Annotated in this window: 108 protein-coding genes, 1 tRNA gene, 1 pseudogene and 2 riboswitches (2 of these 112 cut by a window edge); of the genes and pseudogenes, 70 read left to right on the forward strand and 40 right to left on the reverse strand. The window is 36.9% G+C overall.

What is annotated here, in order from left to right; translation table 11 throughout:
• From KBP46_RS16060 to KBP46_RS16075, 4 genes are all read right to left on the reverse strand, one after another.
• A protein-coding gene (locus KBP46_RS16060) for a S41 family peptidase (protein WP_216443673.1) crosses the window boundary here: on the reverse strand, window positions 1–1,698 show its 5' portion. The gene continues 1,473 nt to the left of window position 1, outside the view; the window shows 1,698 of its 3,171 coding nt (coding positions 1–1,698); the start codon lies at window positions 1,696–1,698; its stop codon lies off the left edge, out of view.
• 271 nt (window positions 1,699–1,969) lie between these two features.
• Window positions 1,970–2,043, reverse strand: a tRNA-Asn gene (locus tag KBP46_RS16065).
• Between the two features lie 80 nt (window positions 2,044–2,123).
• Window positions 2,124–3,614, reverse strand: coding sequence for an RIP metalloprotease RseP (rseP, locus tag KBP46_RS16070; RefSeq protein WP_216443674.1), 1,491 nt, complete (start codon window positions 3,612–3,614; stop codon window positions 2,124–2,126).
• 106 nt (window positions 3,615–3,720) lie between these two features.
• A complete protein-coding gene (locus KBP46_RS16075) occupies window positions 3,721–4,161 on the reverse strand; it encodes a DUF6646 family protein (RefSeq protein WP_216443675.1) in 441 nt (146 codons plus the stop codon).
• A gap of 217 nt (window positions 4,162–4,378) precedes the next feature.
• Between KBP46_RS16075 and KBP46_RS16080 the strand changes: the two genes are divergently transcribed.
• Window positions 4,379–5,131 carry a nitrilase-related carbon-nitrogen hydrolase gene (locus tag KBP46_RS16080; protein WP_216443676.1) on the forward strand — a complete coding sequence of 251 codons (753 nt, stop codon included), beginning with the start codon at window positions 4,379–4,381 and terminating at the stop codon, window positions 5,129–5,131.
• A gap of 60 nt (window positions 5,132–5,191) precedes the next feature.
• On the opposite strand, the gene KBP46_RS16085 is transcribed toward KBP46_RS16080, so the two are convergent.
• The 3 genes from KBP46_RS16085 to KBP46_RS16095 are packed head-to-tail and all read right to left on the reverse strand — an operon-like array spanning window position 5,192 to window position 7,295.
• Window positions 5,192–5,491 (reverse strand): co-chaperone YbbN, encoded by a 300-nt coding sequence (locus KBP46_RS16085; RefSeq protein WP_047424552.1) that lies wholly within the window; start codon window positions 5,489–5,491, stop codon window positions 5,192–5,194.
• A 13-nt stretch (window positions 5,492–5,504) separates the two neighbouring features.
• Entirely contained in the window at window positions 5,505–5,882 is a 378-nt protein-coding gene (locus KBP46_RS16090) for a rhodanese-like domain-containing protein (RefSeq protein WP_216443677.1), read from the reverse strand.
• Window positions 5,883–5,885: 3 nt separating this feature from the next.
• Window positions 5,886–7,295 carry a rhodanese-like domain-containing protein gene (locus KBP46_RS16095; protein WP_120233300.1) on the reverse strand — a complete coding sequence of 470 codons (1,410 nt, stop codon included), beginning with the start codon at window positions 7,293–7,295 and terminating at the stop codon, window positions 5,886–5,888.
• A gap of 346 nt (window positions 7,296–7,641) precedes the next feature.
• Here KBP46_RS16095 and KBP46_RS16100 point away from each other — a divergent pair, with 346 nt between their 5' ends.
• The 12 genes from KBP46_RS16100 to KBP46_RS16155 all read left to right on the forward strand — a co-directional run bounded on the left by KBP46_RS16100 (window position 7,642) and on the right by KBP46_RS16155 (window position 22,698).
• Window positions 7,642–9,168: a helicase HerA-like domain-containing protein gene (locus KBP46_RS16100; RefSeq protein ID WP_062676086.1), complete on the forward strand. Its 1,527-nt coding sequence runs from the start codon at window positions 7,642–7,644 to the stop codon at window positions 9,166–9,168.
• A 150-nt stretch (window positions 9,169–9,318) separates the two neighbouring features.
• Window positions 9,319–10,542, forward strand: a complete 1,224-nt coding sequence (locus KBP46_RS16105) for a PolC-type DNA polymerase III (protein ID WP_216443678.1) — start codon at window positions 9,319–9,321, stop codon at window positions 10,540–10,542.
• 260 nt (window positions 10,543–10,802) lie between these two features.
• Window positions 10,803–12,005, forward strand: a complete 1,203-nt coding sequence (gene lysA / locus KBP46_RS16110) for a diaminopimelate decarboxylase (protein WP_170872057.1) — start codon at window positions 10,803–10,805, stop codon at window positions 12,003–12,005.
• Between the two features lie 248 nt (window positions 12,006–12,253).
• Window positions 12,254–13,987 carry a thiamine pyrophosphate-dependent enzyme gene (locus KBP46_RS16115; protein ID WP_216443679.1) on the forward strand — a complete coding sequence of 578 codons (1,734 nt, stop codon included), beginning with the start codon at window positions 12,254–12,256 and terminating at the stop codon, window positions 13,985–13,987.
• A 138-nt stretch (window positions 13,988–14,125) separates the two neighbouring features.
• Window positions 14,126–14,608, forward strand: a complete 483-nt coding sequence (locus KBP46_RS16120) for a hypothetical protein (protein WP_228432148.1) — start codon at window positions 14,126–14,128, stop codon at window positions 14,606–14,608.
• Between the two features lie 95 nt (window positions 14,609–14,703).
• On the forward strand, window positions 14,704–15,483 hold the full coding sequence (locus KBP46_RS16125; protein WP_216443680.1) for a hypothetical protein: 780 nt from the start codon (window positions 14,704–14,706) through the stop codon (window positions 15,481–15,483).
• 85 nt (window positions 15,484–15,568) lie between these two features.
• The gene (gene miaB / locus KBP46_RS16130) at window positions 15,569–17,005 is read left to right on the forward strand and encodes a tRNA (N6-isopentenyl adenosine(37)-C2)-methylthiotransferase MiaB (protein WP_216443681.1); all 1,437 of its coding nucleotides are present in this window, start codon (window positions 15,569–15,571) and stop codon (window positions 17,003–17,005) included.
• A gap of 203 nt (window positions 17,006–17,208) precedes the next feature.
• Window positions 17,209–18,006 carry a tetratricopeptide repeat protein gene (locus KBP46_RS16135; protein WP_216443682.1) on the forward strand — a complete coding sequence of 266 codons (798 nt, stop codon included), beginning with the start codon at window positions 17,209–17,211 and terminating at the stop codon, window positions 18,004–18,006.
• A 36-nt stretch (window positions 18,007–18,042) separates the two neighbouring features.
• A complete protein-coding gene (locus tag KBP46_RS16140; RefSeq protein ID WP_216443683.1) occupies window positions 18,043–19,332 on the forward strand; it encodes a sigma-54-dependent Fis family transcriptional regulator in 1,290 nt (429 codons plus the stop codon).
• 13 nt (window positions 19,333–19,345) lie between these two features.
• Complete coding sequence (locus KBP46_RS16145) at window positions 19,346–20,050, forward strand: hypothetical protein (protein ID WP_216443684.1); 705 nt, start codon at window positions 19,346–19,348, stop codon at window positions 20,048–20,050.
• Window positions 20,040–20,591, forward strand: coding sequence for an LptE family protein (locus KBP46_RS16150; protein ID WP_062676125.1), 552 nt, complete (start codon window positions 20,040–20,042; stop codon window positions 20,589–20,591). The genes KBP46_RS16145 and KBP46_RS16150 overlap by 11 nt, the downstream gene beginning before the upstream one ends.
• Before the next feature lies 1 nt (window position 20,592).
• Window positions 20,593–22,698 (forward strand): hypothetical protein, encoded by a 2,106-nt coding sequence (locus KBP46_RS16155; protein WP_216443685.1) that lies wholly within the window; start codon window positions 20,593–20,595, stop codon window positions 22,696–22,698.
• 39 nt (window positions 22,699–22,737) lie between these two features.
• On the opposite strand, the gene KBP46_RS16160 is transcribed toward KBP46_RS16155, so the two are convergent.
• The 4 genes from KBP46_RS16160 to KBP46_RS16175 all read right to left on the reverse strand — a co-directional run bounded on the left by KBP46_RS16160 (window position 22,738) and on the right by KBP46_RS16175 (window position 25,406).
• Entirely contained in the window at window positions 22,738–23,346 is a 609-nt protein-coding gene (locus KBP46_RS16160; protein ID WP_120233291.1) for a DUF4126 domain-containing protein, read from the reverse strand.
• Between the two features lie 242 nt (window positions 23,347–23,588).
• Window positions 23,589–23,960, reverse strand: coding sequence for a ribonuclease P protein component (gene rnpA, locus KBP46_RS16165; protein ID WP_216443686.1), 372 nt, complete (start codon window positions 23,958–23,960; stop codon window positions 23,589–23,591).
• 101 nt (window positions 23,961–24,061) lie between these two features.
• Complete coding sequence (locus KBP46_RS16170) at window positions 24,062–24,787, reverse strand: ThiF family adenylyltransferase (RefSeq protein ID WP_062676073.1); 726 nt, start codon at window positions 24,785–24,787, stop codon at window positions 24,062–24,064.
• On the reverse strand, window positions 24,780–25,406 hold the full coding sequence (locus KBP46_RS16175) for a TatD family hydrolase (RefSeq protein ID WP_216443687.1): 627 nt from the start codon (window positions 25,404–25,406) through the stop codon (window positions 24,780–24,782). Before KBP46_RS16175 ends, KBP46_RS16170 begins: the two co-directional genes overlap by 8 nt.
• Before the next feature lie 96 nt (window positions 25,407–25,502).
• Between KBP46_RS16175 and KBP46_RS16180 the strand changes: the two genes are divergently transcribed.
• The 9 genes from KBP46_RS16180 to KBP46_RS16220 all read left to right on the forward strand — a co-directional run bounded on the left by KBP46_RS16180 (window position 25,503) and on the right by KBP46_RS16220 (window position 34,868).
• Window positions 25,503–26,132: a TetR/AcrR family transcriptional regulator gene (locus KBP46_RS16180; protein ID WP_047428771.1), complete on the forward strand. Its 630-nt coding sequence runs from the start codon at window positions 25,503–25,505 to the stop codon at window positions 26,130–26,132.
• A 103-nt stretch (window positions 26,133–26,235) separates the two neighbouring features.
• Window positions 26,236–27,231 (forward strand): outer membrane protein assembly factor BamD, encoded by a 996-nt coding sequence (locus KBP46_RS16185; RefSeq protein ID WP_062676071.1) that lies wholly within the window; start codon window positions 26,236–26,238, stop codon window positions 27,229–27,231.
• A gap of 42 nt (window positions 27,232–27,273) precedes the next feature.
• On the forward strand, window positions 27,274–27,597 hold the full coding sequence (locus tag KBP46_RS16190) for a DNA-directed RNA polymerase subunit omega (protein ID WP_002983982.1): 324 nt from the start codon (window positions 27,274–27,276) through the stop codon (window positions 27,595–27,597).
• A 124-nt stretch (window positions 27,598–27,721) separates the two neighbouring features.
• Window positions 27,722–28,927: a bifunctional phosphopantothenoylcysteine decarboxylase/phosphopantothenate--cysteine ligase CoaBC gene (gene coaBC / locus KBP46_RS16195; RefSeq protein ID WP_216443688.1), complete on the forward strand. Its 1,206-nt coding sequence runs from the start codon at window positions 27,722–27,724 to the stop codon at window positions 28,925–28,927.
• Window positions 28,928–28,963: 36 nt separating this feature from the next.
• On the forward strand, window positions 28,964–29,869 hold the full coding sequence (locus KBP46_RS16200) for a DUF4835 family protein (protein WP_062676069.1): 906 nt from the start codon (window positions 28,964–28,966) through the stop codon (window positions 29,867–29,869).
• Window positions 29,870–29,998: 129 nt separating this feature from the next.
• Window positions 29,999–31,648 (forward strand): DNA repair protein RecN, encoded by a 1,650-nt coding sequence (locus KBP46_RS16205; protein ID WP_216443689.1) that lies wholly within the window; start codon window positions 29,999–30,001, stop codon window positions 31,646–31,648.
• Window positions 31,649–31,724: 76 nt separating this feature from the next.
• Window positions 31,725–33,191, forward strand: coding sequence for a DUF5687 family protein (locus tag KBP46_RS16210; protein WP_216443690.1), 1,467 nt, complete (start codon window positions 31,725–31,727; stop codon window positions 33,189–33,191).
• Between the two features lie 3 nt (window positions 33,192–33,194).
• Window positions 33,195–33,911 carry an ABC transporter ATP-binding protein gene (locus tag KBP46_RS16215; protein WP_216443691.1) on the forward strand — a complete coding sequence of 239 codons (717 nt, stop codon included), beginning with the start codon at window positions 33,195–33,197 and terminating at the stop codon, window positions 33,909–33,911.
• A gap of 18 nt (window positions 33,912–33,929) precedes the next feature.
• On the forward strand, window positions 33,930–34,868 hold the full coding sequence (locus KBP46_RS16220; RefSeq protein ID WP_216443692.1) for a Dyp-type peroxidase: 939 nt from the start codon (window positions 33,930–33,932) through the stop codon (window positions 34,866–34,868).
• 79 nt (window positions 34,869–34,947) lie between these two features.
• On the opposite strand, the gene KBP46_RS16225 is transcribed toward KBP46_RS16220, so the two are convergent.
• Window positions 34,948–35,145 carry a hypothetical protein gene (locus KBP46_RS16225; RefSeq protein WP_062676064.1) on the reverse strand — a complete coding sequence of 66 codons (198 nt, stop codon included), beginning with the start codon at window positions 35,143–35,145 and terminating at the stop codon, window positions 34,948–34,950.
• A gap of 248 nt (window positions 35,146–35,393) precedes the next feature.
• Here KBP46_RS16225 and KBP46_RS23835 point away from each other — a divergent pair, with 248 nt between their 5' ends.
• From KBP46_RS23835 to KBP46_RS16240, 4 genes are read left to right on the forward strand one after another with little or no spacing between them, the layout of a single operon-like run.
• Window positions 35,394–35,639 (forward strand): hypothetical protein, encoded by a 246-nt coding sequence (locus tag KBP46_RS23835; protein ID WP_253297060.1) that lies wholly within the window; start codon window positions 35,394–35,396, stop codon window positions 35,637–35,639.
• Complete coding sequence (locus KBP46_RS23840; protein ID WP_253297291.1) at window positions 35,630–35,953, forward strand: RNA polymerase sigma factor; 324 nt, start codon at window positions 35,630–35,632, stop codon at window positions 35,951–35,953. The genes KBP46_RS23835 and KBP46_RS23840 overlap by 10 nt, the downstream gene beginning before the upstream one ends.
• Window positions 35,940–36,548, forward strand: coding sequence for a hypothetical protein (locus KBP46_RS16235; protein WP_216443693.1), 609 nt, complete (start codon window positions 35,940–35,942; stop codon window positions 36,546–36,548). Before KBP46_RS23840 ends, KBP46_RS16235 begins: the two co-directional genes overlap by 14 nt.
• Before the next feature lie 30 nt (window positions 36,549–36,578).
• Entirely contained in the window at window positions 36,579–37,619 is a 1,041-nt protein-coding gene (locus KBP46_RS16240) for an outer membrane beta-barrel protein (RefSeq protein WP_216443694.1), read from the forward strand.
• Between the two features lie 75 nt (window positions 37,620–37,694).
• Here the strand turns inward: KBP46_RS16240 and fumC are convergent, their stop codons facing one another.
• Window positions 37,695–39,089: a class II fumarate hydratase gene (fumC, locus tag KBP46_RS16245; protein ID WP_123277614.1), complete on the reverse strand. Its 1,395-nt coding sequence runs from the start codon at window positions 39,087–39,089 to the stop codon at window positions 37,695–37,697.
• 225 nt (window positions 39,090–39,314) lie between these two features.
• Between fumC and KBP46_RS16250 the strand changes: the two genes are divergently transcribed.
• Complete coding sequence (locus KBP46_RS16250; RefSeq protein WP_216443695.1) at window positions 39,315–40,922, forward strand: fumarate hydratase; 1,608 nt, start codon at window positions 39,315–39,317, stop codon at window positions 40,920–40,922.
• Window positions 40,923–41,015: 93 nt separating this feature from the next.
• A complete protein-coding gene (locus tag KBP46_RS16255) occupies window positions 41,016–41,300 on the forward strand; it encodes a hypothetical protein (RefSeq protein ID WP_171006268.1) in 285 nt (94 codons plus the stop codon).
• A gap of 92 nt (window positions 41,301–41,392) precedes the next feature.
• Here the strand turns inward: KBP46_RS16255 and KBP46_RS16260 are convergent, their stop codons facing one another.
• Complete coding sequence (locus KBP46_RS16260; protein ID WP_216443696.1) at window positions 41,393–42,265, reverse strand: AraC family transcriptional regulator; 873 nt, start codon at window positions 42,263–42,265, stop codon at window positions 41,393–41,395.
• A gap of 153 nt (window positions 42,266–42,418) precedes the next feature.
• Between KBP46_RS16260 and KBP46_RS16265 the strand changes: the two genes are divergently transcribed.
• The 15 genes from KBP46_RS16265 (at window position 42,419) to KBP46_RS16330 (ending at window position 63,276) form a co-directional block, all read left to right on the forward strand.
• Window positions 42,419–44,497, forward strand: a complete 2,079-nt coding sequence (locus tag KBP46_RS16265) for a T9SS type A sorting domain-containing protein (RefSeq protein WP_216443697.1) — start codon at window positions 42,419–42,421, stop codon at window positions 44,495–44,497.
• A 193-nt stretch (window positions 44,498–44,690) separates the two neighbouring features.
• Window positions 44,691–47,528, forward strand: coding sequence for an alpha-amylase family glycosyl hydrolase (locus KBP46_RS16270; RefSeq protein WP_216443698.1), 2,838 nt, complete (start codon window positions 44,691–44,693; stop codon window positions 47,526–47,528).
• A gap of 89 nt (window positions 47,529–47,617) precedes the next feature.
• Window positions 47,618–47,723, forward strand: a riboswitch (SAM riboswitch).
• A gap of 93 nt (window positions 47,724–47,816) precedes the next feature.
• Window positions 47,817–50,249 (forward strand): TonB-dependent siderophore receptor, encoded by a 2,433-nt coding sequence (locus KBP46_RS16275; RefSeq protein WP_216443699.1) that lies wholly within the window; start codon window positions 47,817–47,819, stop codon window positions 50,247–50,249.
• Window positions 50,250–50,256: 7 nt separating this feature from the next.
• Complete coding sequence (locus tag KBP46_RS16280) at window positions 50,257–51,561, forward strand: APC family permease (protein WP_120233276.1); 1,305 nt, start codon at window positions 50,257–50,259, stop codon at window positions 51,559–51,561.
• A 152-nt stretch (window positions 51,562–51,713) separates the two neighbouring features.
• On the forward strand, window positions 51,714–52,799 hold the full coding sequence (prfA, locus tag KBP46_RS16285; protein ID WP_120233275.1) for a peptide chain release factor 1: 1,086 nt from the start codon (window positions 51,714–51,716) through the stop codon (window positions 52,797–52,799).
• A 72-nt stretch (window positions 52,800–52,871) separates the two neighbouring features.
• Window positions 52,872–53,549: a hypothetical protein gene (locus KBP46_RS16290; protein WP_216443700.1), complete on the forward strand. Its 678-nt coding sequence runs from the start codon at window positions 52,872–52,874 to the stop codon at window positions 53,547–53,549.
• A gap of 162 nt (window positions 53,550–53,711) precedes the next feature.
• Window positions 53,712–55,748 carry a prolyl oligopeptidase family protein gene (locus KBP46_RS16295; RefSeq protein ID WP_253297292.1) on the forward strand — a complete coding sequence of 679 codons (2,037 nt, stop codon included), beginning with the start codon at window positions 53,712–53,714 and terminating at the stop codon, window positions 55,746–55,748.
• A 138-nt stretch (window positions 55,749–55,886) separates the two neighbouring features.
• Window positions 55,887–58,007 carry a methylmalonyl-CoA mutase gene (scpA, locus tag KBP46_RS16300; protein ID WP_062676050.1) on the forward strand — a complete coding sequence of 707 codons (2,121 nt, stop codon included), beginning with the start codon at window positions 55,887–55,889 and terminating at the stop codon, window positions 58,005–58,007.
• A 42-nt stretch (window positions 58,008–58,049) separates the two neighbouring features.
• Entirely contained in the window at window positions 58,050–58,751 is a 702-nt protein-coding gene (locus KBP46_RS16305) for a M28 family peptidase (RefSeq protein WP_253297061.1), read from the forward strand.
• Complete coding sequence (locus KBP46_RS23845; protein ID WP_253297062.1) at window positions 58,732–58,896, forward strand: hypothetical protein; 165 nt, start codon at window positions 58,732–58,734, stop codon at window positions 58,894–58,896. The genes KBP46_RS16305 and KBP46_RS23845 overlap by 20 nt, the downstream gene beginning before the upstream one ends.
• Before the next feature lie 410 nt (window positions 58,897–59,306).
• A complete protein-coding gene (locus tag KBP46_RS16310; RefSeq protein WP_216443702.1) occupies window positions 59,307–60,041 on the forward strand; it encodes a hypothetical protein in 735 nt (244 codons plus the stop codon).
• 27 nt (window positions 60,042–60,068) lie between these two features.
• On the forward strand, window positions 60,069–61,460 hold the full coding sequence (locus tag KBP46_RS16315; RefSeq protein WP_216443703.1) for an RtcB family protein: 1,392 nt from the start codon (window positions 60,069–60,071) through the stop codon (window positions 61,458–61,460).
• Between the two features lie 75 nt (window positions 61,461–61,535).
• On the forward strand, window positions 61,536–62,081 hold the full coding sequence (locus KBP46_RS16320; protein ID WP_216443704.1) for a nucleotidyltransferase family protein: 546 nt from the start codon (window positions 61,536–61,538) through the stop codon (window positions 62,079–62,081).
• 3 nt (window positions 62,082–62,084) lie between these two features.
• Window positions 62,085–62,783, forward strand: a complete 699-nt coding sequence (gene prfH, locus KBP46_RS16325) for a peptide chain release factor H (protein WP_216443705.1) — start codon at window positions 62,085–62,087, stop codon at window positions 62,781–62,783.
• The gene (locus tag KBP46_RS16330; protein ID WP_120233267.1) at window positions 62,770–63,276 is read left to right on the forward strand and encodes a hypothetical protein; all 507 of its coding nucleotides are present in this window, start codon (window positions 62,770–62,772) and stop codon (window positions 63,274–63,276) included. Before prfH ends, KBP46_RS16330 begins: the two co-directional genes overlap by 14 nt.
• Before the next feature lie 152 nt (window positions 63,277–63,428).
• Here KBP46_RS16330 and KBP46_RS16335 read toward each other — a convergent pair whose 3' ends face one another.
• Both KBP46_RS16335 and KBP46_RS16340 read right to left on the reverse strand, forming a co-directional pair.
• On the reverse strand, window positions 63,429–63,716 hold the full coding sequence (locus tag KBP46_RS16335; RefSeq protein ID WP_216443706.1) for a c-type cytochrome: 288 nt from the start codon (window positions 63,714–63,716) through the stop codon (window positions 63,429–63,431).
• Between the two features lie 21 nt (window positions 63,717–63,737).
• The gene (locus KBP46_RS16340; RefSeq protein ID WP_062676044.1) at window positions 63,738–64,031 is read right to left on the reverse strand and encodes a cytochrome c; all 294 of its coding nucleotides are present in this window, start codon (window positions 64,029–64,031) and stop codon (window positions 63,738–63,740) included.
• A 198-nt stretch (window positions 64,032–64,229) separates the two neighbouring features.
• Between KBP46_RS16340 and meaB the strand changes: the two genes are divergently transcribed.
• The gene (gene meaB / locus KBP46_RS16345) at window positions 64,230–65,222 is read left to right on the forward strand and encodes a methylmalonyl Co-A mutase-associated GTPase MeaB (protein WP_216443707.1); all 993 of its coding nucleotides are present in this window, start codon (window positions 64,230–64,232) and stop codon (window positions 65,220–65,222) included.
• Here the strand turns inward: meaB and KBP46_RS16350 are convergent.
• Window positions 65,219–65,767: a DUF4251 domain-containing protein gene (locus KBP46_RS16350; protein WP_120233266.1), complete on the reverse strand. Its 549-nt coding sequence runs from the start codon at window positions 65,765–65,767 to the stop codon at window positions 65,219–65,221. The genes meaB and KBP46_RS16350 overlap by 4 nt on opposite strands.
• Before the next feature lie 105 nt (window positions 65,768–65,872).
• On the opposite strand from KBP46_RS16350, the gene KBP46_RS16355 reads away from it, so the two are divergent.
• Together KBP46_RS16355 and KBP46_RS16360 are read left to right on the forward strand one after the other, a co-directional pair.
• Window positions 65,873–66,679, forward strand: coding sequence for a M48 family metallopeptidase (locus tag KBP46_RS16355; RefSeq protein ID WP_120233265.1), 807 nt, complete (start codon window positions 65,873–65,875; stop codon window positions 66,677–66,679).
• 86 nt (window positions 66,680–66,765) lie between these two features.
• On the forward strand, window positions 66,766–67,077 hold the full coding sequence (locus KBP46_RS16360) for a hypothetical protein (RefSeq protein WP_062676041.1): 312 nt from the start codon (window positions 66,766–66,768) through the stop codon (window positions 67,075–67,077).
• Window positions 67,078–67,113: 36 nt separating this feature from the next.
• On the opposite strand, the gene KBP46_RS16365 is transcribed toward KBP46_RS16360, so the two are convergent.
• The 11 genes from KBP46_RS16365 to KBP46_RS16415 form a co-directional block, all read right to left on the reverse strand.
• On the reverse strand, window positions 67,114–67,725 hold the full coding sequence (locus KBP46_RS16365) for an outer membrane beta-barrel protein (RefSeq protein ID WP_062676040.1): 612 nt from the start codon (window positions 67,723–67,725) through the stop codon (window positions 67,114–67,116).
• On the reverse strand, window positions 67,709–68,524 hold the full coding sequence (locus KBP46_RS16370; RefSeq protein ID WP_002983922.1) for an ABC transporter ATP-binding protein: 816 nt from the start codon (window positions 68,522–68,524) through the stop codon (window positions 67,709–67,711). The genes KBP46_RS16365 and KBP46_RS16370 overlap by 17 nt, the downstream gene beginning before the upstream one ends.
• Window positions 68,524–69,276, reverse strand: a complete 753-nt coding sequence (locus KBP46_RS16375) for an ABC transporter permease (protein ID WP_110009930.1) — start codon at window positions 69,274–69,276, stop codon at window positions 68,524–68,526. Before KBP46_RS16375 ends, KBP46_RS16370 begins: the two co-directional genes overlap by 1 nt.
• A 103-nt stretch (window positions 69,277–69,379) precedes the next feature.
• Entirely contained in the window at window positions 69,380–70,750 is a 1,371-nt protein-coding gene (locus KBP46_RS16380) for an exopolysaccharide biosynthesis polyprenyl glycosylphosphotransferase (protein ID WP_216443708.1), read from the reverse strand.
• Window positions 70,751–70,793: 43 nt separating this feature from the next.
• Window positions 70,794–71,423 (reverse strand): 7-carboxy-7-deazaguanine synthase QueE, encoded by a 630-nt coding sequence (locus KBP46_RS16385; protein WP_216443709.1) that lies wholly within the window; start codon window positions 71,421–71,423, stop codon window positions 70,794–70,796.
• Between the two features lie 7 nt (window positions 71,424–71,430).
• On the reverse strand, window positions 71,431–72,315 hold the full coding sequence (locus tag KBP46_RS16390; RefSeq protein WP_034692667.1) for a bifunctional 5,10-methylenetetrahydrofolate dehydrogenase/5,10-methenyltetrahydrofolate cyclohydrolase: 885 nt from the start codon (window positions 72,313–72,315) through the stop codon (window positions 71,431–71,433).
• Window positions 72,316–72,362: 47 nt separating this feature from the next.
• A complete protein-coding gene (gene pgi / locus KBP46_RS16395; protein WP_120233262.1) occupies window positions 72,363–74,003 on the reverse strand; it encodes a glucose-6-phosphate isomerase in 1,641 nt (546 codons plus the stop codon).
• 206 nt (window positions 74,004–74,209) lie between these two features.
• Window positions 74,210–74,815, reverse strand: a complete 606-nt coding sequence (locus KBP46_RS16400; RefSeq protein ID WP_062676034.1) for a hypothetical protein — start codon at window positions 74,813–74,815, stop codon at window positions 74,210–74,212.
• On the reverse strand, window positions 74,805–75,314 hold the full coding sequence (locus KBP46_RS16405) for an RNA polymerase sigma factor (protein WP_062676033.1): 510 nt from the start codon (window positions 75,312–75,314) through the stop codon (window positions 74,805–74,807). Before KBP46_RS16405 ends, KBP46_RS16400 begins: the two co-directional genes overlap by 11 nt.
• Window positions 75,315–75,338: 24 nt before the next feature.
• Window positions 75,339–76,208, reverse strand: a complete 870-nt coding sequence (locus KBP46_RS16410) for a TraB/GumN family protein (RefSeq protein WP_216443710.1) — start codon at window positions 76,206–76,208, stop codon at window positions 75,339–75,341.
• A 158-nt stretch (window positions 76,209–76,366) separates the two neighbouring features.
• Window positions 76,367–77,278 (reverse strand): DUF4349 domain-containing protein, encoded by a 912-nt coding sequence (locus tag KBP46_RS16415; protein ID WP_216443711.1) that lies wholly within the window; start codon window positions 77,276–77,278, stop codon window positions 76,367–76,369.
• A gap of 208 nt (window positions 77,279–77,486) precedes the next feature.
• On the opposite strand from KBP46_RS16415, the gene KBP46_RS16420 reads away from it, so the two are divergent.
• The gene (locus tag KBP46_RS16420) at window positions 77,487–78,845 is read left to right on the forward strand and encodes an acyl-CoA dehydrogenase family protein (RefSeq protein WP_062676030.1); all 1,359 of its coding nucleotides are present in this window, start codon (window positions 77,487–77,489) and stop codon (window positions 78,843–78,845) included.
• A 60-nt stretch (window positions 78,846–78,905) separates the two neighbouring features.
• Here the strand turns inward: KBP46_RS16420 and KBP46_RS16425 are convergent, their stop codons facing one another.
• Window positions 78,906–79,283, reverse strand: coding sequence for a DoxX family protein (locus tag KBP46_RS16425; RefSeq protein ID WP_123277630.1), 378 nt, complete (start codon window positions 79,281–79,283; stop codon window positions 78,906–78,908).
• A gap of 189 nt (window positions 79,284–79,472) precedes the next feature.
• On the opposite strand from KBP46_RS16425, the gene KBP46_RS16430 reads away from it, so the two are divergent.
• The gene (locus KBP46_RS16430) at window positions 79,473–79,685 is read left to right on the forward strand and encodes a hypothetical protein (protein ID WP_162800967.1); all 213 of its coding nucleotides are present in this window, start codon (window positions 79,473–79,475) and stop codon (window positions 79,683–79,685) included.
• Window positions 79,686–79,783: 98 nt separating this feature from the next.
• Here KBP46_RS16430 and KBP46_RS16435 read toward each other — a convergent pair whose 3' ends face one another.
• Both KBP46_RS16435 and lon read right to left on the reverse strand, forming a co-directional pair.
• Entirely contained in the window at window positions 79,784–80,896 is a 1,113-nt protein-coding gene (locus KBP46_RS16435) for an AI-2E family transporter (protein ID WP_062676027.1), read from the reverse strand.
• Between the two features lie 207 nt (window positions 80,897–81,103).
• Entirely contained in the window at window positions 81,104–83,509 is a 2,406-nt protein-coding gene (gene lon, locus KBP46_RS16440) for an endopeptidase La (protein ID WP_216443712.1), read from the reverse strand.
• A gap of 261 nt (window positions 83,510–83,770) precedes the next feature.
• Here lon and KBP46_RS16445 point away from each other — a divergent pair, with 261 nt between their 5' ends.
• The 11 genes from KBP46_RS16445 to serS all read left to right on the forward strand — a co-directional run bounded on the left by KBP46_RS16445 (window position 83,771) and on the right by serS (window position 97,315).
• The gene (locus KBP46_RS16445; protein WP_062676025.1) at window positions 83,771–85,924 is read left to right on the forward strand and encodes a SurA N-terminal domain-containing protein; all 2,154 of its coding nucleotides are present in this window, start codon (window positions 83,771–83,773) and stop codon (window positions 85,922–85,924) included.
• A 128-nt stretch (window positions 85,925–86,052) separates the two neighbouring features.
• Window positions 86,053–87,003 carry an MlaD family protein gene (locus KBP46_RS16450; RefSeq protein WP_062676024.1) on the forward strand — a complete coding sequence of 317 codons (951 nt, stop codon included), beginning with the start codon at window positions 86,053–86,055 and terminating at the stop codon, window positions 87,001–87,003.
• Window positions 87,004–87,011: 8 nt separating this feature from the next.
• Complete coding sequence (locus KBP46_RS16455; protein WP_062676023.1) at window positions 87,012–88,349, forward strand: (Fe-S)-binding protein; 1,338 nt, start codon at window positions 87,012–87,014, stop codon at window positions 88,347–88,349.
• Between the two features lie 79 nt (window positions 88,350–88,428).
• Complete coding sequence (locus KBP46_RS16460) at window positions 88,429–89,214, forward strand: (Fe-S)-binding protein (protein ID WP_062676022.1); 786 nt, start codon at window positions 88,429–88,431, stop codon at window positions 89,212–89,214.
• Between the two features lie 20 nt (window positions 89,215–89,234).
• On the forward strand, window positions 89,235–90,410 hold the full coding sequence (locus tag KBP46_RS16465; RefSeq protein WP_216443713.1) for a hypothetical protein: 1,176 nt from the start codon (window positions 89,235–89,237) through the stop codon (window positions 90,408–90,410).
• Between the two features lie 68 nt (window positions 90,411–90,478).
• Window positions 90,479–90,967 carry a hypothetical protein gene (locus tag KBP46_RS16470; protein ID WP_216443714.1) on the forward strand — a complete coding sequence of 163 codons (489 nt, stop codon included), beginning with the start codon at window positions 90,479–90,481 and terminating at the stop codon, window positions 90,965–90,967.
• Between the two features lie 98 nt (window positions 90,968–91,065).
• Entirely contained in the window at window positions 91,066–92,199 is a 1,134-nt protein-coding gene (locus KBP46_RS16475) for a glycosyltransferase (protein ID WP_216443715.1), read from the forward strand.
• A gap of 5 nt (window positions 92,200–92,204) precedes the next feature.
• Entirely contained in the window at window positions 92,205–93,458 is a 1,254-nt protein-coding gene (locus tag KBP46_RS16480; RefSeq protein WP_216443716.1) for a lipopolysaccharide biosynthesis protein, read from the forward strand.
• Window positions 93,459–93,524: 66 nt separating this feature from the next.
• The gene (asnB, locus tag KBP46_RS16485) at window positions 93,525–95,423 is read left to right on the forward strand and encodes an asparagine synthase (glutamine-hydrolyzing) (RefSeq protein ID WP_216443717.1); all 1,899 of its coding nucleotides are present in this window, start codon (window positions 93,525–93,527) and stop codon (window positions 95,421–95,423) included.
• A 38-nt stretch (window positions 95,424–95,461) separates the two neighbouring features.
• Window positions 95,462–95,980, forward strand: a complete 519-nt coding sequence (locus KBP46_RS16490) for a hypothetical protein (RefSeq protein ID WP_123277636.1) — start codon at window positions 95,462–95,464, stop codon at window positions 95,978–95,980.
• Between the two features lie 66 nt (window positions 95,981–96,046).
• Entirely contained in the window at window positions 96,047–97,315 is a 1,269-nt protein-coding gene (serS, locus tag KBP46_RS16495; protein ID WP_216443718.1) for a serine--tRNA ligase, read from the forward strand.
• A 55-nt stretch (window positions 97,316–97,370) separates the two neighbouring features.
• On the opposite strand, the gene KBP46_RS16500 is transcribed toward serS, so the two are convergent.
• From KBP46_RS16500 to KBP46_RS16540, 9 genes and pseudogenes are all read right to left on the reverse strand, one after another.
• On the reverse strand, window positions 97,371–98,108 hold the full coding sequence (locus KBP46_RS16500; RefSeq protein ID WP_062676014.1) for a hypothetical protein: 738 nt from the start codon (window positions 98,106–98,108) through the stop codon (window positions 97,371–97,373).
• An 18-nt stretch (window positions 98,109–98,126) separates the two neighbouring features.
• Window positions 98,127–98,852: a sulfite exporter TauE/SafE family protein gene (locus tag KBP46_RS16505; protein WP_062676013.1), complete on the reverse strand. Its 726-nt coding sequence runs from the start codon at window positions 98,850–98,852 to the stop codon at window positions 98,127–98,129.
• Window positions 98,843–99,295, reverse strand: coding sequence for a FixH family protein (locus KBP46_RS16510; protein ID WP_034692611.1), 453 nt, complete (start codon window positions 99,293–99,295; stop codon window positions 98,843–98,845). The genes KBP46_RS16505 and KBP46_RS16510 overlap by 10 nt, the downstream gene beginning before the upstream one ends.
• A 10-nt stretch (window positions 99,296–99,305) precedes the next feature.
• Window positions 99,306–100,759, reverse strand: a pseudogene (gene ccoG / locus KBP46_RS16515) (cytochrome c oxidase accessory protein CcoG).
• 94 nt (window positions 100,760–100,853) lie between these two features.
• Window positions 100,854–101,735: a cbb3-type cytochrome c oxidase N-terminal domain-containing protein gene (locus KBP46_RS16520; RefSeq protein WP_062676011.1), complete on the reverse strand. Its 882-nt coding sequence runs from the start codon at window positions 101,733–101,735 to the stop codon at window positions 100,854–100,856.
• Window positions 101,736–101,745: 10 nt separating this feature from the next.
• Window positions 101,746–101,946 carry a cbb3-type cytochrome c oxidase subunit 3 gene (locus KBP46_RS16525; RefSeq protein WP_002983870.1) on the reverse strand — a complete coding sequence of 67 codons (201 nt, stop codon included), beginning with the start codon at window positions 101,944–101,946 and terminating at the stop codon, window positions 101,746–101,748.
• 22 nt (window positions 101,947–101,968) lie between these two features.
• Window positions 101,969–104,230 carry a cytochrome-c oxidase, cbb3-type subunit I gene (gene ccoN, locus KBP46_RS16530; RefSeq protein ID WP_062676010.1) on the reverse strand — a complete coding sequence of 754 codons (2,262 nt, stop codon included), beginning with the start codon at window positions 104,228–104,230 and terminating at the stop codon, window positions 101,969–101,971.
• A gap of 21 nt (window positions 104,231–104,251) precedes the next feature.
• Window positions 104,252–104,464: a cbb3-type cytochrome oxidase assembly protein CcoS gene (gene ccoS / locus KBP46_RS16535; protein WP_062676009.1), complete on the reverse strand. Its 213-nt coding sequence runs from the start codon at window positions 104,462–104,464 to the stop codon at window positions 104,252–104,254.
• Between the two features lie 109 nt (window positions 104,465–104,573).
• On the reverse strand, window positions 104,574–106,952 hold the full coding sequence (locus KBP46_RS16540) for a heavy metal translocating P-type ATPase metal-binding domain-containing protein (protein ID WP_216443719.1): 2,379 nt from the start codon (window positions 106,950–106,952) through the stop codon (window positions 104,574–104,576).
• Window positions 106,953–107,040: 88 nt separating this feature from the next.
• Between KBP46_RS16540 and KBP46_RS16545 the strand changes: the two genes are divergently transcribed.
• The 11 genes from KBP46_RS16545 to KBP46_RS16595 all read left to right on the forward strand — a co-directional run.
• Entirely contained in the window at window positions 107,041–107,754 is a 714-nt protein-coding gene (locus KBP46_RS16545; RefSeq protein ID WP_034692595.1) for a Crp/Fnr family transcriptional regulator, read from the forward strand.
• 60 nt (window positions 107,755–107,814) lie between these two features.
• Window positions 107,815–108,630, forward strand: coding sequence for a 3-methyl-2-oxobutanoate hydroxymethyltransferase (gene panB, locus KBP46_RS16550; protein WP_062676007.1), 816 nt, complete (start codon window positions 107,815–107,817; stop codon window positions 108,628–108,630).
• A 3-nt stretch (window positions 108,631–108,633) separates the two neighbouring features.
• The gene (locus KBP46_RS16555) at window positions 108,634–108,948 is read left to right on the forward strand and encodes a hypothetical protein (protein ID WP_047377337.1); all 315 of its coding nucleotides are present in this window, start codon (window positions 108,634–108,636) and stop codon (window positions 108,946–108,948) included.
• Between the two features lie 11 nt (window positions 108,949–108,959).
• Window positions 108,960–109,637, forward strand: coding sequence for an RluA family pseudouridine synthase (locus tag KBP46_RS16560; RefSeq protein ID WP_114821650.1), 678 nt, complete (start codon window positions 108,960–108,962; stop codon window positions 109,635–109,637).
• A gap of 18 nt (window positions 109,638–109,655) precedes the next feature.
• On the forward strand, window positions 109,656–110,477 hold the full coding sequence (locus KBP46_RS16565; protein ID WP_216443720.1) for a hypothetical protein: 822 nt from the start codon (window positions 109,656–109,658) through the stop codon (window positions 110,475–110,477).
• Window positions 110,478–110,585: 108 nt separating this feature from the next.
• A riboswitch (TPP riboswitch) is annotated at window positions 110,586–110,682 on the forward strand.
• Window positions 110,683–110,739: 57 nt separating this feature from the next.
• Window positions 110,740–110,946 carry a sulfur carrier protein ThiS gene (gene thiS / locus KBP46_RS16570; RefSeq protein ID WP_216443721.1) on the forward strand — a complete coding sequence of 69 codons (207 nt, stop codon included), beginning with the start codon at window positions 110,740–110,742 and terminating at the stop codon, window positions 110,944–110,946.
• 24 nt (window positions 110,947–110,970) lie between these two features.
• Window positions 110,971–112,782 (forward strand): phosphomethylpyrimidine synthase ThiC, encoded by a 1,812-nt coding sequence (thiC, locus tag KBP46_RS16575; protein ID WP_216443722.1) that lies wholly within the window; start codon window positions 110,971–110,973, stop codon window positions 112,780–112,782.
• Window positions 112,779–113,366, forward strand: coding sequence for a thiamine phosphate synthase (locus KBP46_RS16580; RefSeq protein ID WP_120233243.1), 588 nt, complete (start codon window positions 112,779–112,781; stop codon window positions 113,364–113,366). The genes thiC and KBP46_RS16580 overlap by 4 nt, the downstream gene beginning before the upstream one ends.
• Window positions 113,342–114,079: a hydroxymethylpyrimidine/phosphomethylpyrimidine kinase gene (locus KBP46_RS16585; RefSeq protein ID WP_062676003.1), complete on the forward strand. Its 738-nt coding sequence runs from the start codon at window positions 113,342–113,344 to the stop codon at window positions 114,077–114,079. The genes KBP46_RS16580 and KBP46_RS16585 overlap by 25 nt, the downstream gene beginning before the upstream one ends.
• A gap of 5 nt (window positions 114,080–114,084) precedes the next feature.
• Entirely contained in the window at window positions 114,085–114,690 is a 606-nt protein-coding gene (locus KBP46_RS16590) for a thiamine phosphate synthase (protein ID WP_216443723.1), read from the forward strand.
• Between the two features lie 4 nt (window positions 114,691–114,694).
• A protein-coding gene (locus KBP46_RS16595) for a thiazole synthase (protein WP_120233241.1) crosses the window boundary here: on the forward strand, window positions 114,695–115,343 show its 5' portion. Its footprint extends 128 nt past the window's final position; the window shows 649 of its 777 coding nt (coding positions 1–649); its start codon is at window positions 114,695–114,697; the stop codon falls past the right edge of the window.

The following is a 115,343-nucleotide window of genomic DNA, read 5'->3' on the forward strand; positions in this document are numbered from 1 at the left end:
CGGCTCTTTTTCTTCCTTTTTATCCTTGTCTTCCTCTTTCTTATCCTTCTTGTCTTTTTCTTTATCTGAAGATTTTTCCTCCTTCTTTTCTTCAGTGAAGAGATTGTCGAATTTTTCAGACTTAAATGGCTCGTCAAACCAATCCAAAGCCATACGGTAAATGTTGGATTTCTGCATGCCTAAAGGATAAGACGGATTGGTCCTGTCGCTGGCGAAATAAATATATTTTCCGTTTGGAGACCACACAGGATCTTCTTCAGAAACGCCGGTATTGGTAAGGTTTAAAGTCTGTCCTTTTTTGATGTGATAGATGAAAATATCGAGCTCGAAGTTTCTTTTTGCCGAGAATAATACATATTCGTTATTAGGGGAGAAAGAAGGCCTTGAGTTTTGGAATGCCCAAATCTCGTCTTTTACAATAGTTGTAGATGTAAAACTTTTTAAATCCAATAATCGTACTTCATCTCTTCCGCTTAAATAAACAGCTTTTGAAAGATCACTATTGAGTGTGATGCTGCGGTTATTTCTTGAATCTTCCGTTAATTGCTTCGGCTTGCCTTTTCCATCGGCCGGAATAGTAAACCAGTTCTGATAGCCGTTATAAGTCTGGTTGTAAAGAAGAGTACGGTTATCTTTCAGCCATTTCACTTCCATGGCGCATTCTTTTCCATCAGAGACCTGCTGGGCAAATTTTCCTTCAATATCAGAAACGAATATGATTCCACGGCTTATGAATGCCATTTTTTTTCCGTCCGGAGATACGTCATAATAGGAAATATTATTTTCCACATTGAAATTCTGAGCTTTTTCCAGGGTTTTGTTGGTATTCAGGCTGATGTTGAGAGGAGTTGTGTTTTTTGAGGCGACATCATAAGTATAAAGCTGGTAATCCTTTTCAAAAATAACTTTGGAACCATCTGCTGAAACAAATGGTTTTTTAATGGAAGTTTCAAATTTCGTTAAGGCAGTCTTTTTACCATTTTCGATTTTATAAAGATTATATTCTCCATTATTTTCATCAGAAATAAAATAGATAATACCATTTTTATCTACACTTGGGTTGAAGTCTTTTCCTTCATAGTTGGTGTACTGTTTGAAAGAATTGTTTTTTGGGTTGTATCCAAGAATATCAGGATTATTTTCTCCTTTATAACGCTTACGCTGTACCTGATGGGCACTTTCTGAAGAACTTGTGAAAAGATATTCTCCTGAAGAAGTTTCTACAAGACCATTGGTATTATTAAAATAATTGTTGAAAAGCTTTTGTGGGGTTTTCCCCTCAATTGTAGTTTTAAAGCTGCCGAAATTATTATTTCTGTTGGAAGTAAAATAAATCGTTTTGCTGTCCCACGCCCAGCTTTCCATTTCATCCCTTCCGGTATGGAAGGTTAATTGCTTGATAGTTCCTCCTCCTGCAGGCATTACATACACATCATAATTTCCATATTGATTAGAACTGAATGCAAGCCATTTTCCATCCGGGGAAAGACGGGGATTAATTTCTTCTCCGTCCAGAGCGGTAATTCTTGAAGCGTTTCCTCCATTAGAGTCTGCTTTCCAGATATCGCCGTCATATGCAAAATAAGCTGTTTTTCCATCCGGACTTAATGAGGGACCTGATAAAAAATAAGACTTTTCCTGTGCCGAAATCCCTGCAATAGAAAATGCTGTTAATAACGAAATAATAGTTTTCTTCATGGTAGAATGGGGTATTTATGCAATACGATATATTGATTTTATTATTCTTTGTTGTTGCAGAGAAATACTCATCTGAAGAAAATTTTCTCAGTTTGAATAACTCTTCCAATAATAGTCGAATTATTACGGAAATAGTTACATGAAACACCTGGAAAACTGAATAATATCGTTGAAACAGAAAGTAAGTTGCACATGGTTATTGTATAGTGCAGTTGTACAATTCGTCAGATTAAGCCACAAAAAAAGACTCACATTTCTGTAAGTCTTTCTGCTCCTCCTGCTGGGCTCGAACCAGCGACCCTCTGATTAACAGTCAGATGCTCTAACCAACTGAGCTAAGGAGGAATGTCCTTTGTTTTAAGTGGTGCAAATATAGGACGAATATTTATACCCTACAAATATTTTTAAGAAAAATTTTAAAAAAATTATAATTTACCCATAAATACTTTGAAGATGTCACTTCCAAAGATCAGTAACATCAATCCTAACAGGAAGATAACTCCAATCATCTGTGCGTTTTCCAAAACTTTCTGCGGAACAGGTTTTCCTACAATAATTTCATATAAAGTAAATAAAACGTGTCCACCATCAAGTCCCGGAATCGGAATAAGGTTCAGGAATGCCAGCCATACGGAGAACATTGCTGTAAAGCTCCAGAAAGCCACCCAGTTGATTTTAACGCTTCCATCCGCATCCTTATCTACAGGCATATTCTTTACAATAGCAATAGGCCCTCCAACGTTTTTATACCCCTGAACTTTAGAATTGAACATGATTTTGAACTGCTTAACCTGAGTCGTTAATGCTTCAATAGTTCTTGTGAATCCTCTTGGAATAGCTTCTCCGAAAGAATACTTTTTATTCGTTACAATATCTTTTGCTATGCTTTTGGTATCAATGGCGATCCCCAGTTTTCCGTTTTTGTCCACAGAAACTGCCGGTAATGTCTGTACAGCTCCGTTTCTTTCAACATCCACAGAAACTGTTTTTCCTTTATTTTCACTTAAAAGAGTGCTTACTTCATCAAAGAATGCCGCTTTCTTTCCGTTGATTCCTACAATTTTATCACCTTTTGCCAGTCCGGATGACTGGGAAGAAGGAGTTGCCAATGAGTCAATAACCATAGATACCCTTGGAGAGATGTATAATTTTGCTTCTTTCTGCTTAAGAACATCTGCAACACCGTCTGCATTGACAGGGAAAGTAACTTCCTGTCCGTTTCTGTTTACGGTAACATGATCTCCCAAAAGGATATTGATGGAAGTATTTTCAAGTCTTTCTGCCGGTTTTCCGTCTACACTAATGATTTTGTCACCATTTTGGAAACCCATTTTCTTTCCTGCAGAAGTGGCTTCAATACCATTTTTAAATTTTGTAATATCTGTATAAGTTTCTCCGTTGAAGAATGATAAACAGCTGTAGATTAACCACGCAAGAAAAAAGTTAACGGTAACTCCTCCCAGCATAATGATAAGTCTCTGCCAGGCCGGTTTTGATCTGAACTCCCAAGGTTCTGCCGGTTTTTTCATCTGGGCAGTATCCATACTTTCGTCCACCATTCCTGCAATCTTCACGTATCCTCCAAAAGGAAGCCAGCCGATTCCGTATTTTGTTTGTTCAGGATGTTTTCTCCAGTCGTTGTCCGGAAGTTTTGATATATCGATAGGAACTTCTTCCTTCTTTCCGTTCACTTCTATTACTTCAGAATCCGGTAAGTTTTTTGATAAAAATTTATACTGCCATTTTCCGTTGATTTTCTTCATGGAGAATATGGAGAAGTAAGGATCAAAAAACAGGAAAAACTTCTCTGCTCTGGTCTTGAACCATATTGCCGGTAAAAAATGCCCAAGCTCATGAAGAAGCACAAGTATAGAGATGCTCAGAATGAACTGAAAAAGTTTGATTGCTATTTCCATTAATAAATTTTAGATTTTAATTTGCAAAGGTAACAATTATCAAAACTATGCCAAATAAAAAAGCTCCCCGAAACGAGAAGCTTTGTCATATTTAAAGACGATTTGATTATAAATTGAAAGAAACGCCAAGACTGCCATTGTTGCCTACTTCTGCAAAAACCCCAATTTTCTCTGTGAAGAAATAACGGGCTCCGATGTGAGCGCCTACTCCAAAGTCTCTTCCAAGCACTCCAAGGTCTACTCCAGGGTAAATATCCCATTTTGAAGGCAGGTTCAAGGCTTCCTGTAAATGAAAGTTCAGTCTTCCGAAAACAAAAACACGATTATCCTTATCATTGTCTTTGTAATTGTCAAAATACCCATTGATCCCGGCACCCACTGAAATAAGTTTGTTGAGTCCATAGTCGTAAGTTCCCGTAATTCCGGTTCCATATCCCCAGGCGCTCAGCCCCAGTTGTATTTTCTGATCTCCCTTTCCTGTCCAGGTCTGAGCATTAGCCATAGCACCAAAAAAGAAGATCGCCACCATAAAAAACAATTTCTTCATAAATTTTTAATTTTAAGGATAATAATAAAAAATATTTCTATCAAAAATGAAACCGAAAGAATAGCAATAATATAAAAATGGTTGACTTTAATAAATTATTAAGAAATAAATTCTATTTTAAATACTAAAGCATTCTTCAACCATTTAATTCTACTTTCGTAAAGTTAAAAGATGTATTTTTATACTTCATATATGAAATAATTTAAAAGAATAAAAGATGAAAGTTGTAGGACTTAATTTAGATATCATATGGAAAAAAAAAACTGAGAATTTTGCGCGTATAGAAAGCGAATTGCTCAATGTGGAGGCAGATCTGTTTCTGCTTCCTGAAATGTTTTCAACAGGTTTCTGTATGGATGCTTCTGAAGTTTCGGACAGAAATAATGAATCACTGGAGTTTTTAAAAAAAATCTCAAAAGAGAAAAATGCTGCATTTTGCGGAAGTGCTTCGGTAGAACAGGACGGCAATTTTTACAATAGAATGTTCTTTGTAAAGCCGGATGGCGAAATCTCTTATTATAATAAGAGGCATTTGTTTTCTTTTTCCGGAGAAGATAAAGTATACACGCCAGGAAAGGAAAGAGTAATTGTTGAATATAAAGGAATACGTTTCCTGCTTCAGGTGTGTTATGATCTACGTTTTCCTGTCTTTGCAAGGAATAACGATGATTATGATGCCATATTATATGTTGCCAACTGGCCCGAGAAAAGGGTAGGAGCATGGGAACATCTGTTGAAAGCCAGAGCTATTGAAAACTTATCTTTTGTATTTGGTTTAAACAGAATCGGGACCGATGGAAATGATCTGTTGTATCAGGAAAGCTCTTACTGCTTCTTTGGAGATGGAAAAGAAATTTCTCAGAAACAGGGAAATCTTGTATCTGCAGAATTATATATGGAAGAATTGAACGATTTTAGAAAGCATTTCCAGTTTTTAAATGACCGGGATAGTTTCTCCATTCAACTATAAAAAATAATAAAGGCTGAAATTCATGTGAACTTCAGCCTTTATTATTTTTTTGTTTTTTATTTAAACATATTGTTGCAGAAGGTTCGTTAATGTGTTCACATCATGAACACCGCTTTCCTTCCATAGCATTTCTCCTTTTTTGAAAATGGCCAGTGTAGGGACTCCACGTACGCCATACTGAGCTGCCAGTGCAGGATATTGATCTACATCTACTTTTATAATTCTTGCTCCTTCGCCAATATTTTCTTTTACTGTATTTAATACCGAAGACTGTACTTTACAAGGCTGACACCATGTTGCGAAAAAATCGATAAGTACGGGTCTTTCGGAATCTATGATTTCCTGAAATTTTTGTGACATAGTTTTGGTTTTATTAGTTTGCATTTTTGTTTGTTTCATCCTGGATCGCTTTTACATTTTTCCAGGTTCTACCATCATAAGCTTCCACACCATTTTTCTTCAGAATTTCCATCGCCTGGTCAGCCTGGGCTCCTTTATTGCAAAATACAACAACTTTTTTACCTTTTAGAGTTTCTATATTGTTTTGAATCTCTGCCAAAGGAATGTTGATGGCATTCTTTGCTGTTCCTGCGGCATATTGCTCCGGAATTCTGACATCCACCAATGTTACATCAGAGCTGTTAACCATTTCTTTGATGTTAGCGGTAGAAACAGTTGCTGTAGAGTTTGTCTTGCAGGCATTTAGCGTAAATGTTAATGCTAAAAATAATCCGAAAAACTGAATTTTCATGTCTTACAGGGTCTTAGATTGGCATACAAAATCTGTGGTTGGAAGTTTTTCCGTTTTTTTGATTCCGTTAAAACCACCTTCAATTTCGGTAAAGTTTCTGATTCCGTGTGAGTTAAGGATGCTTGCGGCAATCATGCTTCTGTACCCACCTGCGCAGTGCAGGAAGAAATGTTCAGAATCATCAATGGTACGAGCCCAGTCACTGATAGTGTCTAGTGGCTTGTTATAAGCATTGTCAATGTGTTCTGCGGAATACTCCGTAAGTTTTCTTACATCAATTACTGTAGCGTCTGCCGTAAATTGTTCTGCAAATTCAGCCGGAGTAATTCTTTTGATCTCATCCGTTTCCTTACCTGCATTTTTCCATGCTTCAAAACTGCCTTTCAGGTAACCAATTACATTGTCAAAACCTACTCGGCTCAGTCTTGTGATTACTTCCTCTTCAGTTCCCTCATCAGTAATTAATAATAAAGGGTGTTTTACATCTACAATAAGCGTTCCTACCCATGGGGCAAAATCACCTTTCAGTCCTATATTGATAGAGTTGGGAACAAATCCTTTATGGAAATCCGCAGCTCCTCTTGTATCTAAAATTAATGCTCCTGTTTCTTCTGCCAGAGCTTCGAAATCTTCAGGTGTTACAGGCTGCAATCCTTTGTTCATCACAACGTCCAGACTTTCATAGCCACCTTTATTTAAAGCGACATTCATCCCGAAATATTTTGGAGGAGCTGTTAAGCCATCCAGAACTTCTCTGATGAAAGACTCTTTATCCGGTTGATTAAGAGCGTAATTGGTTTTCTTTTGGTTTCCTAAGATATCAACTGTCTCTTTCTGCATATTCTTTCCACAAGCAGATCCGGCTCCGTGAGCTGGATATACAGTGATGCTGTCATCCAATGGCATGATTTTGCTTTGAAGACTGTCGTAAAGAATTCCTGCAAGATCCTCCTGAGTAAGATTAGTTGCCTTCTGGGCAAGATCTGGTCTTCCAACATCTCCTAAAAACAGCGTATCACCAGTAAAGATTGCAGTTTCAACACCATTTTCATCGATTAAAAGGTAAGTACTGCTTTCCATCGTATGCCCAGGAGTGTGCATGACCTTTATTTTCACTTTTCCGATCTCAAAAATCTGATTGTCTTCAGCAATAATAGCGTCAAATTCCGGAGCAGCAGTAGGTCCATATACAATAGGAGCACCTGTTTTGTTGCTTAAATCCAAATGTCCTGATACAAAATCTGCATGGAAGTGAGTTTCAAAAATATATTTTAAAGTGACATTGTCTTTTTCCAGACGATCCAGATAAGGTTTTACTTCTCTTAGCGGATCAATAATGGCAGCTTCATTCTCTGATACAATATAATAGGCACCCTGAGCCAGACAGCCCGTATATATTTGTTCAATTTTCATTGGGGTCTTTTTTTAATGAGTTAAAGATACGAAGTATTAGATCAATTCTAAATGAAATGTTAAATCCCATTGATAGTTTCTTTCAATACTTTGTTAAACGTACGTTTAGTATATGTTGTTTTTTTCAGCAAAAAGAATGCCTTACATAAAGATAATGGTAAATGCTGTTTTATATCATGTTTAGTCCCTATATCCTTCCTGGCAGAAAAAAAATAATGATCGTGGTTTAAAATTTGATTATTGAAGGACAAATTTATTTTCGAAAGAAGCGGAGAGAAGTTCTTCAGAAAATATCTTCACATATTTTACAAAAAATTTTATATTTATAAGTTAAAAAAGCGATCAAATGGCAGACAAAACACAATTTATTGAAGAACTTAACGCTAGATATACTCCAAAAGGAGAGCATATAATATTAGGAAAAGGAATGTTGGATGGCGAAGTGGTGACAGAAGTCAATGTAACCATTCCTCTGAAAACCATAAATCGTCACGGTCTTATTGCCGGTGCTACCGGAACCGGTAAGACAAAAACGTTACAGGTGTTTGCAGAACAGCTTTCTCACGCAGGAATTCCGTCTTTGGTTCTGGATATTAAAGGAGACTTTTCCGGGATTGCAGAAGCAGGTCAGATGAATCCTATCATTGAAGAAAGGTATGGCAAAACACAGCTTCCTTATAATCCACAAGGTTTTCCGGTAGAACTCATGAGTATTTCCGGAGGAAAAGGTGTAAAATTGAGAGCTACGGTTACAGAATTTGGGCCTGTTTTATTAAGCAAAATTCTTGAATTGAATGATACCCAGCAAAGTATCATGTCTATAGTTTTCAAATACTGTGATGATAAAGGACTTCCATTGATTGATCTTAACGATTTGAAGAAAGTACTGCAGTACGTGACGGATAATGCACAGGGAAAAGCTGAACTTGCAGCTAATTATGGATCTATTGCATCAGCATCTTTGGGAGCTATTTTAAGATCTATTGTAGCTCTGGAACAACAAGGAGCGGCAGGATTCTTTGGTGAGCTAAGCTTTGATGTTCATGACTTGCTGGAAACAAGAGACGGAAAAGGAGTGGTTAATATCTTACGAGTAGCAGATATCCAGAACAAACCACAGCTTTTCTCCACTTTTATGCTTTCTCTTTTTGCAGAAATTTATATGACATTTCCGGAAGAAGGAGATAGCGGGAAACCAAAATTGGTATTATTCATTGATGAAGCCCACCTGATTTTTGATGAAGCTTCCAAGGCCCTTCTTTCACAAATTGAAACGATGGTAAAACTGATCCGTTCCAAAGGAGTGGGGATCTATTTTATTACCCAGATTCCTGGTGATGTCCCTGAAAATGTACTTTCCCAACTAGGATTAAAAATACAACATGCCCTAAGAGGTTTTACGGCAAAGGATAAAAAAGAAATTACCAAAGCCGTTGAAAACTATCCTACCACAGAATATTACAATGCTTCCAGCCTGATCCAGAATCTGGGAATCGGAGAAGCATTTGTTACAGCACTTGATGAAAAAGGAATTCCTACCCCATTAGTACATACTTATCTGATCTCTCCGGAATCAAGGATGGATGTTTTGAATGACGCGGAAATCTCTGATCTGACTTCAAGATCAGCACTTGTTGCAAAATATGAGCAGGCAATTGACAGAGAATCTGCTTATGAAATGCTTACCAATAGGATGGAACAGGCTGCACAAAACCCGTCACCTAACCAAAAGGCAAAGCCGGTAAAAGAAGAACCTGGAATGTTTGAACAGGTATTGCAAAGTAAAGCTGGCCGTACTTTTACCTCTACATTAATGAGAGAAGGAGCAAAAGCTATTCTCGGAATGTTCGGTCTGGGAGGCAGAAGAAGATAATTTTGAAAGACAATCTGCTGTATTTTGATATATTTTTTGTTATTTTAGCAGGTTATCTTTACTTAATAAAGAAAAGTAAGACCGTATTTTATTGGGGAATAAAGCGGCGGTTTTAAATATTAAACCAGAAAAACAGCAGTTAAAACATTCATGTATTCAATTATAGATATAGAAAGTAATGGTGCAGGTTATAGAAATGAATGCATTATAGATATCGCCATTTACAGATATGACGGTCAGAAAATTATAGACCAGTTTATATCTCTGGTAAACCCTGAAGGTGATATCACTCCTTTTGTACAAAAACTGACCAGTATTACCCCGAAAATGGTCAAAACTGCTCCAAAATTTCATGAAATTGCCAAAAGAGTGATAGAAATTACTCAAAATACAACTTTGGTGGGGCATAATATTGATTTTGATTATAGGATGCTTCGCCAGTCATTCAAAAGGCTTGGTTATGATTTTAAAATCAATACTTTAGATACAATTCCGTTAGCAAAAAAACTGATTCCTGATGAGGTAAGTTATTCCTTGGGAAAACTGGTGAAATCATTAGGTATTCCATTGACTAACCATCACAGGGCGGAAGGTGATGCAAGAGCTACCTTAGAACTTTTCAAGCTTCTGATTTCAAAGGATACCGAAAATGAGATCATTCAGAAGCAGCATGATGAGTCTAACGCCAAAACGTATATCAATAAAATCAAAGAGCTGACTCAAGATCTTCCTAATGATAAAGGTTTTGTCTATTTTCAGGATGAAGGTGGACGTATTATGTTTTCTGATTATGTTCAGGATATCAACAAATTTTCCAAAAAGGTTTTCAATTCCAAATCAAAAAAATGGGAACAGATTCAGAAAGATGTTGAGCGGATTAATTTTGAACTTACCGGAACAGATATTATTGCCAAACTGATACTGAATTCCAAGAATATTAAAAAGAAAGAAGTTTTACCTTTCGGACTATATTTCAGGAATAATAAATATGTGGTTGAGAAAAATAAGCTCAATAAAACCGAGAAGCCAGTCTTGAAATTCAGGTCATTTACCCAGGGAACAAAAGCTGTTCAGTTTATTGGTTCTCAGGAAGAATTTAAAGATTTTTCTGTCTTGAAACAAAAAATTGAATTCAGAAAAAGAAATGAACTTTGGCTTGGACCAGGAAGAAAATTAGGAGAAAAGTTATTTTTAATCATAGAAAACGGGAAATTGGTTTCCTTTGGATTCTATGAGCTGTTTACGCAGATTCAGACACTGAGTAAGCTGGCTAAGTTGAAAATTGATCTTCCGTTATCTTCCACAGATCTGAATAATGAACTGCAGTTGGCTCTTCTTCGTGGGGATTTTGAGACATTACCGTTACCGAAGTAAAAGAGCGTCTATACGTTACAAGTTGTCTTCTGAAGACAATGGTTGTACAATCAATTTTCAAAAAGTAAAAAATAAATAGTATTTTTGCAAAAAATAAATACAAGCAATGCAAAATTTTAAACAAAATAAAACTGGAAAAAAGGGAGCTGTAAAGTTTTCTAAGGTTTGGAATATTTAAAAGAGTTGTCTTGCATAAAAAATAATCAATGTGGCAGACTCTTTTCTGAAGAATCTGCCTTTTTTTATGTTAAAATGAAATTATGAATTCAAAAGAATTATTAAAGATTGCCAATGAGTTTGGCACACCAGTGTACGTTTATGATGCGGAGTCCATCAAAATTCAATATGAAAAACTTACCTCTTCATTTTTAAAACATACGAAGTTCTTCTACGCAGCGAAGGCTTTAACGAATATCAATATTCTTAAATATGTCAAGAACCTGGGTGCATCTTTGGATTGTGTATCTATTAACGAGGTTAAACTAGGGTTGAAGGCAGGATTTTCGAAAGAAAAGATATTGTTTACTCCCAATTGTGTTGACCTTGCCGAAATAGAAGAAGCAATGACTTTTGGAGTTCATATTAACATTGATAACATTTCTATTCTTGAGCAATTCGGGAATAAATACGGGAACACTTATCCTATTTTAGTAAGAATCAATCCGCATATTTTTGCTGGTGGGAACTATAAAATCTCAACAGGGCATATCGATAGTAAATTCGGGATTTCCATTCACCAGGTTCGTCACATCGAAAGAGTGATGAAAAGTACTAACCTGAATGTTGAAGGACTTCACATGCATACGGGAAGTGAAATAAAAGATCCGGATGTATTCCTTCAGGCTTTGGAGATTATGCTGGAACTTTCTGAGCATTTCCCGAACCTTAAATATCTGGATATGGGAAGCGGATTCAAAATCCCTTACCAGGATAGTGAAGAAGAAACTGATGTGAAAACATTAGGTAAAAAAGTAGAGAAAGTAATTTCTGAATTTTCTAAATCTACAGGAAAAAAATTCGAATTATGGTTTGAGCCTGGGAAATTCTTAGTTGGGAAAAGCGGATATTTATTGGTGAAAGCTAATGTAATTAAACAGACAACGGCTACTGTTTTTGTTGGAGTGAACTCCGGATTTAATCATTTGATCCGTCCGATGTTCTACGATTCTTATCACATGATTGAGAACCTTTCTAACCCAAAAGGAGCAGAGAGAATTTATACTGTTGTAGGAAATATTTGCGAAACCGATACTTTTGCATGGGACAGAAAACTGAATGAAGTAAGAGAAGGAGATATCCTTGCTTTCCACAATGCAGGAGCGTATGGTTTTGAAATGAGTTCAAACTTCAACTCAAGATTAAAACCGGCTGAAGTATTGTTCTTAGACGGAAAAGCTCATTTGATCCGTAAAAGAGATGAGTTTGAAGATCTGTTGAGAAATCAGATTGAAATAGTGATGTAAAATCCACATATAATATAAACAGCCGCCTTTTAGGTGGCTGTTTTGTTTTACAGCGGAATATTAAACCTCACGGGTTTTCAAAACCCGTGAGGTTTGAATAGAAAAAAATCAAAATTAAATTACAAGTTTTTAACATTGCGTTAGGGATAGAGTCTCAACTTTATTCGTTAAATTTGATAGAGATAGGAAGATTTTCTTCTTCTCAAATACTATTTTCATCTAAAAACAATCACCAAAACAGAGTAATTATGGCAAAAAACATCGCAGAGCAGATTGTTGAAATGCTCGAAAATGCCAATGTGAAAAGAATTTATGCTGTAACAGGCGACAGTCTTAATCATCTGAATATTGCAGTCAAAAAAAGCAGTATCCAATGGATTCATGTAAGACATGAAGAAGTAGGAGCTTATGCTGCCGCTGCAGAGGCGGAGCTTGATGGGTTAGCTGTATGTGCCGGAAGCTGTGGTCCCGGACACGTTCATCTGATCAATGGAGTTTATGAAGCTCATCGCTCTCATGTTCCAATGCTGGTCATTGCTTCCACCATTCCCAGTGATGAAATGGGCATGGATTACTTTCAGGAAACCAATACGATAAAACTGTTTGACGACTGTAGTTACTATAATCAAATGATTACCCGGCCAGAGCAGGTACAGAGAACTGTACAGACTGCTATCCAACATGCAATTTCCAAAAAAGGAGTTGCGGTGATAGGTCTTCCCGGAGATGTTTCTGAATTAGATGCCGAAGAAGGCTCTACTTCCACTCAAATCTTTAAAACAAATCCTGTCATAAGACCTTCGGATGAGGAGTTGAAAAGCTTGTCAACACTGATAAATAATAGTAAAAAAGTAACAATCTATTGCGGAATAGGCGCTGCTGAAGCCCGTGATGAAGTGGTTGCTTTGTCCAATCTGTTAAAAGCGCCCGTAGGATATTCATTTAGGGGGAAAATGGCTATTCAGCCCAATAATCCAAATGAAGTGGGACTTACAGGTCTGTTAGGATTTCCTTCAGCCTATCACGCCATGCATGAAGCTGATCTTGTCATTCTTCTGGGAACGGATTTTCCTTATCAGAAATTCATGCCTGTAAAAAATAAAATCGTCCAGATTGATGAAAGTCCTGAAAGATTGGGAAGAAGAGCAAAACTCGAACTAGGACTTGCCGGAGATGTCAAAGAAACCATCAAAGCATTATTGCCGTTACTTGACGAAAAAACTGATGTTCATTTCCTGAACGAGCAGCTGGCATTTTATGATAAAGTGAAAGAAAGCCAGTTGGAGTATGTGAAAGATTCGGGAAAAGAGAATGCTATTCAGCCGGAATATGTGGCCCATACTTTGGACAAACTTGCTAAGCATGATGCTATTTTTACGGTAGACACCGGAATGTGCTGTGTATGGGGAGCAAGATTTATTACAGGAACAGGCGAAAGGAAAATGCTGGGTTCATTCAATCATGGATCAATGGCTAACGCAATGCCAATGGCAATCGGAGCAGCTTTAGCTCATCCTGAGAAACAGGTGATTGCCCTATGTGGAGACGGAGGATTGTCTATGCTTTTAGGGGATATGGCTACTATTTTTCAGTATAAACTCCCTGTGAAACTAATTGTTTTCAACAACAGAACGTTGGGAATGGTAAAACTGGAAATGGAAGTTGGCGGGATGCCAGATAATGAAACCGATATGATTAACCCGGATTTTGCCATGGTAGCACATGCGATGGGCTATCCGGGAAAAAATGTTCATCTTCCCGAAGAAGTAGAAAGTGCCATCAAAGAATGTCTGGATCACAACGGACCTTATCTTCTGAATATTTTCACCAATCCTAATGCACTGGCCCTTCCTCCTAAGATTGAATTTGATCAGATTATGGGAATGACAAAGTCTATGGCCCAGCTGATGCTTGGAGGTAAAATGGATGAGGTTTTTGAAACCGTAAAAAGTAATTATAAACACATTAAAGGGTTACTGTAAGATTAAAAAATAATGAATTCAAAACTTGTATTGAATTCGCAATATTTAAATTCTGAAACTTCATGCTTTGCGTGAAGTTTTTATTGTTTATAAATAAGCTAAATATTTACCTTTGTTTATTATTTAGTATACAAAATTATGAGAACGATATTTTTATTTTTAGCCTTATGTGTAATGAATTTTTCATTGGCGCAGGATCAGGAAGACCGTGATGATTCTTTTATCAGGGAAAGCAATAAAAATGTTCTGAAAATAGATATCAAAGAACCTTTTATGCAGGTGGCTGTAAAATGTAATGATTTTAAACCTGCTGCTTTCGAAGGAGGTGTCGTGGCCTATAAAGAAATCCTCAACAAATATATGTATGCATACCTGAATTCTGATTTCTATGCTTTGACTGGAGATTTTACCTTTACCCTAGTGCTTGATGCTAAAGGAAAAGTAGTGGATGTGAAAGGAATGCCCAAAGTACAAAACAGTGAAGTTTTTTTTGACGATATGCAATATGTAGTAAGAAGAATCAAGAAAAACTGGACTCCGGCCTCTTGTGGCGGACAGCCTGTAGCTTCACAGATCAAGGTTAAAATGAACTTCTCTTCAATGTCTGTGGATATTGATTAGATGCAAAGGTTTTCTTTTCAAAATTTAAACACAGGAAGATATTTAGTGAAGAGATCAATTAAGATCTGAAAAAAGAAATAAAATGAAACATGACCATGATTAAAAAAAATTTGTTGTTTATTACTTTCTTTGCAACAAAATTAATTTTTGCTCAAAATGAAGTTTTGGATAAATATCCTTATGGCCAAGATTTTTACGTCGGAGGTGTAAATCAATTAACTAAGGAGATGGTAATGGTTGTTAAAGAGAAAAAGTTGTTGCCTTGCGAAAAAAGCGAAGAACGGTATAATGTACAGATTCTTGTGCATGAAAACTCAACCATCAATTATGTTAAAGATTTTGATACTTTAGAAATTCAAAAAAATAAATGCGCATTTGATTTCAGCCGTAAAATTATTCCCCATCTCAAAAAATGGATGCCGGCAAAAGTAAACGGAAAGTTTATTGGAGCCATTGCCAAAATTGAAATAAATCCTTTTTATTTAGTTAATTCCAAAGATGATCCAAGTAAAAACGAAAAGAAAGGCCCAACTTTTAAAAAAGGAATAAAAGCTTTTGGATTTGAGGTTAAGTCTATTTTTGAAAGATTCGTAAAGAAAAACGAGGACAAAAGAGCTTTGTTGACATTTGTTGTGAATGAGAATGGCGAAATGGAGGATTTCAAGATTGAAGGTGATTTTTTTGACTATGAAAAGAAAGATATCATCAATAGTCTGTCTAGAATAAAAGGAAAATGGAATCCTGCTACATTTAATAATATTCCAATTAGAGCTAAAATTACTCAACCAATTTTTCAACAATTTGATCTACAGAGAGAGTTGGAAGATCAGGATAAAATAATGGATCAAAATTTCCATGATAACAGATACAGATAATCTCCTGACATTCTGTCACAATATTTTGTATCTTTGCAAACTTATTCGTTCGTAATTTTAAATTACGGACCTTAAATTGATTATCGTGCAGGAAAAATATATAGACGAAACAAAACAGGGCGAAGCTTTTGCTATTGCAGAAAAACCGGAGAACTCTAAAAAACTGTTTTTAGAAAGTTATGGTTGTCAGATGAACTTCTCTGACTCTGAGATTGTTGCATCCATTCTTAATGAACAGGGCTATAATACAACGATGAAAGTTGAAGAAGCAGACCTGATTCTTTTAAATACATGTTCCATCCGTGAAAAAGCAGAACAGACTGTAAGAATGCGTCTTTCTCAGTTTAAAAATCTGAAAAAAGAAAGACCGAATATGACGGTTGGTGTACTGGGATGTATGGCAGAAAGATTGAAAACCAAGTTCTTGGAAGAGGAGCAGTTGGTTGACCTTGTTGTAGGTCCGGATGCGTACAGAGACTTACCGAACCTTTTAAAAGAAACTGATGATGGAAGAGATGCCATCAACGTTATTCTTTCCAAAGAAGAGACTTATGCCGATATCAATCCTGTCCGTTTAGGAGGAAACGGTGTTACCGCTTTTGTTACCATTACAAGAGGTTGTGATAATATGTGTACATTCTGTGTGGTTCCATTTACCAGAGGAAGAGAAAGAAGCCGTGATCCGCACTCTATTATTGAAGAATGTAAAGATCTTGCCAATAACGGATATAAAGAAATCACCCTTTTAGGCCAAAACGTAGACTCTTACCTTTGGTATGGAGGCGGTCCTAAAAAAGACTTTGCCAAAGCTTCTGAAATGCAGAAAGCAACAGCCGTTAATTTTGCTCAGCTTCTTGATTTAGTGGCTAAAGCCGTTCCGGAGCTGAGAATCAGATTCTCTACTTCAAATCCTCAGGATATGAGTCTGGATGTATTCAGAATGATGGCAAAGCATCACAACATCTGTAAATATGTACATCTTCCTGTACAAAGCGGAAGCAATAATATGCTGGAAGCGATGAACAGACAACATACCCGTGAAGAATATCTTGATCTGATCAGAAAAGCAAAAGAAATTGTTCCGGAAGTCGCATTCTCTCAGGATATGATCGTTGGATTCTGTAATGAAACAGAAGAGGATCACCAGGATACTTTAAGTCTTATGAGAGAAGTAGAATATGACTACGGTTATATGTTTGCCTACTCAGAAAGACCGGGAACACCGGCGCACAAGAAAATGGAAGATAATATTCCGGCTGATGTAAAACAAAGACGTCTTGCTGAGGTTATTGCCCTTCAGGGTGAGCTTTCAAAACAAAGAATGAAATCTTATGTAGGAAGAGAGCACCAGATCCTTATCGAAGGAATTTCCAAGAAGAACAAAAATCAGTGGAAAGGAAGAAACTCTCAGAATGCGGTATGTGTCTTCGATAAACTGGAAGGACAGAAAATAGGTGACATTGTGAACGTTTTTGTGTATGATAATACGCAAGGCACGCTTTTAGGGAGGACAGTAGAATAAAATTAAGTTACCATCACTGAAAAACTTAAAAAAAGAAAATATATATTCTTAAAAAAAGATCAACGGGTATATTACCGTAAGATTTTTAGTAAATTGTGAAGGAAAGACAGTACTGTTCAGATTATGGTATATGAGCCCAGGTCTGAAAGAGATAGAAGGTTTAAAAGTAGTTTACTATCATTATTCAACCTATAAAATTAAAAATGGAAAAGTTTCAGAGGTATTACCTTAGCTTTTTGTTACTTATCGTTTACACCAATACTATTGCACAGGTCAACTGTAATGCAGTAGAGGGTGAGAACTGTAAAAAGGCGTGTGAGTTATACAACTGGGCTTCAGATTTACAAGGTCTAGCAGAATCTCAGGAAGCTTTCGATAAAGACATTGAATTGTGTCCCGATTTTTCCTATGCTTATATGGAAAAAGCAGTTCCATATCTTAAAAACGGGGACTTCATAACCTGGAAGATTCTAATAGATAGAGCAGTTGCTTTAGACCCTAAAATGCACCTTGGTTACAGAGGCTGGACAAAGTTTCAGTTTTTGAGAGACTATAAAGGGGCAATTCAGGATTTAGAAGGGTTAAAAAAATATGAGCCCGGAGATTTAGGAAGATCTCAGAACGGGGACTATAACCTGGACGTAGTAAGAGCTTTGTCCTACAGTGCTTTAGGACAGAAAGAAAAAGCAGCAGGGATTATAGAAAGGCTTCTGGCTACCAGAGGTTATGTGAAGGGAATGTTCGATCATTATCAGCTGGGAGTTACCTATTTCGAGCTGGGAAGATACGACAGAGCCCTGGAAAATTTTGAAAAACAAAGCAAAGAGTACGACTTTGCTGAGAATATATACTTTAAAAGTAAAGTTTCTAAGATCAGAAACAAAGATTATTTGGATTTAAAAATGTTAGCCTTACAAACGTATGATGAAGGGAAGACCATGAAAGATGTCTACACTCATCACTTTAACAAAGTCTACAGACAACAGATTGAAGAGCTGTAGAAGATTAACATTCAGTCAATAATCAAAAATTTACTTATGAGCAACGAGCTACAAAACATAAAAAACCGTTTCGGAATTATCGGAAACTTTCCTGCACTTAACCGTGCCCTCGAAAAATCTATCCAGGTTGCACCTACAGATATCTCTGTACTTGTGATTGGAGAAAGTGGGGTAGGGAAAGAATTTATTCCGAAAATCATTCATTCAGAATCCAGAAGAAAACATCAGCCTTATATCGTTGTAAACTGTGGAGCCATTCCGGAAGGAACCATAGATTCAGAATTATTCGGACACGAAAAAGGAGCTTTTACAGGGGCTACAGCTACAAGAAAAGGATATTTTGAAGTAGCAGACGGCGGAACCATCTTTTTGGATGAGGTAGGAGAACTTCCTCTACAAACTCAGGTTCGTCTTTTAAGAGTGCTGGAAAGTGGTGAATTTATGAAAGTAGGTTCTTCACAAGTGCAGAAAACCAATGTGAGAATTGTCGCAGCTACCAACGTTAATATGATGAAAGCTATCCACGATGGAAGATTCCGTGAGGATTTGTATTATCGTTTGAATACTGTTCAGATTGATATGCCACCTTTGAGAGAAAGAAAAGGAGACATTCATTTGCTGTTCAGGAAATTTGCAATTGACTTTGCAGAAAAATACAGAATGCCGGAACTGGAGCTGGAGCAGAGTGCTGTTCATTATATAGAAAGTTATTCTTTCCCGGGAAATGTCCGCCAGCTAAGAAATTTAGTAGAGCAGATGACCGTTGTGGAAAGAAACAGAAATATCACTGCTGAGAAGCTTGCCGAGTATATTCCGATGGAAACCCATCTCCCAATGGTCGTAAATACTCAAAGTACTCCCAAGCAGAGCGATTTCGGAAGTGAAAGAGAGATCATGTATAAAATTCTGTTCGATATGAGGAATGATATTAATGATTTAAAATCCTTAACTTCGGAACTGATCAAGAACAGAGGAACAGCAGATCTGAGCAACCATGAGAAAAACCTGATCAACAGGATTTATACCCCTGAAAGTCAGCCGCAGGTGAATTCCGGATCTTTGTTATATTTTGATAATAATAACGATACTCCGGCAGTTCAGACTCCAACAATTATTTCTAGTCCTGATGATAGTTATGAAGATATTGAAGATATCGAAATTGAGGAAAACAGACCAGAATCTCTTTCTCTTCAGAACAATGAAAAAGATTTGATTATCAAGGCCTTGGAGAAGCATAAAGGACGTAGGAACAGAGCTGCAGATGAGTTGGGAATCTCCCAAAGAACTTTATACAGAAAAATAAAACAATATAACCTGGAAGATTAGCAAAACATAAATAATGAAAGTCAATTTAACACCCAAGCCGATCAATTTTAAACTCGGAGAATATATAAACAAAGGTTTCGAACTTTTAAAGAAAGATTTCGGGAATATTTTTATAGCATTTTTAGTATGCTTTATCATGTCTATTATTCCATTCTGTGGATTATTAGCAATGGGTAATTTATACAAATACCTTCAGAGGCTGAACAGAAACCAGCCGACAAGTCCCGGAGATATTTTTGATTTCAAAGATTTCATGCCTTATTTTATGTTGCAGTTAATTGTTTTTGGTGGTGTTTTATTGCTTTATATCCCGTTATTTGCTGTGCTGGGTATATCAGGAGCAATTTCCGGAAGGGATGAGCCCAATCCGATGGTAGGACTTTTTATGTTTCCTTATATATTTTTAATAATAGCAGCTATATATTACTTTGTTCTAAAAGGCTTTTATATTATTCCGTTAATCAGTCTTAAAGGAATCAAAGAAGTAAAAGAAGCCTGGAATATTTCCAAAATTATGAGCAAGGGAAATCTATTGTCAATTTTTCTTTTCTCATTGGTAGTGAGTATTTTGTCCCAGATTGGTATTGTTGCTTGCGGGATAGGAATTTTTCTTACCTTACCATTCTTATACACAGCAAATTATTTTGCTTATGAAGATGCTATTCAACAAATTGAGTATGATGAAATTATTGAAATTGGATCTAAAAATGAACTTTAAAATTAACAATATCAGCTTGAAACAATCACTGTTAACGGGAGTGCTTTTTGCATTGCTTGGAGTTTTAAATTCATGCTACAGCTTTACGGGATCGTCTCTTACAGACGAGAAAACAGTTCAGATTAATGAATTTCCCAATAATGCTCCTCTTGTAAACCCTGCATTATCACAACAGTTTTCTACAGCGATTCAAAACAGATTCCTTCAGAGAACCACTTTGAAAGGAACAAAAGAAAATCCGGATATCCTGATTGAAGGAGAAATTACAGACTATTCCATTACCCCTACCACCATCAGCTCCAATACCCAGACCAACCCTTCTGGAGGAGTGATTCAGCAGGCACAGAATAAACTTACGATTACAGTAAAGGTACATTATGAAAATAAAATTCATCCGGATGCAAGTTTTGACAGAACATATTCTGATGAAGCCGCTTTCAACAGTGATGTATCCCTAAGTCAGATCGAAGACCAGCAGGTAAAGCTGGTAACAGATAGAATTATTAATAAAATATTTAACGACATTGTAGCGAATTGGTAAGATGAATCCGAGAGTTTTAGAATTAATAAAAAATCCGAAAAATATTCAGTTAGAAGACCTTGGTCTTTTGAAAGAAGAGATTCACACTTTTCCTTATATTCAGAATATCAGGGCGCTTCATCTGTATGGAGTGCATCTGTATGAAAAAGAAAACTATCAGAAGGAACTTTCTGTAACGGCTGCATATACTACTGATAAAAAGATTTTATATCAGCTGATCAACGGAAAGATCAGACAGGAGGTGAAACCCGAAATTGTGGAAGAAAAGAAACCTTCTAAAACAATTGAAAAACCTGCCCAATTTACTCCAAAGATCCAATCCTTCCCCATCAGAAGAGAAGAAGAAGTTTCTTTGGAAAAACCTTTGGAAGAGGAGAAAAGTACTTGTGTCTTACCAACCGCACAGGAAGTTAAACACATTTATGTAAACGGTGAACGAAACAGAATTTTATTTGAAGGAGAAGAAAACTTCCTGGATGAGCAAAATTCTGAAACCATAGATATTGAATCTACCCTTGAATCTGGAACTCTGGTAACCCAGAAGACTGAGTCTACAGTTGAAGAACCGGTTCAGGAGAAAGTAGAATCCGGACAAGTTGAAACTAAGGAGAATGATGGAGAGGCGCTTACGGCAGAAACTATCATTCGCGAAGATCAGATTTCTTCAGAAAAAGAGGAAGACAATATTGAAGAAGAAGGAAATACCAGTTTTCATGAAGTAGCACCTTTATTATCAGAAATAAATAGTGAGGCAGCAGCAGAAGAAGAGCCTGTAAAAGAGGAATCCGGCCATAAAACTGAATTGGTTTCTGAGGAAGAATCTGCTTACCAGGAAAAAATACAAGCTGAAGCAGAAGCCGGAGAAGACTTTACACCGGAAACCATCATCGACGAAGATCCGATTTCTGGTGTAAAAGAAGAAAATGGTAATGAAGGATTGCCTTCAGTGGAAATATCTGATGCGGAAGTAAGTTTCCATGGAACAGATTCATTTATGCCAGACGTTAAAATCCAGGCTAACAGCGAAGAATTAATGGAGACTGTTGAAATTTCCCAACCGAATATCAATAAACATGAGGAGGAAATGAGACGCCTGATTGAAGAGGTTGAGAAAAAAATGAAGGAAACTAAACTTGCTCAGCAAGAGGAAGAAATAGAGCCTGAAACAGTTGAGGATCATGAAATTAGCTTCGCTGATACTCAAAACTTTCATTTCTGGTCAACCAGTGACAATAAGCCTGAAGAAATAAAAGAAGAACCTGTACAGGAAGGAGTTATTGAAAATCAATTACCTGTAGAAGAGACTAATTCTGAGTTGGCTGAAGAAAAGATAGAAGAAACTCCTGAAGTACACTCTGCATGGAAACCGATGAGTGTGGAGTCCAATATGCCAGATTCTTTAATCAGTAAATCTGAACAAGCATCAGCTCCCGAAATACAATCTCTGGTAGTGGAAGCAGCTTATGTTACTGATTCTGAGGGTGTTACTGAAGAGACACAATCTACAGAAGCTGTTAAGGAAGAAGTTTTGCCAGTAGTGGAGACTTCAGAAACTGAAGATGATAATGCTGCCCCAAGTGAATCAACTGAAGAAGAAAAAACGGTAACAGAAACTTTAAAAGAAGATGTTCCCGTAATGAATGTTTCATTCTTCGGAACCGATATTTCTACCCTTAAGGTTGAAGAAAAGAAAGAAGAACCTGTAGTAGAAAAAGTACAGGAGGTTACTATGAAAAATACTACTCCATCATCAATAGACAGCAATGTTCCAGGTTTTATCAATACGTGGCAGAGCTGGCTTAAGATTGGCAGAACAGAAGAAATTGTAAAGGAAAAGTCAGAAATTAAAGAAAAGGCTATTGAAACCTTTATTGAAAACAATCCTAGAATCAGTCAGTTAAAAGAAGAAAGCACCTATGTTGTAAAAGAAAAGAATGACGATATCTCACATTTGATGACAGAGACATTGGCGAATCTTTATTTTGAACAGAAACTCTATACAAAGGCCATAAAAGCATTTGAAATATTGATCAAAAAGAGTCCTGAGAAGAAAGACTATTTTGAATCCAAGATTAAAGATATTAAAGACTTCAGAAGTAAAAATTAAAATGAAAAAGGTACTGTTCTCATCAGTACCTTTTTCATTTTATAACTTCTGAGAATTGCTTTTAGTGCTTTTTAATTTTTTCCAGGCCTTCCGCCCAAATACAATAACAACAATTAATGTGATTAGAGCAAATATGGCCGCTATTACCGGAGCTGCCATTGCGAGAACAGACATGATACCTGCACCAGCTGTCTCTGTTGTTCCTACCATAGAGTTTCCTAAACCTCCGGTAGTCGCAGTAGAAGCAGCCCTTATTCCTGCAAATCCAGAGCTGATGGTAGCTGCTGTACCTCCACCGGCAATTAATGCCAAAGCCCATTGTGGGAAAGTTCCAAGATCAGCAAACTGACTCGCAAATAATATGGAACCAGCTACTGTTGCCATGGGAATAGAAACAGTATCTAGTAAATGGTCAACAAAAGGGATGTAATAAGCCAGTATTTCAATGATAGTGGCTATTCCTGTTGTAATAAGCGTAGGAAGACCGGCAAGCCATTCAAAATGCTCATTCATGGGAATCCAGTTGAAATAGGAGGCAAGGCTTACAATAAACATAGGAAGAAATACCCGGAAGCCTGTAGCAGCTGCCAATCCAATCCCAATAAATGCACTGATGATATAAGAAAAATAGGGAACGTTATCTAACATATTAATTTTCAGATTTATTGTTTTCTCTAAAAATACAAAAACTATATGATATTTGGAGTATTGCTAATGTCTGAGTTTGGGGTCGAGTGATACGTGATACGAGTCTCGAGCTTTGCAATTCGTGGTTTATTGTAGCGTAAAAATATTTTATACATACTTATCTGAAAATTTGTGTGATCTGTGGGAAATAAAAAAAATCTGCAAGAAAATGTCTCACAGATCTTTTTATTTTAAAGAAAAAATTATTTTTTCTGCGCTTCACAGAGTTTGATAAACTGTGCTTCCACATCCTGAAATTTAGGAGGCATCTCAGAAGAAACCCAAAACAGCATTGCCATAGTTTTTTCTCCAAAGGCTTGCCTGAAAAGATCTCTATTCAGACGATAGCATTCTCTCAGTAACCTTTTGATACGATTCCTGTGTACTGCTCTTTTAAAATATCTCTTAGAAACAGAAACTCCAAATCTTGCAGTTTCTACAGAAAGGTTGGGCTTATCCTTTAGAATAATAATTCTAAGGTTTCCGCTTGTTCTCCATTTACCTTTCTCAAAAAGCAAACTGATCTCTGTGTTTTTTTTGAGCTTTTCCGCTCTGGGATATTTGGAATTTGTCATTTACGAAATGTAAATATATTTTTTTATTTTTCTCCCGCATATTTCACAGATTAAGACATGAAAATCGTTTTAAAAATCTGTGAAATACATGAGAAAATATTTTAATCCTGATTTAATAAATGATTAATCACTTCTGAAGCGGTATACAACCCGAAAATGGCAGGCATATAACTTATTGTTCCGTAAAAAGATCTTTTATAATTGGTCCCGTCAGTCATTTTCAGACTTTCCTCATCCTGGATGTCATTGGCAAAAACACAACGGACTCCTTTGTCAATTTTTACTTTTTTCAGCCTTTTTCTTACCTGTCTTGCGAGGTGGCAGTGTTCAGTTTTGCTGATATCCCTTACCATTACCTTGCTTGGATCAGTTTTTCCACCGGCACCCATTGAACTTACAATTTTTATTCTTCTTCTTTTGGCAGCGATAATCAGACAAAGTTTTGGCGTTACACTGTCAATACAGTCTAAAACATAATCAAATTTTGCAGAATCCAGAACTTCATCCATTCTTTCAGGATTTAGAAACTCATTGATTTTGGTTAAATTAAGATCGGGATTAATATCTAAAAGTCTTTCAGCTACCACTTCTACTTTATGCTTTCCAATGGTGGAATGTAAAGCCGGTAGCTGTCTGTTGATATTGGTAATGTCTACGGTATCACCATCTACAATCGTCATATTGCCAACTCCGGCTCTTGCAAGAAATTCAGCTGCAAAAGAACCTACGCCGCCTAAGCCAACAACCAAAACAGTAGCTTTGTTCAATTTTTCCAAGCCTTCTTCTTTTACCAGAAGCTCCGTTCTTTCCAACCAGTACTTATCCATTTTTTATTGAGTGTAAATTTTCTAAAATTTGTTCATTGAGCTGTTCCAAAGAAATACCTTTTATTTCCGAAACTTTATCATACAATTCTTCGATGCTAAAATCTTCATTGTCAGTTTCTAAAAAGAGTTTGTCTAATGGAGTGTTTTTCAAAATATCCTGCAAAGATAAATTATACAAAACAGCTTTTCCAAAACTCAGGTAAAAATTATTGGCAAGAAGGTCTTCGGCAATTTGATGTTTTTTATTAAAACCATGAATGATCATGGGCTGCTCGGCTTTCTTTTTAAAAGAAATGACCTCATAAAATTTTCTTACACAATGAATAATCATGGGTTTTTTGACTTCATTAGCGACCATGATCTGTCTTAAAAAAACGTCTTCCTGAATTTTCTGATCTATAGAAACTAAAGAATCTAAACCACATTCACCAATGGCAAAACAATTTTGAAACATCATACTTTTCATCCATGAAAACTGCTGTTCGAGATTGTTAACATCAATATCTTGGGGATGAATTCCAATAGAATAAGGGAAATCAGGCGGAATTTGCTCAATGTTCATATTGTAAATTCCGTTTTTGATATATTTCTTATGATGATGAAAATCAAAAAAATCCATATTCAAAAGTAAGTATTTTCAGAATTAATTTAAAATTATTAAACGATCGTTTATAAATGTGTTAAAAATTTCTTAACTTTACTCAAAGTACACTTCATGAAAAAAAAATTTACAGAAAAACAGATTCACATATTGGATATTGCAGAAGAGCTCATCGCCAAGAAAGGATATGAGGGAACTTCTGTAAGAGATATTTGTTCCAAAGCAAATATCAACGTCGCCATGATCTCTTATTACTTCGGTTCTAAAGAGAAAATGATGTCCTATCTCTATCAGTACAGAGTACTGAAAACAAGAGAGAATTTTTCAGAATTTGCAGATACAATCAAGGATGGTAAGCCTGAAATGCAATTACGGGAAATGATTAAATATATTGTTTCTCAGCTTTTCAAGTATAATTATTTTCATGGTTTCGTGACCCAGGAGCTTCGTCATACAGAGAATCTGAAAGATGAACTGCTGGATTTCTATCAGCTATTTGTGAAAAAACTGGATGAAGTCATTAAAAAAGGTGTCGCATCAGGAGTTTTTACTTTTACACCCAAACCTGAAGACATTCTTACCATGATCATCGGATCCACTTTATTTGTCATCAGGAATAAAAATTTCTATGAGCTCTATGTTCCGAGCAAAAATGAGGAAACCTATGCAAAAGAAGCAGAGAAAAAGGTGAGAATGAATCTTTTATTAAGTGTTTTTGCGATTTTGGGATACGCTGCAGACTAAAATTACGTTAAATATTCATAAAAAAAAATCTATTGGCAAAAAAGTTATATTTTTGCAAATTAGTAAATCGGCTGTATAATCCGAAAACTGTTGAATTTTATATATGAAAAAATATATTTTAGGTCTTTTTGCTGTAGCGGTGATTACATCTTGTGTAAGTCAGCAGGAGAGAGCAATGAGAAGTGCTGATAAAGAATTTATCTTAAAGGCAGCTAATGAAAATTTTGCCAAGAAAAAATGGAAAAATGCATTGGCTCTTTACGACAGACTTGCCAATCTTGTGGCGGGAACAGATGATTTTCCTAACGTAGGTTTCAATACAGCTTATGCCAACTATTACGACAAAAGTTATAAGCTGGCAGGACACCAGTTTAAGAATTTTGCAGTAAGTTTTCCAAAAGACCCGAGAGCAGAAGAAGCAGCCTATATGTCTGCACTGTGCTACTATGAAGGTTCTATGGATTACAACCTGGATCAGTCGAGTACAGAATTGGCCATTAATGAGCTTCAGGAATTCCTGAACAATTATCCCAACTCTGAAAGATCTAAGAATATCAGCCAATTAATTGATGAATTGTCTTATAAGCTGGAATTTAAAGCTTATGAAAATGCAAGACAATACTACAAAATGGGTGAGTATAAAGCAGCCAATGTAGCATTTGAAAATGTTTTGGAAGATTTTCCAAGTACAAAACTTCGTTCAAAGATTTATGACTATATCATGAAGTCACGTTATGAATTGGCGATGAAGTCTGTATATGGTCTCAAAGATGAACGTATTGAAAGTGCTCTTACTTATACAAAGCTGGTAGAGAAAGAACTTCCCAACACAGAATATTCTAAAACAGCAGTAGATCTTAGAGAAAAACTGGAAAAAGAAAAACAGAACTTCGTAGTTGTTAAAAAACAAACTGAGGCCAGAATTGCGGCTTTAACAGCAAAACAGAAAAAAGAAGCTGAAAAACTGGCAGATAAAGATAAAACAGAACAGCAAATCAAGGATCAAATCAGCAATGAAAAGAAAGCAATGCAGTTACAGAGGGACAGTGCAGCACTTAAGACACCTCCTCCTGCAGCGACTTTCAAAATTCAAAGATAATTCGTAAATTTGCCATCTTAAAATAAAAATAATTTTCTCAAAATGAGTGTAAAAGATACAAAAGCAGAAGTAAATACTATTACTTACGACAAAGATAAGATTGAAGATAAAGTAGGTTCAATCTATGAAGCTATTGTTATCATGGGAAAGAGAGCAGAGCAGATCAATGCGGAAATCCGTACGGAACTTCACAACAAATTGGATGAATTTGCCGTTCACAATTCTACATTAGAAGAGGTTTTCGAAAACAGAGAGCAAATTGAGATCTCTAAACATTACGAAAAGCTTCCAAAGCCAACTTCAATTGCTATTGAAGAATGGTTAAACGATGATGTTTATTTCAGAAAAACAGAAGAAAGAAAATAATCTTCTGTATTTTAATAAATCAAGGTCATAAAGGAATTTACTTCTTTTATGACCTTTGTTGTTTTTAAAGCCTCATTGTGTGGGAAAAAATAAGTACTTTAGTATTTCAAAAAATTAGAACTAAATGAGTGTTTCCGGTAAAAAGATACTTATCGCTGTCTCTGGAGGAATTGCGGCTTACAAAATTCACTTTCTGATCAGAGATTTTGTGAAGAAAGGTGCCGAAGTACAGGTTATTATGACTCCTGATGCAGAAAACTTTGTAACGAAACTAAGCCTGTCTACATTATCCAAAAAATCCGTGTATTCGGATTTTTATAGTGATAACGGAACATGGAACAGTCATGTGGAAATGGCCCTGTGGGCGGATGTTATGATCGTTGCTCCATGTACGGCCAATACACTGTCAAAAATGGTTCACGGAATGTGTGATAATCTTGTTATTGCCACCTATATGTCTGCAAAATGCCCTGTATTCATAGCTCCTGCAATGGACCTTGATATGTATGAACACCCTTCTACAAAAAAGAATCTGGAGCTGGCAGAAAGCTTTGGACATATTATTATTCCTGCGGAAAATGGAGAGCTGGCCAGTGGACTGATCGGGCAGGGAAGAATGGCAGAACCGGCAACTATCTTTAATACGGTAGAACAATATTTAAGTTCGGATATCCAATCCCGAAGCCTTGAAGGAAAAACGGTTTTAATTACCGCAGGACCTACCTATGAAGCAATAGATCCGGTAAGATTTATCGGGAATCATTCATCAGGAAAAATGGGATTCTCTCTCGCAGAAGAAGCTTCAAAAAGAGGAGCTAAAGTAATTCTGATTTCAGGACCGAGTTTTCAAATCATCAATGATCCGAATATTGAACTTTATAAAGTGACTTCAGCAAAAGAAATGCTGGCTAAAGTATTTGAATTTTATGAAAGTGTTGATATTGGAATTGCCAGTGCAGCCGTGGCAGACTATGCTCCAAAAGAAGTGGCGAAGGAAAAAATCAAAAAGAATGATGAAAATCTTACGATAGAATTGGTTAAGAATCCCGATATCCTTAAAACAATGGGGGAAAAGAAAACCCATCAGTTTTTGGTAGGATTTGCACTGGAAACGCAAAATGAAGAAGAAAATGCCAAAGGAAAACTGGAAAAGAAAAATCTGGATATGATCGTTCTCAATTCCTTGCGCGATGAAGGAGCCGGTTTTAAAAATGATACCAATAAAATCAAGATATTTACTAAAACAGAAAAGAAGGAATTCAATCTGAAATCCAAGGATGAAGTAGCAAAAGATATTCTCAATTTTGTTGAGGCTCAACTTTTAAAATAATTTTAATAAATTTCCGTTCTCAATTTTTAATAGGCAATGAAAAAAATTATAAGTTTATTTTTTCTGTTATTTCTATATACCCAAAGTTTTTCTCAGGAGCTGTTGGCAACAGTGCAAGTAAACTCCCAACAGCTGGGTGGAAGTAACCAGCAGGCGTACAAAGCGTTGGAGAAAAGTCTCCGGGACTTTATCAATAATACCAGCTGGACAGGTAAAAGACTTCAGAATTTTGAAAAAATAAAATGTGCTTTTTCTATTGTTATTGCAGAAAGAGATGTTAACAAATTCAAAGGATCTATTGTGATTCAGGCAGTAAGACCTGTGTACAATACAACTTATGAATCTCCTTTAATTAATCTTCAGGATCAGAGATTTGCTTTTGAATATGTTGAAAATGAGAGTCTTATTTTTAATGAAAGACAATTTTCCGGGAAGAATCTTACCGATGTGATCAGTTTCTATATTTATGTTATTTTAGGTCTTGATTCGGATAGTTTCCAGTCTATGGGAGGATCACAATGGTACGCAAAAGCACAGCAGATTGCACAGAATTCCCAAAACAGAAACTATGAGGGTTGGAATACCATCAACGAGCCGAGAAGCCGTTCTATTTTGATTAACGAAATTATGAACCCCAACTGGAATCAGTTACGTTCTACCATTTATACTTACCACAGAGCTGGATTAGATAATCTTTTCAACCAGGATCAGACTGCCGGGAAAAAAGTCATTTTTGATGCCCTGATGCAACTAAAAATGTACGAAAATAATTTCCAGCAGGCGTTTTTCTTTAACCAGTTCATGGATACCAAAAGCGATGAAATTTTCAATATTTTCAATTCCGGAAATAATGGAGGGTTGATTCTTAATGATCTTAAACAGACAATGATCATCCTTTCACCAAAGAATATAGAGAATAAGTGGAATAAATGGAAAGTCTAGGATTTGTGAGCAGGTTTAAAAACAGTTAGCATTATGGATGAGTGAACAGTCAAAAAACGATTTCTTAACTCATTAAAAAAACTTATTTTTACAGTTCAAACTCAAATTGGATTATAACCCGGATTATCAATGCTTTCGAGAATTTACATTAAAAACTTTGCCCTGATTGATACCCTTGAAGTATCATTGAAAAATGGTTTACAGGTTATTACCGGTGAAACGGGGGCGGGGAAATCTATTATTCTAGGTGCTCTTCGACTTATTTTAGGTGAAAGAGCAGATGTAAAATCAATCGCCAAAGCTGAAGAGAAAAGTGTGGTGGAAACCGAGTTTTCTCTCAATAATCAGTTTAAGAAATTCTTTATAGAGAATGATCTGGACTACGAACTTCAGACTATTATCCGAAGAGAAATACTTCCCTCAGGGAAATCCCGTGCATTTATCAACGATGTGCCGGTAACGTTAGATATTCTTAGAGAGCTTTCCTCACAACTGATTGATATCCATTCTCAATTTGAAACATCCAATCTTTTTACCTCAGAATATCAGTTTAAAATTATCGACGGGCTTTCTGAGAATAAAAAAATCATTGAAGAGTATCAACAGGAGTTTTCTGAATTTCAAACGCTGAAGTTGTTATTGAAAAAACTGAAAACCCAACTTTCGGAATTCAATAAAGAAAGCGATTATAAAGAATTTTTACTCAACGAATTGGAAGAGCTCAAGCTTGATGATGTTGATTATGAAGATATTCAAAACCAGCTTTCTATCCAGGAAAATGCAGGAATGATCTCTGAAAATGTAGGCCAGATTCTGTCAAGGTTTCATCAGGAGGAAATAGGGATTCTGTCATTCTTTAATGAAGCGACCAGTAAACTTTCAAAAATTTCCGAAATTTCTACCAGTTTTGCTGAACTTGATTCAAGATTGGAAACCTCTTTTGTAGAGCTTAAAGACATTATCTCTGAGTTGGAGCATGAAGCGGAAAGAGTTGAAATCAATCCTGAAAACCTGATATATCTTACCGATCTTAATAATAAAATCAATGCGTTATTTCTTAAACATAATGTTTCAGAGCTTAATGAACTGATTGAGATCAGAAATCAGCTGGCTGGAGATCAGAAAGGAGCCTCAGATTTAGAATTACAGATTGAAGAAACTGAAGAAACGATCTCTCAAAAAGAAAAAACACTTCTGAGCCTTGCTTCAAAACTTTCAAAGAACAGACATAAGAATGTTCCTGTTTTCATCAAAAAAGCAGAAAGTCTTCTCAAGAAATTAGGACTGGAAAAAGCAAAGGTGGATATAGAATTGCAGGATGCTGACGAATTTAATCAGTTTGGAAAGGAAAGTATTCAATTATTGTTTCAGGCCAACTCCGGCTTCCCTTTAAAACCAATTCAAACGGCTATTTCCGGAGGAGAAAGATCAAGAGTAATGCTTGCTGTAAAGAAAATTATTGCAGAAAGTGATGAGTTGCCAACCCTTATTCTGGACGAAATTGACACTGGTGTTTCAGGAAAAGTAGCTGAAGAAATCGGTAACCTGATGAGAGAAATGTCTGAAGACATGCAATTGATTGTTATTTCCCACCTTGCACAGGTTGCTGCTAAAGGAAACGATAATTATAAAGTAGTAAAACAAGATATTTCCGGCAGAACACAATCTACTATTATTCCATTAAGCAGTGAAGATAAACTGAACGAAATTGCCCAATTACTTTCCGGAAGTAAAATTACGGAAGCAGCTTTAGCACAGGCAAAAGAGCTTATAGGATAATTAAATAAATCCACTTTTTTCTTAAAAATTTGTAACATATTTTACATTATATTTACTAATGTATAAAAACTAAAATATGTTTCTAAAGTTCCTTAGGCTTGAAATCAAAAGCTTTTTTCGTGGTACATCTTTAGGGATCAATCTGACCATGAAAATTCTCCGTTTAATAGGAATTCTTTACTTTATCGGATGTCTTGTGGGTGGAGCATTTATTGCCTTTTTCTACATTCAGGAGGAAATGCACCAGGATCCTTTAAAGGTAGTTTCAAAATTCATGATTATTGCCTGGATTATTGATCTTGTTCTTAAATATCTCTGGCAGGAAATCCCTACACAGAATATTAAGCCGTTTCTTACCATGAATATCAGGAAGAATACATTGGTCAATTATATGCTGGCTAAGACGTTTCTTTCAGCATTCAGTTGGCTGAGTTCCTTATTCTTTATTACATTTTCACTGATTGCATTATTCAATGGATACAGCATTCCAGGAGTCTTATTATGGCTTATAGGGGCGGTTTCATTACTTTACATGAATAATTTTATCAATATCTTTTTCAATGGTAAAGAAACGCTGGCAGTCATCATAGGAGTATGTTTTCTGGGTATAGGAGCGCTGGGGTATTATAATATTGTTCCGGTTTTGTCCTATTCTGAGTTGGTTTTCTTCAGCTTGTATGAAAAACCTTACTTTGCACTGATTCCTGTTCTATTGTTTGTTATACTTTGGTGGGTATGTTTCCGCTACCTTCGCAATGAATTTTACCTTGATCAGGGGCTTGAAGCCAAGAAAACAGTCGGGAAAACAGAAAATATTGCCTTCCTGAATAAATATGGTGTTATCGGAGCATTTATCAATAATGATATCAGAATGCTGAGACGCAATAAAGTAACCAAAGGAATTTTGTTTGGAAGCTTTATGTTCTTGTTCTATGGATTGCTGATGTTTAGTTCTTCACTCTACAAAACTCCGGCAATGATGATGGTTATGGGACTTTTTGTAACAGGTGGTTTTCAGTTTCTGTTCGGGCAGCGCGTACCTGCTTTTGACAGTTCCTATTTTCCATTGATGATGACTCTGAATGTTCCTTACAAAGAATATCTGAAAGCGAAATGGTGGCTGATGAATATTATAACAGCTGCTTCTGTAGTCATTGCTCTCTGTTATGTGTACTTTGGCTGGGAGATCTATGTTACATTCTTCGCGGCAGGATTATATAATATAGGTGTTAACTCTCAATTTACCTTGTGGTCCGGAGCTTTCAATAAAAATCAGATCGACCTGAATTCAAAAGAGAAAAGAATGGGGCAAAAAGGAAGTTTCAGTTTAGTGACAATGCTTCTGCTGATTCCTAAAATGCTTCTCCCAATGGGAGTATTTGCTTTGACAAAATATCTATGGGGAATTACTGGCGGAGTGATAAGTATTGCAATTATAGGAATTATCGGCTTTTTTCTGAGAGAGAAAATCTTCGATATCATTGTAAAACAATATAAAAGAGAGAAATACAGCACATTGGATGCATTTAAAAATATAAATTAAGCCATGATCAATATACATAATCTATCAAAAACATACGGAAAAGCAACGGTTCTTAATATCGAAAATCTTGAAATTCCTAAAGGGGAAACATTTGGCCTTGTAGGAAATAACGGAGCAGGAAAAACAACTCTTTTCAGCCTGATGCTGGATCTGATTCAGGCTACGACAGGATTTGTAAGCATTGATGGTATTAAAGTCAATGAATCCGAAGTCTGGAAAAATAAAGTATCAGCATTTGTAGATGATACCTTTCTCATTGGATATCTTACTCCGGAGGAATATTTTTATTTTCTTGGGGAGCTGAGAGGTCAGAATAAAGCATCTGTAGATGAATTCCTGAAACCCTTTCATGATTTTTTCAATGGTGAAATCCTGAAATCCGGGAAATATGTCCGTGATCTTTCAAAGGGAAATCAGAAAAAAGTGGGAATCGTAGGAGCAATTATCGGGAATCCTGAAATAATTATTCTTGATGAGCCTTTTGCTAACCTTGATCCGTCTACCCAGATTAAGCTTAAAAACCTGATCAAGGAATTATCAAAACAGGATGGCGTTACTTTCCTTATTTCCAGCCATGATCTTTCCCATACCACAGAAGTCTGCAACAGAATTGTAGTGGTGAACAAAGGTCTTTTGGTAAAAGATATTCAGACTAATCCGGAAACATTGAAAGATCTGGAACAATATTTTGCAGATCAGGTTTCAGTTTCGGATATTTAATACCACAAAAATAGAGGTATGAATACAATAGAATCACAGAATGTAACAGATTATCCCAACAGCAATACTATTTTCATGGTCTGGAAACTTAATGACAGCCCTGAGCTGAAAGAAGTTTTTCAGGAACTATGTGCTTTGGTTTTAAATCTTAATAATTCAGTGTTTAACCGTTTCCCGGACAGCAGAGCAAGCTGTGTCATGGGAATTGGTGCAGATGCATGGAGAAAACTGGAACTTCAGACACCAATGCCCAAAGAATTAGTCAATTTTGAAGAAATAAAAGGAACGAAACATACCGCAGTTTCTACTCCCGGAGATCTTCATTTTCATCTGAGAGCAGACAATAAAAGCCTTATTTTTGATATGGCTGTCGAAATTTCCAGGTTATTGAGCTCAGTGGCCGAAAGTATTCTGGAGGTTCATGGATTCAAATACTGGGATGCACGTTCCATTCTTGGTTTTGTAGACGGAACGGAAAATCCGCATGGAGACGACCGTGATTATTTTGGAAAAATAGGAGATGAAGACCTTCAGTATAAAGGAGGAAGCTATCTTTTTGTTCAAAAATATCTTCATAACATGGATGCCTGGAAAGGCTTATCCACGGAAGAGCAGGAAAAAGTGATCGGAAGATCAAAAGAGAATGATATTGAAATGTCTGATGATGTAAAACCATCAAATTCACACATTGCCTTAGCTAATATCGAGGGCGAAAACGGTGAAGAATTGAAAATCGTAAGAGATAATATGCCTTTTGGGAATCCTTCTACCAATGAGTTTGGAACTTACTTTATTGCCTATTCAAGTACATTCTCCACCACAAAGAAAATGTTGACGAATATGTTTATAGGTGATCCTCCGGGAAATTATGACAGAATTTTAGATTTCAGCACGGCAGTTACAGGAACGCTTTTCTTTGTTCCTACCAGAAATTTGCTTGATGAATTTTCAGGATAAAATGCAAGGCTGCCTCATTCAAGGCAGCCTTTTAACTTTTTTTAGTTGTTTCATGGTGCTGTTTTAATTGAGCTTAGAATTAAGCTGGACCACCAGTATCACACATACCAACAGGAGTCAGACAAAATGCAGAAGAGTTGCAAGGATCTACATCGGGTTTTGTACAGCATGCATAATAGCCGTTTGCTTCTATTAAGTAAAGGTTACCAAGGCATGTAAAGCCCGCGCCTAATACTACTTTTAAATTTTCTCTATCTAATTTTTTTAGATTTTTCATGGATTTAGTTTTAAATTAATTATATCTCTAATATAGGAAAAAAATAAATACAGAGTACTTTTAATTAAAATATTGCCATTCAGTTTTTTATTTAAAGGTTTTTCTTTTGTTTCTCGAAATAAAAAAAGTAGGGAATTTGTAACTCTGGACAAAAAAAATCAACTTATTGTAGTAAATAATAAAATATTTTTTTTCAAGTTGTAACCTTTTTTTGTTTTGATTGTCTTTAGTATAGAAACAGCATAAGCATGAAACTTTTGTTCGGAAATAAAAAGAATGATTTGTTAAGCCTCCTGAAGAAACAGGATCCGGCTGCACAGAAGATTTTCTATGAACAGAATGTAAAGAGATTCCTGAGTGTAAGCAAAAGCTATGTGAGCGATTTGTATCAGGCCGAAGATTGTCTCATTAAAGCATTCTGTAAAATTTTAAGCACATTGAAAGCTTCAGAGGAGAGTCGAACCTGGAAAGCTGGGCAAGAAGAATTGTTGTAAATGAATGCCTGAATTTTATCAAAAGTCATAAAACTGTTTTCTATCTGGACGAGATTAATCAATCTTTTCATGAAGATATCCATGAAGCAGAGATTGATTGTAATTTTAATGCTCAGGAGCTTTTGGATCAGCTTCCCGATGCCTACAGAATGGTTTTTAACCTGTATGTACTGGAAGAATATTCTCATCAGGAAATTGCCGATACTTTGCAGATTTCAGTGGCTGTCAGCAAAACACAGCTGTTCAGAGCAAAAGAAAAATTAAGAAAGATCTACTTTCAACAACAAAAAAAAGTGAAAAATGAAAACGTCTAAAGATACTATTGAATTTCAGATCAAAAAACAGATGGAGGAAAGAGAAATCACTCCATCACGCAATCTGTGGTCCGAAATTGAGCTTCAGAATAACAATAGCCACCGTTCCAAATCAAAAATGAACTGGTTTTTAGTAGCGGCATGTTTGATTTTGACATTCAGCTTGGGAAGCGTTCTTTTTTTTCTTAATCAACCTTCCGAAACTCAGCAGGAAATTGTGAAACAAACCGGAAAAAATACTACAGAAGAAATGGTAAAAGATCCGGTTCAGAATCATGCTCCGCTGGCAGTTGAGAATAATGATAAAAAAGAAATGAAAAAAACTCTTTCTGATGATAAGCAAGAAGCGATTGCTCCAGTTGCAATAGGCCAGAATAAACTTATCCCTAAAGAAAATCTTCCTTTGAAGAAACTGGATATCACTCAGATTTCTAATCCTAAGATGGTGGCAAAAGCCGATTCTATAAAAACTCCGGTTAAAAAGAAAAAATATGTAGACCCATCCACACTTCTTTTCTCAGTAGAGCATAAAGATGTTATCGAAAAAACAAAGGATGGAAGTAATGTGGCTACTATTGATTTGAATGCCAGATAACGTATCCGTAAAAATTTAAAAATTAATAATATGATCAAGAAATTAATCGTAATGGGATTGCTGTGCTCTTTTTCAGCATCATTCTATGCACAAAAGACATTCAATATTAACCTGTCTTCTAAAAAAGATACAGAGGTAAGCCCTATTGTAAAAGAAAAAGTAGAAGAATATGCTGCAAAGATCAATACCATCATTCAGGAAGAAAAAAAGCTGATGGAAGAAGAATTGGTCGTTTTACAGGCAAGAAATCTTGATAAAGCAGATTTTGACAGAGAAAAAGCTCAGATTGCCGACCGTTATTCTGAGAAAATGGATAAAAGAATTGAGGAACTTGGCTTTGATCTGGATGACGTTATTCAAAAGCAGGTAAGATATTCCCTTCTGAATACCGATGTTACCTCTAAAGAAGAGCTTAAAGAAAAATTATTGAAAAAATTCCGTCCCAGCAGAAGCTTTACAGGATATTTCTCTTATGGAATCATGACACTTACAAACAGTGCTCAGGATAATGTCCTGGATAAAAACATAGGATATGCCAATAACCTGGAGTTTGGTCTGAAACTGAACTATCAGCTTAGCAGAACAAGCCCGTGGGCGGTAATTTCCGGGTTAGGATTTTCCTGGAGAACAGTAAGAGCAGATAATAATATGCTGTTTACAAGAAGTGCAGATCAGGGAGTCGCTTTGGCGCAATACAACGGAAACCTTGATAAAAGCAAATTGAGAACCGGATATATCATGGTTCCCCTTGGGATGCAGTATAATTTCTCAAAACTTAAAAATGCCGGAATGGATATCCAGTACAGAAGTTATTATACGGGTTTTAAAATTGGAGCCAATGTTTATGGAGGGGTAAAAATGTCTACCAACAATATTGTAAAAGGAAATGACGGTGAAACCAGAGACCGCGGAAACTATCAGGTGAATCCTTTTGTATATGGAGCACAGATTACATTTTCGTACAACAGTTTCAGCGTGTTTGTTAAAAAAGATTTCAGTAACTTCTTTAAAGACAGTTATTTCAAAAATGATAAAGCACTGATATTTGGCTTGGCCATTGGATTAGATTAAATATATTTTGACAGTAAAATGAAAAACTCCGGGAACTGTTCCCGGAGTTTTTACATTGTATCAGTTATAGAATCATTATTTTAAACTTCCTACCATATCTTCAGGTTTTACCCACTCGTCAAACTGTTCAGCAGTTAGCAAACCAAGATTAATGGCTTCTTCTTTCAACGTTGTTCCGTTTTTATGGGCCGTCTTAGCAATTTTAGCAGCATTTTCATATCCGATATGAGTATTTAAAGCCGTAACAAGCATTAAAGATTTGTCTACCAGCTCTTTAATTCTCTCATGATTCGGCTCAATACCTACCGCACAATGATCGTTGAATGAAATACATGCATCGGCAATCAGTTGGGCAGACTGTAGGAAATTGTAGGCCATTACCGGTTTGAAAACATTCAGTTCATAATTCCCCTGAGTTCCTGCAAATGAAATTGTAGTGTCATTTCCTAAAACCTGAGCACAAACCATCGTCATTGCTTCATTCTGAGTAGGATTTACTTTCCCCGGCATAATAGACGATCCCGGTTCATTTTCAGGAATATGAATTTCCCCGATTCCGGAACGTGGTCCTGATGCCAGTAATCTTATATCCTGAGCAATTTTATATAAAGAAACTGCCAGTTGCTTTAAAGCTCCGTGAGATTCTACAATCGCATCATGAGCAGCAAGGGCTTCAAATTTATTTTCAGCAGTAACAAAAGCGTGTTTTGTAAACTGAGCAATATATTCTGCTACTTTTACATCATAGCCTTTAGGCGTATTCAATCCTGTTCCTACAGCAGTTCCTCCCAATGCCAGTTCAGAAAGATGAGGTAGGGTATTTTTTAAAGCTCTCAATCCGAATTCCAATTGAGCCACATATCCTGAAAATTCCTGTCCAAGAGTAAGCGGAGTGGCATCCATCAGGTGGGTTCTACCAATTTTTACCACATCTTTAAAGGCTTTTGATTTCTCAGACAACGTATTTTTTAGTTTCTCAACAGCCGGAATGGTTACTTCCACCACTTTGGTATACGCAGCAATGTGCATGGCAGTGGGATAGGTATCATTCGAAGACTGGGATTTATTCACATCATCATTCGGGTGGATTTCAGATTTTTCACCCAATGTTCCGCCGTTATTGACATGGGCTCTGTTGGAAATCACTTCATTCACATTCATGTTCGACTGTGTTCCGGAACCCGTCTGCCAGATCACCAGAGGAAACTGGTCATTCAATTTTCCCTCCAGAATTTCATCACATACTTTCGCGATCATATCTCTTTTTTCCACTGGAAGTACTCCCAGATCAGTATTGGCATAAGCGGCAGCCTTCTTCAGGTAAGCAAAAGCTTCAATGATTTCATGCGGCATTGAACCCTCAGGTCCTATTTTGAAATTATTTCTGGAACGTTCCGTCTGTGCACCCCAAAGTTTATCTGCAGGTACCTGCACTTCTCCCATGGTGTCTTTTTCTATTCTGTAATTCATAGTGTTGAAATTTGTATGATCTTTTATTTTTTACGCCAAAAAAATTGTTGGTAGTATCATGTTTAATGAAATAAATAATATTTTGGCTTTGTTTATTTAGCTTCTATAAAGGTACTTATAAACTCAGAAACCTCCAATTTATAATCATTATAAATATCAATTTAAATGACTGATTTTACTCATATTTTTTTAAAGGAGGCGTATTTTTGTAGAAACAAAAATTGAATGGATTTTAGATATCAGGATCCGTATCCTATTCAGAAAGATGATACGGTGTACAAAAAACTTACATCAGACTATGTAAAGGTTGAAAAACTGGGTGACAGAGAAATTTTAACAGTAGATCCTAAAGGATTGGAACTGTTAGCTGAAGAAGCGATGGCAGATGTTTCTTTCATGCTTCGTTCTTCACACTTAGAAAGCCTTAGAAGAATCATTGATGATCCTGAAGCTACAGATAATGACAGATTCGTTGCTTATAACCTTTTACAAAACGCTGCAGTAGCTGTGGAGGGAGCTCTTCCTTCGTGCCAGGATACAGGAACGGCTATCGTAATGGGGAAAAAAGGAGAAAATGTGTACACGGGAGTAGATGATGGTGAATATCTAAGTAAGGGAATCTTCAATACCTATCAGAAAAGAAACTTAAGATATTCTCAGGTCGTTCCTTTAACGATGTTTGATGAGAAGAATTCCGGGTCTAACCTTCCTGCACAGATTGATATCTATGCTAAAAAAGGAGATTATTACGAATTCCTGTTCCTAACAAAAGGAGGGGGTTCTGCCAACAAAACATTCTTATATCAAAAGACGAAATCCTTATTGAACGAAAAATCTCTTGAAGAATTCATTAAAGAAAAGATTTCGGATCTTGGAACGGCTGCCTGCCCGCCTTACCACTTAGCATTGGTAATCGGAGGAACTTCAGCAGAAGCCAACCTTGCAGCAGTGAAAAAAGCATCTGCAAAATATTACGACAATCTTCCGACAGAAGGAAATGAGGCCGGACAGGCATTCAGAGACCTTGAATGGGAAGCAAAAGTTCAGAAAATCTGCCAGGAAAGTGCCATTGGAGCTCAGTTTGGAGGAAAATACCTTACCCACGATGTAAGAGTGATAAGACTTCCGAGACACGCGGCATCTTGTCCGGTAGGAATGGGAGTTTCCTGTTCTGCAGACAGAAATATCAAAGGGAAAATTACCAAAGAAGGAATTTTCCTGGAGCAGCTGGAACAGGATCCGAAAAGATTCTTACCTGATACTCCTCCACATCTGGAAGAAGCTGTTGAGATTAATCTGAACAAACCAATGCCGGAAATTCTTGCAGAGCTTTCCAAATATCCGATCAAAACAAGATTAAAACTGAACGGAACATTAATCGTTGCAAGAGATATTGCTCACGCAAAAATCAAAGAAATTATCGACAGCGGTAAACCAATGCCGGACTATTTCAAAAATCACCCGATCTATTACGCTGGACCTGCAAAAACTCCGGAAGGAATGGCTTCAGGAAGTTTCGGGCCTACTACTGCCGGAAGAATGGACGTTTATGTAGACGAGTTCCAAAGTCATGGTGGAAGTATGATCATGCTGGCAAAAGGAAACAGAAGTAAGGATGTTACCAATGCATGTCATAAATACGGAGGTTTCTATCTTGGATCTATCGGAGGGCCGGCTGCTATTCTTGCGAAAGACAATATTGTGTCTGTAGATGTGGTAGACTTCCCGGAATTAGGAATGGAAGCAGTAAGAAAAATTGAGGTAAAAGACTTCCCGGCATTCATCATTTCCGATGATAAAGGCAATGATTTCTTTGCAAATCTTGCTCACTAATTAGTTTAAAATTAAAATAAATAACAAAATAGAACGCTGATCTTTTGTGTAAAAAGGAAAAAAGTTCTATTTTTGCCTAAAATCTTTAAGAGAATGATAACGATATTATCAGCATTTTGGCCGTTCTACCAGTTCCTTTGGACTATATTCTTCATTACTATGTTCTTAGTAGGATTCTGGTGTATTTTTATGTTCTTCGGATTAGTAATCCCAATGTGGCTAACTGAAGGTTTGAAAGAGTATTTCGGAAAAGTAAAGCCTTTCGACCCTGAAGATATCAGAAGAAAGCTTATTACTGAGCAGGAAGGTGTAGAAGTTATCTATAACGAGCCGAAAGGAAACGGACCTTTCCTTCACGATCACGGACATCATCATTAATTGATTGTCATTGCTTTTTCACCTGAATTCTGAAAAAGTAATATCAAAGCAAAACAACATATATAGACCGCTTAAGCAATTAAGCGGTTTTTCTATTTATTATTCCTCAGACTTTCAGGAGATACCCCAAATTTCTTTTTAAACGCCCTCGTGAAGTTCTGGAGATATTCATAACCGCACTCAATAGCAATTTCTTTGATCATAATTTCTTTATTGGTAATCATTTTCTTTGCTTTCAGCATCCTGAGCTCTGATATATAATGAGCAATCGTTGTATGATACTGCGTTTTGAATTCCTTTCTTACAGTATTCTGGTTCAGTCCAAAATATTTTCCAATCTCTTCTGCTTTTATATTTCTATGATAATTTTCATCAATGAATTTCCTGATCATTTCAGGAGTTTTTGGAGTATCCTCGAGAATATTTTTCTCATTAAATTGCTCAAAGATCAGGATAAGAAGTTTAATAATCTTTGCTTCTATGAATAACTTCTGCATAATTCCCCGTTTGCTATAACCAAGAATTTCTTTAACAATCATATGCATCTCAACCGTCATATCCGGCGGCGTTTCTTTATGAAGGAATATAAAATTATTATGAATCATGTTTTCCAGAATCTCAGCATTCTCACGATTTAGTTTTGGATTGATGAGGTTAAAGATATATTGGTAATTAATCTGAATGTGGAGATACCTCAGAATTTCCTGATTTTCTGTCCATAGTTCAGCAACACCTTCTTTGGAAGAATAATGAAGTATATATTGATTTTTCCTGAATAAAAACTGAGTGCCGCAATCATGACCTTCTAAATTAATGCCGTCACTCAACATGAAAATCAAATTAAAACTTGACTTTCCCTCCAGCATATAAGACTTGAAGGATTGATCAGGACAAAGGTCTTCCTGCATGATGATTTTGATGTCCTCGGATATGAACAAATGTTCACTTTTTGATTGACTCCTCATACAACACATTTTTACAGCCATGGTACAACTTCTTAAGATAAAAGTCCTTCGCAGGATAACCAAAAGTTCGAAAATGATAACTCGGGGTTAATTGTCTGAGGTACTTTTGCGCAAAATTAAATTAAATTTAGAATAATTAAAAATAATATTCATATGTTTAAAGATTTATATTTTGCAATACGGAAAATCAGAACAGGATTAGTATTGTTAACCGTTACTGGAAGCTATATGTGTGCCCAGCAATGGGAAAATGTTGGAGGCATTCAGGATGTATCTGCAGGAGGAAGTGGTTTCAATAATCTTGTTATTGACAATTCAGGAAATTATTATCTGTCCTATTATGATGTTTCTGTAGCTAAAGGTTCTGTTCAGAAATTTAGCGGAAGCTCATGGTCTTACTTAGGCGGTGTTCCAGGCGTAACTACAGGAACAGCCACTTATAACTCATTGTCTATAAGTCCAAACGGAAACAGTATTTATTATACCAATCAGCTTGGTTATCCAGGCTCCGGGATGGAAGTACGTTTATTTACAGGCTCTTTATGGTCTCAGCTTCCTAATGCTACAGACAGCTCGGTAAATTATCAGGCTTCTGCGGTATCTTCTGATAATATTATATTCACTTATGGATCTTACGGTTCCGGAACAGTAAAAAAATATTCCGGAGGTGCATGGGAACAGGTCGGAAATGCAGGTTTTTCAGGAGGTGCTGAATTTGCAGAAATGGTAATAGGAACCAATAATATGGTGTACACCTGCAATGTTTCCGGAGGGATAAAAGTATATCAGAACAGTACAGATGCCAGCTCAGCACAAAACTGGACACTGGTAGGCGGAACAGCAGCAGATGATTCTTCATCAGGAGAGCAGTATAATGCTGATATTGCTTTAGATGGAGCAAACAGGATCTATATTGCTTATGTTTCCAACTCCGGAGGAGGAAGAAAGTTGAATGTCAGAAAGTTTGACGGAAGCTCCTGGGTACAGGTTGGAAATGCCAACTTCTCAGAGGGAAGAGTACAGCATGTTGCTTTAGCCGTAACAGAATCAGGAAAGCCATATGTGGTAGCCAGCCGTTTTGAAAATGATAATTTCCTGAGAAATACCGTTTATCAATTAGACGATTCGCAAAACTGGGTTCCTTTTGGAGGTGATTTTATTTCAGCTGGAGAGGCAAAATACAATGATTTAGCAATAGATAAGGCACAAAATTATCTTGTTTTGGCTTATTCCGACAATACAACAAGGGTGAAAAGAATTTCCCTGAACCTTAATCCGCAAACATGCAGCAATACAGATCCTGGAGCCAGTGTTGGTGATATTGGTTGTGTAAGTTTTATGTATCGCGGACAACAGGTTGCTTATACTACGGTAAGAGGAGCAGACGGAAAAATCTGGCTTCAGCAGAACCTTGGAAGCTTACAGGTGGCTACATCAGTAGCGGATGCGAATTCTTATGGAGACCTTTTCCAATGGGGAAGATGGGATGATGGACACCAGCTTAGAAATTCCCAGATGGTACCAGCACCATCTCCTAATACTCCGGAAGGAGCAAGTACCACTGCTGGAGCTTATGTTGCAGGATCTCCGGCATGGTGGGCAAATTTTGCAAGTGGAGATACATGGAATGGGGCATCACTTGCAGATGTCAATGCTTCAGTAGGTATAGATCCTTGTAAAGCAATAGGACCAGACTGGAAAATGCCTTCTCAGGCAGACTGGACAACTTTAATAGGAGCAGAAAGTATTGGTAATCCGGCAACAGCTTACAGCAGCAATCTCAAATTACCGGCAGGAGGATACAGAAGCTCCAGTGACGGGAACTTTACTTTTGTAGGGCAAAGAGGGTATTTCTGGAGTTCAGATACATCAAGTTTAGGAGCGAAATATCTGTATATCGGATCGACAATTGCCAATCCGTCGGCCGGAGCTATGAGAGGACAGGGATCATCAGTAAGATGCATCAAGCCTACCTCTTCTTTGAGTACTTCAGAAACCAAACTGAATCAATCTGTCATTGGAGTGTATCCTAACCCTACAAATGGAATTCTTATGGTTAAAGCTGATTCAGGAATTGAAAAAGTAAATGTTGTGAACGCTGTAGGACAAAGAATGAATGTGCAGTTCTCGGATCATCAGATCAACATGACTGAACTTCCTTCAGGATTGTATATTGTAGAATTGAAATTAAAGAATAGACAATCCATTTCTAAAAATATTATAAAAGAGTAAGCGAAATTCAATACCGAAGATTTTTGCCAAAAAGAATTAGTTCATTACAATTACTTTTATTGGAAGGCTCATGAAATTTCATGAGTCTTTTTTTATTCGATTTTTTCCGAAAAAAATGAAATATTTCCCGAAAACTGATTCAAAATGATGGTTATGAATAAAAAATAACACTATATTCGATAAAAAATAAGATATGAGAAAATTTTATTCCGTTGTTTTTCTGCTGATTACAATAGGTGTTTTTGGTCAGATCAATTATACAATTTCTCCCAATCCATTCAATGAAACAGATGCCATTACGCTTACAGTTCCAGGTGATCAGATTGACGAGTCTGCCTGGGGAGTTTCCAATAATGCCATTTATATCTGGACATGGTCGTTTGATACCAATTATCAGAATAGTCAGGATTGCCCTACCAATGGCAGCTGGAACAATTCCAATGATCTGAATAAGCTGAATTATAATGCTGCTACAGATAGTTATTCACTCACTTTTACACCAACTTCTTTTTATGGAAGAACAGGAATCGGAAGGTTTGGGTTTTTATTAAAGGATAAGACGGGATCGCATCAGACTTCACCCGATATTTTTGTAAACGTAGGGACTTTAAACTTAACGCTTACAAATCCATTGGCGAACAGCCTCACTTCAGTTCCTACGGGAAATTCCATTACTATTACGGCGACGGCAAGTACCAATGCTACATTTCAGCTAAAAGCCAACGGAACTGTTGTCAATTCAGCAACAACGCCTTCACAATCTTATTCTTACAGTTATACGGTTACTCAGGATGCAAATATGGAACTTGTGGCGACACAGGGAACCAATTCCAAAACGGCAGCATTCATTGTACAGGTTCCGAGAAATGTTGTTTCCCAGGCAATATCCAACTGGATCAGACAGGGAATCAATTATCATCCGACAGATCCAACCAAGGTGGGATTGGCTTTATATGCTCCGGGAAAAAATTTTGTACACGTCATAGGAAGCTTCAATAACTGGACGGTGAATGATACCTATTTAATGAAAAAAGACACCACAAATCCCGATCTGTACTGGATTGAACTCAATGGAATCACTCCTCAGCAACTTTATACCTTCCAATACAGAACAAACGATTTGAGAAAAGTAGCAGATCCTTATTCCCCACAAATTTTATCTTCTTACGATGACCCGTGGATTTCGGCTTCTACCTACCCGAACTTACCAGCATTTCCTGCCGGGCAGGGTTTTGAAGTGTCAACATTTAAAACAGGCCAGACCGCTTATAATTGGCAGGTTTCCAATTTTCAAAGACCTGCGAAACAGGATCTTATAGTCTATGAATTATTACTGAGAGACTTTACTCAAGAAAAAAACTGGCAGTCATTGATTGATAAAATCTCGTATTTAAAGAATTTAAAGATCAATGCTATAGAACTGCTTCCCATCATGGAATTTGACGGAAATCTTTCCTGGGGATACAATACTTCTTTCCATTATGCATTAGACAAAGCCTATGGAACTCCGGAAAAATTCAAAGAATTTGTAGATTTATGTCATCAGAACGGAATTGCAGTCATTCTGGATGTAGCGTTTAATCATGCTACAGGACGCTCTCCTTTAGTTAGACTTTGGAATATTGATCCTGATGGTGACGGCTATGGTGATGTTGCACCGAACAATCCTTACTTTAACCAGGTACCGAAACATTCATACAATGTCTTCAATGATTTTAACCATACAAGTCTTTCAACGCAATATTATGTTGAAAGATGTCTTCAGCAATGGCTGACTGAATATCACATAGACGGATTCCGTTGGGATTTAACCAAAGGATTTACGCAAAGCTGTTCTGAAAATGATGAAGCCTGTACCAATGCCTACCAGCAGGACAGAGTGGATATCATGAAAAATTATGCTGATAAACAATGGGCCATTGATCCCAATTCTTATATGATCTTCGAACACCTGGGAACTGATGCAGAAGAACAGCAATGGGCAAATTACAGAATAGCAGAAGGAAAAGGCGTTATGCTTTGGAATAAACAGACAGATCCTTACAATCAGAATACGATGGGCTATCAGGAAAACAGCAACTACGACCGTATGAATCACAGTCTTCACGGATTCACCAATATGAGTGCCGTAGGTTATGGAGAAAGCCATGATGAAGAGAGGCTGATGTTTAAAAACCTTACCTATGGTGCTATAAACGGAGGTTACAATGTGAAAGACCTGAATACCGCTCTTGAAAGAATGAAAACTTTCGGGGCCACGTTCTTTACTATCCCTGGTCCGAAAATGATCTGGCAGTTTGGAGAATTAGGTTATGAATTCAGCATCAACAGATGTGCGAATGGTACCATCGACAGCGGATGTAGAACCGATGAAAAACCTGTAGCATTCACTTTAGGATATGATACCAATGCGAACCGAAAAGCAGTCTATGATACATGGGCTAAAATCATCAACATCAGAAACAGTCATCAGGTTTTTAAATCTAAAACTTACAGTATAGAATCCAATAACCTTACGAATGATCCTACTGGTCTTATCACAAGAATTTATGTGTATGATGCAGCTATTACAACAGGAATAAAGAATGTTGTCGTATTGGCCAATTACACGACTTCCGCACAGAATGTAGTGCCTTATTTCCCTTACACTGGTCAATGGCAGAATTTAATGGATAACAGTATTTCGAATATAGTTTCCACAACGGCTCCGATCACTTTACAGCCCGGAGAATTCAGAATCTTTGGAAATTATGCAGGTGCGTTGTCTACTGTAGATACCAATGCGGTCAACAAATTATCTCTTCAGATTGCGGATAATCCGGTTCGCAACGGAATCGCTCACCTCGTTTTCAATAAAGCAAAAAAAGGTGAAATTTCAATTTTTGATATGACCGGTAAAAAACTGGATACTTTCAAACTGGATAAAGAGAGCGGAACTTACGATGCGAAGGTTGATTATCCAGCAGGCACGTATCTTGTGCAGTTGAAATCAGATACAGGAATAGCCATTCAAAAGATGATTATTGAATAAAATAAATTATAAAATAAAAAAGGCAAATTTGCGGATCAGCAGATTTGCCTTTTTTTGTAAGTTCAGAAAAATAGTCTACTTTTGCAGTAGATTTATCAAGAAAGGTGGAGGGATTTGGCCCGGTGAAACCTTAGCAACCTACACGATTCCAGAAGTGTAAAGGTGCTAATTCCAACCCTTTGGGGGAGATAAGTGAAGTCAATATTCTATATAAATTCCATTTCTTGAAGTCTTGTGTATCTGCGGAAAGATCCGTCAGATTCGTATTATTAATTGGCAAGAATAAAAATGAAAAAATTAAGCACAGCTGTATTATTGCTTGGAGCAATTCTGGTCGCGGCTCAGGAAAGTGAGGAAAAAGGAAATCAGATCGAAGATATCATCATCGTCGGAAACCGTAATGTCAAAAGAACAAAGCTGGAGACACCGGTTCCTGTAGATGTAATTAATATCGACAAAATCCAGAGAAGTTCTCCCCAAATGACTGCTCAGGATCTCCTGAATTATGTGATTCCATCGTTTAATGCAGTGAGACAGTCTGCTTCTGATGGTACCGAACATATTGACCCTGTTACTTTAAGAGGTATGGGACCCGATCAGGTTTTGGTGTTACTTAACGGAAAGAGAAGACATTCTACTTCTTTGGTAAATTATCAGAATACCGTGGGAAATGGTTCTGTAGGAACAGATTTGAGTACCGTTCCCGTAATTGCAATTGATAGAATAGAAGTGTTAAGAGACGGAGCAGCTGCGCAATATGGTTCTGATGCCATTGCAGGAGTGATCAACATAATTCTTAAGAAAAATACAGGAGCTTCAGCAAGCCTTACCTATGGATTAACCGGAAGAAATGATGGTGATACTTACCAGGCAGGAGTTAACTATGGAACCTCATTAGGAAAGAAAGAAGGCTATATTAATCTTTCATTACAGCTAAGTCACAGAGGAAAAACCACTAGAACGCAAAATCACGACCTGGATATTTTCGGGGATAATTTTGCCTATGAATTTGCTGGTGATGCTGAAGCCGTAAAAGCTGCCAGAGCTGCAGATGATGCAGAAATTGTAAAAAGAGGATTAACACGTGATGATTTTAATTTTCAGATCGGAGATGCCCAGATCAGACAGGGACAGCTGTTTTTCAACTCAGAATATCCTTTTAATGATCATTTTAAACTCTATTCTTTCGGAGGTTTCAGTATTAAAGAAGGAGAAGGGTTTGGTTTCAGAAGACTGCCGAGCGAAAAGTCTAATGTAGTTTCATCCATTTATCCGAACGGATTTCAGGCTACTCTGGCCTCTCAGGTATATGACGTTTCTTATGCTGTAGGTGCGAAATATAATGTTAACGACTGGCTATTTGACCTTAGTAACACCTTTGGAAGCAATACTTTCAATTATAATGTAAACAATACGAATAATGCTTCTCTGGGTGCAAAATCACCCACAAGTTTTTATGCAGGCGCCCATAGTTTTCTGCAGAATACCATTAATCTTGATGTTTCTAAAAATATAAACCGTTTCAATATCGCATTTGGGGGAGAATTCAGATTTGAACAATACCAGATTAAAGCGGGTGACGAAGCATCCTATACCCAATATGACATCAATGGAAATGTAGCCACTGAAGGATCAACAGTGCTTGGTGCAGGCGGATCTCAATCCTTCATCGGATTCTCTCCCAACAATGCCTTGAAGAAAGACAGACATTCCACGGCAGTATATGCAGATGTTTCCTATGATTTGGATAAAAAACTCAACATTGACGCTGCTGCCAGATTTGAAAATTATTCAGATTTCGGAAATACCTTGAATGGAAAACTCGCTGTACGATATGAGTTTGTAAAAAACTATGCGGTAAGAGCCGCTGTTGGGACAGGATTCAGAGCACCATCATTGCAACAACAGTATTTTAATAATTCCTATGCAGATATTTCTACTTCGGGTTCTAAGATTGTTACCAAAGGAATATTCAGCAACGATAGCGAAGCCGCTAAAATTCTTGGATTTGATAAACTCAAACAGGAAACTTCTGTCAATGCAAGTGCTGGATTTACGCTGAAACCTTTAAACAACTTGACAATTACTATAGATGGATACTGGATCAAAGTAAAGGATAGAGTTGTGATCACCAGCAATATAACAGATAAAAGACTGGATCAGTTTAAGGTAGAAAGCGGAAGATTCTTCGCCAATGCCATTGATACAGAAACGAAAGGAGTAGATGTAGTGGTTTCCTATGACTGGATTCTTGGGAATGGAAAATTAAATTTGAATCTTGCCGGAAACTATACGGAAACAAAAATCACAGATTTTCATTTTCCTGAAAACTTAGGAACGCCTCAGGATCAGTTTTTTGGTCCCGATCAGATCAATATCATTGAAACCCTGTCTCCAAAAACAAAAGCTTCATTAGGATTAAATTATGGAATAGGAAAATTCAGTTTTCTCGTAAGAAATACCTATTTTGGTAAGGTAATAAGAGATGGTTATCCGTTTGGAGACGTGCAGGAATTCTCCCCAAAAGTTGTGACAGACATCAGCGTTGGGTATGATATTACTAAAAGTATCAATTTTACAGTAGGAGCCAACAATATATTTGATGTCTTTCCGGACCGCCAGATTTATAAAAATTCATATTATGGAGTATTCAAATATGCGCCTGTACAGATGGGAACGCTGGGGAATTATTTCTTCGGAAGGCTTAATTTTAATTTTTAATCATTAAATGAGTACTTCCTCACATCAGATTGGCTGGAAAACAGCCGCAGCCATCGTCGTTTCCAATATGATCGGAACAGGGATTTTTACCACCTTGGGATTTCAGCTTTCCGATATTACCAACACCTACAGTATTTTCCTGCTATGGAGCATCGGAGGAGTTCTCGCATTGTTCGGAGCTTTTTGCTACGCAGAATTGGGCTCCCATTTTAAAGGAAACGGAGGCGATTTTATTTATCTTAAAGAAACCTATCATCCCATTTTCGGATATCTCATAAGCTGGATTTCGCTCATCATAGGATTTTCCTCTCCCGTAGCGCTGGCAGCTTTGGCTATGTCAAAATATCTTTCTGTATTTGAATATTCTTTTGGAAACGGATTTGCCATAGCCGCGATATTCCTGGTGGCAATTGCATTATCATTCAGCCTGAAAACATCCAGCAGGTTTCACAACTTTTTTACATTCATTAAGATCGCTTTTATTATTGTACTGGTTATTCTTGGAGTAGGAATTTCAAATTCACCCCAGATCGGCAACAGCCTTAATTTCAGTGACAGCTGGCAGAATGAGATCATGCTTCCTGCCTTTGCAACCTCTCTGGTATTTGTGACCTATTCCTACACAGGCTGGAATTCAGCTTCCTATATTGCGGGAGAAATAAAGGATGTGCAGAAAAACCTTCCTAAATCATTGATTATAGGAACTGTTTTTGTGACGGTAAGCTATATTCTGGTGAATTATATTATGCTGAAACACGCTCCTGTAAATCAGCTGGCAGGAAAAGAAGATGTGATGGGCGAAGCGGCAGTCAATATGTTGGGTCCGGCTTTTGGAAAAATTGTTAATATTTTTATAGCCCTGCAGCTGATTGCAACCATAAGCGGATACTTGTGGGTTGGCTCAAGACTGACACAGGCTTTTGCAAAACATACCCACATCTGGAAACCATTGTCATCTGGAAATGCAAAAGGAATTCCGGTAAGAGCTATCTTTGCCCATGCTGTGATTGCTGCTATTATTATTTTAACGGGAAGCTTTAAAGAAATTTTTGTTTATACAGCTTTTATACTACAGCTTTTTGCCAGTCTTGCGATTTCGACGGTTTTCTTTCTGAAGAAAAAAGACAGAAAAATCTTTAAGTCGAATGCTTTCCATATTTTTCCGGCAGTTTTTCTTTTGTTCAGTATCTATATCCTCTATTTTACATTCATTCATAATCCTAAGGAAAGCTTGATAGGATTGGGAATTATCGCTGTAGGAATTATTTTATATCTGATAGACAGAAGACTTTCTAAAGGATATCAAACTTAGTTTTGATGATTCAGAAAGGGAATAAACAGATTGGCAAATCTACCTTTTTGTGGTTTTGTATCCTTTATCCCTAATGCTCAAAAATTTATGATGATTTGGAATTTTAATTTTGAATTAATAATCCTTATCTTTGCACCCACAAAATTTCTACAATGTCTAAATCATTAATTCCAAAATTAGAAGCTATAAAACAAAGATATAATGAGGTTGCAGACCTTATTATACAGCCTGATGTCATTTCAGACCAAAAAAGATATTCTTCTTTGAACAAAGAATATAGTGATTTGGGAAAAATTGTAAGAGTTTATGATCAGTACAAAGGCGCTTTGGACAGTATCGCAGAATCTGAAGAAATCATTGCAGATGGTTCAGACAGAGATCTGGTGGATCTGGCTAAAGAAGAAAAACTGGAAGCTCAGGCTAAAATTCCCGGATTGGAAGAAGAGCTGAAAGTATTGCTGATTCCTAAAGATCCTGCAGATGACAAAAACGTTATCGTGGAACTACGTGCCGGAACCGGAGGTGATGAAGCCGCTATTTTTGTGGAAGATATCTACAGAATGTATACCATGTATTTCAAAACAAAAGGATGGAGACATGAAGTGACAGATTCTAACGAAGCAGCGAAAGGATACAAGGAATTGATCATGAAAGTGGAAGGAGAAGGTGTTTACGGAATCATGAAGTTTGAATCCGGAGTTCATCGTGTACAGCGTGTACCTGAGACAGAATCTCAGGGAAGAGTACATACTTCTGCCATTACGGTTGCAGTTCTTCCGGAAGCTGAAGAAGTAGATTTTGAACTGAATCCTGCAGATATTGAAATGCAGACTTCCCGTTCAGGAGGTGCCGGAGGTCAGAATGTAAACAAGGTTGAAACGAAAGTTCAGCTTACCCACAAGCCTTCAGGACTTGTTGTCGTATGTCAGCAGGCTCGTTCTCAGTTGGCTAACCGTGAGCTGGCGATGGAAATGCTGAGAACAAAATTATACGATATCGAATTACAGAAAGTACAGGGAGATATCGCAGCACAGCGTAAATCCATGGTTTCTACCGGTGACCGTTCTGCAAAAATTAAAACGTACAATTATCCGCAAGGTAGAGTTACAGACCATAGAATCAACAAGTCTATGTACAACCTTGATGCTTACATGAATGGCGATATTTCTGAAATGATTGATGCCGTAATCATGGCAGAAAATGCAGAAAAGATGAAAGGGGAAGAAGAAAATTACTAAAAATCGAAATAAAATAAAACATAGCCTCTGATTTTTCAGAGGCTTTTTTACATACTAAATACAATTTAAACTATGAAAAACTACAAAATTATTTTCCTGCTATTGCTTTCCGTGATGGGACAGCAACTGATGGCTCAGACAGAAGTGAAGAAACCCAAAGAAGCCTTTGAACTCTTTTTCGGAACTTTTGTGAATAATGATGAAACAGCTTTGAACAAACTTAACGATTATCTAAGACCTACTGTAGAAGGTCAGAATGCGTATCAGGTAGATTTTAAGGAAACTTCAAAAGAAATGATAAATGGCAGCGTTGAGAATTTTCTGGCTGCTTTCCCAAAAGCTACGGCTTCAGCATGCAAAAAAGAGGCGGAAGAGTATTTTATCGCGATGTTTGGGAATTTTAAAACAGGAAAACTGACTGTTAAAAATGTAAAAGTTGTCCCGAATGAATATGTTAAGGACGAAAAAATTGCAGAAATAAGTTATTCCGTAAGCTTTCTGGTTCCCTCGAAATTAACTTCCGGACCAAAAGGCGATCTGAGTAAAATAAAAGCAGAAGAACTGAAAAAATATCTGGTTCAGGCAGCTCAGGATTTCAAGAATGCTGATAAAACAGTAACAGCTGATCAGAGTTTTAATCTTTACGAAATGAAAGTAGGAGACAAAATATATTACTGGAACGGAAGCCCGGATGAGATTGTTTCCAACCTTACCGATTTCTATTTTGAAAGTTTCGGAGCTAATGAATAGTCTAAAAGTACCATCATAAAGAATGGAAAAGTCCCAATACAACGGGACTTTTTTTATTTCACATACTTTGCGTATTTTTGAGAAAAACCGATCAGTATGAATTTTAAGCCTATATTGTTAACCGCTGGAGTATTGTTTTCAGCATCTTTTTATTCTCAGAAAATGAATTATCCTAAAGCATTAAAAGGAAACCAGACAGATACCTATTTTGGAACTGCCGTTTCTGATCCTTTCAGAGATCTAGAGAATGACTCTGAACCTACAAAAAAATGGGTGGATGAAGAAGTTGCTTACAGTCAGAATTACCTTTCTAAGATTCCGTTCAGGGATAAAATCAAAAGCCAGCTGAAAGATATCTGGAATTATGAGAAAATTTCAGCACCTTTCAAAGAAGGAGATTATACCTATTATTATAAAAACGATGGTCTGCAGGCGCAATCTGTTTTGTACAGAACCAACAACAAGACCAATGCTACAGAAGTATTTTTAGATCCTAATAAATTTTCAGAAAAAGGAACGACATCTCTTTCCAATCTTTCATTCAATAAGAAAGGAAACCTTGCAGCTTATTCTATTTCCGAAGGAGGAAGCGATTGGAATAAGATCATCATCATCGATGCTGTGACTAAAAAACAGATTGATGAAACTTTACTGGATGTAAAATTCAGTGGAATTTCATGGCAGGGAGACGAAGGCTTCTATTATTCAAGCTATGACAAACCTAAAGAAGGAACAGTACTTTCCGGGATGACGGATAAGCACAAAGTATACTTTCATAAACTGGGAACAAAACAGTCTGAAGATAAATTGATTTTCGGAGGAGATAAGACCCCAAGAAGATATCTTAGTGCCGGAGTTTCTGAAGATCAGAGATATCTTATCATTTCTGCTGCTAATGCCACGAATGGTAATGAACTGTATATAAAAGACCTTAAAAAAGGAGGAGACTTTGTACAAATTATGAGCGGATTTGACATTAATGCCAGCATCGTAGATACACAAGGTGATGATCTTTTCATTTTTACAGATAAAGATGCTCCGAATATGCGTCTTGTAAAAACTACCATTGCTAATCCGGCTCCCGCAACATGGAAAGACGTAATTCCACAAACTGAAAACGTATTGGGAATCTCTTCAGGGGGAGGATATTTCTTTGCAACCTACATGATTGATGCGATAGACCAGGTAAAACAGTTTGATAAAACCGGAAAATTGGTGAGAGAAATTACTCTTCCGGGTAAAGGAAATATCTCAGGATTCGGAGGAAAAGAAAAAGAGAAAGATGTTTACTTCTCTTTCAGCAATTATATTACACCGGGAACGACTTATAAATTCAATGTAGATTCCGGAAAGTCTGAAATCTATCAAAAACCTAAAGTGAAGTTTAATCCGGATGATTATGTTTCGGAACAGGTATTCTATACTTCAAAAGATGGTACAAAGGTTCCTATGATGATTAATTATAAGAAAGGAACTAAACTGGACGGTAAAAATCCTACTATTCTTTACTCTTATGGAGGTTTCAACATCAGCCTTCAGCCGTCATTCTCTGTAGTCAACGCTATCTGGATGGAAAATGGTGGTATTTACGCTGTTCCAAACATCCGTGGAGGAGGAGAATATGGTAAGAAATGGCATGATGCAGGAACAAAACAGCAGAAGAAAAATGTTTTTGAAGACTTTATCGCTGCCGGAGAATACCTTCAAAGTAAAGGTTATACTTCAAAAGAATACATGGCCCTTTCCGGAAGATCAAACGGAGGATTATTAGTAGGAGCAACAATGACAATGAGGCCGGACCTTGCGAGAGTAGCCTTCCCGGGAGTAGGAGTGTTGGATATGTTGAGGTATAATAAATTTACAGCAGGAGCAGGTTGGTCTTACGATTATGGTACTGCAGAAGATAGTAAGGAAATGTTCGAATATCTGAAATCCTATTCTCCTGTACATAATGTAAAAGCAGGAACTTGCTATCCATCTACAATGATCATTACCAGTGATCATGATGACAGAGTAGTTCCGGCACATTCATTCAAATTTGGAGCAGAACTTCAGGAAAAACAAGCATGTAAAAACCCAATTCTTTTAAGAATTGAAAAGAATGCAGGTCACGGAGCTGGAAGATCAACAGATCAGGTGATCAGTGAAAATGCAGATCTTATATCATTTGCTTTATTTGAGATGGGGATAAAGAAATAACTTAAATTTATACCTATAAGAAAGGCCGGACATTTGTTTGGCCTTTTTCTTTTGCTAAATGAAAGAAAAACAGAATATTAACAGAAGTTTCATGTTTCGTTCAAAAAAATTAACTTTACGGGGACAAAAATAATTGGAATGCGAAAGACAATTTCTGTGAAAAAACCGGATTTTAGTGTATTACCTCAGGAAAAAGAGATTTACAATTTTGAAAAAGACGGCCTTGAACTCAAATCATCCTATGAAAAAAAAGATGTAAAAGATGAATCATTAACGCAGACTTCACCAGGAATTGCTCCCTATCTGAGAGGGCCGTATTCCACCATGTATGTTCAGAAGCCATGGACAATTCGCCAGTATGCCGGATTTTCCACCGCTGAAGAATCCAATGCTTTCTACAGAAGAAACCTTGCGGCAGGTCAGAAAGGACTTTCCGTAGCATTTGACCTTGCAACGCACAGGGGATATGATTCTGACCATTCAAGAGTGGTGGGAGATGTAGGAAAAGCAGGAGTTGCCATCGACTCTGTGGAGGATATGAAAATCCTTTTCAATGAAATTCCATTAGATCAGATTTCAGTTTCAATGACCATGAACGGAGCTGTACTTCCTATTTTGTCATTCTACATCGTAGCGGCAGAAGAGCAGGGAGTAAAACAGGAGTTGCTTTCCGGAACTATTCAGAATGATATTTTGAAAGAATTCATGGTAAGAAATACTTATATCTATCCGCCAGCACCTTCCATGAAGATTATCGCAGATATTTTTGAATACACTTCGCAAAATATTCCCAAATTCAATTCCATTTCCATTTCCGGATACCATATGCAGGAAGCTGGTGCAACGCCTGTACTTGAAATGGCTTACACATTGGCAGATGGTCTTGAATATGTAAGAACAGGAATAAAAGCAGGAATGAACGTAGACGATTTCGCCCCAAGGTTATCCTTCTTCTGGGCAATCGGAATGAATCATTTCATGGAAATTGCGAAAATGCGTGCCGCAAGATATATCTGGGCAACCCTTTTGAAACAGTTTAATCCACAGAATCCAAAATCTCTGGCATTAAGAACCCATTCACAAACTTCAGGATGGTCTTTAACGGAGCAGGAGCCTTTCAATAATATTACAAGAACGGCTATTGAAGCGTTGTCTTCAGCATTAGGAGGAACGCAGTCTCTCCATACCAATGCACTGGATGAAGCTATCGCCCTTCCTACAGATTATTCGGCAAAAATTGCAAGAAATACACAGATCATTCTTCAGCAGGAAAGCGGAATATGTGATGTCGTAGATCCGATGGGAGGAAGTAACCTTGTAGAAAGCCTTACTCAGCAAATGATTGAGGAAGCAATGAGGTATATTGATGAGGTAGAGCAGGAAGGAGGAATGACCAAAGCCATTGAAGCCGGAATTCCAAAAATGAGAATTGAAGAAGCCGCAGCAAAAAAACAGGCTAAGATCGATAGTGGTGAGGAATTTATTATCGGAGTCAATTCATTCAAATCCTCATTGAAGCAGGATCAGATAGAAATTTTAGATATTGACAATACTGAAGTTCGCAGAAAACAAATTGAAAGGTTAAATACGATCAAAGCAGAAAGAAATACAGAAGCTGTTGGGCAAATCCTGAATGACATCCGCGAAAGCGCGAAAACAGGAAAAGGAAACCTTCTGGCTCTATGTATCGAAGCCGCAAGAAGAAGAGTAACCCTTGGCGAAATGAGTGATGCCATGGAAGAAACCTTTGGAAGATATAAAGCAAACATTAAAACAATCTCTGGTGTATACGCAATGAATGCCGGTAAAAACGAATACTTTGAAAAAGCCCTTAATCTGACTCAGAAATTTGAAGAAGAAGAAGGACGCCGCCCAAGGCTAATGGTCGCTAAAATGGGGCAGGATGGACACGACAGAGGCGCGAAAGTAGTAGCTACAGCATTTGCCGATATGGGATTTGACGTAGACGTTGCTCCATTGTTTCAGACGCCGGAAGAAGTGGCTAAGCAAGCGGTAGAAAATGATATTCACATTTTGGGAGTTTCTTCATTGGCTGCAGGACACAAAACATTAGTTCCGCAGGTAGTGGAAGAATTATCTAAACTGGGAGCAGACGATATTACCATCGTTGTAGGAGGAGTGATTCCGCAACAGGATTATGAATTCCTTTATGCCAATGGTGCTGACTTTATTTTCGGGCCCGGAACCAATCTTCCGAAATGTGCAGTGGAAATTTTAGAAAGATTTTTAGAAAAATAAATAGAAAAACTTAATTTCTGTACTGAAATTAAAACATAACCTATGAATCTGAAAAATATAATAAAGCCTACGAGGAAAAAGTTGTTTCTTCTCGTAGGCTTATTTATTATCGCCGGTGCTTTCCTTTTAGCTTCAGGAAAAAATAAATCCATACAAAGCTCAAAAACCGTTGCAGATACTGCTTTGGTTAAGGAACATTTGACAGCACTTACCCAAACAGCGCAATTTAGAAATCATAAAAATATTGACCAGCTGAGTCATATCGCAGATTATATTCATCAGACGTTTGCTCCTTATGGAGACAGTACCGCTTTTCAGGAATATAAAGTAGACGGGAAAATTTACAAAAACGTTATTACTTCTTTTGGAACAGAAAATACCAAACGGATCATTATTGGAGCACATTACGATGTTTGTGGAGATCAGCAGGGAGCAGACGATAATGCCACCGGAGTTACTGCCCTATTGGAGCTCGCTAGAATGTTGAAAGGACAGAAGCTGAAGTACAGAGTAGATCTGGTTGCTTACACGCTGGAAGAGCCGCCTTATTTCAGAACCGAAAATATGGGAAGCTATATTCATGCAAAATACTTAAAAGACAACAAAATTGATGTCTATGGAATGGCCAGTGTAGAAATGATAGGTTATTTCCGACTCAAAGCAGATCAAAACAGAGACGTTCTCTGCTCCCAAATTCATTGCAGGAATAGACTATTCCGACCATTTGAACTATTGGAATTTTGATATCCCTGCCCTCATGATCACCGATACTTCTTTTTTCAGAAATAAAAATTATCACCAAACTACGGATACTTTGAAAACACTGGATACAAAACGGATGACAAAGGTAATTGATGCCATTTTTCTCAGTATTATTCACCTTAAGTGAAAAAAAATATTTTGATTTTCAGAAAAATGTATATATTTGCACCTGAAAATCAAGTTTAACCAATAAAAAAACAACGAAGCAATGTTCAGAACTAATCAGAATTCTACAGTTGGATTGCCACTTATGGTGGTAAGGCTTCGCGGTTTGGTACATTCTTAGAATAACAGTACAATGAAATATCAGAACCCGAAGTCGTAGAGATTTTGGGTTTTTTATTGCGCAATATTTCAAACTTCAAGTTTCCCCGAAATCTTTTTTTAGTGTCATTAAGGGCAAAATAGGAGGAGGTCATTCCTCAGAACTATTAAGTCTATTATTAATCCATTCAACTAGTATTTTAGTTGATTAAAAGTTGTGTGAGATAAAAAATAATTAAGTTTCTATAATCTCACATCAGGCTTCTGTTCACAATGGAAAATGATAACCTTCTGCATTTCCGCCTGAGAAGCGTAAGAAGCAGAAAAAGAACAATTAGAAAAGATGTAGAAAAGCAGATAAGAACAAAATACAAACGTAGTAGAGAGCTCTGGAAAATAAGAAGAAATCTTCCGTTGATACCATTAGATAAACCTTATCAAAAAGGATTTGTAAGATTCTTTGTCGTAAGGGATGATGTAAAACAATCCAAGGACGGAGATTTTTTCGAAGGAATTTTAAAGAAGATAAATACCTATATGTATTCTGATAACCGAAAATTTCTAAAAAAGAAAAGAAAATTAGGAAGAAAGATATATGTAGAAAGAGAACAGAAGCTCAGGTATATTACTTCATTTTCCTGGAATTATCCAAAATGGGAACTTACCGACAGAGAAAGACAATACTTTGAAAAGAAGGATGACTATTGTCCTGTCCGTAAAATATTCGGAACCTACTACAAATTTACTGAACCATGGAGATTTACTCTGAGAGTAAAACCCAACATGATTACTCATTACAAACCCTTGGATCTGGAGCTGGAAAAAGAATATGCGGCGCTGGATTCCTATTTGGGACAGCATAAGGTAATAGGGATTATTCACAAGACTATTTTATGTAAGTCGAATCCATGGAAAGAAAGATATCAAAGAGAACTTATCAAAAGCAGGAAATATGTTTCCTGCACAATGTCTGCAACAGAGATTGCAGAAAGCTTACAGGACTTATAGGTCCAACTGTTATTTAAAACAAAAACAATGGGAAATTTAAAACTAAAAGGAAAAGATATATTAAAACTGGGCTATCCAAATAACCAAAGCGTCAACGTAGCATTGGAAGTCATGAAAAGAAATTTTGCAACGAAGAATATTCATCATGTAAAAGCTATTTTAAAGGAGATCCTGCTGAATCCGGAAGAATTTGAAAAAGATCTGACTTTCGGACAAATTGCAGAAACTTTGCTTTCATCCAAAAAAAATGAAAAAAGAATGCTGAATTCACAACGTGCTTCCTTTCAGATTTTTGGTAACAATATCTCAGAAGAGGCTAAAAATCAGTTGTACACAGCTTTGAAACTGCCTGTTTCTACTCAGGGAGCATTAATGCCGGATGCCCACAGCGGGTACGGACTTCCCATAGGAGGAGTTCTGGCAGTGGAAAATGCAGTAATTCCTTACGGAGTAGGGATGGATATTGGTTGCAGAATGAGCCTTAGTATTTTGGATACACCGGTTTCATATCTTGAAGGAGCAAGAGATAAATATGAAAAAGCGCTTGCTGAGCATACAAAATTCGGAATGTATGAAACGCATAAATCTCACATAGATCATGAGATTTTCGACAGAGATACATTCGATATGATCCCGATCTTAAGAAGATTAAAGGGAAAAGCCATCAAACAGATGGGATCCTCAGGCGGAGGAAATCACTTCGTAGAATTCGGGGAAGTGGAAATCACTGAAGAGGACGAACAAATTGGTCTCCCAAAAGGAAAATATCTGGGAATACTTTCTCACAGTGGCTCAAGAGGCCTGGGGGCAGAAATAGCACAGTATTATTCAAGAATGGCGACAGAACAATGTCCGTTACCAAAAGAAGCACAAAACTTCGCATGGCTGGATTTGAGTACCCATCTTGGATTGGAATACTGGACGGCAATGAACCTTGCCGGAGATTATGCTTCAGCCTGTCATGATGATATTCACAGAAGGCTTGTAAAAGCAGTTGGTGGAAGAGTGAAAGCCAGAATTGAAAATCATCACAACTTTGCCTGGAAAGAAATCCATAACGGTAAAGAAGTAATCGTTCATCGAAAAGGTGCAACACCTGCCAATGAGAATGAATTGGGAATAATTCCGGGATCTATGACCGCAAAAGGGTTCATCGTTCGCGGTAAGGGAAATCCTGAATCCCTGAATTCAGCATCACACGGTGCAGGAAGAGCTCACTCACGAGGAGAATGCAGAAGCCTTTTCACTCAGCATGATATCAAAAAAGAGCTGAAACTTAAAAATGTCACATTGATGGGCGGAAATGCAGAAGAAGCACCAATGGCCTACAAAGACATCAATGAAGTGATGAATGCACAGTGTGAGCTGGTAGATATTCTGGGAAGATTCCAGCCGAGAATTGTGAGAATGGACAAATAATGCGCCTCATACTTTATAACCTTACAGGTTTCAAAAACCTGTAAGGTTTAATCAGAAAATATTGAAAAACAAAAAATGGGAGCACCACATAACATAAAACGATACGGTGAAGTCTGGCCGGAATTCAGAATTCAGTCAGGACTCGGAATTTTAGATAAATTAAAAGATAAAGTCATTATATCAGGGGGTTGGGCATGGCATTTTATGTCAGAAACAGGACATACAGAATACAAGCATGCCCATGACCACAAGGATATTGATGTTTTTGTAAAAAAAGAAAATGTAGCAGAAGTAGTTATCATTCTTCAGCAGGAAGGATTCCAGAAAGTCTGGACACGATATGACCATCTGCCGAGTGACGAAAACTTTCGCAGGTATGAAAAAACAGTTGAACTGGAAAATGAAAAACTTTACAGAATTACCATAGACTTCTTTGAAAGAGATGATCTAGAGACATTAGAAACCAATGGTTTTACCGTTGTGAGGCCTGATATTTTACTTTCTTTTTACAGAAATATTCACTCCAGTGACAAATGCTGGGCAGTGATGGCCGCAAAAGAACTATTACAAAAGGGAATAAATCCGGTTGGAAACCCTTTATTAAGCAAAATGCCAACATAAAAAATGGAAAAATTAATACAGATCACTTCGGGAAGAGGCCCTTTAGAATGCCAGTGGGTAGTAGCCAGGGTTCTAAAGGCCTTTCTTGAAGAGGCAAAACACAATACAATAGAATACGAAATCATTCATCGTGAAAATGGAGATGAAAACCTGACATTAAAATCAGTAACCCTGCTTTTGAAAGGAAAAGACCTAAGCTTGTTTTTAAAAAGCTGGCTGGGAAGTGTTTGCTGGATAGGGAAAAGTACATTCAGGAAGCTCCATAAAAGAAGCAATTGGTTTATCGGAATTTTTGAACTGGAAAATGTAAAAATGACTGATTTCCATGAAAAAGATATCCGGTTTCAGACTGTAAGAAGCCAGGGAAGTGGAGGACAAAACGTAAACAAGGTGAATACCGCTGTACGTGCCACCCATATTCCTACCAACGAAACTGTTTTTGTACAGGATTCCCGTTCACAGCTGGAGAATAAAAAACGGTCTGTGATCAGACTCAAAGAAAAGGTGATGGCAGTTTATATACAACAACTGGAAAGAAAACTAAAAGAAACCTGGTCGATGCAGATGCAGGTAGAGCGCGGAAATCCGGTTCGTACATTCTCAGGGACAGATTTTAAAAAGAATTACGAAGACAAGACATTTAAGAAAAGAAGAAATGCCTTGAAAAATGAATTAAAAAACTACAGAAATGACCTTAACTAAAAGTAAATATTATTTTGAAGCATTAGACTACTTTCCTTTCAACCTTGCTGAATGTATGGATGCGCTGAATTATGCTTTATCCTATGAACCGGAAGATGCGGACAGTCTTTGTCTCATGGGAAGAATATATTCAGAAGAATTAAAGGATTATGAAACTGCCAAGAAATACTTTGATGAAGCCATGCAGAGTAATATTGGGAATATTAATACTCCCAAATATTATATTGAATGTCTTTTGAGTAATGAAGATTATAGAGAAGCAGAAAAACTGATTGAATTTGCTTTGAAACTAAAAGGAATTGATAAATCAGAAATCCTGACCTGTCTTTCTCTTCTTCAGGAGAGAAGCTTTGATTACAAACAGGCTTTGGCAACACTTAAAGAAGCTAAAAAATTTGCTTACAACCGTGCAGCACTCGAAATTATTGAAGACAGAGAAAAACTGGTTAAAGGAAAAGTAACCAGGACAAGAACCGTAAAAAAGGCCGAATAATCTTTTTTTGATTTATAATAAAAACAGTACGACTACTTCAAAAGTCAAATCATTTGACTTCTGTCATTCTGACGAATGAAGAATCTTATTGATAACCATAAGCGTGAGATTCTCCATTACATTTCGTTCAGAATGACAATTTTGATGTAGTCTTATTTTTTATTCACGGAGATCAGATAATCATACACCATTTGATGTTGGTCATCAGTAAGCTTGGCCTTCGGAGCCATTCTGCTTAAAGTATTGATCCATCCCTGGTTGTCATGCTTGGTTGGCTCCGGAAGCTTATGGCATTTTGCACAGGAATTTTCAAAAATGGTTTTTCCTTGCGCCAACTGCTCAGATGAGGTGTACTTTGGCCCGTTAACAGCCACACTTTTCGGTCCGCAGGATACCAGAAATGCCGATGCTGCAATACCTGTTAAAATGAATTTTTTCATATCCTAATATTTTTTTGATGATTACTTCTTTACAGAAACAATATAATCATAAACCCATTGATGCTGTTCATCCGTCAATTTTGCCTTTGGAGCCATAGAATTCATGATTCCTACCCATTGCACAGGGTTGTGTGAAGCAGGATCTGGTAATTTATGACATCTTCCGCAAGAGTTTTCAAAAATAGTTTTCCCCTGAGCAATCTGTTCTGCAGTAGAGGTAGAGGTTCCTGCAGTAGTAGCGGACGTAGAAGCTTTCGGCGTACAGGATACAAGCAAAATAGCCGTAAACGAAGCCGCAGCGATGAGTTTTTTCATGTTTCTTCTTTTGATATAAAACAAATGTAATAAATTCCTGAAGCCGTTGATACAGGATATTCTAGTTTTAATTTAGAAGAAATAAAAACTAAATTCATAAAAAATTGATAATTCCAAATAAAGCCAATTTGTGTCTTTTGTGTGATCATTATGATCCAGGTATTGACCATTCACATTTTAATTATTAATTTTGAATTAATGAAATTTTCTACAGAAGAGCTAATAGAGGGAATACAGTCAGGAAACAAACGCCTGATTGCAAAAGCTATTACATTGGTTGAAAGTAAAAAAGAAGAGCACAGAGTACAGGCAGAAGAACTTTTGAAGAAAATTATGCCTCTTACCGGAAACTCTTTGAGGGTAGGAGTAACGGGTGTTCCAGGAGCAGGAAAATCTACTTTTATAGAAAACTTTGGTCGCCTGGTTATTGCTCAAGGAAAAAAGGTTGCCGTTTTGGCTATTGATCCCAGTTCGGCCATCAACAAAGGAAGTATTCTGGGGGATAAAACCAGAATGGAAGAATTGGCCAAAGAAGAAAATGCATTCATTCGTCCTTCTCCTAGTTCAGGATTTCTGGGAGGAGTAGCCAATACTACTTTTGAAACCATGATGATCTGCGAAGCTGCAGGCTATGACTATGTTTTAATAGAAACTGTAGGAGTAGGGCAATCAGAAGTTCTGGTGGCTGATATTACCGATGTCTTCTTATTCCTTAAAATCATTGGAGGAGGAGATGAACTTCAGGGAATAAAACGAGGGATCATGGAAATGGTAGACCTTATCTTCATCAATAAAGTAGATCAGGACAATCTTCAGAAAGCAAAAAATACAAGACTTGAATTAAAAAGAGCTCTAGACTTTATTCCGCCTAAAGAAAAAGGATGGAAGATTCCAGTTTTACTAGGTTCTGCACTTCATAATCAAGGATTACAGGAAGTCTATGATACAATATTCGAATTTATTGATCTGAAAAAGAAAAGCGGGCGTTTTGAAGAAATCCGTGTTCAGCAGGCTGAAAAACGATTTGAATATTGGGTTCAGGAATATATTTTATCCCTGATGAAAAAAAGTAATGCTGTGGAGGAAGCTTATCATATGCACAAAAAAAATGCTTCAGCCATGGTTTCCAATCCAAGTACTGAAGCAAAATTATTTGTTGAAAAATTTTTATCGAACGAAAACAGGGATTAAAGTTTCTCTTTGTCCTGTTTTACCTCAGTTTTAGAAATGTATCCATCATAAGTAATGGGCTGTCTGTCACTACTTCTCATAGAAACGAAAGCTTTTCCGTTTTTAAATACTTCAATATTAACTTCGTCTACGTTTCTTACATCTTTAGGTTTGAACTTAAAAGTCCAGGTTCCTTTTTTATTCTGAGTTTTAGTTACCGTAAAATCTTTTGAAGTAAATCGGTAGCTGTTATCACTGGCACTTCCAAAAGTTGGATTGAACATCCTTCCAAAATAAGGCAACACTACATCCAGTGTATTTTTACTGACATCAATGGTATAATCTCCATTCAGATTCAACATTCTTGTTGCTGTGGCATTAGGCATTGAATTCATGACATTAATAACATCATAATTCGTAGGATTGGCTCTTTGTGCATAGAACGTAAATTCCTGGGAATTCACCAAAGTGTCCACTGTTTTCGGATCTAATGAACCTTGTGAAGCACAGCTCTGAAATAAGAACAGGAATCCAAAAATCATCAGTAAAGAAATATACTTTTTCATAATGATATAATTATTAAATTTAAACAGCAAAATGTATGCAAATATATTCTTTCTGAAATATTTTGGAATAAAAATTGTTAAGGTTGAATTATTAACACTCAAACTATGAAAGTTACACATCTATTTGGAATGGGAGCTATTGCTCTGTCAGCTGTTGCCTGTACTACAAACCCGATTACGGGGAGGTCTTCTTTACAGCTGGCCAACAATTCGGAAATTTTAACAATGTCTTCACAGGAATATAGAACGACATTGTCTAAAGGTAAAGTGATTACCGGTACAGCAGATGCAAAGAGAGTGGTAAATGTAGGAAACAGAATTAAAAATGCAGCAGAAAGATATTATCAGAGTATTGGAAGATCAGCAGATCTTGCAAGCTACAGCTGGGAATTTAATCTTTTGCAGAGCAATGAGCTGAACGCCTGGTGTATGCCTGGTGGAAAAGTTGCAGTCTATACGGGAATATTACCGGTAACAAAAGACGATAACGGACTTGCAGTTGTAATGGGACATGAAGTTTCTCACGCGCTGGCAGGCCATGGAAACGAAAGAATTTCTCAGGCAATGGTTGCTCAATATGGAGGGGCAATCCTGGGAGGAACAATCTCAAATTCACAATGGGCAAGTGTTTTCCAGAAGGTTTACCCTATCGGTTCACAGGTTGCTTTATTGAAATACGGAAGAGGTCAGGAATCTGAGGCAGATGAAATGGGGCTTTACCTGATGTCTATGGCAGGATATGATCCAAGAGCAGCCATTCCTTTCTGGAACAGAATGGAAGCCGCATCTACAGGAGCAAGACAGCCTGAGTTCTTATCTACCCATCCGAATCCGGAAACAAGAATTTCAGATATCAACAAAGATCTTCCGAAAGCTTTAGAATATTATAAGGCTGCGGGAGGAAAATTATAATTAGAATTTTAATCTTGAGTAAGGCCTTATTAAATTTTTAGTAAATTTGGTAAGGCTTTTTTATGTAACCACCTAAACACAATATTATGAAGAGTTTATCAATTACCGGACTTATCCTTTTAGCTGTTTCTGCATTACTTTTCTATTTAACAACCGATTTTGCCGTAGAGCAAATAAAAATTTCTCACATTATGGGAATCATGGCGGGAATCGGGATCGGGCTTATCATTGGAGGAATGGTAGGCTATGTAAGTAAAGGAAGCGCTATAAAAGCGGAACAGAAGAAAAAAGAATTCAAACAGCTGCAGAAAGACAAAGAAGAGCTTGAAAAACAAGCTGCAGAAATTGCAAAACGCCAGGCTGAACTTGAAGCACAAAATAAAAACCCTCAAATTTAAATTTGAGGGTTTAAAGTTGTTATTTTCAATAATTCATTAGAATTTATATCCTAAACCTACCATAAACAAATTAGGTCTGTTGTCATATCTGATTTCCGAACCGGAAACTTTGTTGATGAAATTTCTTTCGTCTTTGCTGAAAGCGCCCTCATATCTGGCATTTACAATAAGCTTTTTGATTTCAAGCTGCGCACCGAACTGGTATCCTACTGTAAAGTCATTTTTAGCATTTTCTTTGAAATCATTGTAAGTATTGTCTTTATTTAAGTTAAAACTTCCTACAGGTCCTACAAAAACGCCCAGCATATTCCCTAAAAGATTATATCCTAAAAGAACCGGAACATCGATACGGTTGCTTTTTACATCAAAAGTAGTGTTCTCTGTAGTAAACTCATTTTTGAAGTGAGTGTAATAGATTTCCGGCATCACAAACAAGGAAGTAGGAAGACCTACTTTTAATGAAAGCCCAACATTGAAACCTACATTATTTTTACCAGTTCCCTCAATCGCATCATTCACTGTTCCTTTGATATTGGACCATGAAGGAGAGCCTGTCGGAAAAATTAAGTTGGCTTTACCTGCCAGTGAAATCTGTGCAGATGCCCACATTGAAAACCCTAATAACGCTATACTAAGTACCTTTTTCATTATCGTCTATTTTTGTATTTGTCGTTTCAATCGTTTTATTATTCTCTAGTAAATATTCTCTCAGCTCTTTAAACAGTTCTGAAGAATAAACGAAGTCAATCAGATTTTTATTGCCTGCAGTAATCAGAATGTCTTTGTTGCCTTCCCATTCTTTGATTCCCAGTCTTAGGTATACAATTTTCTCGCCAATCGTCATTACAGAGTTCATATCGTGGGTATTGACAATGGTTGTGGTGTTGTATTCCTTTGTGATCTCGTAAAGAAGATCATCTATTACTTTTGAAGTATAGGGATCAAGTCCCGAATTGGGTTCATCACAGAACAAATATTTGGGATTGTTTACAATTGCTCTCGCAATAGCAACCCTTTTCTGCATTCCCCCTGAAATTTCAGAAGGATATTTCTTTTCAGCTTTATCAAGGTGTACTCTTCCTATTACTTCAAAAACCCTTTTCTTTTTTTCTCTGTAGGTAAGATTGGTAAACATGTCAAGAGGAAACATAATGTTTTCTTCAACAGTTAAAGAGTCAAATAATGCGCTTCCCTGGAAGACGGTCCCGATTTCTGAACGGAGATGTTGTTTTTCATCTCTGGTCATGGTATTGATATCTTTTCCATCAAACAGAATTTCTCCTGATGAAGGCATATATACATTCAATAAACTTTTTAAAAACACTGTTTTTCCTGAACCACTCTGTCCAATAATCAGGTTTACCTTTCCTTTATCAAATGAAGTTGAAATTCCCTTCAATACTTCAACATCTCCAAAACTTTTCTTAAGATCTTTTACCTCAATCATCAGCTTAATATTAATTGGGTTAAAATTAATTCGGAAATGATAATGAATACCATTGTCCATACTACCGCCTGTGTACTGGCTCTACCTACTTCCAATGATCCTCCTTTCACATTATATCCGAAATAAGAAGGTACTGTGGCAATGATGAAGGCAAAAACAGTTGTTTTGATAAATGCATAATAGATAAACAGATTGGGCATATACATTTGGATTCCCACTATATAATCGTTCTCGGTCCAGTTTCCGGTCAGAATTCCGGCAATATATCCTCCGCCGATACCAAATACTATACTGATAGCAATAAGAAGAGGGTTAAAGAGAACACAGGCAACAATTTTAGGGAAAATCAGAAAATTCGGAGAGTTTACTCCCATGATATCCAGAGCATCAATCTGTTCGGAAACCCTCATTGTTCCAATACTGGATGCAATATAAGACCCTACTTTACCCGCAAGAATCAGACTGATAATGGTTGGCGAAAATTCCAGAACCAATACAGCCTTTGTAGCGTATCCTACAAATGAAGTAGGAATAGGAAAAGAAGAAGCATCAAAGTTGTTGAACATCTGAATAGCAACTACAGCCCCCACAAAGATTGATGTGAAGACGACAAGCCCGAAAGAATTTACTCCCAAATCATTAATTTCTCTCATGAACAGCTTCCAGAATACTCTCATTTTCTGAGGTTTCTGCAGGGATTTTCCCAAGAGGATAATGTATTCCCCTATCGCTGTGAAAAACTTTTTTAACATACTGCTAAATTAGACTTTTTTATTTAATTGGGCTAGGGTCAAGAATAAGACCAAAGCTTGGTTTTGTGTTAAAATTATTTCAATATTTTTGTTATTCCGTTCTTCATTTTGCATTTTTATCTCCTCCAATCACCAATAAAACGGTTTTTAAAATAATAACCAGATCAAGTACGAAACTCCAGTTTCTTACATAGAAAGCATCTGCCAGAACTCTTTTTTTCATTTCTACTTCCACATCTCCGAAGTCACCACGCAGTCCATTTACTTGTGCTAGTCCGGTAATACCAGGACTTACCATACTTCTCAGACTGTATCTGCCAATTTTAGGTTTGTAATAATTGTCGACAGCCAGCATGTGAGGACGCGGGCCTACCACAGACATTTCTCCTCTCAGCACATTGATGAATTGAGGAAGTTCATCAAGACTGGTTTTTCTTAAAAACTTACCCACTCTGGTAATTCTGGAATCATTGACAGAGGTGGTTTTGGTGGTAGATTCATCATTGACAACCATTGTTCTGAATTTAATACAATTGAAAACCTCTTCATGAAAGCCGTATCTCTTCTGAATGAAAAATACTGGACCTTTGGAAGTTGTTTTGATTAAAATAGCAATGATTGGGAATACCCACGAGCAGATTAAAAACAATATAATAACAGAAAAGAAAATATCAAATGTCCTTTTCATCAGGAAATTAGAAAAATAATCTAATGGATATCTGGCCTGATTAAGGACGGGCTGGGTCTGTATATAGCCAAGGTCATAAAGGAAAAAATCGCTTTGGGTGATACTTGGAATCAGTGAAATGTGAATCTTATGATCTTCGGCCAGTCTGAAAATTTCATTTTCCATTGCTTCGTCATAGGAGTTTTCCATCGATAAAAATAAGGTGTGGATTCCGTTCTTTTTCCAGAAATCTACCAGTTCACTGATCTTCACCCCGGTATGTTCGTATTCAAATATTCTGTATCCATAATCTTTACGGTCTGTAAAGATATTCTTCAAAATTTCTGTGGAATGGTTGTCTCCTAAAAACATGACATTCCTGTAATTGGCACCAAGAGACCGTAAATATTTGATTGCAAAATATACTAATGATTTTGCAAGAAAGATGGCAATAAAAAGGTAAAGGGAAAGCCAGTAAATATCCGAATTGAAAAATACATTCTTACTTACCTTTCCTATAAGCAGCACTCCCAGTATAAAAAACAGGAAATGAATTAAAAGCCGTTCAAGAAACAGGGTATAAGTAAGGTTTCTCGGAATATTGTATATTTTTGTCCTACCACTTAATAGTACCCAGAACAAAAACAACAGAACCAGAGAAAAACTATTCTGATACCAGGTTTCTTCATTGTATTTTAAACTTTCATTTCTGCTTATAAAAAAGAATATGAAGATAGATGCAATAACCATGAGGTCAAGCAACATAATGATTGATTTCAGGTATCTAGAGTATCGAATTCTCTGCATCTATCGGTATTATAGCGAATAAGCCCGGCTAATTTACACTTTTTTACGGGATATTCAGATATTTGTGCGTCTGAACAGAAGCCTGCCATTCAGGGTTTTCCAGAATGAAATCTGTGATCTTGGGATACATGTCGTTTCTTTTGCTCCATTCACTCTGAAGATAAAGCTTACAGTTTTGAGAAACTTTTGCAGCCTGTTCCTGAGCAAAAGTAAAATCATGCTGATTGAAAATAATGACTTTAAGCTCATTGGCCTTTTGATAGATCTCTTCTTTAGGAAGTCCTGTTTTCTTAGGGGAGAGAGTAATCCAGTCCAGTTGCCCGCTCATAGGATACGCTCCTGACGTTTCGATGTGCACTGTACATCCCAATTCTTTCAGTTTGGAGGTCAGGATATCTAAATTCCACATTAAAGGTTCACCGCCAGTCAATACAATTGTTTTACAATGTCTGGCAGCTGTTTCTGCAATTTCTTCTGCATTCATCAAAGGGTGGAGTTCCGGATCCCAGCTTTCTTTTACATCACACCAGTGACATCCAACATCACAACCTCCCAGCCTGATAAAATAGGCGGCTTTTCCGGTATGTGCTCCTTCTCCCTGTAAAGTGTAAAAATGCTCCATCACAGGGAGCATTTTACCTTCTTTTAATAAAATATCTTCTTCTTTATTCATTTTAAAATTAGTCGTTATAGACCGAAGTTTTGTAAGCAATGATGGTGTTTTTCATCAGCATCGCTCTTGTCATTGGGCCTACTCCTCCAGGTACGGGAGTGATCCAGCTTGCTTTGGCAGCACAGCTGTCAAAATCCACATCACCTGCAAGATAATATCCTTTTGGAGAGTCATTATCTACTCTTGTAATACCCACGTCAACAATTACTGCTCCTTCCTTGATCATATCTCCTTTTAAGAAATGTGGATCTCCCAAAGCGGTAATGACGATGTCTGCTTTTCTTGTATATTCTTCGATGTCTTTCGTGTATGAGTGTGTAAGGGTAACAGTAGAGTTTCCAGGGAAATCTTTTCTTCCCATCAAAATACTCATTGGTCTTCCTACAATTTTACTTCTTCCGATAATGACACAGTCTTTTCCTTTCGTTTCAATATTATATCTTTCCAATAAAGTTAAGATCCCGAAAGGAGTTGCCGGTAAGAAAGTATCCATTTCAAGAGCCATTTTACCGAAGTTTTCCGGGTGGAAACCATCCACATCTTTTCTAGGGTCAATAGCATTGATGATCTTTTCCTGATCAATCTGATCTGGTAAAGGCAGCTGAACGATAAATCCGTCTACCGCTTTAGACTTATTAAGCTCGTCAATTTTTTCCAATAGTTCAGATTCAGAAACAGTGCTTGGAAACTTGATTAAGCTGGATTGAAATCCTACTTCCTCACAGTCTTTCACTTTAGAGTTTACATAGGCCTTGCTAGCTCCGTTATTTCCTACAAGAATAGCTACCAAATGCGGAGCTCTTCTTTTGCTTGCGAGAATCTTTTCTACTTCTACCTTGATCTCCGCTTTAATTTCCTTGGATACTTTAAGTCCGTCAAGAATTTCTGCCATTTTTACTTTTTTACTTTATAGATTTACTTTTACTTTCTTTTTACTTACTATTTATTTTCTTTATAGTAATTGATCAATCCGTTGGTAGAGCTGTCATGAGAGCTTATTGCTTCATTGTTTTCAAGCTCAGGAAGGATTTTATTGGCTAATACTTTTCCTAATTCTACCCCAAACTGGTCAAAACTGAAAATATTCCAGATGACACCCTGAACGAAAATTTTGTGTTCGTAAAGGGCGATCAATTGACCTAATGAGAAAGGAGTTAATTCTTTGAATAATATAGAGTTAGTTGGAGTGTTTCCATGGAAGACTTTGAAATTGATCAGTCTGTCTATTTCTTCATCAGATTTTCCGGAATTTCTAAGCTCTTCTTCCACTTCTTCTTCCAGTTTTCCGAAGGCAAGTGCCTCAGTCTGAGCAAAAAAGTTCGCTAATAATTTGTCTTGGTGATCAGAAACATGGTTCGGGCTTTTTGCATAGGCAATAAAATCTGCCGGAATCAATTCTGTTCCCTGATGGATTAACTGGTAGAATGCATGTTGTCCATTGGTTCCAGGTTCTCCCCAGATGATCGGTCCCGTTTCATATTCTACGAATTCACCATTTCTGTCTACACACTTTCCGTTACTTTCCATATCTCCCTGCTGAAGATACGCTGCAAATCTGTCCAGATATTGAGAATAAGGTAAGATGGCATAAGTGGTTGCTGCATAAAAATTACGGTACCAGATTCCTAAAAGTCCCATTAATACGGGAACATTTTCCGAGAATTCTGCTGTCTGGAAGTGTTGGTCTGTATCAAAAGCACCTCTTAAAAGCTGCTCAAAGTTTTCATATCCTACAGAAAGTACAATACTTAATCCGATAGCACTCCAAAGAGAATATCTTCCGCCTACCCAGTCCCAGAATTCAAAAATATTTTCTTCTGCGATTCCAAACTTCTTAACTTCTTCAATATTAGTAGATAAAGCAACGAAATGTTTTGCTACATCTTCCTGTTTTCCTGCTTTCAGAAACCAGTCTTTAGCTGAATTGGCATTCGTCATTGTTTCCTGAGTCGTAAATGTCTTGGAAGCAATGATGAATAAAGTAGTTTCAGGATTTAAATCTTTTACTACTTCTGCGATATGATTTCCGTCCACGTTGGAAACAAAGTGAGCGTTTAATCTTGTTTTAAAATGCTTTAAAGCTGAACAAACCATAACAGGACCTAAATCTGATCCTCCGATTCCGATGTTGACTACATCTGTAATCTCTTTTCCGCTGAAACCTTTATGTTCTCCTGAAATAATCTTCTCAGAAAAAGATTTCATATGCTCAAGAACTCTCTTGATCTGTGGTTTGATATTTTCTCCATCTACGATAATTTCACGGTCGGAGAAATCTCTTAAGGCGGTATGAAGAACAGCTCTCCCTTCTGTTTCATTGATTTTATCTCCTGAGAACATTTTGGAAATAGCATCTTTTAACTGGCTTTCTTCAGCAAGTTGTAGTAAAAGATTCTTTGTTCTTGAATCGATTAAATTTTTAGAATAATCAAAAAGATAATTGTCCTTTTGTAGAGAAAACTCATTAAAACGGTTCGGGTTATACTGGAAAAGAGTTCTAAGATCAAAGTCATTTCCACCGAAGTGTTCGTCAAGTGCTTTCCAGCTGCTAGTTTGTGTTGGATTTATTTTTGATAGCATATTACAGAATTTTTATCAATCAGAAGATCATATATCGGATGAGAATAGGTTATAATCCATAATGATTTATTTCTGATTTGCAAATTTACGGAAAAATAAAACCTCTGATAAATTTGAAGACGATAAATAACATTTTTTTAAAAAACAAAACCCCAGAACAGGTCTGAGGTTTTGTAAAATGTGTTTTGTGGTAGGAGTTTTCAATACTATTCATCCATTTCGTTCAGAATGTTTTCCAATTGTTTTGCGCTTCCTCCATAGATGTATTTTGTCCATAGAACAATGCTGGTTATAAACCCTAACGTTCCTATTAGTACTGCAATGATTAATCCCTGTTGATGAGAAGCAGAAAGTTCTGGTAAAGACTTTCCCTGCTCTTTCATCGTATTGTAGATAACCAGTCCAATAGTAATAAGTAAATGTGGAAGTAATAAAAATCCAAAAGACTGATATCTTTCCATATTCAGACGAAGTTCATGATATATTTTCCAAAGACTGTTTTTAGTGTTTCCGGTATAAAGTTCCGTCTGTTTGTAGAATTTATAAAATCCTAGCAGATAGTATGAAGAGATAACCACCATCATCGTATAGGATACATAATAAATAATGTACTGTGAATGAGGGAATTTGAACTGTAAAGGGAAAAAAGCGATCAGAATGATGGCCAGAATCTGCATAGGAAATTCTTTCTTCATGTTTTTCTGGATTTTTTCTATTGGGTGTTTGCTTTCCTTTAATTGCTTTATGGTATCAGGAATATGGACATCGCTGTCTTCTTTATTCCACTGTTCTTTTAATTGATCAAAATTCATAACCTGATTTTTTTATGATTTGCTGTATTTTTTCTTTTGTTCTATTGAGTTTTACTCGCGCGTTGCCTTCACTAAGTCCTAAATTATTCCCTATTTCTTTGTGAGACATCCCTTCCATGAAATAAAATATGACGGCTTTTTCCAGAGAGTTCAGTTCCTGAACGGCCCTGTAGAAAATTTCCAGCTGCCTGTCTTTGGTGGGATTATAATCTTCCTGCTGAACTTCAAAGTGCGAAGGAGCATCTGTGTGATTATTAGATCTTTGCTTTTCCTTTTTTAAATAGGTAATTGCAGTATTGATGGCAACCCGGTACATCCATGTGGAAAACTCACTATTGCCTTTGAAATTCTGGTAGGACTTCCAAAGCTGGATTAGGATTTCCTGCTGCAGGTCTTCCCGGTCTTCTACGGAATCTGCATAGATCCTTGAAGCTTTATATAAAATGCCCTTGTGCTGGTTGACGAGCTTTAAAAAAGCGGTTTCAGTTGGATTGCTCACAATCGTTTCATGGTTTGGTTATAGTTATAAGCTTGATACAGGTTTTACCGTGTAACCTTTTGCCTGTAGAAGAGGAATAATTCCGTTTTCACCCATAAGATGAGATCCACCGACAGCAAAGAAAGAACTTTCTTTTTTCATCATGTCCGGCATTACTTTTATCCAGTTCTGATTTCTGTTGGTCAGCATGGCCTTTTCCTGATGAGCATTCATAAATCTTTCATCCTTAAAAAGACTGTATAAAGATTGTCCATTTTCATTTTTAAAAGCTTCAATCATCTGTCTGAACAATATTTGATATTCCTTGTCCATTTTCAGTTGAGCAATAATGCTCTTCAGGTCGTAAGCCTCATTGATTGATTTCATCTGATCTTCCACTTTTTCCAGCCCTTTTATGCTTTTTTTATCTTTCATTGCTTTCTGAAGAAGTTCCATTTCGTAAAGTTTTACTTCCGTCTGAGGGCAGGGGATTGCTTTGGTAGAAAGAAGAGCATACAATGCCTGAGGGCTTGAAGAATCTATACTTTTCAGATCCGTTCCGTAATTGGCAAGAACAGTATTCAGCTCTTTAGCTTCTACGGGAGAAAGCTGATCCGATATTTTTTTATCTGCTTTAAACATTTTCTGTAATGACATCATTTCAGCGGGATCCGTATAATTGATTTCCATAACAAAGTTGTCAGATTTCTCAAGCGCTTTCAATACCTTAGATTTGATCTCAAAATCTTTACTGCATAAGATATGAAAAGTTCCGGTAATATAAGAAGGCTTCGAAAGTCCGTTGCCGGATATTTCCCAAAGCAGGCTGTTTTCTTTGTTTTTACTTTGTGCGTTGGCTGTTATGAAATTCAATGACACTAATGCTGCGAATCCAAGTTTTATTAAATTTCTCATTGTATTAATTTTTTTGATTTTCTGTTCTTTTAAACAGTAGGTAAAGCAGGCATTACAATCGTTACAGTTTTTTTTCAAAAAAAATAAAAACCTCCTGAAAACAGGAGGCCGTAAAATCTAAAATTATGATGATAACCAATTGGTTAGGATGGTTTTTTTTATTCCGGGTTTTTTGAATACTCAGGTTTTGAAATTTTTCTTTTTCTTAAAAAATAGAAGATTGCAGCAGCAATTAATAGGAGTGGCCATACATTGATAAGCCCCACAATAATTCTCTGAATCAGATAAAAACCGTATACAAAGCCATCTTTAGCATCATAGATGAAATTGTATTTATACTTATTATCAATACTTGTAGTGTTGGTAACAGCAATTTCTGCAATACGCAACTGAGGTTCTTTGATGTAAATGTCAATCGTGCTGTATTTCAGATCATCCGTCATGTTCATGCTGGAAAGCTTTTGAAGATTTGCTTCAGACATATTCTCATCATCCAGCGTTACTTTATCTTTATTTGTTTTCAGCTTGCTGATGTTCTCAGAAGTTTTTTGATTTCTTTTCCCTTCTAGTTCAGAATACTTGATGTTGGCCGTAACATCCTCAGCATTGATTGATCTTGAATTAAGAAATAATTTATTGGTATTGATCGCTGTCAATAATTCTCCCAGTTTTTCCGTTGGAATACGTACCTGCATTCTGTTCTCTGTCTGGTATTTTTTAACCAGCATCGCCTTTTCATTGGATGTGTTGTAGGTGTTTTCAGAAACAACGTTACTTTGAAGATTACTATTGGTAACAAATCCTCCAAGCTCCTGAACCGATTTTTCAATAGCAATCGTTGCATTATACACATCTTTTACTTCCATGTTCACATCAGCTGTTTTGATGAACTGTTTGTCTTTTACTTTCATTTCTGCAACGGATGAAATACTGTCGGAAACAATAGCAGAAGCAGAATCTGTTGTAGCATATGCTTCAAGGTCTGTTGAAGCTACTTCTCCTTTTTTACATGAATAAATTCCTAATAAAAGTATAGCTGACAGAGATAATTTAATGTAAGTGGTTTTCATAGCGCTGATTTTTGTTGTTTTGCTTGAGTCAAAGTTCAGTCAGGATCTTTTGTAACACTTGAAAATCAAAAGTAAAAACCTTGTAAATAAAATTTTCGGTTTTAATGAATTGAAATATAGCATTTTGTAAAATAAACTTGAGCTTCAGCCATTGCTTTCGGAGCAGTTTTTGCTTATCTTTTACAAACCAAAACTACAATCTATCACTATGTCAAATACTTTTTCCAAAATCAGAAACGCAATAGGATTATTCACATCTATAGATTTTGATCAGCTGAGCGCCATTTCTCAAAAAGTGGATTTGCCAAAACTGATGCATAATTTCTCAAAACTGGATGATAAACAGCTTTCCGGGCTTATGAAAATGCTCGATCCCGAAAAGAAAAAGAAAGAACTTCCTCCCATTGATGGAGACTTTTATGATATCTACCATACTCTTACTCCTGAACAGCGTGAAATTCAGCTTAAAGTAAGAGCGTTCATGGAAAAAGAAGTTAAACCTCTGGTCAATCACTACTGGCTCAGAGATGAATTTCCTTTTGAGCTGATCCCAAAATTTCAAAAACTGGATATCTGCGGGGTTACTTATGAAGGGTATGGCTGTCCGGGAATGCCTTTCCTGATGGAAGGTGTTATTGCCATGGAGATGGCAAGAGTAGATGCTTCTATTGCCACTTTTTTCGGAGTACAATCCGGACTGGCAATGGGTTCTATTTATATCTGCGGATCGGAAGAGCAGAAGCAAAAATGGCTTCCTCAGATGCAGAAATTTGAAAAAATTGGTGCCTTTGGACTTACGGAGCCCGAAGTTGGATCAGGAGCAGCAGGCGGACTTACAGTGACCTGTAAAAAAACACCTGAAGGTTGGATTCTTAATGGCCAGAAAAAATGGATCGGGAATGCTACTTTCGCTGATCTGATCATTATCTGGGCAAGAGATCTGGATAGCGGAGAAGTGAAAGGTTTTATTGTAGAAAAAGATAATCCGGGATATTCCGTAGAAAAGATCAAAGGAAAAATGGCGTTAAGAATTGTTCAGAACGGATTGATTACCTTAAAAGACTGTCTCGTTACCGAAGAAAACCGTCTGCAGAATGCCAATTCCTTTAAAGATACAGGAAAAGTACTGAGAATGACAAGAGCTGGAGTAGCATGGATGGCCACAGGTTGTGCACGCGGAGCTTACGAAAGTGCTTTGGATTATACCCGAAAAAGAGAACAGTTTGGAAGACCTATTGCCTCATTCCAAATGATTCAGGGACATCTGGTGGAAATGTTGTCTAATCTCACTGCTATGCAGACGATGGTTTTCAGACTGTCTGAAATGCAGGATGAAGGAATTTTAAAAGATGAACATGCTTCTTTAGCCAAAGTTTTCTGTACCCTCAGAACAAGAGACATTGTTTCCAGAGCAAGAGAAGTAATGGGAGGAAACGGAATTCTGCTTGAGTACGATGTGGCCCGGTTTGTTGCCGATGCAGAAGCCATTTATTCTTACGAAGGAACAAAAGAAATCAACTCGCTCATCGTAGGACGATCGATAACAGGTTTCAGTGCTTTCGTATAGGTGACAGGTAGCAGGTAATAGGTTGTAGGTGCTGCAACCTGCAACCTATCATCTGCCGCCTTATGAAACTAAATGTTTATATTTTTCCTTGTTGTCAATAATCATCCAAAGATTGATCAGAAACATTACTCCGGCAATACCCATTCCCATAGGAGATTTATCCATTGTGAAAACATGCGTGACAATTCCTACCATGACAGGTAAAATAACAATGGCACCTAATGCTCTTGTTTTTGGGAAAATAAATAATAACCCGCCAATAACTTCTACAATGCCCACTAATGGCATCAGCCAGCTGATTTCTCCAAAAGCAGCGAAAAGTTTCATTTGTTCTGGAGTAGGTTTCTCCATGGGCATATAATTAAAAAACTTGTTTAATCCGGCATTAATAAACATAAGCCCGAAAAGTAAACATAAAATGAATTTTACTGTTTTCATGTTTGGTGATTTTATACCAAATGTAAAATAAAAATAGGATTCTTTGATTGTATTTTTATAAAAAATGTATAATTAATGTTAATGATAGGTTAATGTTGTGTTTTGGACAATTTCATTGTTTATATTTGATATTCAAACTAAACTAATACTATTATGTTGAAAAATCTTAAAAAATTAAACCGTACGGATTTGAGAGAAATCCAAGGAGGCGGAGGTGTTGGAAAATGTGATATAGGACCAATTGGATGTCCGTGTAAAATTCCACCAGGTGATCCTTGTTTAGGTGGCCCGGGTGGAGATCCTAGTGGACCTTCTTATGGATATTGTCCTGACAGCCAATCTTATATTCTTTGTACGGAAACGTGTCCAAATGGAATGAGCCCTTTGTGTGCTCTTCCATAAATAATATAAAAAAGACTGTCTCGAAAAAGGCAGTCTTTTTATTTAAAGTTACGAGTATACCAATGAGTCCCCATTGCTTATTACTCATTACTCATATTCTAGTCCATTTCCTTCAAAGTGATATTCTTGGAAATTTTGTAGCTTTTTTTCTTCTTATGAGGTTTGGGCTCTTCTCCTAGCAATCTTCCCCAAGGTTTTAGATCGTCTACTCTTTCACAGATAATTTTTATAATCGCAATCGCTGGAATGCACAGGAACATTCCTGCAATTCCCCAAAGATGTTCTCCTAAAAGGATTCCAATAAAAGAAAATAGAGCGTTGATCTTTACTTTAGAGCCCACCACAAATGGTAGGACAATATTTCCATCTACAGCATGAATGGCAATATACCCTAAGGCAACATAAATACAGGTTGAAGGCGTAGAAGTAGCAAACGCTATAAAACAGGAAATGAGAAGAGAAATAAAAATTCCCAGATACGGAATAACGTTTAATAATCCTGTGAGAACTCCTAAAAGGATAGCATATTTCACTCCCAGAATGGTAAGTAGCGTGGAAGTAAGAACAGATACAATAATCACCTGAAGGAAAAGCCCGAAGATATACTTCTTGGTCATGATTCTAATTTCGTTTACAGCTTCCTGTACACTTGCTTTATGTCTTTCATTGAAAACTGTAACGATAAAATTGTTTAAAAGTCTTCTGTAATTTAAAATAAAGATGAAAAACAGGGTGAAAAATATAATAAATCCGAATCCGGTTGAAAATATTCCAAAAGTAAATCCTAAAATGACTCCCGAAGAAGACAGCAGTTTAGTTAATCCCTGGTTAATATAATCCACCTGTTCATCCACTTTCACATTAAATGTTTTGGAAACCCAATGCTGAAGGCTGTTAAAAACAGTCGTAAACTGTTCCTTGAGGTGTGGAAGATCCTTACTGAAGTCAGACAGCTGATTGGTAAAGAAATAAATGATACCACCTAAAATCATCAGCATAATAAATACTGAAGTCATGGTAGACATAGATCTTGGAAATCTTAACTTTCTTTCCATAAAAGTGGCTGCAGGTAAAAACAGCATTGCCATCAGGAATGCCAGGAAAAACGGAGCTAAAATACTCTGTCCCAATGCCAGAAGATAGCCAAGTCCAATGATGGAAACCACCACGAGGGTAAGCTTGACAAGGAAAGGAAGTCTAAGAAAATTCATAATCTAAAAATATGCGGTGTGGAATAAAAATAAGAAAACCCTTCCGAATTGAAAAATTTTTTATTCAATCCTTCAGGATTTTCTTGGATTGTATCAAATTTTATTCCACCCAGCCAGATTGATTGTGATTTTTTACCTAAAACAGAAACACGCCCTGAATATCAGAACGTGTTTCTTTATTGAGAAGTTAATATGTTATAAGTTGTTTTATTCTTCAATGGCGATGTCAATGACTTCCTCCATTCTGTTGACGTAGTGTACTCTCAGATTTTTAAGATAATCTTTTTTGATTTCCTCCACATCTTTTCTGTTGGCCTCACAAAGAATAACATCTTTGATTCCTGCTCTTGTTGCTGCAAGAAGCTTTTCTTTGATTCCTCCTACAGGTAGTACTTTCCCTCTTAATGTAATCTCCCCGGTCATTGCCAGGTGGGGTTTTACTTTCTTGTTTTTAAATGAAGAAACCATGGATGTCAGCATAGCAATACCGGCAGACGGTCCATCTTTAGGAGTTGCCCCTTCAGGAACGTGTACGTGGATGTTTTTCTTTTCAATGTCTTCCTGAGGAATACCCAGTTCATCATGCTTAGCTTTAATATATTCCAAAGCAATAGTAGCAGACTCTTTCATTACCGTTCCCAGGTTTCCAGTCATCGTTAATGCCCCTTTACCATTGCTTAAAATACTTTCAATATAAAGGATATCTCCACCTACACTTGTCCATGCAAGACCAGTTACCACACCCGGAACTCCAGTGATTTCAGATAAGCTTTTAGGTCTTGGAACCCCAAGAATTTCATCTACTTTTTCTACTGAGATTTTTGGATCATAATCTTTTATCAAAGCAGTCTGTAGCGCTACCCATCTTCCAATGGCTGCTATTCTTTTCTCCAGAGTTCTCACTCCGCTTTCTGAAGTATGAGCTTCTATAATATGTTTGAGTTCTGCATTTCCAAGTTTGAATGATTTTGCATCCAGACCATTTTCCTCCTGTTGTTTCCTGATCAAATGTCTTTTGGCAATCTCAATCTTTTCCTCCAAAGTATAGCCGGCAATCTGAATAATTTCGGTTCTGTCTAAAAGAGGAGTCTGTATGGTTGAAAGTGAGTTGGCAGTTGCAATGAACATTACTTTTGAAAGGTCATAACCCATCTCCAGGAAATTATCATAGAAAGACTTATTTTGCTCTGGGTCAAGAACTTCTAGGAGTGCTGAGCTCGGGTCCCCATGAAGTCCCTGTCCGATTTTATCAATCTCATCAAGAACAATTACCGGATTTGAAGTACCGGATTTTTTGATGGACTGTAAAATTCTTCCCGCCATAGCACCGATATACGTTTTTCTATGTCCACGGATTTCACTCTCGTCATGAAGTCCTCCCAATGACAATCTTACATATTTTCTTCCTAAAGCATCTGCAATAGATTTTCCTAAGGAAGTTTTACCCACCCCCGGAGGCCCTACCAATAATAGGATAGGAGACTTCATGTTGTTTTTTAATTTTAAAACAGCCATGTGCTCCAGGATTCTTTTCTTAATATCTTCCAGTCCGAAGTGCGCTTTGTCAAGTACTTTTTCAGCTTTTGCAATATCAAAAATATCTTTTGTATAAGTTTCCCAAGGTAGATCTGTAAAGAAATCCAGATAGTTTCTCTGAACATTATAATCCGGAGAGTTGGGATTCTGACGTTGCAGTCTGCCGATTTCCTTCTGGAAATGGTCTTCTACCTCCTGACTCCATTTTTTTGATTTAGCTTTAGCAATAAGGTCTTCCACATCACTTTCAGGTCCACCGCCCAGTTCTTCCTGGATTGTTCTGATTTGCTGATTCAGGAAATATTCTCTCTGTTGCTTATCTAAATCTTTTGAAGTTTTCTGATGAATCTGGTTTCTCAGTTCCAGTTTTCTGAAATCCTCATGCATCAGCTCGTAGCACTGGTTGGCTCTTGTCATAAGACTTTTCTCTTCAAGCAGTTTTTGTTTTGCAATCGAAGAGAAATTAGCATTGGTGCAGATGAAATTCAGAAGATCATCATTATTGTTAATATTTTTAATCGCAAAGTTGGCGGCATTAGGAATATTAGGATCCAGTTCAATGATCTTTAAGGCAAGATCCTTGATGTTTTCCAGCAATGCTTCATACTCTTCCCGGTCTTTAGGCTGGGTATCTTTTAATTTTGATATTTCAGCTTTAAAATATGGTTGATTATCAACGATTTTTTTAATCTTAAATCTGTGAAACCCTTTGGTAATAGCAGTAATATTGCCTTCGGGAAGCTTAATGATCTTAATAATCTTTGCCAGTGTTCCGGTAGTATATATATCTTTTTCGGAAGGTTGTTCCAGATCCGAATTTTTCTGGCTTACAATTCCAATAAAATCCCCGTTTTTCTGTGCCTCTTCAAGAAGCTGTATAGAGGTTTTTCTCCCCGCAGTAATAGGAATTACCACATTAGGGAACATGACCATATTTCTTACGGGAAGTATAGGGAATATTTTCTGTTCGGAATTTTTATCAGTCTCTGCGAAATCGGAAAGATTGATTTCTTCAGTTACGATATCAAATCCGTCACTGATCATTTCTTCTAAACTAATATCTTCAAATTCTGTCATAGTCAATCGAATGACAAATTGTCATTTTCGTTTTTTATCGTTAAAGGGATTTTTATATAATATACTCTGAAAACGTGCGGCATATTATAATGTTTTAAAAATGCACAATACTTATGCCATTTGTTTTTTACTTAAAAATACGGTCAAAATTTCCTTTTTTAGATAAACTTTGCATTAAAAATCAAAATAAAGCAGTTCTGTTTCTGTAATTTCTTAAAAATGTGTATTTTCGCAAACTGATAAAAAACTATAATTTATAAAATGGCAATTTTAGGACAGATTAGGAGTAAGCCTTGGCTTTTAATGGGAGTAATAGCCTTAGCGCTTTTGGCGTTCCTGGTAAACCCCGATAGTATCGACAAGGTTTTTGGTAAGAATCCTGACGTTTTAGGAAAAGTAAACGGTGAGAAAATCACCCGCGAAGAGTTCAATGATCAGCTTTTCGTGTTGCAGCAGCAGGCTGAACAGCAAGGTCGTCCGAAAAACGGTCTTGAAGAGCAGGCGTGGCAGTTACTTGTACAATCTAAACTTATCAAACAACAGTTTGAGAAACTGGGCTTTGAAATGACTGATGATTATTTCTGGAATCAAATCCAGTACGATCAGATGTTTGCTCAGAATCAACAGTTCTTTGATGAGAAAGGTAACTTTAAAACTCAAGAGCTTAAAAAAGAAATTGAAACATTACAAAACACCAATCCTCAGGGATATGCACAATGGTTGAAAACGAGAAAGACAATCGAGTACAGACTAATGGCAAGACAGGTGTTTACTAATCTTTCAGCAGGGATTACTACAGGTAAGAAAGAAGCTGAAGAATTGATGAAGCAGAGAGATCAGCTTGCAGATATCGACTTTGTAAAAGTAGATTACGCAGCTTATCTTCAAAAAACAAAGATCAATGTTACCACACAGGATCTTGCTGATTACATCAAGAAGCACCCTGTAATGTTCAAAGCTGAGCCAAGCAGAAATATCGGTATTGTATTTTTCCCATCTAAACCTAGTGCAGCAGATGATGCAGCAGCCCTGAAAGAAATTACAAAATTATATTCAGGAGGTACGGATGCAAGTGGAGGAACTGAAAACTTCCAGAATACTAAAAACGATTCTATGTTTGTTGCAGCAAATTCTGATGCACCATTCAATCCTCAGTATCTGAATCCTGCACAATTGCCTCCAACAATCAAAGATCAGATCACAGCAGCAGCGGTAGGTCAGACTTTTGGTCCTTATAAAGAACAAGATGTATATGTAGTCTCTAAATTGGTAGGAAAAAGACCTTCAGATTCTACTTTATCCAGACATATCCTAATTGCATTCAAAGGAAGCCCTGCAGGTGAAGGGGTAACGAGAACCAAAGAGCAGGCTAAGAAATTGGCAGACTCAATTGGTGCAATCGTAAAAGCAACTCCTGCTAAATTTACAGAATTCCTTAAGCTTTCAAGCGATCCGAATTCTGCAGCTCAGGGAGGTAGTCTTGGATGGACAACACCGGAAACACCTTTCGTTCCTGAATTCCTTGCTTATCTTGCAAACAATCCTAAAGGAGCTACAGGGGTAGTAGAAACACAATTCGGTTACCATATCATCAATATTGAAGATAAGAAATCAGGATCAATGGGGTATAAAGTTGCTAACCTTGTGAAAGCAATCAAACCTTCAGATGCTACTGAAGCTGAAACAGATAAAAACTCAAGAAAATTCATTCAGCAGGTTCAAGGAAAATCTTTCAACGATTTTGTGAACATTGCTAAAAAAGGAAACTACCAGTTCTCCAATCCAAAAGCAGCAAAAAGATTTGAAGGTCAGCTTCAGGGCTTAGGTACTGAAAAAGATGCTGATATCCTTACCTGGGCTTTTGATAAGAAAAGAGAAAAAGGAGATACTGAATTATTTACAGTAGACGGAACAGGTGATAAAATTGTAGTATATCTGAACGGAAAACAGGAGGCAGGTCTTGCTGATCCTGAATCTGTAAGAGATCAGATTGAAGTTATCGTTAAAAATAAACTGGCAGCAAAACAAATCTCTGATAAAATTGCAGCAGCAAAAGCTTCAAGCTTAGATCAGATTGCCAAATTATTTGCAGCTCCAAAACAATCAGCTCAGGTGAATCTGTTGAATCCTTCTGTAGCAGGGGCTATGGAACCTAAAGTTGCCGGTGCAGCGTTCGGTGTTGCAAAAGGTAAACTTTCTAACCCGGTTGAAGGTGGAACAGGAGTTTATGTTCTGATCAAAAAATCAGAAACTGTAAACAAGCAGCCTGGAGATCTTAAGCAGTTTACAGAATCTCTTACTCAGAGAAGTGCTGGAATGTTCGGACAGGCCTGGATGAAGAGTCTTCAGGATAATGCAGATATCGAAGATTACAGAATCGAGATCTGGAACAAGCTGGGGAATCAGCAACAATAAGAAATTCATTTCAATGATATAAAAAGCGGCAAAATTTTTTGTCGCTTTTTTTGTATTTATGGCAGAATAATAAAGGAAAAGATTTATTTAAAATGTATTATATTTGCTTATTAGAAAAAAATTAGCAAGTGAAGTTCAGTAAAGAATTAAAAGCTGGTGTGATTGCACTTCTAGCTATCGTAGGCTTTGTGGTGTTGTTTCAGTTTATGAAAGGGAAAAGCCTTTTTACTACCGACAATATATTTTACGCAAAATATGACAATGTAGAAGGTCTGGCGCAGTCTGCGGCAGTTTCTATTAATGGTCTGAAAGTAGGGCAGGTAGATAAAATTATTCCTATCACCTCAAAAGATGGAAAAATTAATTTTGTCGTAAAAGTTACCGTCGACAATAAATTCGAATTTTCAAAAAACTCATCATTGGAGATCTTTGAGCCGGGATTAATGTCTGGTAAAGAAATGAGAGTAAACCTTATGTATGGTGGGCCGACTGCAAAAGACGGTGACACTTTAAAAGGTGCTTTCAAGCTGGGAACGCTGGGAAGTCTTTCTTCGCAGGTAGGTCCGGTAAAAGATCAGCTACAGGTGGTTTTACATAGAGTAGACTCTTTAATGGCGAATGCCAATCAGGTTTTTGATGCTCAGAACAGAGCCGAAATTAAAGCTTTACTAGCTAACCTTAATAAAACAGTAGGAGCATTACAATCCACAGCAGGAAGTGTAAATACGCTTGTAGGACACAATGATCCAAAACTGCAAAAAGTGTTGGATGATGCAAGTCTTACTATGCAAAGCGGAAAAGTAACACTAGATAAATACGGACATCTTGCAGAAAGTATCGACACTAAACAGTTGAATGCTACCATTGCAAGTTTAGATGCTACAGTAGGAAAATTGAATCAGGTGATTGGAGGTATTGATAAAGGAGAAGGAAGTTTAGGTAAACTGATGAAGGACGATCAACTGTACAACAACCTGAATTCAGCTTCTTCCAATCTGAATACATTAATCGAAGATATGAAAGCGAATCCGAAGAGATATATCAACTTCTCGGTTTTCGGTAAAAATAACAAAGACTAATACGCCTTATGCAGTACATCGATAACATTATTTTCCTGATTTTATTAGTAGCCGGGTTCGGGCTGTTTGCCAAAAGCCTGCAGAAGATATACAGAAATATCAGGCTGGGTCGTGAAATCAATAGAAGTGACAGAAAATCTGAACGCTGGAGTATCATGGCCAATGTGGCTATGGGACAGAGTAAGATGGTAAAACGTCCTATCGCAGGAATTTTACACATTTTTGTCTATGTTGGTTTTATTATCATTAATATAGAACTCATTGAAATAATTGTTGATGGACTGTTTGGTACTCACCGTTTTCTGGCCTCGGTTTTGGGACACGGATTCTATAGCTTCTTTACAGCTACATTAGAAGTGCTTGCACTTCTGGTTGTAATAGGTGTGGTTATATTTTTCATTAGAAGAAACTTTTATGGGGTTAAAAGATTAACAATGAAGGAGCTTTTCGGATGGCCGAAAGAAGATGCCAACTGGATTCTTATCATCGAATTTGCCCTGATGATGGCTTTCTTTAAAATGAATGCCTCAGATTTTATTTTGCAGTCAAGAGGAGTTTTACCAGTACATGGAAGCTTCCCGATCAGTGAGATGACATTTGTGCCGTTCTTGGAAATCTTCAACTTTGACAGCGGGTTTTTGATGTTCACAGAGAAAGGAGCATGGTGGTTCCACTTTGTAGGTATTCTTTTCTTTATGAACTATCTTTATTACTCAAAACATTTGCATATTATCCTGGCGTTTCCAAGTACATGGTATGCAAACCTTGATAAAAAAGGAAAGTTCAATAACCTTGAGTCTGTAACAAAGGAGATCAAATTAATGATGGATCCTAATGCAGATCCATATGCTGCTCCGGCTGAAGGCGCAGAAGCTGATGTACCTTCCAAATTTGGGGCAGAAGATATTTTTGATCTGAACCAGGTACAATTGCTGAATGCCTATTCGTGTACCGAATGTGGACGTTGTACTTCCGTTTGCCCGGCTAATATTACCGGTAAAAAACTTTCTCCGAGATTGATCCTGATGAAGACCAGAGACCGATTGGAAGAAGTGGGAAGAAACATTGATAAAAACGGAAAATTCGTAGATGACGGTAAAAAACTGTTGAACGATTATATCACGAAAGAAGAACTTTGGGCTTGTACCACATGTAATGCATGTACAGAAGCTTGCCCGGTATTGCTTGACCCGCTTTCCATTATCTTTGAAATGAGAAGATTCCTGGTGATGGAACAGTCTGCTGCTCCACAGGAACTGAATCTGATGATGACCAATGTGGAAAATAATGCAGCCCCTTGGCAGTATAATCAGGCTGACCGTCTGAACTGGGCAAACGAAAATTAATGTAACAATGTAAATAATGTAACGATGTAACAATCATTGGTAAACTGTTACATTTGTATATTGATAAATTTGATTTAGAATGGATTTCACTATAAAAACAATGGCAGAATATGCTGCCGAAGGAAAAGCACCAGAAGTTTTATTCTGGGTTGGATGTGCGGGAAGTTTTGATGACCGTGCTAAAAAAATTACAAAAGCATTTTGCAAGATATTAAATAAAATAGGAGTTGAATTTGCTGTTCTTGGACAGGAAGAAAGTTGTACAGGAGATCCTGCGAAAAGAGCAGGAAACGAATTCGTTTTCCAGATGATGGCGCTTACCAATATTGAAGTATTAAATGCTTACGAAGTAAAGAAAATCGTAACAGCTTGTCCACACTGTTTCAATACTCTGAAAAATGAATATCCAAGCCTTGGTGGGCACTTTGAAGTAGTACACCATACCCAGTTTCTTAAAACCTTAATGGAAGAAGGAAGACTGAAGATTGAAGGAGGTGCATTCAGAGGGAAAAAAATTACTTTCCATGATCCATGTTATCTGGGACGTGCCAACGACGAATATGAAGCGCCAAGAATGCTTCTTGAAAAGCTGGATGCCGAACTTGTAGAAATGAAGCGTTGCAAAACCAATGGTCTTTGTTGTGGAGCAGGAGGCGCACAGATGTTTAAAGAACCTGAAAAAGGAAAGAAAGACATCAATATTGAAAGAACAGAAGAAGCTTTATCTTTTGAGCCTAAGGTAATTGCTACAGGATGCCCTTTCTGCAATACCATGATGACGGATGGTGTAAAACACTTTAACAAAAATACAGAGGTTGCCGTAAAAGATATCGTTGAACTTCTTGCTGAAGCAGAAGACTTATAATTGACATCTTATACAGGTTTATGAAGCTGAAATGGAGACTCTCCTTTTTGTTTATCATTTCGATACTTGCTCTTCTTACATTCTGGAATTATCAGAACAGAGTATATGACTGGGATATGCCGGGCTATATGGGATGTATGTATACTTCCGAATTTCCGGACTCACCGGATAAAGTCCGAATCCTGACCTATGAGGAAATCAAGAAAGAGGCTCCTGCAGAACATTATACAGACATTATCGGAATAAAGCAATGGGACATTCCCAGGCAGTATTTCGTAAAAAATACCCAATCTTTTACAGAACAATTACCCTATTTTCAGATCAAAGTAGGGTATATTCTTGTGATCACCCTTTTTTATAAGCTTGGACTATCATCGCCAATGGCCGTATTGTTTACCAGTCTTATTTCTTACTTTTTTTCAGGAATATTATTATTTTATATTCTGAAACTCCTGTTTCCAAAGAAATACTGGCTTGCGATACTATTAACGATTGCCGCCATGCTTTTGCCACCAATGACTTACATGTCGAGGGTTTCTACACCGGATATGTTTATTTTTCAGTTTATGCTGATTTTTATGATCGGGTTGCTCAAAAAATGGAACAAATGGGCAATGTTTGTACTTTTATTCGGTATTACTTTTATTCGGCCAGATTATATTACATTCACCCTGACTTATATTATGGCTGTTTTCTTTTTCCATTATTTCCGGGAAAAGAAAATTGATATTTCTTTTATTGCACAGGGAATTGTACTTCTTGCCATGTATCTCGCCATCATTAAGTTTTATCATTATCCCGGATGGAAAGATCTGTTTTATGATACTTTTATTGACAGAAGACCTATTATTTCAACACACCCCATCGATGTTAGTTTAAAAGACTACCTGAGTATTATCTATATTAAAATCATTTATTTTAAAAAAGTCACTTTATCGTTGGCTATTATGATCGGAGTGATCTTCTGGCGTTCCAAAGACTCCTGGGTGAGAACGATTGCAGTTCTTTTTGTGGTGAATGTCTATATCAAATTCTTCTTCTTTCCGCAGTCGGCTGCATTAAGATTTTTCTTCCCTTTTATCTTCCCACTTTTCCTAACGATGCTCTATGTACTGAGTAAAAATACAATGATCTTAAACTCGGGAAAATTGCGTAATTTTGTATTTAAGATGATAAGGATATTCAATCAGCGTTAAATTAATATTCTGGTCAGTGATCAGAATTTATTTTTTTGATATGTTCTTGAAAAATAAATATTTGCATTATGAAAATCGAAGAATCTAATATTGTAGAAACCAACGACTACAGAGTCATTATATACCCGGCTTCAAGACCTTTTGAAACAAAAGAAGCTAAAGCTATTACTGAAAAACTATTTGATTTCCTTGCAACGTGGGCTGCTCATGGAAAACCACTTTCTTCTTCTTTTAAAATTGAAAAGAATCAGTTTATCATCGTATGTGTGGATGAAGAAAAAGAAATGGCTTCAGGATGCAGCATTGATGCATTAGGAAAGGTAATGAGAGAAATTGACGAAGAATATGAGCTAGGCCTTTTCGATAGGATGAAAGCAAGTTTTGTGGAGAATGGTGAAGTGAAAACGTTAAAATTAATAGACTTTAAAACGAAGCTGAGGAACGGAGAACTTGCAGAAGATATTCAGGTTTTTGACTTCTCTAAAAATACGTATCTGGACTTTTTAAGCCACTTCCTTCTTCCTTTGGAGAAGAGCTGGGCGGCTTCTATAAAATAATAGCTGTTAAGCTGATACAAAAGAATAATCATAAAGTGGAAAATATATTTCCACTTTTTTGTTTTAATGTATATTTGTATAGATTCGAGCAGTGACTAATGCCTAAAGTACTTTTTTTAACGACTTCCCACAGCTATAATGATGACCGTATTTTTTATCATCAGGCAAAAGCTCTTAGAGATAATGGGTATGAAGTGAAAATATGCAGTTTATATGCAGAGTATAAAGGTTGTATTGATGGGATTGAAATAGAATCTTTTGCCATTCTGGAAGAAAGTATAGAAACGAAAATGGAAACTTTCAGTAAAATTTGCAATTCTTTTCATCCTGAGTGTATCATCTGTTCTGAACCATTGGCTGTTGTGGCAGTAAAGAAGTTTGTAAAAGAACACAGGATAAGCTGTATCTATGATATTACAGAATGGTATCCTTCCATGTCAATGCTTCAAAAGTACAGGTTTCCGGTTACCATTTTTCAGGCCATAAAGTTTTCACTCATTCAGCTGTATGCCGGATTTTTAAGTACTCATTTCATTTTTGGTGAAACCACTAAAAAATTTCCTTTAGTTTATTTTTTTGGATTTAAAAAACAGATCATTGTTCCTTATTATCCGGATTCTCTTTATATCAAGGAAAGCATAAAGCAACTCGATCCGAACGTCATCAAGCTTTGCTATACCGGACAGATTTCTAAAGATAAAGGAATTGAAAATTTCTTCAAGGCAATAGATAGACTTCGTCAGAAAATGCCTGCACTTCATATCAGGATTCTTATTATTGGTTCAACTGTACAGGAAAGCGATGAGCTCTACTTTTCATCATTATTAAAGATATATTCTTTTGATGATATTGAGATCAGAAAACCAACAAGATTTGAAACATTTACAGAAGCATTTGAAGATGCGGATCTATGTTTTGATCTTCGGGAAATTAACTTTGAAAATAATCATTCTCTGCCGATAAAGCTGTTTTACTTTATGGGAGCAGGAAAGCCTGTGATTTATTCAGATTTGAAAGGGATCAGGGAGCATATGGGAGAGCTTTCGTTTGGAAGTCTTGTTGATCCTCATGATGCAGAAGCAATCTCGGATATTATCATCAATTATATCAGGAATCCGGAGCTGTATCGATCACATACTCTCAATGCACGAAAAGAATTTAAAGAAAAATATAATTGGGAACTCATAAAAGATTCCTTCGTTGATTTTGTAAAAAAATCTATTGATCAATAATCATCATGCAGCTTACTATCATTAAAACCTTTGTCTCACGTTTTCTGATTCTGATCCTCAGTTTCGGTCTGGTGATCTATTCTACGAATATGTGGGGAAGTGAGGGTAAGGGGACCATTTCTATTGTGGTGGCCAATGCAGCGGCAGTAAGCTTTTTCAGCAGCATTTTTTCCGGAAGCAGTGCTTCTTATTTCGCATCAAGATTCAGAATAGAAAAGGTTTTATTATATGCCTATCTGTGGTCTCTCCTGACTGGACTTTTAATCCCTTTTTTATTCAGTGTAGCTTCTATTCAGGGCGAATATCTATTGTATCTGATCGGAATATCTGTTTTTTCTTCACTCTTATCTACCAATATCAGCTTGTTTATTGGAACACAAAATATTAGAAAGTTTAATGTGTATACTGTTTTGCAACAGTTGGTCCATATTATCTTTATAGGAATATTGGTATATGGGTTTGGAAAGAAAGATGTTACTGTGTATTTTCTTGCACAGATTGGCTGCCTGGCGCTTCTTTTCCTCACTAGTTTTTTTCAGATTATCAAAAAATGTAATATTTCTGAAATATCATTCTGTAAAGAGGTGGGTAGAAATATGTTTGAATATGGCTGGAAAACTCAATTGAGTGCTTTTGTTCAGTTTTTGAATTACAGGCTTTCGTTTTATTTCTTAGAATATTTTGAAGGCATTGCCAGTGTTGGAATATTCTCTATCGGAGTTACTTTTTCAGAAGCGATCTGGACCATTACCCGCAGTATTGCAGTAATTCTATACTCGGATGTTGTCAATAGTAAAAGCAGGGAAGAATCTATTGAGAAAACCAAAGAATCTTTAAAACTGACCTTTTTTCTGATGATTGGTTTTGTGCTGGGTATCATGATCATACCCTCTCAGGTTTACGAGATGATTTTCGGAAAAGAATTCAGAGATACCAAAGAAATCATGCTCCTTTTATCACCGGGGATTTTTGCTATTGCGGTAAGTGATATGGTGGGACATTACTTTTCAGGAATGCGAGAACTGAAAATTCTTAATGTCAAATCAATTGTAGGTCTTGTGGTTACCGTCGTATTTTCTTTCATTGCGATACCAAAATGGGGAATTATAGGCGCTTGTGTTGCCACTACATCGTCCTATTTTGTTTCGGCCTTCCTGCTGTTCAGAAAGTTTTATAGTTCTACTCCGTTTATTTTTAGAGACTATATGGTTTCAAAAGAAGAAGTACAGCTTTTAAAGCAAAAATTTTTAAAGAAATAATTACTTGATAGCTCCCCTTAAATAAAGTCATTTTTCCTATTTTTACATATCTATTAATCCTTTTCTATGTGCGGAATCACCGGTTATTATTCATTTCATAAAAGTATTTCCTCTACAAATATTCTGGAAATGAATCAGGCGATCAGACATCGCGGTCCGGATGATGAAGGGTTCTGGATGTATAGTAACGGAGAGGGAGGCTCTTTTTCGGGCAACGATTCCACGCAAAAAATTAAAGAACAGTTTCCAGTTCTAAAAGAGAAAAATTCTAATATTGCGTTAGGTTTCCGGAGATTATCCATTATTGATCTGTCTGAAAAAGGGCATCAGCCTATGCTTTCAAAGAATGAGCAGATTATTATTACATTTAACGGAGAGATTTATAATTTTAAAAAATTAAGGAAAGAACTTGAGTCTTTAGGTCATTCTTTCTGCAGTACTTCAGACACTGAAGTTATTCTCAAAGCTTACCAGGAGTGGGGAAGTTCCACCTTTGCAAAGCTGGATGGGATGTTTGCGGTTTGTATTGTGGACCTTATCTCTCAAAAACTTATTCTGGCAAGAGACCGAGTAGGAATGAAGCCTCTTTTTTATCATCACAGTAAGGAAGGAATGGTTTGGGGATCAGAAATAAAAGCATTGTTGAAAAACCAACTGGTAAAGGCTGAAATCAACTGGAACGGAGTCTACACCAATTTTCTTTTTCAAACAACATTGGCTCCGCAAACCTGTTTTCAGAATATTTTCTCTCTGGAACCTGCATCTTTTATGACTATTGATTTAAAAAATCAGAAAATCACTACAGAAAAATTCTGGAGACTGCCTTCTCAGTCTGAAAAAAATATTTCCGATGAAGAAGCGGTAAAAAGGATTGACGAACTTCTTTCTGAAAGTATTTCAGAACAATTATATGCGGATGTTCCTGTAGCAGTGATGATGAGTGGTGGAATTGATTCAACGTTAATTGCCTCAAAATCAAGATATTTCAGCGCTAATGTTAATACATACACAATAAGTTATCCGTTTTCGGAAGAAGAAGTACATAATGCATCTCTGGCCGCCAGACATTTTGGAATTTCGCATGAGATAAAAAAAGTAAATGATGAAGAGGCACTGGAAGACCTTAAAGAAAATATTCAGCATTTTGAAGAACCTTACAGCAGTTTTGAAGTCTTGATTAATGCCGCAAAATATGCACATAATCAGAATTTTAAAGTTGTATTAAGTGGAAATGGAGCGGATGAGCTCTTTGCAGGCTATTCTCATACGCTGAAACTGAACAGATGGCTTCTGATGAGGAATTTTAATTTTATAGGCCCTTTGATCTTTACAAAGGATAAATTTTCACAACGGGTGAAAAACTACTTTTCCCAGTATCATATGTTTGATTTTTTCAGACAAAGCCAGATCAGTATGAGACCGATGGAAGTTAAAAGTCTTATAACCCCAGCTATTTATAGTAAAATAGATTTACACCTTTCAGAATATCATCTTTCAGAAGGAAAAAATTATGCCGGGTATTTTGAATACGACATGAAATATTCACTCTCTTCCCACCATGTTTTCCGGGATGATCTGAGTGCGATGAAGTATAGCGTAGAATTCCGTTATCCTTATCTGAGCAATAACCTGATAGATTATGTATCAGCACTTCCGGAAAATATCAGATTTAATGGAATTCAGAATAAACCTTTATTACGTAAAGCAGCTAAAAAATATCTTCCTCAGGAAGTTCTGAATATGCCCAAGAAAGGGTTTTCATTTCCGGTGAATTATTTCATTAAAAATGAGCAAAAAGTAAGAGACTTTATTACCGAAAATCTGGAAAGCTTAAAAAAGCGAAATTTCTTCAATGCTGCAGTGATTGATGAATGGTGGAATCATCAGGAACATGAATATGATTGGGTAAAAATATGGCAGCTGGTTACCTTTGAACTGTGGTATCAGAAATATTTTGAAAAATAAAGAAGGAGTCTAAAGATTAATATTTTACCTTTGTATTTATGATGAAATATTTTTGGGGCATTTTTATAGCGGTTTTTGCACTCATCAGTTGTAAAAATGATGATGATTCTTTGCAGAGAATAGATCAGGCGCTGAATATTTATATGAAAAACAGTGCAGGTCAGGACCTTCTGAACAGTAAAAAAGCCGGATCTTATACTGGATTTTCGGTAAATGATATTTTTGGAACCAAAGATATTGCCCCGGTAAGTATTCCATTGAAAATGACAACGGATTCCTTATTTTACATGGATTATCTGGCGGGTGCTAAAAGAAGAAGATTGGATTCTATCAGTCCTGATAATCCGGGAACAGGAACTTCTTACCATTCCAAAATGTTAATTACCTTTACAAAAAGTACCAATGTCAATGATAATGTTACGGGGACATTGGAAATTCAATATCGTAATACACCTACTGTATTTCAGGTTTCAAAGGTATTGTATGACGGAAATGAAGTGTTTTCAAAAGAGGCTGATGCACCTACTTCAATAAATACCGTTACGATCACAAAATAATTTTTAAATTTGTACAATTGTTAGCTTATTATGAGCTAAACATCTAATATTTAACATCTAAATAAAATGTTACAAGTCAATTTTTTGCGCGACAACAAAGAACGCGTTTTAGAAGGTCTTAAGAAAAGACAATTCAAAAATCTTGAGTTGGTAGACGAGGCTATCGCTGCCGACGAAGAAAGAAAAAGAATCCAGTTTGAGCTAGATTCCCAGCTTTCCGAAATCAATAAAATTTCGAAAGAAATCGGACTTTTGATGAAAGAAGGGAAAAAAGAAGAAGCGGAATCTGCAAAGTCTAAAACAGCACAATACAAAGAGTCGAGCTCAGAATTGAAATCCCAGCTAGAAGTTAAAGAAAACGATTTACTGAATATTCTTTATCAACTACCCAACATTCCCAATGAACTGGTAAAGAATGGTGCTTCTGCGGATGATAACGAAATCATTTTCCAGTCTCATCCTGTAGAAGGTCTTGGTGAAGGAGCAATCCCTCATTGGGAGCTGGCAAAAAAATACAACCTGATTGATTTTGAATTAGGGGTAAAAATTGCCGGAGCAGGTTTTCCGGTTTATTTAGGAAAAGGAGCGAGATTGCAGAGAGCTCTGGTTCAGTATTTCTTAGATAAAAACGTGGAAAAGGGATATACGGAAGTGAACCCTCCTCATGTTGTCAATGAAGCCTCAGGTTTCGGTACCGGACAGCTGCCGGATAAAGAAGGACAGATGTATTATATCAACGAAGATAGATTATATCTTATTCCTACTGCAGAAGTTCCTGTAACAAACCTTTACCGTGATGTATTGCTTGAGGAAAAAGATCTTCCGATCAAAAATACGGCATTCTCTCAGTGCTACAGAAGAGAAGCAGGAAGCTACGGAGCTCACGTAAGAGGATTGAACCGTCTCCACCAGTTTGAAAAAGTAGAAATCGTAAGAATTGAAAAACCGGAAAATTCTTATGCTGTTTTGGAAGAAATGGTAGAGCATATCAAAGAAATTCTTACCGATCTTGAGCTTCCGTTCAGAGTATTAAGACTTTGCGGTGGTGATACAGGTTTTGCATCTGCCATGACCTATGACTTTGAAGTTTGGAGTGCCGCTCAGGAAATGTGGCTGGAAGTAAGCTCTGTTTCGAATTTTGAAACATTCCAGGCAAACAGACTGAAATGCCGTTACAAAGGAGATGGTAAATCTCAGCTGGTTCACACCCTGAATGGATCTGCAATGGCTTTACCTAGAATTATGGCTGCATTGCTGGAGAATAACCAGACACCGGAAGGAATCAAGCTTCCTAAGAAGGTTGCGGAATATGCAAGATTTGATATGATCAACTAAATTAATCTATTTTTAGTAACAATAAAAAGACCACCATAATCCGGTGGTCTTTGTTTTATTCAGTAACGATGATAATCTTCTTATCAGCGTTTTTTAGTTTTGTAACATTATCGTAAATAGCTTTCAGATCATAATCTATTCTTATGGAATGATCATCAATCTGTTTTACCCAATCATGTTTACCTGAGATTGATTGTATTTTATTTTCAAATTTTAAGGTTGTACCGATCTTTTTGAAAAACATTACCATCATCCCGGCTACTTTCTCAGCTTCTTCCTTTGAGCTTTTGGTTTTGACAGCCTCTTCAATACTTCTAAGATTAAAATTTTCTGTATCGATGGTGAGGGTTTTTCCATCCCAGCTATTGTATATATTTTGATCTAAAGGGATTTTTTCGGTCTTTGTAAAACTTTTTAAAACCAAATAATCTTCTGGAGTAAAATGTTCCATTTTAAAAGAAAATCCTGCCAGCTTGTTGTCCTCCTTTGTGGATTTCATGAAAACTTTTTTCATGATTCTGATAGAGTCCGGATTTTCAGTTTTTAATTTTCCTTCCTTTTTGGCAAGATCATACATACTTGTCCAGGTAGTCGGAAGTCTGTCCATTTCCCCAAATTCCTTCTGCTTTAATGAATCCGGTGTCATCGCCATCATTTCAGCCATAAACTCCCTTGTATCAATATCTGTGACAGAAGAGGAGGCAGCATCTTTATGATAGACAATTTCAGAATTGATACTGCAGGATTGCAATATAAAAAGACTGATCAGAAATAAGATGATGTTTTTCTTCATGGTAGATTTAAATACAAATTAATGGCAGTTAACGGCTCCGTTCGGATCTTTAATAATTGTCATGGCTTCTGCTTTCGGAGAAACATAGGGAATTCCGAGTTCAAGACCTCTCAGAATGAATAATCCTCCCAAAATAATCATAATCACAGGAACTGCTTTTAAAACTTTTACTCTGAAGGCCTGATTCATGAGATTTCCAGCCAGAACTATAGCGAACATGAATGGAAGGGTTCCCAAACCAAATAAAGCCATATAAAAAGCTCCCTGCCATATCCCTCCTCCTGCGAGGCTGGCGGTAAGTGCCATATACACCATTCCACACGGTAAGAAGCCATTTAATACACCAGTCGTAAATCTTGAACGGTAATCTGCTTTCTGAAGTAATTTTCCCAAATTCATTTTTACGCTGTACAGAAACTTGGATAGGAAAGGAATTTTTGAAGCAAAATCTTTTCCACCAAATGAAAATACAGCCATAATGATCAGAAGAACTCCTGCCGTAATAGTGAGGTATTTCTGAAAGCCAGCCATTTCAAATCCTTGACCGATAATTCCGAGAAGTGCACCCAATAAGGAGTAGGTGAAAATTCTTCCGAATTGATAAGTAAGGTTCTGAAGATAGAAATTAGCTGACTGTTTTTTGGTTAATCCCATCGATAAAGCAATAGGTCCGCACATTCCGATACAGTGAAAACCGGAAGCAAAGCCTAAAGCAATAGCCGATACAATAAGTCCTATTTCCATATCACATCATAATCCATTCGGTAGTCTGTTTTATCTTTTGTCCAACTTAATCTTAATGTGTAGTTTCCTACTTTCAATACCTGTGCAGGAATTGTGAAAGACTGGCTGGCATCAAGCTGTACAGATTTTTTAATGTCTAAATTCTGGTCGTCGGTTCTGTTTAAAACAAATTTTACCGTAGTATTTGAGTTATTATATTCTTTAGGAAAAGTAATTTTAATTCCTTGAGTATCCTGGCTGTATACAGGTTTTTCCTGAAGATCATCTGCCTTTTTCTTAGCATCAATCACATCCTGGTACTTCAACTCTTCTTCGTAATAATTATCGGTTACCATTTCAGAATTCTTCTGCCCGTTCGGGAAAAGAAACATCATGGATAATATAAAAACTATGAATGCTAATAGTGCAATTACAACACCATGTCCCCAACTAAAGTTCTTCATCTTTTTCTAATTAAAATTGCAGTTTAAATGGTCCTTCAAAATAAGTCTGATAAGAGTCTATCAATTTACCTTTCATATCGTAAACACCGATAGTAATATTTTGTTTAGAGAGTTTCATATCATTTTCCGGGAAGCTGATGTTGATCGTTCCTTTGGAAATTTTATCTCTGTCTACCTGAATCTTACTTGATGCACTATACGTAATTTCACCATGTGCAGGATCTATTACTTTGATGGTAACGATTTTTTTTTCGTTCGTTTTATTAAGGAAGGTATAATTATAAGTGTTGGTAATTTTACCGTCTCTCACAAAGAATGTACTTCCCGCAGGTTTGATGAATTTAGCCTCCATCTCGCCACGGCTGTACAGAAGATATCCCAGGAATCCTACAAGAAGGAACAGGAATATAGAGAACCCTTTCATTCTTCCTGTAAATTTGAACTGAGTTTCTTTTTCAATTTCGTTTTCAGAAGCATATCGGATCAATCCTTTTGGAAGTCCTACTTTTTCCATTACTTCATCACAGGCATCAATACATGCGGTACAGTTGATACATTCCAGCTGTTGTCCGTCTCTGATGTCAATTCCGGTAGGGCATACCACTACACACTGGTGGCAGTCGATGCAATCTCCTTTTCCTGCAGCTTTACGATCTTCGCCCTTTCTCCATTTTGCTCTGTTTTCTCCTCTTTTGAAGTCATAGAAAACATTGATAGTATCTTTATCAATCAATACACCCTGAAGTCTTCCGTAAGGACAAACCAATGTACAAACCTGCTCTCTGAACCACGCAAATACAAAGTAGAACGCTGCGGTAAGAAGAATCATTACAATAAAATTGGTAGGATGTGCAAATGGTCCTTCCCCAACAATTTTAAATACTTCTTCATATCCTACGATATACATGAACATAAAGTGGGTAATAATGAGTGAAATGATAACATAAATAGTCCATTTCAAACTTCTTTTCCAGATCTTTTCACTGTTCCACTCCTGTCTGTCCAGCTTCATTTGCTTATTTCGGTCTCCTTCAATCAGATATTCGATTTTACGGAATATCGATTCCATAAAAATTGTCTGAGGGCAGATCCACCCGCAGAAAATTCTTCCGAACGCAATCGTAAAAACAATAATAAAGATTAAAGAGGCAATAGCACCTAAAGTAAGGATAAAAAGTCCTGTGGATAGAAAGGCTGTCCAAAAATGAAAAACTCCCTGTCTATTACATTAAACATCAGCAATGGGTTTCCATTGATTTTGATGAATGGTAATGTAAAATAAATAATTAATAGTAAATAGCTTACAATGTTTCTATAGTTGGTGTACTTTCCTTTAGGTTTTCTTGGAAAGACCCATTTTCTTTTTCCGGATTGCTCCATTGTCCCTATAGAATCTCTGTAAGTCTCAGGGTCCAGAACCTGTCCCTGTCCGCCGCGTACTTCTATATCTTCTATGTCTGACATATGTAATAGGTTTTAAAAAAGAAAAAACATAATTCGTTACTATTTTAATCTAATAACAAATTATGTTTTTTCATATGTTTTCTAATTTTTTAAATTATTCTTTTTCCCAATGTGCTTCGGTTCCCTGAGGAGCTGCTCCTCCCTGAGCCGGAGTCACTGGTGGCTGTTCCTGGTTGATGTGATATACATACGCTGCAATCTTCTCAATTTCTGCTCCTGAAACTTCTCCGTTTTTACCGAAGGCTCTCATGGCAGGGTTAGTAGGAGAACCATTCCAGTCCATGTGGAATACGTTTTTGAATAACGTTTTCTCAGGCTGGTTGATCCAGTAGTTATCAGTAAGGTTTGGCCCGATACCTCCACTACCGTCTTCTTTGTGACAAGATGCACAGTTTGTTTTGAATAATTCTTTACCTTCTGCAATGTTATCAGCTGAATACTTAGCTGTTTCAATCGTTACAGGAGGCTGAGATTTCTGATATTCTTCAATACTTGCCAACTGCTCTTTATATTCTTTTTCATATTCGCTTAACGGGTGAGCGAAGTCTGTGAAAGAGTAAGCTGCAATATATACAATACAAAAAGCGGTCCCAAAATAGAATAAACCTACCCACCATTTCGGTAATTGGTTATCCAACTCCATGATTCCGTCGAAACCGTGGTCGATAAGGATATCCTTTTCTTCAGAAGCCGATTGCTTTTTGAAAGCACTTTGGTACAATCTTTTGAAATAAGGAACTTTCTTTTCAGCTAAATATGCTGCCTTTTCCTCAGGAGATAATTTCTTGAATTTGTTGTTCTCAATTAGGTCTCCGATAGCTCCATGAATGTAAGCCAGGATACCAGCGATCACAACAGTTCCCCAGAAGTAAGGTGAAGAAAGGAACGCGTAGCTCTGTACAAATAAATAATAAAAAACTATTAAAAGTCCGATTATTATTAAGATGTTTATAACAACAGGTGTTCTTTGTTTCATAAAAAATAGTTTAATTTTTTAAATTAAAATCGTCATCTTCATCATCCCCAAGAGGTGCCTCTTCTTCTTCTTTGTAATATTTTTTAGGTCTGCTAAAAACATAGATTACTAAAGCTATGAAGAACAGCATAAAGAAAATCAGAGCCAGTGTCTGGTAGAAGCCAGCATTTTCAGTATTGGATAATATATCTTTAAAGTTCTGAGGAATCATAGTATGAACTTTTTAATGTTTTTTAGTTATTACTTGCTGTTTTGATTTCAGTTGTTTTGATATCAGTTCCTAATCTCTGAAGATAAGAAATAAGAGCTACAATTTCTTTTTTCTCTAGTTCTCCCTGAGGTCTCTTAGCATAAGCCTGCTTAAGGTCATTAGCTTCAGAGAAGATATCTTTCACAATTTTTGCTGATTGGTTGTTTGCCCATGTGTCTGCAGAATCAATTTCAGCCTTAGTATAAGGTACATCGAATACATTCTTCATCAGCTTCATCTTGTCTACCATCTTAGTTCTGTCTAAGTCAGTAGCAATTAACCAAGGGTAACGAGGCATGATAGAACCAGCAGAAGTAGATCTTGGGTTATACATGTGCTTGTAGTGCCAAGAACTTGGGTTTTTACCACCTTCTCTATGTAAATCCGGTCCTGTTCTCTTAGAACCCCATAGGAATGGTCTGTCGTATACGAATTCTCCAGCTTTGGAGTACTGTCCGTTTTTACCGTTGAATCTTGTAATCTCATCTCTGAACGGTCTGATCATCTGAGAGTGACAAGCGTTACATCCTTCACGGATATAAATATCTCTACCTTCAAGTTCCAGCGGTGAATAAGGTTTTACCGCAGAAATCGTAGGTACACTTTTCTTAAGAGATAGTGTTGGAATAATTTCAATTGAACTACCGATTGATATCGTGATGAAAGATAAGATACCTAATAATACCGGAGTTCTTTCCAGCCAAAGGTGAGTACCTTCTCCTTCTTTTCTGTTTTTGCTGATGTTTGCCAACGCTGGAGCTTCAGCAGGAACTTCTTTTTGGAATGATCCTTTTCTTACTGTAGCGATTACGTTTACAATCATCAGGATAGATCCTGAGATATAGAATAGACCTCCTACGAATCTCATTTTGAAGTAAGGAATAATTGCAGTTACCGTATCCAGCCAGTTTTTCCATAATAAGGTTCCATCCGGGTTGAACTGCTTCCACATTAATCCTTGTGTAAATCCTGAAATATACATTGGAACTGCATAGAAAATGATTCCTAAAGTACCTAACCAGAAATGCCAGTTAGCTAATTTTACAGACCAAAGTTTTGTTCTCCACATGATTGGTACCAGGTAATAGATAACCCCGAATGCCATGAAACCATTCCATCCAAGAGCTCCTAAGTGAACGTGACCGATAACCCAGTCTGTAAAGTGACCAATTTTGTTGATGTTTTTAGTTGCCAAAAGCGGTCCTTCAAACGTTGCCATACCATAACAGGTAACAGCTACTACGAAGAACTTAAGGATAGGATTTTCTCTTACTTTATCCCAAGCTCCTCTCAGCGTAAGAAGACCATTTAACATACCTCCCCAGGATGGTGCAATAAGCATGATAGAGAAACCTGTTCCTACCGCCTGAGCCCAAGCCGGAAGAGCTGTATACTGAAGGTGGTGAGGACCAGCCCAGATATATACGAAAATTAATGACCAGAAGTGAATAATAGACAGTTTATAAGAGAATACCGGTCTGTCTGCAGCCTTCGGAAGGAAGTAATACATTAAACCAAGAACCGGAGTCGTCAATACGAATGCAACCGCATTGTGTCCATACCACCACTGTACAATAGCATCTTTTACCCCTGCATATGCTGAATAAGATTTCCAGCCTGTGAAAGATAAAGGTACTTCAAGGTTGTTGAAGATGTGAAGCATTGCTACTGCAATCCAGGTACCGATGTAGAACCAGATGGCTACATAAAGGTGTCTCACTCTTCTCTTAGAAATAGTCAGGAACATATTGATACCAAAAATGATCCATGAGAATGCGATCAATATGTCGATCGGCCACTCGTGTTCAGCATATTCTTTAGAGGTATTAATCCCCATAAAGAATGTAACGAACGTAGCAACGATCATAAACTGCCAGGTCCAGAAATGTAACCAAGACAATGTGTCACTGTACATTCTTGTTTTTAATAATCTCTGTAATGAGTAATAAATACCCGTGTAAACAATGTTACAAACGAATGCAAAGATTACGGTATTGGTGTGCAGCATTCTGATTCTACCAAAACCAAATGCACCATGAGTGTTTATTAACCCTTCGATATTACCAGATGCCAAACTTTTAATGGTTGTGTCATCCGTCCCGAAAAAGAATTCAGGTAATTCAGGGTAGAAAAGCATTAATGCCGCCGTAAGCCCGAACGTAAATCCAATGAGACCGAAAACTAAGGTCGCATAAAGGAACGCACGGACAATACTATTGTCATAACTAAACTTCTGTGTTTCCATATCAACTATTCACTATTTTTCTCAATTTTTATTATTTTCTCCTATTTCTTTATCGTCTTTATTTTTGTTGCCGGTTTCATCTTTTTCTTCGACTTTTTCGTCATCAAAAAGGATTCTGACAGCCGGAGATTCATCATCTTCAAACTGTCCTTTTCGGGCATACACTATAAATACGACCAAGAAAATCGCAGCCAAAGAAACACTGCAGAGGATCATTAAATATAGAATATCCATTGGACAACAAAATTAACCTATTTTCGGGGTTCAAATTTAGTGAAAAATAATGACATTCATCACGAAATGCCGATTTCAGCTAATTTAAAATCAGTCTAAATAAGGGCTTTTACGCCTGTTTTTTGAAATGTTTGCGACCTAAAATCCAGGTTGAAAGTGTAGTAAAGGTAACCACTGTAATCGAACTGATTGGCATGATGATTGCAGCGAAAAGCGGATGCATATGCCCTGTAACAGCGTAACTTAAACCAACAATATTGTACAGAAAACTGATTATAAATGTCATTTTCACAATCGTGATGGAACCCTTACAAACGTTCAGGTAATTGTCCAGAGTAACTACTTTATCTCCGTTCATGATGACATCGGAAGATGGGGTAAAACTATTCGTGTCGTCAGCAATAGCAATTCCCACATTACTTTGTTTTAAAGCTCCTGCATCATTAAGTCCGTCTCCTAGCATTGCGACTTTTAAGTGCTGATCCTGAAGGGATTTGATGTAGTTTAACTTGTCTTCCGGGCTTTGATTAAAGGCCATTCCTTTGTAATTAGGAATAAGCTCTTTAAGTTGATTTTCTTCTGAGGAATTGTCTCCGCTCAGGATAAATATTTTGTAGTGGGTAAGTTTTGTGAAAAGTTCTTTCAGCTTCGGGCGGTATTCATTTTTAAAGATGAATTTTCCTAAATATTCTCCGTTTTTACTGATGTAAACCGCCGTTTCAAGGTTTTTAGGCTCCTGGTTGTTATACCTTGCTGAACCAATTTTATATAGGCTTCCTCTTACGCTTGCTTCGTATCCTTTTCCGGAGATTTCAACGAAATTTTCTACCGGGAAATAATCATCATTGACTTCAAAGAACTCATACAATGATTTTGAAAGCGGGTGATTGGAATTTTTTAATAAAGTTTTGATATTCAAAGAGTCAAATTCGCTGATCTCAGATCCTTCGTATTTGATGTTTGATTTCTTTCTGTGTGTAATGGTTCCTGTTTTGTCAAAAACAATCGTATCAAGTTTCGCGATTTTTTCAATCGTTAAAGTATCTTTTACGTAAAACTTATTTCGGCCTAAAATTCTCATAATGTGACCGAAAGTGAACGGAGCAGACAAGGCAAGTGCACAAGGACATGCAATAATCAGAATCGCAGAAATAACCTGAAACATAATTTTTAAATCAATAAAATACCAATAAGTTCCTGCGACTAAAGCGATACCTAAAATAATGAATGTGAAATATTTGCTGACGTTATTCGTAAGAGTATCGAGACCTGTTTCGTGTTTTTTAAATGCCTCTTTATTCCAAAGCTGAGTTAAATAACTTTGATCTACGTTTTTAATCACTTCGAGCTCTAAAGATGATCCTATCTGCTTACCTCCGGCAAAAATCTTATCTCCAGGCTGTTTGCTGATACTTTCACTTTCTCCGGTAATGAAACTGTTGTCGATATTACCTTCTCCGTTGATCAGAATAGCATCTACCGGAATGATTTCCTGATTCCTAACCAGAATTCTATCACCCACTTTTATTTCAGATAGTAAAATATTATCCTGTTTACCTTCGAAATCTACCTTGGTTACAGCAATCGGGTAGAAGGATTTGTAATCTCTGTCATAGGATAGTGCACTGTACGTCCTTTTCTGGAAAATTTTCCCGAGAAGCATAAAGAATAAAAGTCCACAAAGAGTGTCAAAATATCCTGGACCATAATCTGTTACCACTTCATAGATACTTCTTCCGTACAGAACAAAAATTCCTAAGACAATCGGAACGTCAATATTGACAATCTTATTTTTTAAACCGTACCATGCGGATTTATAATAGTCTGAAGCTGAATAAAATACAACAGGCGTTGCCAGCAGGAATATCAAAGTTCTGAATAAACCTCTGTAATGTTCCATCCAATAATCTTCCCCTCCAATATATTCCGGAAAGGCAAGGAACATTCCGTTACCAAAAGCAAAGGCAGCAATGGCAAATTTTACTAATAAAGATTTGTCAAGATGATCTTCATTTTTATCAGCGGTTTCAAGGCTGATTACCGGTTTGTATCCTAGATTGGTTAAGAATTTAGCGAGTTCGCTTAATTTCAGATCGTTATGGTTGAAGGAGATCTGTAAGGTCTTCCTTGTAAAGTTTACCTGGGAATATTTAATGTGCTTATTTAATGTATGAAGGCTTTCCAATAGCCAGATACAGGAAGAACAGTGAATAACGGGGATTTTGAAAGTAACAAGACTGGTGCTTCCTTCAGAGAAATCAGTAACCTTTTCAAAGATTTCCGGTGTGTCTAAGTAATCAAATTGAGAAGAATTTTCATCATTCGGACGAATTCCTGCTCCTTTATTAAGCTCATAGAAATTGCCTAAATGATTTAAATTTAGAATCTCGTAAACAGACTTACATCCGTTACAACAGAAAGTCTTTTCGTCAAATAAAATTCTCTCTTTTTCTATCCCTTGACCACAATGAAAACAGTTCTCGCTCACCCCATAAAATATTGAACTACAAAATTATAACAAATTTTTTTGTTTATCGCGTTAAAAAGTTCTATTTTTGTGATAAATATCATATAAAATGCCGCAGGAACAACAGATAGCAATTGAAGAGAGGTTCGCCAGAGTTTTTAATGATAAATCATTTAAAGAAAGACTTTCTAGCGCAGATTTTGAAAAATACATTAATGGCAAAAAGAAACTTAGTTTTCAGAAACATGATACTATTTTCGAGGATGGCGAAACTCCAAAAGGAGTGTTTGTCCTGGAAAAAGGTGCTGCCAAACTTTCGAAATCAGGAGCGTTCGGTAAAGATCAGATTTTAAGATTTATCAAAGAAGGAGATATCATCGGCTATCGTTCTTTGCTTTGCGGGGAAAATTTCCAGGCCAAAGCAGAAGCAATGACAGATATTGAATGTGTGTTTTTGCCTGCAGATATTTTCATGTATCTTTTGGAGGTAGACCCACAATTGTCTTTTGTAATGCTTCAGAAAATCTCATACGAACTAGGAGAATCTTCCAATACCATTACTTTCCTTGCACAAAAAACGGTAAGAGAAAGACTGGCAGAAATTCTTTTGCTGCTGGAACAGAAACTGGGAGTAGATCCTGAAGGCTTTATCAAGATCTCATTAACGAGAGAAGAGATAGCTAATATCATCGGTACTGCTACTGAAAGTGCCATCCGCCTGATCTCGGAATTCAAACAGGATAGCCTGATTGAAGTGGACGGAAGAAATATCAAGATCTTAAATCACGACAAACTCATGAAACTCGGTCACGTAGTTTTATAATCATACAAAAACTTAAGTCGGCTCAAGGCCGACTTTTTAACTTTTAAAAATAGATAAATTATGTCTGTTCACTCTGAAATTAAAAAAGTTACAACTGAAACCTTGCGTAAAATGAAATTCGACAAGGAGAAAATAACAATGCTTACAGCCTATGATTTTACCACGGCGAAGATGGTAGACGCAGGTGGAGTAGATGCTATTTTGATTGGAGACTCTGCAGCGAATGTAATGGCTGGTTTCGAAACTACATTACCCATTACGCTGGATCAAATGATTTATCATGCTCAAAGTGTAGTAAGAGGAACCGACAGAGCTTTGGTGGTAGCGGATTTACCTTTTGGAACTTATCAGAGTAATCCTGAAAAAGCACTGGAGTCTGCGGTAAGAATGATGAAGGAAGGTGGGGCACATGCTGTAAAAATTGAAGGTGGAAAAGAAATTTCCAAGTCTATCAAAAAAATCATCAATGCCGGAATTCCGGTAATGGGACATTTGGGTTTAACACCACAGTCTATCTATAAATTCGGAACGTATAAAGTAAGAGCTAAGGAAGAAGCTGAAGCTGAAAAATTAATTGCTGATGCACAGCTTTTGGAAGAACTAGGATGTTTCTCTATCGTATTGGAAAAAATTCCTGCAGATTTAGCGAAGAAAGTAACAGAAAGTATTTCTATTCCTACCATCGGAATCGGTGCTGGTGCAGATTGTGACGGACAGGTTTTGGTGTATCATGATATGGTAGGAATGAACAAAGGTTTCAGCCCGAAATTCCTGAGAAGATACCTTGACCTTTACACAGAAATTACAGGAGCAGTTTCTCAATATGTAAAAGATGTGAAAAGTGTAGAGTTTCCAAACGAAAACGAAAGCTATTAATCTATGCAGAACCAACAATCTATCCAGGGAATATTATCTATCGCAGCATTGATTTGTCTTGCTGTGGGATGGTTTAATCTGTTTTCTCCGGAAATTAATCATTTACTTTCTAGAAAAGTATTTTATGTGCTGATAGGAGCAAGTTTCTTTATTCAGGCTCCGCTGCTTACAAATAAAAACTTTGTGTATGCTATGTATGCTGCTGCTGCCATCTGTGTATTCGGAGCATTTATTCCGGAAGGCTCAAAACTTTCAGCTGTTAAAACGGTAGGCCTTCTGGCAGGAATTATCTTGTCTTTATCCAATAGAAGAAGATAGAATGAAATAGTATGAAGGAGCAGATTATATATGAAGACAACCATCTTCTGGTGATTAATAAAAAGGTGGGTCAGCTTGTACAAGGTGACAAAACCGGAGATGAATCACTATTAGAATCCATCAAGAATTTTATAAAAATAAGAGATGCTAAGCCGGGAAATGTTTTTCTCGGCTTGGTTCATCGTATAGACCGTCCTACATCAGGGCTGGTGATCTATGCAAAGACTTCCAAAGCGCTTTCCCGTTTGACGCAAATGGTGAAAAACCGTGAAGTAAAAAAAACATATTGGGCAGTTGTAGGGAAAGAAATGATCCCACAAAGTCAGAGGCTAGTACATTATTTAAAGAAAAATGAAAAAAATAATAAAGCCATTGTTTTTCCAAAAGCTACAGAAGGAGCAAAAGAAGCCATTCTTACCTATCATGTGATTAAAACACTGGATAATTATCTTCTTCTTGAGATTGATCTTGAAACAGGAAGGCATCATCAGATCAGAGCACAACTATCTAAAACGGGAGTTCCCATTAAAGGAGATCTGAAATATGGAGCGCCACGTTCCAATCCTGATGGAGGAATCAATCTTCATGCAAGGAAACTGGAATTTATTCATCCGGTTACCAAAGAAAATATTGAAATCATAGCTCCTGTTCCGCAGAATGATGCGATCTGGAGGGCTTGTGAAGAATAAAACTAAAAACTAAATAATATGAAACTTAAATTAATTTTTGTAATGACCCTATTATTGGTTATTACCTCTTGCTCTAAAGATAATGAAATTGAGACTCCTCCAGAGGTTATAACAGATAGACCGGCTAAAATTTCTGCTGCTTTTCCCCTTTTGAATGCAGGACTTATTATTTCTGGAAATGATGTAAATTATACATTTGAATATGATTCAGCGGGGAGAGTAACTAAAAGAAATGGATTTGTTTTTAAGGGTAATATAATGTATCCGGATTATTTTTTACATACTTCATATACTGGTATAACTTATACAGGTAATACTGCTGTTATGAAAAATTATAATGCTGGTGCTCCCAATGAAAGAAAACTTGAATTTGATAATCAAGGAAGAGTGATTAAACTAATCGTTCCTTCCGTTACTGATGCAACAAAGGAAAAACATATTACATATAGTTATAATATTGCGGGAAAACTTGCGGAAACCTTGACCTCTTTTCCTAATGCGGTTTACGATCCTGCCAATCCCAATGATTATATTTTAACCTATGTAGACACGTTTACTTATGATAATATGGGAAATATGGATAAGATAGTGACTAAAGAAAAGCATAATAATATAGAGGTTTATATTATAAAAGAAGTAGAATTTAAAGATTTTGATCTTGTCCCAAATCCGTTTCGGAAACTAGGTATTTTTGACGAGTACTTTTATTATTCACTATCCACTAATAATTTTGGAATGCTGATAACTAAGAATTATCAATTGGGAAATTATATAAATAGCTACACATCATTATGGAAGCGTTATTATAATTCAGATTGGAGTATGAAGCTTTTTGAATAAGATATTTTTGATTTAAATATCAATAAAGCCCGTTTCAATTTCAGAGACGGGCTTTTTATTTAAAATCATTTCAGATTTTGCCCATTCTAAAAAAATGTCTAACTTCGTCCCAAACTTTAGGGGTGTCTGTTACCAACAGACTGAGACTTTACCCTTTGAACCTGATCTGGATCATACCAGCGTAGGGAAAAGTAGATGACTTTTGCTGTACATTCTATTGTACAATAATGGCCATTCCTAAAGTATATTTAATTTATTAGGAATGGAACTTATAATCAACCACACCCGAAAAACATTTGATGTACTTCCTGCCAACCTGGAAGCATTACTGGCTATTGAGCTGCCTGGAAAAAAGAAAGGTATTGCTGTAGCTGTCAACAATCGCATTATTCCCCTGTCTGTCTGGGCGGAAACCATGCTAAACAATAACGATTCAGTGTTAATCATTACTGCCACTCAGGGCGGTTAATTCTCATATTTAATACCAATACTTATGGCTCACTCCATTACATGTTCGCCATTTCCGAACTCAAAGAAAATCTATATTGAAGGTACATTACATCCTATCAATGTAGCCATGCGTGAAATACAGCTTAGCCCCACGAAATTGACCAATGGCGGCTTTGAACATAATGCTCCGGTAACCATTTATGACACTTCGGGGCCTTATACCGATGAAAATGCAGTCATTGACATTCAGAAAGGGCTTCCAAGAATCAGAGAACAATGGATTCTGGATAGAAATGATGTGAATATCTTAGACGGAATTACATCTGAATACGGCAAAGCGCGTTTGGCAGATCCTCGTCTTGATGAATTGAGGTTTTCCTATGATCATAAACCTAAAGTGGCAAAGGATGGCAAAGAACTGACCCAGCTTTACTATGCCAAACAGGGAATCATTACTCCGGAAATGGAGTATGTTGCCATCAGAGAAAATCAAAGAATAGAGCAGCTTGAATCCGTATCAAAAGAAATGGCTTTTCAGCATGCCGGACAAAGCTTTGGGGCGAATACTCCCAAAAGTAAAATCACCCCGGAATTTGTAAGAGACGAAATTGCTGCCGGAAGAGCTATTATTCCCAATAACATCAACCATCCGGAAAGCGAGCCGATGATTATCGGGAGAAATTTCCTGGTAAAGATCAATGCGAATATCGGAAACAGTGCCGTTTCATCCAGTATTGAAGAAGAAGTGGAAAAAGCAGTATGGGCCTGCCGATGGGGAGCAGATACCATTATGGACCTTTCAACCGGTAAAAATATTCACGAAACAAGAGAATGGATCATCAGAAATAGTCCGGTTCCTATTGGTACTGTTCCGATCTATCAAGCATTGGAAAAAGTAAAAGGTGTTCCTGAAGATCTTACATGGGAAATCTTCAGAGATACTTTGATTGAACAGGCTGAACAGGGAGTTTCTTATTTTACCATCCACGCAGGAGTTTTACTAAGATATATTCATCTGACAGCCAACAGAGTAACCGGAATTGTATCCAGAGGAGGATCGATTATGGCAAAATGGTGCTTATTTCATCATAAAGAAAGTTTCCTGTATACCCATTTTGAGGAGATTTGTGAAATCATGAAGAAATACGACGTAGCTTTCTCTCTGGGAGACGGTCTTCGTCCGGGATCTATTGCAGATGCTAATGATGCCGCTCAGTTTGCAGAACTGGAAACTTTAGGTGAACTAACAAAAATTGCATGGAAGCACAATGTACAGGTAATGATTGAAGGCCCTGGGCACGTTCCGATGCACATGATCAAAGAAAATATGGAAAAGCAGCTGGAAGAATGCCATGAAGCTCCATTCTATACCTTAGGCCCTTTGACTACAGATATTGCACCGGGCTATGATCATATTACTTCAGGAATCGGGGCTGCCATGATCGGATGGTTTGGATGTGCAATGCTTTGCTATGTAACTCCGAAGGAACATTTAGGGCTTCCGAATAAAGACGATGTAAAAGTTGGAGTAATAACTTATAAGCTGGCGGCTCATGCTGCAGATTTGGCTAAAGGTCATCCGGGAGCACAGTACAGGGACAATGCATTGAGTAAAGCCAGATTTGAATTCAGATGGGAAGATCAATTTAACCTTTCATTAGATCCAGAGACAGCAAGAGCTTATCATGATGAAACACTGCCTGCAGAAGGAGCAAAAATTGCCCATTTCTGTTCCATGTGCGGACCGAAATTCTGTTCCATGAAAATTACACAGGAAATTCGTGAATCAGCAGAACAAGGAATGCTTGATAAATCACAGGAGTTCATCGAAAAAGGGAAAGAAATTTATATATGATCCTGGTCATTACTCCTGAATTGATTGTCCCGAACGAGACAGATTTCATTAATCAGATGTTTCAGGAAGGTCTTGATCTGCTTCACATTCGTAAACCATGGATCAGCCGGAATGAAATGATTGAATTTATCACTCAGATTGATGAATCTTTTTATACACAGCTGGTTTTGCATACGTATTATGACCTTGGGAAAGAATTTACTATTTCAAGGTTTCATTTCAGAGAGATTGATCGACAGGAAGAAATGTATAAGTCTTTTGCGAAAGAAAATACCATTTCAACTTCTGTACATGATATTAAAACCTACAATACTTTGGAAAAAGAATGGGAATATGCTTTCATAAGCCCGTTCTTTCCAAGTATCTCCAAAAAAGGATATGGATTGAATTCTACCATTAAAGAAGAAATAAAACATCGGAACAATCCGGATGTAAAATTGATTGCTCTTGGAGGAATTCATCAGGATAATATTCATGAAGTTTTCGATTCAGATGCTGATGGAGCAGCTTTATTAGGTGCAATCTGGGAAAGTGAAGAACCCTTAAAAGTATTCAAAAAATGCAGGAACGTCCTTATGTCATAAGTATTGCAGGCTTCGATCCCAGTGGCGGAGCAGGCTTATTATCAGATAGCAAAACTTTTGAGCAATCAAAGGTGATGGGGCTTGGAGTGTGTACGGCATTAACATTGCAAACTGCTTCGAAATGCCTGAGTTTAGAATGGCGGCCTATACATGAAGTAACTGAAGCGATTCAGGTACTGATGGATAATTATTCCGTTTCAGCCGTGAAAATTGGAATTGTGAAGGATGCCGAATTTCTGGGTAAGATTGTAAAAACAGTTCAAAAAGGAAATCCTGAAGTGAAAATAGTTTGGGATCCCGTTCTGAAAAGTACTTCTGAATTTACATTTTTTAACCTTGAAACACTTCCTCAATTAAAAAGTACGGTTAATAAACTTAGTTTAATAACTCCTAATTATAACGAATACCACATTTTAAGAGGAGATAATCTTTTGCCGGATACAAATCAATGCTCATTACTGATCAAAGGAGGACACCGTAAAGATCATTTGGGAACGGATATTTTAGTTGAAAACGAAAAAGAAACTTTTTTACTCCCGTCCGAAGACAATACAATCTATTTTCCTAAACATGGTTCCGGCTGTGTTTTATCTTCAGCCATTACAGCAGAACTGGCGAAAGGCGAAAATATGGAGAAGGCATGCCGAAACGGAAAACGATACATCGAAAAATTTTTAAAAAGCAATCCCTCTTTATTGGGAGCGCATTCATAGAAAACATGGAAAAATTACAATACATATCACAAGGAAATACCCTGCAGGAACAGGAACTTTGTATTCGGAAAGCCTTAGACAACGGGATCAAATGGGTACAGGTTCGATGGAAAAATGCTCCTGAAAACGAATTAATCAATCTTTGTGAAATTTCAAAACAACTTTGTTCAGAATATCAGGCGGTTTGTATTATCAATGACCATGTACAAATAGCCAAAGAAATAGATGCAGATGGTGTTCATTTAGGATTGAACGACAGTGCCATTGAAGAAGCAAGACTGATCTTAGACGAAAATAAAATAATTGGAGGAACGGCTAATACCCTTTCAGATGTCATTCAGAGAATCAAAGAATCTTGTGATTATATAGGTTTAGGACCATTGAGATTTACTACAACCAAAGAAAAACTAAGCCCTGTTCTGGGGTTTGAAGGCTACCAGGCTATCATTGATGGATTAAGAGAAAAATCAATAGACGTTCCCCAAATATTTGCCATCGGAAGTGTTACTCTCGAAGATATTTTACCGTTACAGGAAATCGGGATTTATGGTGTTGCTGTATCCGGACTTATTACCAGGCAGCCGACTATTATTAACGAACTAAAAAAGTAATGATATGAACAATCAGAAATTAGAAATAGCAGGAAGAACTTTTGAATCAAGACTGTTTTTAGGAACAGGAAAATTCGGAAGTATGAGAGATATGGTGCAGTCTGTTATCGCATCAGAAACCAATATGGTGACAATGGCGCTTAAAAGAATTGATGCCCAATCCAGTGAGGATGATCTGCTTGATTCATTAAAAGAAACCAACGTTCACCTTCTGCCTAATACTTCCGGAGCAAGAACCGCCAAAGAAGCTGTATTGGCAGCTCAATTAGCCAGAGAAGCACTGGAAACAAACTGGGTAAAACTGGAAATTCATCCGGACCCAAAATATTTACTTCCCGATCCAATTGAAACTCTATATGCCACGGAAGAATTGGCTAAATTAGGATTTATTGTCATGCCTTATATCCATGCCGATCCTGTTTTATGCAAACGTCTTGAAGATGCCGGAACAGCTGTAGTAATGCCGTTGGGGGCACCCATTGGAACCAATAAAGGATTGAGAACTCAGGACTTTCTGGAAATAATCATCAGTCAGAGTAATGTTCCTGTAGTGGTAGATGCCGGAATCGGGGCACCATCAGATGCTGCAAAAGCAATGGAAATGGGAGCAGATGCTGTTTTGGTGAATACTGCCATTGCTGTAGCCAGAAATC

This window comes from Chryseobacterium sp. PCH239, from assembly GCF_018924625.1.
GTDB lineage: Bacteria > Bacteroidota > Bacteroidia > Flavobacteriales > Weeksellaceae > Chryseobacterium > Chryseobacterium cucumeris.

Bases quoted from the DNA above. Each gene is read 5' to 3' on its own strand.
- KBP46_RS16455 (WP_062676023.1), top strand. From the start codon at position 87,012: ATGCAGTACATCGATAACATTATTTTCCTGATTTTATTAGTAGCCGGG.
- thiC (WP_216443722.1), top strand. From the start codon at position 110,971: ATGGCTCACTCCATTACATGTTCGCCATTTCCGAACTCAAAGAAAATC.
- KBP46_RS16150 (WP_062676125.1), top strand. From the start codon at position 20,040: ATGAACTTTAAAATTAACAATATCAGCTTGAAACAATCACTGTTAACG.
- KBP46_RS16185 (WP_062676071.1), top strand. From the start codon at position 26,236: ATGAAAAAATATATTTTAGGTCTTTTTGCTGTAGCGGTGATTACATCT.
- KBP46_RS16205 (WP_216443689.1), top strand. From the start codon at position 29,999: ATGCTTTCGAGAATTTACATTAAAAACTTTGCCCTGATTGATACCCTT.
- KBP46_RS23835 (WP_253297060.1), top strand. From the start codon at position 35,394: ATGAAACTTTTGTTCGGAAATAAAAAGAATGATTTGTTAAGCCTCCTG.
- KBP46_RS16520 (WP_062676011.1), bottom strand. From the start codon at position 101,735: ATGAAACAAAGAACACCTGTTGTTATAAACATCTTAATAATAATCGGA.
- prfH (WP_216443705.1), top strand. From the start codon at position 62,085: ATGGAAAAATTAATACAGATCACTTCGGGAAGAGGCCCTTTAGAATGC.
- KBP46_RS16085 (WP_047424552.1), bottom strand. From the start codon at position 5,491: ATGTCACAAAAATTTCAGGAAATCATAGATTCCGAAAGACCCGTACTT.
- KBP46_RS16360 (WP_062676041.1), top strand. From the start codon at position 66,766: ATGAAGAGTTTATCAATTACCGGACTTATCCTTTTAGCTGTTTCTGCA.
- KBP46_RS16555 (WP_047377337.1), top strand. From the start codon at position 108,634: ATGCAGAACCAACAATCTATCCAGGGAATATTATCTATCGCAGCATTG.
- KBP46_RS16330 (WP_120233267.1), top strand. From the start codon at position 62,770: ATGACCTTAACTAAAAGTAAATATTATTTTGAAGCATTAGACTACTTT.
- KBP46_RS16255 (WP_171006268.1), top strand. From the start codon at position 41,016: ATGATAACGATATTATCAGCATTTTGGCCGTTCTACCAGTTCCTTTGG.
- KBP46_RS16435 (WP_062676027.1), bottom strand. From the start codon at position 80,896: ATGAATTTTCTTAGACTTCCTTTCCTTGTCAAGCTTACCCTCGTGGTG.
- KBP46_RS16315 (WP_216443703.1), top strand. From the start codon at position 60,069: ATGGGAAATTTAAAACTAAAAGGAAAAGATATATTAAAACTGGGCTAT.
- coaBC (WP_216443688.1), top strand. From the start codon at position 27,722: ATGAGTGTTTCCGGTAAAAAGATACTTATCGCTGTCTCTGGAGGAATT.
- KBP46_RS16385 (WP_216443709.1), bottom strand. From the start codon at position 71,423: ATGAATAAAGAAGAAGATATTTTATTAAAAGAAGGTAAAATGCTCCCT.
- KBP46_RS16560 (WP_114821650.1), top strand. From the start codon at position 108,960: ATGAAGGAGCAGATTATATATGAAGACAACCATCTTCTGGTGATTAAT.
- KBP46_RS16420 (WP_062676030.1), top strand. From the start codon at position 77,487: ATGTCAAATACTTTTTCCAAAATCAGAAACGCAATAGGATTATTCACA.
- KBP46_RS16080 (WP_216443676.1), top strand. From the start codon at position 4,379: ATGAAAGTTGTAGGACTTAATTTAGATATCATATGGAAAAAAAAAACT.
- KBP46_RS16415 (WP_216443711.1), bottom strand. From the start codon at position 77,278: ATGAAAACCACTTACATTAAATTATCTCTGTCAGCTATACTTTTATTA.
- KBP46_RS16280 (WP_120233276.1), top strand. From the start codon at position 50,257: ATGAGTACTTCCTCACATCAGATTGGCTGGAAAACAGCCGCAGCCATC.
- rseP (WP_216443674.1), bottom strand. From the start codon at position 3,614: ATGGAAATAGCAATCAAACTTTTTCAGTTCATTCTGAGCATCTCTATA.
- ccoN (WP_062676010.1), bottom strand. From the start codon at position 104,230: ATGGAAACACAGAAGTTTAGTTATGACAATAGTATTGTCCGTGCGTTC.
- KBP46_RS16075 (WP_216443675.1), bottom strand. From the start codon at position 4,161: ATGAAGAAATTGTTTTTTATGGTGGCGATCTTCTTTTTTGGTGCTATG.
- KBP46_RS16125 (WP_216443680.1), top strand. From the start codon at position 14,704: ATGATTAAAAAAAATTTGTTGTTTATTACTTTCTTTGCAACAAAATTA.
- KBP46_RS16465 (WP_216443713.1), top strand. From the start codon at position 89,235: ATGAAGCTGAAATGGAGACTCTCCTTTTTGTTTATCATTTCGATACTT.
- KBP46_RS16320 (WP_216443704.1), top strand. From the start codon at position 61,536: ATGGGAGCACCACATAACATAAAACGATACGGTGAAGTCTGGCCGGAA.
- fumC (WP_123277614.1), bottom strand. From the start codon at position 39,089: ATGAATTACAGAATAGAAAAAGACACCATGGGAGAAGTGCAGGTACCT.
- KBP46_RS16350 (WP_120233266.1), bottom strand. From the start codon at position 65,767: ATGAAAAAGTATATTTCTTTACTGATGATTTTTGGATTCCTGTTCTTA.
- KBP46_RS16100 (WP_062676086.1), top strand. From the start codon at position 7,642: ATGGCAGACAAAACACAATTTATTGAAGAACTTAACGCTAGATATACT.
- KBP46_RS16525 (WP_002983870.1), bottom strand. From the start codon at position 101,946: ATGATTCCTCAGAACTTTAAAGATATATTATCCAATACTGAAAATGCT.
- KBP46_RS16490 (WP_123277636.1), top strand. From the start codon at position 95,462: ATGATGAAATATTTTTGGGGCATTTTTATAGCGGTTTTTGCACTCATC.
- lon (WP_216443712.1), bottom strand. From the start codon at position 83,509: ATGACAGAATTTGAAGATATTAGTTTAGAAGAAATGATCAGTGACGGA.
- KBP46_RS16460 (WP_062676022.1), top strand. From the start codon at position 88,429: ATGGATTTCACTATAAAAACAATGGCAGAATATGCTGCCGAAGGAAAA.
- KBP46_RS16585 (WP_062676003.1), top strand. From the start codon at position 113,342: ATGCAGGAACGTCCTTATGTCATAAGTATTGCAGGCTTCGATCCCAGT.
- KBP46_RS16210 (WP_216443690.1), top strand. From the start codon at position 31,725: ATGTTTCTAAAGTTCCTTAGGCTTGAAATCAAAAGCTTTTTTCGTGGT.
- KBP46_RS16580 (WP_120233243.1), top strand. From the start codon at position 112,779: ATGATCCTGGTCATTACTCCTGAATTGATTGTCCCGAACGAGACAGAT.
- KBP46_RS16220 (WP_216443692.1), top strand. From the start codon at position 33,930: ATGAATACAATAGAATCACAGAATGTAACAGATTATCCCAACAGCAAT.
- KBP46_RS16475 (WP_216443715.1), top strand. From the start codon at position 91,066: ATGCCTAAAGTACTTTTTTTAACGACTTCCCACAGCTATAATGATGAC.
- lysA (WP_170872057.1), top strand. From the start codon at position 10,803: ATGAATTCAAAAGAATTATTAAAGATTGCCAATGAGTTTGGCACACCA.
- KBP46_RS16275 (WP_216443699.1), top strand. From the start codon at position 47,817: ATGAAAAAATTAAGCACAGCTGTATTATTGCTTGGAGCAATTCTGGTC.
- KBP46_RS16425 (WP_123277630.1), bottom strand. From the start codon at position 79,283: ATGAAAACAGTAAAATTCATTTTATGTTTACTTTTCGGGCTTATGTTT.
- rnpA (WP_216443686.1), bottom strand. From the start codon at position 23,960: ATGACAAATTCCAAATATCCCAGAGCGGAAAAGCTCAAAAAAAACACA.
- KBP46_RS16590 (WP_216443723.1), top strand. From the start codon at position 114,085: ATGGAAAAATTACAATACATATCACAAGGAAATACCCTGCAGGAACAG.
- KBP46_RS16375 (WP_110009930.1), bottom strand. From the start codon at position 69,276: ATGTTAAAAAAGTTTTTCACAGCGATAGGGGAATACATTATCCTCTTG.
- KBP46_RS16240 (WP_216443694.1), top strand. From the start codon at position 36,579: ATGATCAAGAAATTAATCGTAATGGGATTGCTGTGCTCTTTTTCAGCA.
- KBP46_RS16355 (WP_120233265.1), top strand. From the start codon at position 65,873: ATGAAAGTTACACATCTATTTGGAATGGGAGCTATTGCTCTGTCAGCT.
- KBP46_RS16470 (WP_216443714.1), top strand. From the start codon at position 90,479: ATGAAAATCGAAGAATCTAATATTGTAGAAACCAACGACTACAGAGTC.
- KBP46_RS16260 (WP_216443696.1), bottom strand. From the start codon at position 42,265: ATGAGGAGTCAATCAAAAAGTGAACATTTGTTCATATCCGAGGACATC.
- KBP46_RS16380 (WP_216443708.1), bottom strand. From the start codon at position 70,750: ATGCAGAGAATTCGATACTCTAGATACCTGAAATCAATCATTATGTTG.
- KBP46_RS16225 (WP_062676064.1), bottom strand. From the start codon at position 35,145: ATGAAAAATCTAAAAAAATTAGATAGAGAAAATTTAAAAGTAGTATTA.
- pgi (WP_120233262.1), bottom strand. From the start codon at position 74,003: ATGCTATCAAAAATAAATCCAACACAAACTAGCAGCTGGAAAGCACTT.
- prfA (WP_120233275.1), top strand. From the start codon at position 51,714: ATGTCTAAATCATTAATTCCAAAATTAGAAGCTATAAAACAAAGATAT.
- KBP46_RS16115 (WP_216443679.1), top strand. From the start codon at position 12,254: ATGGCAAAAAACATCGCAGAGCAGATTGTTGAAATGCTCGAAAATGCC.
- KBP46_RS16250 (WP_216443695.1), top strand. From the start codon at position 39,315: ATGGATTTTAGATATCAGGATCCGTATCCTATTCAGAAAGATGATACG.
- KBP46_RS16155 (WP_216443685.1), top strand. From the start codon at position 20,593: ATGAATCCGAGAGTTTTAGAATTAATAAAAAATCCGAAAAATATTCAG.
- KBP46_RS16310 (WP_216443702.1), top strand. From the start codon at position 59,307: ATGGAAAATGATAACCTTCTGCATTTCCGCCTGAGAAGCGTAAGAAGC.
- KBP46_RS16265 (WP_216443697.1), top strand. From the start codon at position 42,419: ATGTTTAAAGATTTATATTTTGCAATACGGAAAATCAGAACAGGATTA.
- scpA (WP_062676050.1), top strand. From the start codon at position 55,887: ATGCGAAAGACAATTTCTGTGAAAAAACCGGATTTTAGTGTATTACCT.
- KBP46_RS16190 (WP_002983982.1), top strand. From the start codon at position 27,274: ATGAGTGTAAAAGATACAAAAGCAGAAGTAAATACTATTACTTACGAC.
- KBP46_RS16180 (WP_047428771.1), top strand. From the start codon at position 25,503: ATGAAAAAAAAATTTACAGAAAAACAGATTCACATATTGGATATTGCA.
- serS (WP_216443718.1), top strand. From the start codon at position 96,047: ATGTTACAAGTCAATTTTTTGCGCGACAACAAAGAACGCGTTTTAGAA.
- meaB (WP_216443707.1), top strand. From the start codon at position 64,230: ATGAAATTTTCTACAGAAGAGCTAATAGAGGGAATACAGTCAGGAAAC.
- KBP46_RS16090 (WP_216443677.1), bottom strand. From the start codon at position 5,882: ATGAAAATTCAGTTTTTCGGATTATTTTTAGCATTAACATTTACGCTA.
- KBP46_RS16175 (WP_216443687.1), bottom strand. From the start codon at position 25,406: ATGGATTTTTTTGATTTTCATCATCATAAGAAATATATCAAAAACGGA.
- KBP46_RS16480 (WP_216443716.1), top strand. From the start codon at position 92,205: ATGCAGCTTACTATCATTAAAACCTTTGTCTCACGTTTTCTGATTCTG.
- KBP46_RS16335 (WP_216443706.1), bottom strand. From the start codon at position 63,716: ATGAAAAAATTCATTTTAACAGGTATTGCAGCATCGGCATTTCTGGTA.
- KBP46_RS16235 (WP_216443693.1), top strand. From the start codon at position 35,940: ATGAAAACGTCTAAAGATACTATTGAATTTCAGATCAAAAAACAGATG.
- KBP46_RS16390 (WP_034692667.1), bottom strand. From the start codon at position 72,315: ATGGCAGAAATTCTTGACGGACTTAAAGTATCCAAGGAAATTAAAGCG.
- KBP46_RS16445 (WP_062676025.1), top strand. From the start codon at position 83,771: ATGGCAATTTTAGGACAGATTAGGAGTAAGCCTTGGCTTTTAATGGGA.
- KBP46_RS16270 (WP_216443698.1), top strand. From the start codon at position 44,691: ATGAGAAAATTTTATTCCGTTGTTTTTCTGCTGATTACAATAGGTGTT.
- KBP46_RS16500 (WP_062676014.1), bottom strand. From the start codon at position 98,108: ATGAAGAAAAACATCATCTTATTTCTGATCAGTCTTTTTATATTGCAA.
- thiS (WP_216443721.1), top strand. From the start codon at position 110,740: ATGGAACTTATAATCAACCACACCCGAAAAACATTTGATGTACTTCCT.
- KBP46_RS16340 (WP_062676044.1), bottom strand. From the start codon at position 64,031: ATGAAAAAACTCATCGCTGCGGCTTCGTTTACGGCTATTTTGCTTGTA.
- KBP46_RS16120 (WP_228432148.1), top strand. From the start codon at position 14,126: ATGAGAACGATATTTTTATTTTTAGCCTTATGTGTAATGAATTTTTCA.
- KBP46_RS16290 (WP_216443700.1), top strand. From the start codon at position 52,872: ATGAAAAACTACAAAATTATTTTCCTGCTATTGCTTTCCGTGATGGGA.
- KBP46_RS16545 (WP_034692595.1), top strand. From the start codon at position 107,041: ATGCCGCAGGAACAACAGATAGCAATTGAAGAGAGGTTCGCCAGAGTT.
- KBP46_RS16135 (WP_216443682.1), top strand. From the start codon at position 17,209: ATGGAAAAGTTTCAGAGGTATTACCTTAGCTTTTTGTTACTTATCGTT.
- KBP46_RS16510 (WP_034692611.1), bottom strand. From the start codon at position 99,295: ATGAAGAACTTTAGTTGGGGACATGGTGTTGTAATTGCACTATTAGCA.
- KBP46_RS16410 (WP_216443710.1), bottom strand. From the start codon at position 76,208: ATGAGAAATTTAATAAAACTTGGATTCGCAGCATTAGTGTCATTGAAT.
- KBP46_RS16160 (WP_120233291.1), bottom strand. From the start codon at position 23,346: ATGTTAGATAACGTTCCCTATTTTTCTTATATCATCAGTGCATTTATT.
- KBP46_RS16170 (WP_062676073.1), bottom strand. From the start codon at position 24,787: ATGGATAAGTACTGGTTGGAAAGAACGGAGCTTCTGGTAAAAGAAGAA.
- KBP46_RS16505 (WP_062676013.1), bottom strand. From the start codon at position 98,852: ATGGAAATAGGACTTATTGTATCGGCTATTGCTTTAGGCTTTGCTTCC.
- KBP46_RS16400 (WP_062676034.1), bottom strand. From the start codon at position 74,815: ATGAATTTTGATCAATTAAAAGAACAGTGGAATAAAGAAGACAGCGAT.
- KBP46_RS16305 (WP_253297061.1), top strand. From the start codon at position 58,050: ATGAATCTGAAAAATATAATAAAGCCTACGAGGAAAAAGTTGTTTCTT.
- KBP46_RS16200 (WP_062676069.1), top strand. From the start codon at position 28,964: ATGAAAAAAATTATAAGTTTATTTTTTCTGTTATTTCTATATACCCAA.
- ccoS (WP_062676009.1), bottom strand. From the start codon at position 104,464: ATGGATATTCTATATTTAATGATCCTCTGCAGTGTTTCTTTGGCTGCG.
- KBP46_RS16565 (WP_216443720.1), top strand. From the start codon at position 109,656: ATGAAACTTAAATTAATTTTTGTAATGACCCTATTATTGGTTATTACC.
- KBP46_RS16295 (WP_253297292.1), top strand. From the start codon at position 53,712: ATGAATTATCCTAAAGCATTAAAAGGAAACCAGACAGATACCTATTTT.
- panB (WP_062676007.1), top strand. From the start codon at position 107,815: ATGTCTGTTCACTCTGAAATTAAAAAAGTTACAACTGAAACCTTGCGT.
- KBP46_RS16215 (WP_216443691.1), top strand. From the start codon at position 33,195: ATGATCAATATACATAATCTATCAAAAACATACGGAAAAGCAACGGTT.
- KBP46_RS16105 (WP_216443678.1), top strand. From the start codon at position 9,319: ATGTATTCAATTATAGATATAGAAAGTAATGGTGCAGGTTATAGAAAT.
- KBP46_RS16095 (WP_120233300.1), bottom strand. From the start codon at position 7,295: ATGAAAATTGAACAAATATATACGGGCTGTCTGGCTCAGGGTGCCTAT.
- KBP46_RS16370 (WP_002983922.1), bottom strand. From the start codon at position 68,524: ATGATTGAGGTAAAAGATCTTAAGAAAAGTTTTGGAGATGTTGAAGTA.
- KBP46_RS16140 (WP_216443683.1), top strand. From the start codon at position 18,043: ATGAGCAACGAGCTACAAAACATAAAAAACCGTTTCGGAATTATCGGA.
- asnB (WP_216443717.1), top strand. From the start codon at position 93,525: ATGTGCGGAATCACCGGTTATTATTCATTTCATAAAAGTATTTCCTCT.
- KBP46_RS16365 (WP_062676040.1), bottom strand. From the start codon at position 67,725: ATGAAAAAGGTACTTAGTATAGCGTTATTAGGGTTTTCAATGTGGGCA.
- KBP46_RS16145 (WP_216443684.1), top strand. From the start codon at position 19,346: ATGAAAGTCAATTTAACACCCAAGCCGATCAATTTTAAACTCGGAGAA.